Below are 114,744 nucleotides of genomic sequence, written 5' to 3' on the forward strand. Positions count from 1 at the left end.
GTCGTACATGGTGGCGAGAATCCCGACGATGTCCAGTTTGGGGTTGAGGCGTTCCTGCACCTTCTCGATGGTGTCGATCAGCAGGGCGACGCCTCGCAGACTGAAGAACTCGCACTCCAGCGGGATGATCACGCCGTCCGCGGCGGTCAGCGCGTTCACCGTGAGCAGGCCGAGCGAGGGCTGGCAGTCGACAAGAACATAGTCGTAGTCGTTCATGACCGGACGCAGGACCCGTAACAACGTGTGCTCGCGCCCTACCTCGGCGACGAGCTGGACCTCGGCGGCGGACAGGTCGATGTTGCTCGGCAGCAGGTCAACGCCGTCGACGCGGGTCTTCATCAGCACGTCGGTGGCGCTGACCGAGCGCTCCATGATGGCGTTGTAGACCGTCTGGTCCAGTTCGTGCGGCTGGATGCCGAGGCCGACGGCGAGCGCGCCCTGCGGGTCGAAGTCGACGAGCAGCACCTTGCGCCCGTACTCGGCGAGGGCGGCCCCCAGGTTGATGGTCGACGTCGTCTTGCCGACGCCGCCCTTCTGGTTGCACATCGCCATGATCTTGGCCGGGCCGTGCTTGTCCAGCGGCGCCGGGTCGGGGTGCTCGCGGATCGGGCGGCCGGTCGGCCCGATGCCTTCGAGCTTCACCTTCTTGCCGTTGCGCTCCGGCTGATCGTCGCCGTCGTGGTCGGCGGGTGTCGCGATGGTGACCTGGCTGAGGTTCGCCGCCGCCGACCCGGCGGACTCGGCCGGGACGGCCGGCTGGTTCGGTGTCGACATGGCGCGAAAGCTCCTTGTTCGTCAGCGTCGCCGCAGCCTATGTCCGGAGTCGGAGCCCCGGCAAAGCAACGCGCCGGACTCGACGGGTCAATGTCACTCGACCGTCGGTGCAGGCTGGCAAGGCTGTTGACGCTCTATAGGGCCGTCTAGCCCAGTGCTCGCGGGTGCGCCGTCGCGTACACCTCGCGCAGGGTGTTGACCGTGACCAGCGTGTACACCTGGGTCGTCGTCACCGACGCGTGGCCGAGGAGTTCCTGGACGACGCGGACATCGGCACCGCCCTCGAGCAGGTGCGTGGCGAAGGAGTGGCGGAGTGTGTGCGGCGACACCGCGGCGGTGATGCCCGCCCGTTCGGCGGTGTCCTTGAGGACCTGCCACGCGCTCTGCCGCGACAGCCTGCTGCCGCGGGCGTTGAGGAACAGCGCCGCGGTGCCCCGGCCGTGCGCGGCGAGCGCCGGGCGGGCGCGGACGGTGTAGGCGTGCAGCGCGGCGAGCGCGGGACGGCCGATCGGCACCAGCCGCTGCTTGCCGCCCTTGCCGTCGAGCAGCACCGTGCGCTCGGCGTCGTCGACGTCGTCGACGTCGAGGCCGACCGCCTCGGAGATCCGCGCCCCGGTCGAGTACAGCACCTCCAGCAGCGCCCGGTCGCGCAGCGGGCGCTCGCCGTCCGGCGGCGGGGTCTCGAGCAGCCGCAGGACGTCGTCGACCGGCAGCGCCTTGGGCAGCCGCTTGGCCGGCGTCGGCGGCCGGACCTCGCGGGCCGGGTTGTGCTCGGTGAGGCCCTCGGCGTGCGCGAACTTGTGCAGGCCCCGCACGGCGACCAGGGCGCGGGCGGCCGACGACGCGGCCAAGGGCTTGTGCTCGTCGTCGCCCTCGCGCAGGGCGGCCCCGAAGGCCGTGACGTGCGCGGACGTGACGTCGGCGATCTTCGCGACGCCCAGGCCGTCCAGGTGCGCGGCGTACCGGCGCAGGTCGCGGGCGTAGCTGTCCAGGGTGTTGCGCGCGGTCCCGCGTTCGACGACCAGGTGGTCGAGGTACGCGGCGATCACGCCGTCGGTGCTGCCCGGGGCTGCCACGCCGTCACCATAGGCCGCCGGGCGGTCGTGACCCGGCAGAAACCCCGTTCCCCGCGGCACGCGGTTACGGTGGATCCATGGGGTCGGAGGAGCTGCGCATCGGGACGGCCGAGCGGGAGGAAGCCGCGAGGCTGCTCTCCGATCACTTCGGCATGGGCCGCATCACGCCGGACGAGTACGAGACGCGGGTGACGGACGCCTACGCGGCGACGACGCTGGGCGACCTGCGGCCGCTGTTCCGCGACCTGCCGCCGCCGCACCCGGGCTTCTTCGGGCCACCGTCAACGCCGATGCCGATGTCGCCGCCGCCGTACGCGCAACCCACCACGCAGCTGCCGACGTACGGGCCGGGCCCGTACGCGCCGCCGACGCCGTACGCGCAGCCGATGCCCGTGGGGTACTCGCCCCGGTCGAAGACGGTGGCCGGGGTGCTGCAGATCGTGCTGCCCTTCGGCGTCGGCCGGTTCTACACCGGCCAGACCGGGCTGGGCGTGGCCCAGCTCTTCGCCACCTTCTGCACCGGCGTCGGCATTCTGTGGCCGATCATCGACGGCATCCTGCTGCTGGTCAACGGCGGCACGGACGCCGAAGGCCGCCCGCTGCGCCCCTGACCAAAGCGCCCCAATGTGGCGTTGGTTGCGTCCAACGCACCCAATGTGGCGTTCGGTGCGTCCAACGCACCGAACGCCACATTGGGGCGCTTGGGCGGGTCAGGCCTCGCGGCGCTTGGCGAACGCCGTCGGCCGGTCTTCCCAGGGAGCGTCAGCCGGCCGCGGGGAGGCCGCGCCGCTGACCACCGCGTGCGCGGCCAGGACACCGGACACCGTGGCGCCGTTGACGAGCTCGCCGGCCAGGGCCATCCGGACCGCCTCGGTGAGCGGGAACTTGCGGATGACCAGGTCCGCCTCCTCCTCGCCGAGCACTTCGCGGTCCACTTCGGACAGTCCGCGGGCCAGGAAGACCCGGACGACCTCGTCGGTGAAGCCGGGCGACGCCGCGACGTCGACCAGGGTCACCCAGTCGTCCGCGGCCAGGCCGACCTCTTCGACGAGCTCCCGGCGAGCCGTGCCCACCGGGTCCTCGCCGAGGTGGTCGATCAGGCCCGCGGGCAGCTCCCAGAGCCGGTGCCCGATCGGGTGCCGGTACTGGTGGATGAGCGTGACCTGCTGGTCTTCGTCCAGTGCGACGATCGCCACCGCGCCGAGGTGCTCGATCACCTCGCGGACCGCGGTGTCGCCACCCGGCATCACGACGTCGTCGATGCGCAGGCCGACGACCCGTCCGATGTGGACGTCCCGGCTGGCCGCGACGCTGAACTCGTGCTCGCCGGGCGCGGTCACCGGGCCGCCACGGAGGCTTCGGGCAGCTCGACCGGCAGCCGCTCGGCGACCTTGCGGTCGACGACGGCCTTGACGAACGCGCTGAACAGCGGGTGCGGCCGGGTCGGGCGGCTCTTGAGCTCCGGGTGCGCCTGGGTGCCGACGAAGAACGGGTGCTTGTCGGCGGGCAGCTCGACGAACTCGACCAGGTGGTCGTCCGGCGAGGTGCCGGAGAACACCAGGCCCGCGTCCGAGAGCTGCTTGCGGTAGGCGTTGTTGACCTCGTAGCGGTGCCGGTGCCGCTCGGAGACCTCGGTGCCGCCGTAGGCCTTGGCGACCTGCGAGCCCGGCTTGAGCTTCGCCGGGTAGGCGCCGAGCCGCATGGTGCCGCCCATGTCCCGCTCGCCCGCGACGACGTCGCGCTGGTCGGCCATGGTCGAGATCACCGGGTGCTTGGTGTTCTCGTCGAACTCCGACGAGCCGGCGTCCTTGATGCCGGCCAGGTGCCGGGCGGCCTCGATGACCATGCACTGCAGGCCGAGGCACAGGCCGAGCAGCGGGACACCGCGGGTGCGGGCGTACTCGATCGCGCCGACCTTGCCCTCGATGCCGCGGATGCCGAACCCGCCCGGGATCAGCACACCGTCCACATCGGACAGCACGGACGCCGCGCCGGACGCGGTCTGCGCGTCGTCGGAGGCGACCCAGACGATCTCGACCTTGGCGCGGTGGGCGAACCCGCCCGCACGCAGGGCCTCGGTGACCGACAGGTAGGCGTCCGGCAGGTCGATGTACTTGCCGACGACGGCGATCCGCACGACCTCGCTGGGGTTGTGCACGCGGTCGAGCAGGTCGCCCCACACCGTCCAGTCGACGTCGCGGAACGGCAGGCCGAGGCGGCGGACGACGTAGGCGTCGAGCGCCTCGCCGTGCAGCACCTTCGGGATGTCGTAGATGGACCGCGCGTCCGGGCAGGCGATGACGGCCTCGGTGTCGACGTCGCACATCAGGCCGATCTTGCGCTTGAGGTCCTCCGGGATCTCCCGGTCGGCCCGGCAGACCAGCGCGTCGGGCTGGATACCGATGTTGCGCAGTGCGGCGACCGAGTGCTGGGTCGGCTTCGTCTTCAGCTCGCCCGACGGCGCCAGGTACGGCACCAGCGAGACGTGCAGGAAGAAGCACTGGTCGCGGCCGACGTCGTGGCGGACCTGGCGGCAGGCCTCCAGGAACGGCAGGGACTCGATGTCGCCGACCGTGCCGCCGACCTCGGTGATGACGACGTCCGGCGACTGGCCGGTCTCGTCGGGCCCGGCGGCCGCGGTGATCCGGGCCTTGATCTCGTCGGTGATGTGCGGGATGACCTGCACGGTGTCGCCGAGGTACTCGCCGCGGCGCTCCTTGGCGATGACCTCGGAGTAGACCTGGCCGGTGGTGACGTTGGCCTTGCCGTCGAGGTCGCGGTCGAGGAACCGCTCGTAGTGGCCGATGTCGAGGTCGGTCTCGGCGCCGTCGTCGGTGACGAACACCTCGCCGTGCTGGAACGGGTTCATCGTCCCGGGGTCGACGTTGAGATAGGGGTCGAGCTTCTGCATCGTGACGCGAAGCCCGCGCGCGGTAAGGAGCTGACCCAGGCTGGAAGCCGTGAGTCCCTTACCCAGAGAGGAGGCGACGCCTCCGGTGACAAAGACGTACTTGGTTGCCCGTGACTGAAGTCCCACGGGCCGCCAGCATATCCCACCGGTGCGGATCCGCGCGCTGGGACTCGCCCGAGCCGTCCGTTATGACCGACGCCACCCGTGCGGGTGAGGTCAGGCCGCCACCTTCGCCGGACGCAGCCGCGGCCGGCCCGTGAGCGCCCGGCTGCCCGGCAGCCGCCGCAGGACCTCGACGATTCCGACGGTCAGGGCGATCGTCCCCCCGTAGATGATCACGCTCAGCCACGGCGCGCCGAACCGCTCCGCGACGTGCGGGATCGCCGGGCCGAGCAGGGCCAGGGCGAGCGGGTGCACCAGGAAGATGCTGAACGACCGGTTCGCCGCCCACGAGACCAGCCGGGCGCCGCGGCTGCCTTCGCGGCGGCGGGCCGCCCACCGCGTGGCGAACGCGTAGATCGCCGCGATCACGGCGAGGAACCACGGGATCAGGTACGGCTGGAACGGGTCGCTGGCCACCTGCGGGAACGTTCCATTGTGGACGGTCCGGAAGTAGAACCACTCGGTGCCCGCCAGCACCGCCACGAGCGCGCCGCCGAGCAGCAGCCGGTGCCGGCCCACCCAGGCGTGCACGGTCTCGAAGTGCATGGCCACCACGGCACCGAACAGCGTGTAGAACTGGTACGGCAGGATCGTGCCGTACAGGTGGGTGATCGTCTCGTAGCTCACGCCGAACGGCTGGTACGTCATGAACAGCGTCACGCCGACCTGCAGCAGGCCGCTGCCGAGCAGCAGCCACTTGTGCCTGCCCTCGGTCGCCCGCAGCACCTTCATCAGCACCGGGAACAGCAGGTAGACCTGCATCGTCACGAGCAGGAAGTACAGGTGGTACCAGGCCCCGCCGGTGACGAGGTCCTTGAGCAGCAGGCGCATCGACGCCTCGAGCGAGCCCGGCTGCTGCTCCCCGGTCACCAGCGCGTACGCCCAGAAGAACATCGACCACGCCAGGTAGGGCGTCGCAACCAGCGGGAGCCGCCGCCGCCAGAAGTCGCCGGCGGTGAACTCGCGGCGGCGGTTCTGGAACACGAGCACGAACCCGGTGAGCGCGAAGAAGGCCTCACGGGTGAAGTGCAGCGGCGTCTCGACGGCGTTGGCGCCGACGTCCTGCGCGAAGTTCGTCGCGCCCACCACGTGGATGAGGATGACGCAGGCGAACGTGATCAACCGGAACAGGTCGATCTGGTGGAGGTAGGGCGCCTTGCCGCCCGGTCTGGTGGCGCGGGCGGGGGCCTCGAGCGTGGCCTGGGCAGTCGTCATCGTGCCGCCGATCCGGCACCGTCGTCGGCGTGGTTCACGTTGTCAGACTTGCCACCCATTCTGTGAATTTCCCATGAAGCTGCTGGGAAGCGCCTGTTGGCGGAGCTCCTGGGACATGTCGGATATGCCACTTTTGCTGGGGCTGCGTGATTACCGTGATCATGTTAATGCTCAGCGTGAAGGGCCACCACGCGGGCGTGACGCCGCTCGCGTGATGGCCCTTACGCGCCGGGCACTCAGAAAGCGGTGGCTCCGTTCGGGGTGCCGAGCCCGGTCGGGCCGTCGTAGCCGGTCACGGCGGTGCAGAGGTAGCTGCCGCCGCAGGAGCCGTTGCTGCCGCCGCTCACATCGTTGAGCGACGATGTGTGCGAGTACACAGTGTTGGCGCCCGTGACGCCGCCGACACCGCCCAGGGCGTACACACCGCCGACGACCGGAGCCGCGACGCTCGTGCCGCCGAACACCATCCAGCCGGAGCGGCCCTGGTAGGCCGTGCTGTCGTAGACGGCGACGCCGGTGGCCGGGTCGGCGACGGCGCTGACGTCGGCGACCGTGCGCTTGCCGCAGCCACTGTCGGCCTGCCACGACGGCTTGGTGATGTACGCCGAGCAGCCGCTGCCCGCGCCGCTCCACGCCGTCTCGCTCCAGCCGCGGGTGTTCGACGCCTTCTTCAGGCTGGTGCCGCCGACGGCGGTGACGTACCGCGAGGCGGCCGGGAACTCGGCGCCGTACCCGGCGTCGCCGGAGCTGACCGTGATCGCCACGCCGGGGTGGTTGAAGTACTGGCCTTCGGCGCTCGCCTCACTCGAGAACTCGCTGCCGCCGTAGCTGTTGCTGACGACCTCGGCCCCCAGCCGGACGGCCGTGTTCACCGCCGTGCCGAGGTCGGCGAAGCTCGACGACGTGCCTTCGACCAGCAGCACGTTGCACTTCGGGCAGATCGCCGAGGCCATGTCGAGGTCGAGGGAGATCTCCTGGGCCCAGCCGCCGTCCTTGCGCGGGTAGCCGGTGCCGCCGTTCTGGTCGGCCTTGGCGAAGCACGGGGTGGTGCTGGCGTTGATCGACGACGGCGTGCAGGACGCCAGCGCGGGGATGCCGTACTGGGCGCGGTAGACGTTGACGTCGGCGAAGGCGGTCGGGGCGTCGTAGGCGTCGACGATGGCGATCGTGCGACCGGCGCCGGCGCTGCTCGCGAGCGAGCCGAGGTTGTAGGCGGAGAGCAGGTCGGCCGGGCCGAACCCGGACGGCGTGGCGGCCGCCGCGGCGGCGGTGACGTGGTCGGTGTCGAGCCAGGCGTTGCAGGCGGCGAACCCGGTGGGTGCGACCGAGCAGACGCGCTGGGCGTGGCCGCGCTGGGCCGGCGCCGCCTGGGCGACGCCGGCGGTGGTGAGGGCGAGGGTGAAGGCGGCGGCGAAGACTGCTGCTCTACGCACAGTGAACCTCCGGAGGCGGTGGGGACCCCGGTCGGCGGGACCGGTGACCGAAGACCGTAAGCAGCCGTTCGGCGGCGTGACACAGACCAAAGTCGTGTCACCGTTGGTGCGAATGGCTGAAAACCGGGCGCCCGCGTGCTTTCTCGCCAAACCGGGCGGACCTCAGCCCGCGGGCCGCTCCCCGGTTTCATCGCCGAAGAGCAAACGCAGCGTCACCTCACGGTTCACGCGCACGTGTTCGACCGCGGACGCCTTCGCGCGCTCCGCGTCCCCCGACGCGATCGCCTCGTAGAGCCGGCGGTGCTCCTCGAGCAGGCTCGCCCAGCGCTCGTTCTGGTTCGTGAGCCAGCGCAGCCGGCCCGCCAGCGGCTGCAGCATCGTGTCGAGCAGCGCGTTGCCCGCGATGGCGATGATCTCGTCGTGGAAGCGCGAGTTGAGCGCCGGGATGCGGGCCACGTCGCCGCGGGTGGTCGCGCGGGCGGCTTCGGCCAGGGTGCGCTCGAGCTGCTTGCGCTCGGCCGCACCGGCCCGCGCCGCGGCGAGCCCGGCGGCCAGCCCTTCGAGGGCCTCCCGGACGTCGAACAGCTCCTCGACGTCGACCCGCGCGAGCTGGCGGACGACGACCCGGCGCGGTGACTGGACGACGACGAAGCCTTCGGCCTCGAGACTGCGGATGGCCTCGCGGACCGGCACCCGCGAGACGCCGAGGTCTTCGGCCAGCTCGCGCTCGACCAGTCTGTCGCCCGGGCGGAGCCGTCCGGTCAGGATCCGTTCGCGCAGCTCCTCGCGGACCCGCTGCCGGGTGGCCGCGAGGGGTTGCCGCTCGTTCACCGCTCCCCCTCCTTCAACACCGCCGTAACCGGCCGTAACACGAGTTTATCGGCCGGAGGGTTGACTCGGGCGGACCCCGGGGCGATATTTGGGATTCCAAAGTTTGGTATCCCAAATCGCCGTCACCGCACGTCGACCGGAGGCACGCATGACCGCCGCCCCGCTCACCGAACCCTCGCAAGAGACGACCACCCCGCCGGATCCCCGCCTCTGGAACGAAGACCTGGCCCCGGCGAAGGAACGCCGGTGGAAGGTCTACGACATCTTCGCGCTGTGGATGTCCGACGTGCACAACCTCGGCAACTACACCTTCGCCGCCGGCTTGTTCGTGCTCGGCCTGTCGGCCTGGCAGGTGTTCACCGCCCTGCTGTTCGGGTTCATCATCATCTACTTCGGCATGAACCTGATGGGCCGGATCGGCCAGCGCACCGGCGTGCCGTTCCCGGTCGTGGCGCGGATCAGCTTCGGCACCTTCGGCGCCAACCTGCCCGCGCTGATCCGCGCGATCATCGCGATCTTCTGGTACGGCATCCAGACCTACCTCGCGAGCGTCGCCATCACGCTGCTCGTGCTCGCCATCGACCCGGGCCTGAAACCCCTGACCGAGCACGGTTTCCTCGGCCTGCACGCGCTCGGCTGGATCTGCTTCGTCGCGCTGTGGGCGGTGCAGGCGCTGATCCTGACCCGTGGCATGGAGTCGGTGCGCAAGTTCCAGGACTGGTGCGGCCCGGCGATCTGGGTCGTGATGATCGCCCTCGCCGTCTGGATCCTCGCCGCCGGCCACTGGAACATCTCCTTCACCAGCAGCCCGAAGCAGCTGTCCACCGGGGAGCAGATCCGCCAGTGGTTCGGCGCGGCCGGGCTCATCCTGGCCACCTACGGCACGCTCATGCTGAACTTCTGCGACTTCTCGCGGTTCGCCCCGGACCAGAAGACCGTGAAGCGCGGCAACTTCTGGGGCCTGCCGATCAACTCGACGGCGTTCGCGCTGCTGTCGGTCGTCGTCACCGCGGGCAGCATGCAGGTGTTCGGCGAAGCGATCACCGACCCGGCCGAACTGCTGGCCAAGGTGGACAACACGCCGGTGCTCATCATCGGCGCGCTGACGTTCGCGGTGGCGACCATGGGCGTCAACATCGTCGCGAACTTCGTCTCCCCCGCCTACGACCTGGCCAACATCTGGCCGAAGCGGATCACCTTCACCATCGGCGGGATGATCAGCGCGGTCGCGGCGCTGTGCGTGCTGCCGTGGAAGCTGTACTCCTCGCCGGCGGTGGTCAACTACTTCCTCGGCGGGCTCGGCGCGTTCCTCGGCCCGCTGTTCGGCATCATGATCGTCGACTACTACCTGATCCGGCGCGGCAAGGTCGACGTCGCCCAGCTGTTCGTCGACGGCGGGATCTACCCGCGCGTGAACCCGCGTGCGCTGGTGACGTTCTTCCCGACCGCCACGCTGGCCGCGGTGATCGCGCTGGTGCCGTTCTTCGCTCCGGCCGCGCCGTACTCGTGGTTCATCGGCACGGCGTCGTCCGCGGCCCTGTATTACGCGGTGTCGAGGAAGCACCGATGAGGATCGTCGTCACCAACTGCAACACCACCGAGACGATGACGAAGGAGATCGAAGCCGGGGCCCGCGCGGCCGCGAGCCCCGGCACGGAGATCCTGGCGCGGACGCCTCGCTGGGGACCCGAGTCCGCGGAGGGCTGGCTGGACAGCTTCCTGTCCGCGGCGGCGGTCCTGGACCTGTTGCGCGGCCTGGACGAACCGTTCGACGCCGTCGTGCTCGCCGGGTTCGGCGAGCACGGCCGCGAAGGCGCGCGCGAGCTGCTGGACGTCCCGGTCGTGGACATCACCGAGGCCGCCGCGCACCTAGCGTGCCTGCTGGGCCGCCGCTACGGCGTGGTGACCACTTTGGACCGGACGTGCGGGCTGATCGAGGACAGCCTGCACGCCGCCGGCGTCGCGCAGAACTGCGTCACGGTCACCGGCGCCGGCCTCGGCGTGCTGGAGCTGAGCGACGAACGCCGCACGGAGTCGGCGTTGCTCACCGCCGGCCGCCGCGCCCGCGACGCCGGGGCGGAGGTGCTGGTGCTCGGGTGTGCCGGGATGACCGGGCTGGACCGGAGAATCGCGACGATGCTGGACATCCCGGTCATCGACGGCGTCGCGGCCGCGGTCCGGCTCGCGGAGTCGCTGGTGGCGCTGGGGTTGAAGACGAGCCGCGCGGGTTCGTACGCGCGGCCGTTGGCCAAGCGGCGCACCTGGCCAGGCCGCGCGTGAGCGTCAGTTGCCGGCCGGTGCGGTGACGCCCGGGGCCGGTGCCTGCGCGTTGCCCGCCACGCCGTAGCGGCCCGCGCCGCCGTCGAGCTGCTCCTTCAGGGCCAGCACCGCGCTCACCCGGCCCGCCGAGGAGTCGATGTTGTCCACTGTGGACAGGATGGACGTCGCCGAGGTGTCGGCGCGGACCACGCCCAGCGCGCCGGTGCCGTCCGCCGAACCGGGGTCGCCCGCCAGGACCGTGCCCGCGCCGCCGCGGTCGAGCTGCGTGGCGAACCGGGCGATCGTCGCCGCGCGGTCGCCCGCGCCGTCGCCGCTCGCCTGCGCGCCGGTGAGCACGATCGCCAGCTGCGCCGGCTTGACGTCCTGGCCCGCCTTGACGAACCCGCCGTCGGTGAGCCCGCCCAGCGCCGCCGCCAGTTCCTCGCCCGAGGACTGCGGTTTCGCCGTGGTCTTGTCCAGCAGCAGCACGGAGCCGAGCAGCGCGCCGGCGAGCGTGCCGGAGTCCCCCGCCGTCGGGAACTTCGAGCCGGCCGGCTGCAGCCGCGTGACGACGTCGCGGAGCTGGTCGGCCTTCTCCGGGTCGGCGAACGCCGCGGTCAGCTGCACCTCACCGGTCACCGCGGCACCGGCCTGGCCGATCAGCTGCTTGAGCGCGTCGCGGTCGGCCGGGCGCGCGTCCTCGGTCGTCACGAGCACCACCGACCGCTTGTCCAGCGTGCCGGCCACGACCTTCGGACCCATCGAGCCGGCGAAGGCGTCGGCGTCGGCCAGCCGGGCGTTGAGCGCGTTGCGCTGCGCCTCCAGGTCGGCGACCTGGGTGCCGAGGTCCTTCTTCTCCCCCGCCAGCCCGGACAGCAGCGTGCCGTTGAGCGCCGTCGAGCCGAGCACGACGCCGACGGCCAGCGCGAGGAAGCAGGCGGCGATGGAAACGACGTGGTACCGCAGCGAAATCACGTGAACAGTCCCTTGACCCAGGCGGTGAACGAGTTCCAGGTGCCCTTGAGCCAGTCCAGGTAGACGGAGCCCACATCGGACACCAGCAGGGCCGCGGCGACCACCACGACCGCGGCGAGCACGAGCAGGACGACCGCCCCGATCGACACCCGGTTGCGGTGCAGCGTCGCCACCGCCTTGCCGTCGACGAGCTTCGTGCCGAGTTTCAGCCGCGTCAGGAACGTCGACGGGTTCGAGCCGGACCGGCCGTGGTCGAGGAACTCGCGCAGCGTGGCCTGGAAGCCGACGGTCACGACCAGGCTGGCGCCGTGCGCGTCGGCCAGCAGCAGCGCGAGGTCTTCGGCGTTGCCCGACGCCGGGAACGTCACCGCGCCGATGCCGAGGTCCTGGATCCGCTCGACGCCGGGGGCGTGCCCGTCCGGCGCGGCGGGCACGACGACCTCGCCGCCGCCGCGCAGCGTCGCGGTGCCGATGCCCGTCGGGTCGCCGACCACGACGTCCGGCTTGTAGCCCTGCACGCGCAGGGTGTCGGCGCCGGCGTCGACCCCGATCATGACCGGGCGGTGCTCGGCGATGTACTTCTTGAGCTTCTTGAGGTCCTCGGCGTGCCCGTTGCCGCCCGCGACGACCAGCACGTGCCGGTCCCGCAGCGGCACCTTCAGCTCCGGGACGCCGACGCCGTCGAGGATCAGCGTGCGTTCGCGGCGCAGGAACTCGATGGTGTTCGCCGAGAACGCCTCCAGCTGCGTCGACATCCCGGCCTTGGCCTCGATCATCTGGTCGGCGACGCTCTCGGCGGTCTGCTCGATACCGGAGGCGACCTGCCGCTCGCCGATGTAGACGACGCCGTCGAGCAGCCGCAGCTTCGTGCCGTCCTTGATCGAGCGCAGCAGCTCGCCGCCGACCGAGTCGACGAGCGGGATGCCGGCCGCGACGAGGATCTCCGGTCCCATGTTCGGGAACCGGCCGGAGATCGACGGCGACGCGTTGACCACGCCGGCGACCTCGGCCTCGACGAGGGCGTCGGCCGTCGCCCGGTCGAGGTCCAGCTGGTCGAGCACGACGATGTCGCCGGGACTGATCCGGCGCAGCAGCTCCCGGGTCCGGCGGTCCACCCGGGCGACCCCGGTGATCCCCGGCAGGGGTTCCTGATTCCGCGTGAGCAGACCCGTGAGCTTCATGTGGCCGATGGTGACAAATTTGCTCGTGGGACGATGCTCGCCACGCCGTAGCCGCCGTGACTCGTTGTGGTGAGCCCGGTCGCCCTCCCCCGCGCGGGTCAGGCTTCGGACTCCTCCGACAGCGAGCCGAAATCGAGGTTCAACCAGGGGCTCGCCGGGTCCTGAAGGAGCTGGTGGTGGACGCGCACGGCCGCCGGGTACCACTCGCCGAAGTCGTCTTCGCCGCCGTGCAGCACCCGGCCCATGACGTATCCCGCCGACAGGTCGGCCCATGACTGGTGGTAGCGGCGGGCCAGCGATCCGGCTTCGAGGACCATCAGCTCGGCGCTCAGCGCGTCGCAGTAGCCGGCCGCCAGCCCGGCGCGCGCGATGGCGACCGCGCGGCCGATGTCCCACGACAGCGCCGTCGTCACGCACCCGTCCCCGTCGACCAGGCCGTCGGCGCGCAACCGCCGCTCGTACCGGGACACCCGGCGGACGGTGTCCCGCAGCTCCTCGGCCTGGTCGGCGGCGTCGTTCTCGGTACACCACCGGTCCACCAGCTGCGCCCAGGTCAGCGGGTCGAACTCGGCGCCCGGCAGGCCGTACTCGGCGGCGAACCGCAGGCGCAGCATGAGGACCAGGTTGCCGGGCGTCAGCGCGTAGCCGTCGCCGATCAGGCCGGTCATGGTCGCGCGCCAGCCGGGCGGGTCGGGCACGCCCCACCAGTCGCGCAGGGCCCGCACCTCGGCGACGTAGTCGTGGTAGCGGGCGTCCAGGAGGTTCCAGGGTGCCGCGTTGAGCACGGCCAGGTGCGCGCCGCAGGCCAGCGCGTGCGCGATCGGCCCTTCGAGGTGCCCGTACGGCGCGGTGATCAGCCGCTCGACCTGCTCTTCCAGCGGCGTGACGTCGTCGGCGTGCGCGTCGAGCCACGGCTGCAGCGTCGCGCCCGGCAGCCGCCACTCGCCGCGGGTGCCGCGGTTGAACACCACGCGCTCGTGCCGCCCGACGCCGTCAACTGCCCAGTCGAGCGCGCCGCTCATCGCCACGACGTCCGGCCCCAGGTCGGGCAGCGCGCCGCGGGTGAAGACCTGCAGGAACTCGTCGCCGCCGGTCTCGTGGTAGACGTTCGGGAAGGTCTCCGCCCGCTCGTCGAGGATGCTGCGGGCGTCCACCCGCCGGATCGGCACGAACAGCTCTTCCCCGGCGAGCAGGCCGAGGTAACGATCGAGGTCGCCGTCCCGCCGGGCGGCGGCCAGCTGCGCTTCGACATCGGCGGGCGGCGGCAGGATCACGGGCGGCTCCCTCCGCTCGGCCGGTCAGCACGACGGGCCTGCCCGCCGTCCGGTTGTGCTCCAGGTCGTCGTGCGCCTGCCTGATCTCCGCCATCGAGCGGCAGGTTGTCCGCCTCACCACCATAAGCGGTCGACCGCACCCCGGCGGGAAGGAAGCCGATCGGATAGGAGTTCGAGATCGTCCACCGGGCGGCCCGGGTCCCCGCGAGCTCGGGAGCCGAACCGGATTCGATCATTTCACCCGACGGGTACTCGATTTCCCGGAGCGCTTTTTACTATTCATTTACCCAAGGCGCTTTCGTCGTTGCCGGGCACCTTCCGGAATTCTTGTTGGAAACTGACAGACCACGCTCCCAGCAGGCGAAAGGCCGTGTCCTGGGCCATTTGCCGCAGTGGTGACTGTAAGTTCTCACCCCGTACCTGAAGGCTGCCACAATTCTCAGGAAGATTAATCGCGAGTACGCCGGATACTGGGTCGCACAGCCGACGGCTGTGCAATGCATCCTCGTGGGGGGGCGATCGCATTGTGCCACCAGTTTTTCACGCCACCCAGGAGTCTGCCCATGCTGTCCAGCGATGCCGGCGTTGCCGGAACCGGCGCGGTGCCGGGCGTTCCCACCCTGCCCGACGTCCCGGCGCCGCGCATCGCCGCCGCGCTCGAGGGCCTCCCGCGGCCCGCGGTGCGAACCGGCTTCAACCACGCCGCCCTGTCCGTGACCGACCTCGACCGCGCGGTCGGCTGGTACCAGCACGTCTTCGGGCTCAAGCTGCTGCTCGGCCCGTTCGCGATCAGCAGCGACGCGCCCGGCGGCGGGCCCGCGTCCGACATCTACGGCGAGGGGTGGCAGAGCGCCCGGATCGCGCACCTGGTGATGCCGGGCGGCACCGGGATCGAGCTGTTCGAGTTCACCGGCCCGGTCGCCGAGCGGCGCGTCGAGAACTTCGACTACTGGCGCACCGGCATCTTCCACATCTGCTTCACGGTCGAAAACGTCGAGGAGACCGCCAAGCGCATCACGCTGTTCGGCGGCCGCCAGCGCAGCAAGATCCACCAGGTCGGGCCGGAATCGTGGTTCTGCTTCTGCGAGGACCCGTTCGGCAACGTGCTCGAGCTCGTCGACCAGACCTTCGAGCAGCTGTTCACCCCGCCGCCGGGCGTCGAGGACCCCGACGCCTGCTGAACCGGCGCTCGCTGGGGCACCCCGGTGCCCCAGCGGCTACTTCTTCTTGGCCCGCTTGCGCTTCGGCGCGAACTCGGCCTTGTCCTTTTCGGCCGTCGCGAGCAGTTCCTCGGCGTGCGCGCGGCCCGTCTCGTTGTCCAGGCCGGCGAGCATCCGGGCCAGCTCGCTGACCCGCTCCGCCGGCGCGAGGTTCTTCACGCCGCTGCGCGTCACGCCGCCGCTGTGGCCCTTGTCCACCACCAGGTGCTGGTCGGCGAACGCGGCGACCTGCGGCAGGTGCGTGACCACCAGGACCTGGTGGGTGCGCGCCAGCCGGGCCAGCCGCCTGCCGATCTCGACCGCCGCGCGGCCGCCGACCCCGGCGTCGACCTCGTCGAACACCAGGGTCTGCACGGTGTCCGCGTGCGCGAGGACGACCTCGATCGCGAGCATCACCCGCGACAGCTCACCACCCGAGGCGGCCTTGTGCACCGGCAGCGGCGGGGCGCCGTCGTGCGCGCGCAGCAGCAGCTCGACGTCGTCGACGCCGTCCGGGCCCGCGTGCACCGCGCGGCCGTCGATCGTCAGCGCGTGTGTGTCGCCGTGCTCGGCGGGGCGCTGCTCGACCGTCACCTCGATCGCCGCCTGGCCCATCGCCAGCCCGGACAGCTCGCGGGTGATCTCCGCGGCCAGCTCCGCCGCGGCCGTCTCGCGGGCACCCGACACCTCGGCGGCGTGCGCGGCCAGCTGGATCGCGAGCTGGTCGCGCCGCAGTGCCAGCTCGGCGAGCGCCTCTTCCGAGGTGTCCATGGTTTCCAGCCGGCGCCGGGCGTCGTCGGCCCAGGCGAGCACGCCGTCGACGTCCGCGGCGTACTTGCGCGTGAGCCGCTTGAGGTCGGCCTGGCGGGCCAGCACCTTCTCCAGCAGGGCCGGGTCGGCGTCCAGCGTCTCGACGTAGGTGCCCAGCTCGGCCCCGACGTCGGAAAGCAGCACCGACGCCTCTTCCAGCCGCGGCGCCAGCTCGCGCAGCACCGAGTCCTCGGAGGTCGAGAGGCGCCGCAGTGCCTCCCCGACCAGGCCCAGCGCGCCCGGCGCGTCCGGGTCGCCGTCCGGGGAGCCGGACACCGCGACGTGCGCCTCGGTCGCGGCCGCGCGCAGCTCGTCGACCGCCGCGAGCCGCTTGATCTGCGCGGTGAGCTCGTCGTCCTCGCCCGGTTCCGGCGCGACGGCGTCGATCTCGGTCAGCCCGTGTTTCAGCAGGTCGGCCTGCTGGGCCATCTCCCGCGAGCGCGTCGACCGCTCGGTGAGCTCGGCGATCACCGCCAGCCACTCCGACCGGATCTCCTGGTAGGCGCGCAGCGGTTTCGCCACGGCGTCGCCGGCGAACCGGTCGATGACCGCGCGCTGCTCGGCCGGGCGCAGCAGGCGCAGCTGGTCGTTCTGCCCGTGGACGGCGATCAGCTGCTCGGACAGCTCGGCGAGCACGCCGACGGGCACGGACCGGCCGCCGAGGTGGGCGCGCGAGCGTCCGTCGACGGCGACCGCGCGCAACGCGATCACGCTGCCGTCCTCGTCGACGTCCGCACCCGAATCGGCGACGATCCGCTCGGCGCCTTCGACGCCGGCGTAGGTGAACCGCCCTTCGACGAACGCCTTGAGCATTCCCGTCCGGACCTTGGACACCTCGGCCCGGCCCCCGGACAGCAGGTGCAGCCCGGTGACGACCATGGTCTTGCCCGCACCCGTCTCACCGGTCACGACGGTGAAGCCCGCGTGCAGTTCCAGCAGGGCGTCCTCGATGACTCCGAGGCCCTGGATGCGCATCTCGGCCAGCACGCCGCCTACGGTAGCGGCCACCACCGACACTCTGCGCGCCCGGGACCCCGGCGCGTCGCCGATATGTTCGAAGAAAGCGGTGAGCGGCGCTTACTCGCAGGGGCGCGCGTGCCGCTCCCGCCAGCTCTTCACCGGCAGCGAGAACTTCTGCACCAGCCGGTCGGTGAACGGGCCGTCCCATAGCCGGACCAGCCGCACCGGCGTCTTGCCGCAGGTCACCCTCACCCGCGCGCCCGGCGGCAGGTCGATCGGCCGGGCCCCGTCGCAGGTCAGCACGGCCGACGAGCCGTCCGGGTCGATCCCGACGGTGATCACCGAGTCGCGCGACACGACCAGCGGCCGCGCGAACATGGCGTGCGCGTTGCTCGGCACGACGAGCAGCGCCTGGACGTCCGGCCAGATGATCGGGCCGCCCGCCGAGAACGCGTACGCCGTGGAGCCGGTCGGTGTGGCGCAGAGCACACCGTCGCAGCCGAACGCGGACACCGGACGGCCGTCGACCTCGATCAGCGCGTCCAGCACCCGCTCGCGAGTGCTCTTTTCGACGCTGGCTTCGTTGAGCGCCCAGGTGCGGGCGACCTCTTCGCCGTCGTGGGTGACGGTGACGTCGATGGTCATCCGCTCTTCGACCTGGTAGTCGCCGTCGACGACCCGCTGGACGGTGTCGGCCAGCGCGTCGGAGTCGGCTTCGGCGAGGAAGCCGACGCGTCCGAGGTTCACGCCCAGCACGGGCACCCCGGCCGGGCGGGCCAGCTCGGCCGCGCGCAGCAGCGTGCCGTCGCCACCGAGGACGAAGACCAGCTCGACGCCGTCGGCGGGGTTGTCGTCCGGGTCGACGACGGTGCAGGTCGCGCCGACGCCGTGCTGCTCGGGGTTGATCAGCGCGCAGACGTCGTGTTCGGTCACCCGGATCCGGATGCCGGCCTTGGCGAAGCGCGCCGAAACCTCGCGCGCGGCTTCGCCGGTCGCGTCGCGATCGGGGTGCACCATGAGGAGCACTTCACGTTCGGTGGTCATGCGGGCCCTTCCTCGACGGCGGTCCGGACGAGCCGCTCGGCCTCAGACCTGTCTACCGCGTCCACAGTGGACTCGGCCACACGTTCTTTCTTGAGCCACACGAAGTACTCGACGTTCCCGGACGGCCCGGGCAGCGGGCTGGCGGTCACCCCGCGCAGCGCGAGCCCGAGTTTCGCGGCTTCGTCGATGACGGTGAGCACGGATTCGGCGCGCAGCTCGGGGTCCCGGACGACGCCGCCGCTGCCGAGCCGGTCCTTGCCCACCTCGAACTGCGGCTTGACCATCGGCACCAGATCGGCGCCTTCGCGCGCGCAGGCCGCGAGGGCGGGCAGCACGAGTTTGAGGGAGATGAAGCTCAGGTCCCCGACGACGAGGTCGACCTGCCCACCGAGGTCGTCGGGCGTGAGGTTGCGGACGTTGGTGCGATCCATGACCACTACACGTACGTCGGTGCGGATTCGCCAGTCGAGCAGGCCACGACCCACGTCGGCGGCGATCACGGTGGCGGCGCCGTTGCGCAGCAGCACGTCCGTGAACCCGCCGGTGGACGCACCGGCGTCGAGGCAGCGCTTGCCTTCGACGCTCAGGTCGGTGAAGGCTTCCAGCGCGCCGAGCAGCTTGTGCGCGCCGCGCGAGGCCCAGCCGGGGTCGTCTTCGTCCTTGACGACGATGGGCGCGTCGGTTTCCACGCCGGTGGCGGGCTTGGTGGCGACCATGCCGCGCACGGTGACCTTGCCGCCGGTGATCAGGGCCGACGCCTGTTCGCGCGACCGGGCGAGGCCGCGCCGAACCAGTTCCGCGTCGAGGCGGGCCCGCTTGGGCACGCCGCTCAGACCTTGTCGATGCTGGACAGGGCGACCGTCAGCTCGGTGTGCACGGCGTCGAAGCGCTCGACGTGCTCCGCGAGCGGCAGCGCGTCCAGGTCGTCCAGCCCGGCGACGGCTTCGTCGATGCCGGCCCGCGGGTCGGTCTGCTGCGAGAACGAACCGGGCGGCGGGCCCGGGACGGGGTAGGGATGGTCCTGCACAGTGCAGACGGTATCAGTCAGGACAGTGCGGCCTCGGCGCGCTCGCCGAGTTCGGTGACGCCGGTCTCCCACGCCGTGTCGCACAGCGCGCGGAGCAGGTCGAGCTCCTCGCCGTCGCCTTCGGCGATGAGGACGCCGTCCTCGACGGTCACGGTCCAGCCCGGCCGCGGGCCGATCCGGAGGTCTTCGGCCGGCTCGGTCAGCCCCGTGAGGTCGCGGGCGAGGAACGTGCCCCGCTCGGCCGGGATGGCCTCGATCAGCTGCTTCGGCGTCGCGACCCCGGACAGGACGACCAGGGAGTCGATGCCCGCGGCGACCGCACCGGCGATGTCGGTGTCGAGCCGGTCCCCGACCACCAGGGGCCGCTGCGCGCCCACCGACCGCGCGGCGGTCTCGAACAGCAGCGGCTGCGGCTTCCCGGCGACGAGCGGCACGACATCGGTGGCGGTGCGCAGCGCGGCGACCATCGAGCCGTTGCCGGGCAGCAGCCCGCGTTCGCTGGGCAGGGTCGCGTCGACGTTGCAGGCCACCCAGAGCGCGCCCGCCCGGATGGCCAGGCAGGCCTCGGCGAGCGCGGCCCAGGTGTTGTCCGGCGAGTGCCCCTGCACGACGGCCTGGACGCGGTCGCCGTTCTTCCGCACCGGCTTCAGCCCCGCCCGGGCGACCTCGTCGGCGAGCGCCCTGGTGCCGACGACGAGGACTTCCGCGCCTTCGGGGAGCCGCTCGGCCAGCAGCTGCACGCCGGCCTGGGCGCTGGTGTGCACCTCATCGGTCTCGGCGGGCATGCCGAGACCGGTGAGGTGCGCGACGACCTCGTCCGGAGCCTTGGAGGCGTTGTTCGTGACGAACCGGACGGGGGTGCCGTGCTCCCGCGCGGCCCGCACCGTCTCCGGGGCGCCCGGGATCACCCGGGTGCCGTGGTAGACGGTGCCGTCGAGGTCGAAGAGGACCGCGTCGTAGGCCGCGAGGAGGGCGTCACTCATCGGTCGCTTCGGTGTCCTTTTCCTCGGTGTCCTCGGCCTTGGCGTCGGTCTCGGCGTCGGCCTTGGCGTCGGTCTCGGCCGGGTTCTTGTCCTGGTTCGACAGCTCGGCGGCCCGCTCGGCGGCGTCGGTGTCGTCTTCGGCGTCGGCCTCGGCGGCGTTGAGGAACCACCGGATGGCCTCGTCCTTGCGCCCGGCGGCCTCGAGGTTGTCGGCGTAGGCGTAGAAGAGGCGAGCGCTCCACGGGTCGCGCTTCTCGGCCTTGAGGTCGTCACCCTGCAGCGAAACGACGGCGGCATCGAGCTGCCCGAGGTCCCGCCGCGCCCCGGCCGCGACGATCGCGAGCTCGACCTGGGTGGCCTTGGTCAGCTTCGCGGTGTCGGTTTCCTTGGCCAGGTCGAGGGCCCGTTCGGGCCGGCCGAGCGCGCGCTCGGCGTCGGCGATGATGGCGATGTGCTCGTCGCTGCGGGTCATCCGCCGGACGGCCCGCAGTTCGGAGAGCGCTTCGGACCAGTTGCCGGCGTGGTAGGCGACCAGCCCGAGGGCTTCGCGCACGATGGGCACGCGCGAGGCCTTGGCCTTGGCGTACTTGGCGTGTTCGAGAGCGGCCTCGGGATCGCTGTCGATGAGCCCCCCGGCGGCGACGAGGTGCTTCCCGACGGTCTCGGCCAGCCCCTTCGGAAGGGTCCGCAGCTCACGGCGGGCGTCCTCGTCGAGGTCGGAGAACTCGACGTCTTCGGGCAGCTCGGGAGCTTCGAGGAGTTCCTTGGCGAGAGCCTCGTCATCGAGCGGCGCGCCGACCTTGGGACGCGGGTTGCCGCGGGGACGGTCCTTGCGGTCGCCCTGGGGGCGGCTGTCGCGGTCGTAGCGCTTGCCGGAGTCGCGGAAGGTGCCACCGGTGCGCTCGCCGCGGTTCTCGCGGCTGTCCCGGTTTTCGCGGCTGTCCCGGTTGTCGCGGCTGTCGTCGCGGCCCTGGTAGCTGCCCCGGTCACCGCGCGAGTCGTCGCGGCGGTCGTCGGAGCGGAAGCCACCGGTACGGGGACCGCGGTCATCGTCGCGACGGTCGCTCCCACGGCCGCGGTCATCCGAACGGAAACCGCCCGGACGGGTGGTCCGGTCGTCGCGCCGCTGGTAGCCGCCCCGATCGCTGTCACGACGGTCGCCACCGCGATCATCGGACCGGAAGCCGCCCGTGCGGGGGCCCCGGTCGTCATCGCGACGCTGATACCCATCCCGGTCACCGCCGCGACCGCGGTCATCGGAACGGAAACCGCCGGTGCGGGGACCGCGGTCGTCATCGCGACGCTGGTAACCACCCCGGTCACCACTGCGGCCGCGGTCATCGGAACGGAAGCCACCGGTGCGGGAACCGCGGTCGTCGTCGCGACGGTCACGCCCACGGTCGTCCGAGCGGAAACCGCCGGCGCGGGGGCCACGGTCATCGTCGCGGCGCTGGTAGCTGCCGCGTGCATCGTCACGACGGTCGTTCCCGCTACGGCCGCGGTCGTCCGAGCGGAAGCCTCCGGTGCGGGCGCCACGGTTGTCGTCGCGCCGCTGGTAGCCACCGCGGTCGTTGTCGCGGCGGTCGCGGTCGTCCGAGCGGAAGCCGCCCGGGCGGGTGGTGCGGTCGTCGTCGCGGCGGTTGTTGTCCCAGCGGGGCTTGCGGTCGCCGTACGAGGACTTGCCCTGGGGGCGACCGCCGCGGTCGTCGTAGCTGCGGCTCGAGCTGTCGTTGCGGGTGCCGGAACGGCTGTTGCCCCGGTCTTCGTAGCGGCCACCGGACCGGCCGGCGCCGCGGTCTTCGTAGCGGCCGCCGCCCGAGCGGCTCGGGCCGTCGGAGAAGCGGCTGCCGCCCGGCCGGCCGCCGGTGTCGCGGCTGCCGTACCCGCCCCGGCGGTCGTCGCTGCGGCCCTGACCTGCGTAACCTCCGCGCTGATCGCGGTCACGGGGACCGTCGCCGCCGCGGAAGGGCTTGCCGCCGCCGCGGACGCCGCGGTCGTCGCGGCGCGGGCGCCCCTGGTAGCCACCGTCGCGGCCGCCGCGGTCCTGCCGCGCGCCGCCCTGGCTCTTCCGGGGTCCGTCCGACCGGCCCCGGGAGCCTTCGTCCCGGCGTGCCGACCGGCCGGACCCATCATCCGCTGAGTCTCGTCGACCGAACTCGGACACCTGGCCTCCTGCCGTGAAAAATCTTGTTCTGGACATACGCGTACGGCCCGCTAGGGCAGCCAACTGGCTATCCTAACGGGCCGTACGGAAGGTAAGTTCGGCGGTGTCCTACTCTCCCACAACCCTTCGGTTGCAGTACCATCGGCGCTGTCAGGCTTAGCTTCCGGGTTCGGAATGGGACCGGGCGTTTCCCTGACGCTATAACCACCGAAACACTACGAAACACGCATGGTGTCTCAGAGCTGTAGAGTGGATGCGTAACATCTTCGTAGGCAAGTCCTCGGCCTATTAGTACCAGTCAACTCGACAACACATTACTGTGCTTCCATTTCTGGCCTATCAACCCAATGGTCTGTTGGGGGCCTTAACCCACATGGGGTGGGATACCTCATCTTGGAACAGGCTTCCCGCTTAGATGCCTTCAGCGGTTATCCCTTCCGAACGTGGCCAACCAGCCATGCCCTTGGCAGAACAACTGGCACACCAGAGGTTCGTCCGTCCCGGTCCTCTCGTACTAGGGACAGCCTTCCTCAAGTATCCTACGCGCGCGGCGGATAGGGACCGAACTGTCTCACGACGTTCTAAACCCAGCTCGCGTGCCGCTTTAATGGGCGAACAGCCCAACCCTTGGGACCTACTCCGGCCCCAGGATGCGACGAGCCGACATCGAGGTGCCAAACCATGCCGTCGATATGGACTCTTGGGCAAGATCAGCCTGTTATCCCCGGGGTACCTTTTATCCGTTGAGCGACACCCCTTCCACCAGGAGGTGCCGGATCACTAGTCCCGACTTTCGTCCCTGCTCGACATGTCTGTCTCACAGTCAAGCTCCCTTGTGCACTTGCACTCAACACCTGATTGCCAACCAGGCTGAGGGAACCTTTGGGCGCCTCCGTTACTCTTTAGGAGGCAACCGCCCCAGTTAAACTACCCATCAGGCACTGTCCCTGAACCAGATCATGGTCCGAGGTTCAGATTCCCAATTCGACCAGAGTGGTATTTCAACAACGACTCCACAACAACTAGCGTTGCCGCTTCACAGTCTCCCACCTATCCTACACAAGCCGAACCGAAAACCAATACCAAACTATAGTAAAGGTCCCGGGGTCTTTCCGTCCTGCCGCGCGTAACGAGCATCTTTACTCGTAGTGCAATTTCGCCGGGCCTGTGGTTGAGACAGCCGGAAAGTCGTTACGCCATTCGTGCAGGTCGGAACTTACCCGACAAGGAATTTCGCTACCTTAGGATGGTTATAGTTACCACCGCCGTTTACTGGCGCTTAAATTCTCAGCTTCGCCCCGAAAGGCTAACCGGTCCTCTTAACGTTCCAGCACCGGGCAGGCGTCAGTCCATATACATCGTCTTGCGACTTCGCATGGACCTGTGTTTTTAGTAAACAGTCGCTTTCCGCTGGTCTCTGCGGCCACCCACCCCTAGCCTGTAAAAAGCTTCAGGATGTTTGGCCCCCCTTCTCCCGAAGTTACGGGGGCATTTTGCCGAGTTCCTTAACCACAGTTCACCCGATCGCCTTGGTATTCTCTACCTGACCACCTGTGTTGGTTTGGGGTACGGGCCGTGCATGCACTCACTAGAGGCTTTTCTCGGCAGCATAGGATCACTCTACTTCGCCTCAAACGGCTACACATCACGTCTCAGCCTCATGGAACACGGATTTGCCTATGTTCCGGCCTACACGCTTATACCAGGACAACCATCGCCTGGCGGAGCTACCTTCCTGCGTCACCCCATCGCTTGACTACTACGAAATCAGGTCCCACGCTCCACACACCACCCTCCGTCCGAAGACATTGGGCGATGGCTTTGGGTGGTTAGTATCAAACGCCTCGTCATGGGCGCACATGCTCGGGTACGGGAATATCAACCCGTTGTCCATCGACTACGCCTGTCGGCCTCGCCTTAGGTCCCGACTTACCCTGGGCGGATTAGCCTGGCCCAGGAACCCTTGGTCATCCGGCGGCAGAGTTTCTCACTCTGCATTCGCTACTCATGCCTGCATTCTCACTCCCACACCCTCCACGACTGGCTTCCGCCGCCGCTTCCCTGGATGCAGGACGCTCCCCTACCCATCCGTGCCACTAGACAACACCCTCAAGGAGTGAAGCCGATGTATTGCACGAATGACACAGCTTCGGCGGTGTGCTTAAGCCCCGCTACATTGTCGGCGCAGGACCACTTGACCAGTGAGCTATTACGCACTCTTTCAAGGGTGGCTGCTTCTAAGCCAACCTCCTGGTTGTCTGGGCAATCCCACATCCTTTCCCACTGAGCACACACTTAGGGGCCTTAGCTGGTGTTCTGGGCTGTTTCCCTCTCGACGACGAAGCTTATCCCCCGCCGTCTCACTGCCACGCTCTCACTAACCGGTATTCGGAGTTTGGTTGATTTCGGTAACCCGGTAAGGCCCCTAGACCATCCAGTAGCTCTACCCCCGGCAAGAAACACGTGACGCTGCACCTAAATGCATTTCGGGGAGAACCAGCTATCACGGAGTTTGATTGGCCTTTCACCCCTACCCACAGCTCATCCCCTCAGTTTTCAACCTAAGTGGGTTCGGGCCTCCACGACGTCTTACCGTCGCTTCACCCTGGCCATGGGTAGATCACTCCGCTTCGGGTCTAGACCACGCGACTCATACGCCCTATTCAGACTCGCTTTCGCTACGGCTACCCCACACGGGTTAACCTCGCCACGCAGCACTAACTCGCAGGCTCATTCTTCAAAAGGCACGCCATCACCCAAAGGCTCTGACGGCTTGTAGGCACACGGTTTCAGGTACTCTTTCACTCCCCTCCCGGGGTACTTTTCATCTTTCCCTCACGGTACTCGTCCGCTATCGGTCTTCAGGAAGTATTTAGGCTTACCGGGTGGTCCCGGCAGATTCACAGCAAATTCCACGAGCTCGCTGCTACTCGGGAACACCAAACAAACAACCAACAATGCGTTTTCGCGTACGGGGCTCTCACCCACTCCGGCCGCCCATCCCAAGGCGTTCCACTAACACACGTGATCATTCCGAGGACTGTCAGATCCTCGACGCTGGGTCCCACAACACCGCCTGCACAACGCCTGACAGCTTGACATACAAACGGTTTAGCCTCTTCCGCTTTCGCTCGCCACTACTCACGGAATCACGGTTGTTTTCTCTTCCTGCGGGTACTGAGATGTTTCACTTCCCCGCGTTCCCTCCACACACCCTATATATTCAGGTGCGGGTAACACCACATCACTGGTGCTGGGTTTCCCCATTCGGAAATCCTCGGATCACAGCTCGGTTGACAGCTCCCCGAGGCATATCGCAGCCTCCCACGTCCTTCATCGGCTCCTGAAGCCAAGACATCCACCATGTGCCCTTAACAACTTGACCACAAAGATGCTCGCATCCACTCTACAGTTCTCAAACACCACACCAGAAACAAACGCGTTCCCAGGGCAGAAGCCCTGAGGCGTGTTGCCTCAGGACCCAACAGTGTGCACAGCGAACAACCCACCACCCAGCTCCACGACCGGAGTTCCACGCGAAGCAAGCTCCGCAGTACTAGCCGGCGGTGTCACAACCGCGGTGAGCCATAACCAGTAGTTCCACAATTCCTTGAGCAACCATCGCAGGAACACAGTCGGTTCCTAAGTGATGGCCACTCCCGGTCACCGAGGTGATCGGGATGTGTTGTGCTCCTTAGAAAGGAGGTGATCCAGCCGCACCTTCCGGTACGGCTACCTTGTTACGACTTCGTCCCAATCGCCAGTCCCACCTTCGACCACTCCCTCCCCGAAGGGTTGGGCCATGGGCTTCGGGTGTTACCGACTTTCATGACGTGACGGGCGGTGTGTACAAGGCCCGGGAACGTATTCACCGCAGCGTTGCTGATCTGCGATTACTAGCGACTCCGACTTCACGCAGTCGAGTTGCAGACTGCGATCCGAACTGAGACCGGCTTTAAGGGATTCGCTCCACCTCGCGGTATCGCAGCCCTCTGTACCAGCCATTGTAGCATGTGTGAAGCCCTGGACATAAGGGGCATGATGACTTGACGTCATCCCCACCTTCCTCCGAGTTGACCCCGGCAGTCTCCCACGAGTCCCCGCCATAACGCGCTGGCAACGTAGGATAAGGGTTGCGCTCGTTGCGGGACTTAACCCAACATCTCACGACACGAGCTGACGACAGCCATGCACCACCTGTACACCAACCACAAGGGAAGCCCCATCTCTGGGGATGTCTGGCGCATGTCAAGCCCAGGTAAGGTTCTTCGCGTTGCATCGAATTAATCCACATGCTCCGCCGCTTGTGCGGGCCCCCGTCAATTCCTTTGAGTTTTAGCCTTGCGGCCGTACTCCCCAGGCGGGGCGCTTAATGCGTTAGCTACGGCACGGACAACGTGGATGTCGCCCACACCTAGCGCCCAACGTTTACAGCGTGGACTACCAGGGTATCTAATCCTGTTCGCTCCCCACGCTTTCGCTCCTCAGCGTCAGTATCGGCCCAGAGACCCGCCTTCGCCACCGGTGTTCCTCCTGATATCTGCGCATTTCACCGCTACACCAGGAATTCCAGTCTCCCCTACCGAACTCAAGTCTGCCCGTATCGACCGCACGCTCCACGTTAAGCGTGGAGATTTCACGGCCGACGCGACAAACCGCCTACGAGCTCTTTACGCCCAATAAATCCGGACAACGCTCGCACCCTACGTATTACCGCGGCTGCTGGCACGTAGTTAGCCGGTGCTTCTTATCCAGGTACCGTCACTTGCGCTTCGTCCCTGGCGAAAGAGGTTTACAACCCGAAGGCCGTCATCCCTCACGCGGCGTCGCTGCATCAGGCTTGCGCCCATTGTGCAATATTCCCCACTGCTGCCTCCCGTAGGAGTCTGGGCCGTGTCTCAGTCCCAGTGTGGCCGGTCACCCTCTCAGGCCGGCTACCCGTCGTCGCCTTGGTAGGCCACTACCCCACCAACAAGCTGATAGGCCGCGGGTTCATCCTGCACCGCCAGAACTTTCAACAACCCCCCATGCGAGAGATTGTGATATCCGGTATTAGACCTCGTTTCCAAGGCTTATCCCAGAGTGCAGGGCAGATTACCCACGTGTTACTCACCCGTTCGCCACTCATCCACACCCGAAGGTGCTTCAGCGTTCGACTTGCATGTGTTAAGCACGCCGCCAGCGTTCGTCCTGAGCCAGGATCAAACTCTCCAACAATGAATAGTTTAATCGAGGCAATTTCTTGCTTCTCAAAGGAAACCCCGACGAGGGGGTTTCATATAAGCTCTACTGGCTTAGTTCACTAGCACACTGTTGAGTTCTCAAGCAACACACCCCGAGTCCGCCGCGATCAAGCAGCTCGCTCGAAGCGAGTCATTCCTAGCAGTTTTTGGTGGGACACCCACTCAATCGCGATCCGCGAGAGCTTGGTTCGTGTCCCGGTGGCCACCCGGTTTCCCTGGCGACTTGGAGAACTTTACACCCCCTCCGAGGGCCCGGAACAGGGGGGTCCCTTAACCGCGTTCCCGCAGGTCAGGGCCCTGTTTCGGGCCACCGGGGGCCGGTCAGCCGCCGAGCGCGACGCCGGCGACGTTGCGCTTGCCCTTGCGGACGACGAGCCACTTGCCGTGGAGGGCGTCCTCGCGGGACGGCTTCCACTCCTCGTCCGCGATCTTCACGTTGTTCACGTACGCCCCGCCCTCCTTGAGGGTGCGGCGCGCGGCGCCCTTGCTGTCGACCAGCCCGCCGGCGAGCAGCAGGTCGACGATCGTCGGCTCGCCGGCCGGGTCGACCTTGCCGTTCGGGACCTCGGACATCACGGCGTCGAGGGTGCGCTCGTCCAGGTCGCCGAGTTCGCCGCGGCCGAACAGGGCCTGGCTGGCGTTGATGACCTGCCGGGTCTGCTCCTCGCCGTGCACCAGCATGGTGAACTCCTCCGCCAGCCGCTTCTGCGCGGCCCGCAGGTGGGGGCGCTGTTCGGTGTCCTCCGCCAGCGCGGCGATCTCCTCCTGGCCGAGGAAGGTGAACATCCGCAGGTAGCGGACGACGTCGGCGTCACCCACATTGACGAAGTACTGGTACCAGGCGTATGGCGAGGTCATCTCCGGATCGAGCCAGACGTTCCCGCCGCCGGTGGACTTGCCGAACTTGCGCCCCTCGGCGTCGGTGACCAGGGGCGCGGTCAGCGCGTGCACGCTCGCGCCGTCGGTCCGCCGGATCAGGTCGACGCCGCCGACGAGGTTGCCCCACTGGTCGGACCCGCCGACCTGCAGCTTGCAGCCGTACTGGCGGTGCAGCTGCAGGTAGTCCTGCGACTGCAGGAGCAGGTAGCTGAACTCGGTGTACGACATGCCGTCGCCCTCGAGCCGGCGCTTCACCGTCTCCCGGTTCAGCATGACGTTGATCGAGAAGTGCTTCCCGACGTCGCGCAGGAACTCCAGGGACGTCTGCTGCCCGGTCCAGTTCAGGTTGTTCTCGACGATCGCTCCGGTCGGCGAGTCGTCGAAGTCGACGAACCGTTCGAGCTGGCCGCGGATGCGCCCGGCCCACTCGGCGACGACGTCGAGCGTGTTCAGCGTGCGCTCCCCGGTGTCGCGCGGGTCGCCGATCATCCCGGTCGCGCCGCCGGCCAGCACGATCGGCCGGTGCCCCGCGCGCTGGAAGCGCTTGAGCATGAGCAGCGGGACGAGGTTGCCGGCGTGCAGGCTGGGCGCGGTCGGGTCGAAGCCGCAATAGAGCGTCACGGGACCCTGGTCGAGCTCACGCCGGAGGGCGTCGATGTCGGTGGACTGCGCGATCAGGCCGCGCCAGGACAGCTCGTCGAGGATGTGTTCGCTCACGCCTGTAGATCCTCCCGCACCAGGTCAACCGACTAACTGGCGGGTCGGACCCGTCGCTTCCCGCCGCGGCGGTAGGTGGACACGGCGGGCGAGCCGTCGACCCAGAAGCGCCACGGCGTGTCCATCGCCATCGCCACGCCGACGCGCGGGCCGCTGCGGATCCTGTCCGGCTCCACACGCTCCCCCACGCGCAGCCGGACCGGGGACTCCGGGTCGGTCAGGTCGACGCCGTTCTGCTCCCGGTCGATGCGCAGCACCGACGTCAGGATGGCCGGGCCCTTGGCGAGTTCGCCGGTCCCCCGCGCGTTCGGCCGCCGCCTGCGGACGACGTCGAGGCCGGTGACGACTTCCCCCGCCCGCAGCAGCACCGCGCCGGCCACGCCGTCGTGCGAGCCGACGATGTTCGCGCAGAAGTGCATCCCGTAGACGAAGTAGACGTACAGGTGCCCCGCCGGTCCCCACATGACGGCGTTGCGCGGGGTCCGGCCGCGGTAGCAGTGCGACGCCGGGTCGTCCTCGCCGCGGTAGGCCTCGACCTCGACCAGCCGGACGCCCACGGTGCCGTCGGGGCCGTCGGCCTCCAACACCGAGCCGAGCAGCAGGTGGGCCAGGTCGACCGGGTCGAGCGCGAGTTCGTCGCGGGTGAACAACCGGCCTGCGTCGCCGCTCAAACGGACTCCCTCTCCTCGGCTGCCTGGCCCGGTCACCCTAACCCTTGAGCGATCGCTCAAACTTCTCTACAGTCTGTTTGAGCAGTCGCTCAAACCAGGAGGGGAGCCGGAGATGCGACCGAAAGCGCTCTACGTCGAGACCGTGATCCGCACGGACCTCGACACGCTGTGGCGGCACACCCAGGACCCGGACCTGCACCGGCGCTGGGACCTCCGCTTCAGCGACATCACCCCGGTCGACGGCCATTTCCGCTACACCTCGCGCTTCCTGGGTGTCACGGTCACCGGCATCGGGGTGAGCGCGGCGAACCGGAATTGGCCGGACGGTTCGCGCACGTCGGTGCTGCGGTTCGCCTCGGCCGACCCGCTGTCGCTGATCAGCGAGGGTGCCGGGTTCTGGCGCTACACGCCGGTCGGCGACGGCGTCCGATTCGTCACCGGCTTCGACTACGGCACCCGCTGGGGACGCTTCGGCCGCGCGGCGGACCGGGTGTTCCGCCCGTTGTTCGGCTGGATGACGGCCTGGTCGTTCGACCGGCTGCGGCTCTGGCTCGAGACCGGGACGCCACCCGAGGAACAGCTCTTGACCGAGCCCTCGGCCGCCCGCTGCGGCCGGACCCGCCCGCGCGCGAAGGTCGCGGCGCGGTGACCGGCGTCTTCGAGCGCACGCTCGGCGCGGACTTCGCGAAGCTGCACCCGCGGATGCGGGACAGGCTCGCCCTGTCGGACGGGCGCGGGATGATCGGCCACGGCGTGATGGACCGGATCTGGCGTGGTCCCGGCTTCACGCTGCCGTTCCTGTGGCTGGGGTCGGCGCGGCACATCCTGTTCCCCGAGCGCGGCCGGAACGTGCCGTTCACCATCGAGAACTACCCGTACGTGGACGGGTACGGCCGCGAAACGGTGTCCTTCGTGCGGACCTTCGAGTTCCCGCGCCGTCGCCGGCGCTTCGACGCCCAGATGGTGCACAGCGCGCAACGCGGGCTCGTCGACTACCTGGGCACGCACCAGCACCTGGCGGTCGACCTCGCCGTGTCGGTGCGGCCGGACGGCGGGTTCCGGATCCGCTCCGGCGAGTTCCGGTTCCGGGACGGGACGCACCTGCCGCGAGCGCTCACCGTGACCGCCGCGGTCGACGAATGGTTCGACGACGGCCGCGGGCAGTTCCGGATCGAGGTCGCGGTGGTCCATCCCCGGTTCGGGCCGGTGTTCGGCTACGAGGGCGGCTTCGGCGCGCGGTACGTCGACGTCGGCGGTGGGGTGAGCGGGGCGGTCAAGCCGCTCCGTGAGAAGGTCATGGACTGATGGGCACCGGCCGGAACTCCAGTTCGCAGGACACGAAGCAGCGGCTCGTGGACGGCGTGCTGGAAGTCGTCCGGCAGCAGGGCATCACCGCCGTCTCAGCCCGGTCCGTGGCCGGCGCCGCGGGCGCCAACCAGGCGCTGGTCTTCTACCACTTCGGCACCGTCGAAGAGCTCGTCGCGCAGGCGTGCATCTCCGCGACGGAGGCGCGCGTCGCGCTCTATCGGGACCGCTTCGCCGCCGTGGCCACGGTCGGCGAGCTGCTGGCGCTCGGCCGGGACATCCGGACCGCGGAGCGCGCGGAGGGCAACCTGGCCGTCCTGGCCCAGACCCTGGCCGGCGCGCAGGGCAGCGAACGGCTCGCCGAAGCGACCCGCGAAGCCCTGGGCAAGTGGATCACCGAGGTCCGGACGGCGCTCGAGCGCGTGCTCGAGGGTTCGCCGCTGGCCGAGCTCGCGGACCCCGACGGACTGGCCCACGCCGTGTCCACCGGGTTCCTCGGACTGACGCTGTTCGACACGGTCGACCCGGGCGGCGCCGAGCAGGCCGTGGCCGCGCTGGAGCAGCTGGCCGTGCTCGTCGACGTCCTGGACGGGCTCGGCCCGGTGGCCACCCGGGCCGTCCGGGCCAAGCTCCGGAAATCCCGCCTCAGTTGAGCCACTGGCGCGCCGCTGTGACGCGCTCCTCGAGCCGCGCGCGCTGCTCGGCCACGCGCGCCGGCGCCGTGCCGCCCCGGGCGTCACGGGAGTTCACCGAGCCTTCGACGGTGAGGACTTCGCGGACCGCCGGCGTCAGTGCCGGGTTGATCTTCTCGAACTCTTCGTCGGTCAGCTCGTCCAGGCCAACGCCGCGGGACTCGGCGACGCGCACGCTCTCGCCGGCCGCTTCGTGCGCAACGCGGAACGGGACGCCCTGGCGCACCAGCCACTCGGCGATGTCGGTGGCCAGGGTGAACCCGGCCGGGGCCAGCTCGGCGAGCCGTTCGGTGTGGAAGGTGAGCGTTTCGAGCATGCCGGCGATCGCGGGGAACAGGAGCTCGAGCTGCTCGACCGAGTCGAACACCGGCTCCTTGTCCTCCTGCAGGTCGCGGTTGTAGGCCAGCGGCTGCGCCTTGAGGGTGGCCAGCAGGCCGGTGAGGTTGCCGATCAGCCGGCCCGCCTTGCCGCGGGTCAGCTCCGCGACGTCCGGGTTCTTCTTCTGCGGCATGATCGAGCTGCCGGTGGCCCAGGCGTCGTCCAGCGTCACGTAGCCGAACTCGGCGGTGTTCCAGATGATCACCTCTTCGGCGATCCGCGACAGGTTGACCGCGAGCATCGCGACGGCGAAGGCGAACTCGGCGACGAAGTCGCGCGAAGCGGTGCCGTCGATGGAGTTCTCGACACTCGTGGCGAAGCCCAGCTCCTCGGCGACGGCCTCGGGGTCCAGCCCCAGCGACGAGCCGGCGAGCGCACCCGAGCCGTAGGGCGACTCGGCCGTGCGGGCGTCCCAGTCCTGCAGCCGCGAGACATCCCGCAGCAGCGCCTGGCCGTGGGCCATCAGGTGGTGGGCGAGCAGCACCGGCTGGGCGTGCTGCAGGTGCGTGCGGCCGGGCAGGATCGCACCCGGGTGCCGCTTCGCCTGCGAGACCAGCGCGTCGACGACCTCCAGGGTGCCGGCGACGACCCGACGGGCGGCGTCGCGCAGCCACATCCGGAACAGCGTCGCCACCTGGTCGTTGCGCGAGCGGCCGGCGCGCAGCTTGCCGCCGAGCTCGGTGCCCGCGCGCTCGAGCAGGCCGCGTTCGAGTGCCGTGTGCACGTCCTCGTCGGCGATCGTCGGGGTGAACTCCCCGGACGCGACGTCCTGGGCGAGCGTGTCCAGCGCGGCCAGCATGCCGGCGAGCTCGTCTTCGGTGAGCAGGCCCGCCTTGCGCAGCACGCGGGCGTGCGCGCGGGACCCGGCGATGTCGTAGGGCGCCAGGCGCCAGTCGAAGTGCGTCGACGCGCTCAGCGCGGCCATGGCCTCCGCCGGACCGCTGGCGAACCGGCCGCCCCACAGCTGCACCGGCTGCTCGTTCCCGCTCACTGTTCTCGCTTCTCCTCGGTGTTGCGTTCGGGTGTTCAGGCGACCGTGATCCGGCCGTCGTACAGGACCAGGCGGACACTGGCACATCCGCGGCCGGTCCGCCGTTCGAGTGCGGCGCACGCTTCGCCGCGCCCGATCCGCTGCGCCTCACCCCGTGCGCACAGCATCCGGCGCGCTTCGGCGACCGAGACGGTCTCGCCGTCGATCGCCACCGGGATCCCGCGGTCGAAGGTGATCACGACCTCGTCCGGCGCGAGGAACTCCCCCTCGGCCGGAAAGATGTCGATCATGGTGATCCTTCGTCCGCCGATCGCTGGGCGAGGGCGGCGAACCGCTCGGCCAGATCCTTGCCGGTCAGCGGCTCGCGCGCGATCACCGCGACGGTGTCGTCGCCCGCGATCGAGCCGACGACCTCTTCGAGCGCCGCCCGGTCGATCGCGCTGGCCAGGAACTGGGCCGCGCCCGGTGGCGTCCGCAGCACGGTCAGGTTGCCCGACGAGTCCGCCGAGACCATCAGCTCGGCCAGCAGCCGCGAGAGCCGCGACGTGCCGCCCTGCACCCCGCGGACCGGGCTGCCGTCCTCGGGGATGACGTAGACCGGCGCGCCGGAGTCGGGCCCGCGCAGCTTGACCGCGCCCAGCTCGTCGAGGTCGCGCGACAGCGTCGCCTGGGTGACCTCGATGCCTTCGGCGGCCAGCAGCTTGGCCAGCTCGGTCTGGCTGCGGATGGTCATGGTGGACACCAGCTCGGTGATCCGCGCCTGGCGCCCCACGCGGCTGCCGGTCATCGCCGGCTCTCCTCGAAGAGCCAGACCAGCAAGGCCTTCTGGGCGTGCAGGCGGTTCTCGGCCTCGTCCCAGACCGCGCTGGCCGGGCCGTCGATCACGTCGTCGGTGATCTCCCAGCCGCGGTGCGCGGGCAGGCAGTGCAGCACGATCGCTTCGTCCGCGGCCCGCTTCAGCAGCTCGGCGTTGATCTGCAGGGCGCGGAACGGACCGACCCGGTCGAGACCGTCGTTCTCCTGCCCCATCGACGTCCACGTGTCGGTGACGAGCACGTCCGCGCCGTCGACCGCCGCGTGCGGGTCGGTGAAGACGGTGACGCTGCCGCCGGTCTCGGTCGCGCGCTTCTTCGCGTCCAGCATCACGCCCTGGTCGGGCTGGAAGCCGACCGGCGAGACGACCCGGACGTGCATCCCGGCGGTGACCCCGCCGAGCAGCAGCGAGTGCGCCATGTTGTTGGCGCCGTCGCCGAGGTAGACGAGGGTGAGGCCCTCGAGCTTGCCCTTGCGCTCGCGGATCGTCATGAGGTCGGTGAGCACCTGGCACGGGTGGAACTCGTCGGTGAGCGCGTTGACCACCGGGATCGACGCGGCCGATGCCATCGCTTCGATGCGCTTCTGCGCGAAGGTGCGCCAGACGATCCCGTCGACGTACCGCGAGAGGACCCGCGAAGTGTCCTCGATGGTCTCTTCGCGGCCGAGCTGCATCGAACGGCCGTCGACGATCACCGGGTGGCCGCCGAGCTGGCTGATGCCGACCTCGAAGGAGAACCGGGTGCGCGTCGAGTTCTTCTCGAAGATCGCCGTGATGGACTTGCCGGCCAGGGTCTTGTTGCCGAGCGGGTCGGCCTTGAGCGCGTCGGCGAGGTCGAGGATGGCTTTCTGCTCGGCCGGACTGACGTCGTCGTCGCGGAGGAAGTGGCGCAGCATCAGTCGGAGTCCTTCGTGGTGGAGTCGAGCGCGTTCGGGAGGGCGGCGAGGAAGCCTTCGGCCTGTTCGCCGTCGAGGACGAGCGGGGGCGCGAGCCGGACGGTGTCCGGGGCGACCGGGTTGACGAGGTAGCCGGCGTCCTGGGCGGCCTGGGCGAGCGCCGCCGAGACGGGCTGTTTCAGGGCGATGCCGAGCAGCAGCCCGGAGCCGCGCACGCCGGCGACGAGCGGGTGTCCCAGTGCCTCGACCCCGGCCGCGATGTCCTTGCCCAGCGCGGAGACGTGGTCGAGGAGGCCTTCGGCGGCGATGGTCTTCAGCACGGCCAGGCCGGCCGCGCAGCAGACCGGGTTGCCGCCGAAGGTGGTGCCGTGCTGGCCCGGCTTGAGCAGGTCGCCCGCCGCGCCGACGCCGATCACCGCGCCCAGCGGGAGACCGCCGCCGAGGCCCTTCGCCAGGGTGATGACGTCCGGCACGATGCCGGCCTGCTGGTAGCCGAACCAGGTGCCGAGTCTGCCGAGCCCGGTCTGCACCTCGTCGAGCACCAGCAGCGTGCCGGTGGCCTTGGTGATTTCGCGGGCGGCCTGCAGGTAGCCGTCCGGCGCCGGGATGACGCCCGCCTCGCCGAGCACCGGCTCCAGGAAGAGCGCCGCGGTGTCGGTGTCGACGGCGGCCTTGAGAGCTTCGACGTCTCCGAACGGCACGTGCTGGACGCCGGGCACCAGTGGCTTGAAGGCGTCGCGCTTGGCGGGCTGGCCGGTGAGCGTCAGCGCGCCCATGGTCCGGCCGTGGAACGCCCCTTCGGCGGCGACCACCTTGGTGCGCCCGGTCAGCCTGCTGATCTTCAGCGCGGCTTCGTTGGCCTCGGCGCCGGAGTTGACGAACAGCACCTTGCCGTGACCGGTGAGGCCGGCGACGTCGAGCAGCGCCTCGGCGAGCTCGACGGCCACCGGGTTGACGTAGAGGTTCGAGGTGTGGCCGAGCCGCTGGATCTGCTCGGTGACGGCTTCGACGACGGCCGGGTGCGCGTGGCCGAGCGCGTTGACGGCGATGCCGCCGACCAGGTCGACGTACTCCTTGCCGTCGGCGTCCCACACCTTCGCGCCCTCGCCGCGCACCAGCGTCAGCTTGGGCGTGCCGTAGTTGTCCATCAGGGCGGACTGCCAGTGCGCCTGGCCGTCCACATTGGACGTGAGGTCGGTCACGGGAGCTCCGTTTCGGGGAAGACCATGGTGCCGATGCCGCGCGAGGTGAAGACCTCCAGCAGCACGGAATGGGCGAGGCGGCCGTCGATGACGTGCGCCCGGCGGACGCCGCCGCGGATGGCGCGCACGCACGCCTCCATCTTCGGGATCATGCCGCTGGCCAGGCCGGGCAGCATGGTCTCGAGCCGGTCGACGCGGACGCGGTCGATCAGCGAGGACCGGTCGGGCCAGTTCGCGTACAGGCCTTCGACGTCGGTGAGCACGACGAGCTTCTCCGCGCCCAGCGCGGCCGCCAAGGCACCGGCGGCCGTGTCGGCGTTGACGTTGTGCACCACGCCGTCGACGTCCGGGGCGACCGTGGACACGACCGGGATGCGCCCGGCGTTGACGATGTCGAGCACGGCGTCCGGGTTGACCTCGGCGACCTCGCCGACGAGCCCGATGTCGACCTGCTCACCGTCCACAGTGGCCTGTTTGCGCTCGGCGGTGAACAGCCGGGCGTCCTCGCCGGAGATGCCGACCGCGTACGGCCCGTGGGCGTTGATCAGCCCGACGAGCTCCCGGCTGACCTGGCCGGTGAGCACCATCCGGACGATGTCCATCGTCTCCGGCGTGGTGACCCGCAGGCCGCCCTTGAACTCGCCTTCGACACCGAGCCGCTTGAGCATCGCGGTGATCTGCGGGCCGCCGCCGTGCACGACGACCGGGCGCAGGCCGGCCAGCCGGAGGAACACCATGTCCTCGGCGAAGGCCGCCTTCAGCTGGTCGTCGATCATCGCGTTGCCGCCGTACTTCACCACCACGGTGGCCCCGTGGAACCGCTGCAGCCAAGGCAGCGCCTCGATGAGCACCCCGGCCTTTTCGGCCGCCGTCGCGAGTCGTTCGTCCGCGGAAATCAGAGCCTCCTGGTTCATGAGGAGTACGCGCTGTTCTCTTCGACGTAGCCGTGCGAAAGATCCGTGGTGTAGATGGTCGCGGTGCTGGTGCCGACACCGAGGTCGACGACGATTTCGATGGCCCGGCCGGTGAGGTCCGCTTCCGACCGGTCGGCGGCGGGCACGCCCTGGGCGAAGAGGGTGACGCCGTTGATCGCGATCGACACGGCCTCGGGGTCGATGCGGGCAGGCACCCGGCCGAGCGCCATGGCGATCCGGCCCCAGTTCGGGTCGGAGCCGAACAGGGCCGTCTTGACCAGGTTGTCCTCGGCGATCGTGCGGGCGACGGCGATCGCGTCGGCCTCGGTGGCCGCGCCGCGCACGGTGACGTCGACGTCCTTGGTCGCGCCCTCGGAGTCCGCGCGCAGCTGGAGCACCAGGTCGTGGCTCACCGCGGTGAGCAGCTCGGTGAGCTCCGCTTCGGTGGGCTCGACCCCGCTGGCACCGGAGGCCAGGACCAGGACGGTGTCGTTGGTGGACGTGCCGCCGTCGACGTCGAGCCGGTCGAAGGTGACGTGGGTGGCCGCGCGCAGGGCGCGGTCGAGGGTCTCCTTGTCGACCACGGCATCGGTGGTGAGGACCGACAGCATCGTGGCGAGGTTCGGCGCGAGCATGCCCGCGCCCTTGGCGAAGCCGCCGACGCTCCAGCCGCTGTCGTGCTTCGCGAAGGCCTGCTTGGGTTTCGTGTCGGTGGTCATCACGCCCTTGGCGGCGTTCAGGCTCGCTTCGGGGCTCGCGTCGAGCGCCTTGAAGGCCGTGTCCACTCCGGACAGAACGGCGTCCATCGGGAGCCGTTCGCCGATCAGGCCGGTGGAGCAGACCGCGACCTCGATCGCGCCCGCCTGCAGGACCTCGGCGACCTTTTCGGCCGTGGCGTGGGTGTCCTGGAAGCCACCCGGACCGGTCGCCGCGTTGGCGCCGCCCGAGTTGAGGACGACGGCCTTCAGCCGCTGCTGCTTGAGCACTTCCTGCGACCACAGCACCGGCGCGGCCTTGATGACGTTGCGGGTGAACACGCCGGCCGCGACGTCGAGCGGGCCGTCGTTAACGACCAGGGTGAGGTCGAGCGCGCCGGAGGCCTTGATCCCGGCGGCGACGCCGGCGGCGCGGAAGCCCTGGGGGCCGGTGACGGTCACGGTGCCACTCCTACGGTGGAAAGGCCGGTGGTCTCGGGGAGGCCGAGGGCCAGGTTCATCGACTGGACGGCACCGCCCGCGGTGCCCTTGGTGAGGTTGTCGATCGCGGCGACGACGACCAGGCGTTTCGCGTCGGCGTCGACCGTGACCTGCAGCTGGGTGTTGTTCGAGCCGAGCGTGGCCGACGTCGTCGGCCAGGCGCCCGCGGGCAGCAGCTGGACGAACGGCTCCGCGTCGTAGGCCTTCTCGTAGGCCGCGCGGGCGGCGGCCTCGTCGACGCCTTCCTTCAGCGGGGCGCTCGCCGTGGTGAGGATGCCGCGGGGCATCGGCGCGAGCACCGGGGTGAAGGACACGGTGACCTTCTCCCCCGCCACGGCCGAGAGGTTCTGCGCGAACTCGGGGGTGTGGCGGTGGGCGCCGCCGACGCCGTACGCGCTCGCCGAGCCCATCACCTCGGAGCCGAGCAGGTTCGGCTTGAGGCTCTTGCCGGCGCCGGAGGTGCCGGTGACCGCGACGATCGTGACGTCGGGCTCGATCAGCCCGGCGGCGAACGCGGGCGCCAGCGCCAGCGAGCCGCCGGTCGGGAAGCAGCCGGGCACGGCGATGCGCTTGGTGCCGGTGAGCCTTTCGCGGGCGCCGGGCAGCTCGGGCAGGCCGTACGGCCACTGGCCCGCGTGGTCGCCGCCGTACCAGCGCTGCCAGTCGCCCGCGTCGGCCAAGCGGTGGTCGGCGCCGAGGTCGACCACCAGGACGTCCGGGCCGAGCTGCGCCGCGATCGCCGCGGAGTGCCCGTGGGGCAGCGCGAGGAAGACGACGTCGTGGCCGGCGAGGGTCTCCGGCGTGGTCTCGGCCAGCACGCGGTCGGCGAGGGGGACGAGGTGGGGCTGGTGGACGCCGAGCTTCGTGCCCGCGCTGCTGGCGGCCGTGAGCGCGCCGATCTCGACCTCGGGATGGGTCAGGAGCAGGCGCAGCAGCTCACCACCCGCGTACCCGCTGGCTCCGGCCACCGCGATGTTCACCGTCATACGCATGATTATGCACGCCCTTGCAAGTCTAAACAAACCCGGAGTGGCGGCCGCCACCTTGGGATGCTGTGCCCATGACGGACACCCCGGCCCGGTTGCTCGGCCTGCTTTCGCTGCTCCAGACACCGCGCGAATGGCCGGGCAGCGAACTGGCCGAGCGCCTGGGCGTCAGCCCGCGCACCATCCGCCGCGACATCGAGCGGCTCCGCGACCTGGGCTATCCGGTCGAGGCCAGCCGCGGGGTGGCGGGCGGGTACCGGCTGGTCGCCGGCACCGCCATGCCGCCGCTCGTGCTCGACGACGAGGAAGCCGTCGCGATCGCGGTCGGCCTGCGCACCGCGGCGGGCCAGACGATCGATGGCATCGAGGAAGCGTCCGTGCGCGCGCTGGCCAAGCTGGAGCAGGTCCTGCCCGCGCGGCTGCGCCGCCGGGTGGGCACGATCGGCACGGCGACGGTCGCCGTGCCGGCCACCGGGCCCGTCGTCGACCCGGCGCAGCTGACGGTGTTCGCGGGGGCGATCACCAACCACGAGACCGTGCGGTTCCGCTACCGCGCCCACGACGGCACCGAGACCCGGCGCCGGGCCGAGCCGCTCCGGCTGGTCGCCGCCGGCCGCCGCTGGTACCTGGTGGCCTACGACCTCGACCGGGCGGACTGGCGCGTGTTCCGCGCCGACCGCGTCCGCGAGGCTCAGGCAACCGGCGGCCGGGTGGCGCGGCGCGAGCCGCCGGCCACGGACCTGGCGGCCTACGTGCTGGACCGGTTCTACGACCTGGCGCCGTCGTACCGGGCAGTGGCCGTGCTGGCGGAGCCGGCAGCGCAGATAGCTCCCCGCCTCGGCCCGGCGACCGGCGAACTGACCGACCTCGGCGACGGCCGCTGCCGGTGGCGCAGCCACGAGGACACCGTGGAGTGGCTCGCGTTCCGGCTGCTGGGGCTGGGGTGCTCGTTCACGGTCGAGGAACCGCCGGAGCTGATCGAGCGTCTGAAGGTGATGGCGGCCCACGCGGCCGCGGCGGTGCCCGACTGAGCACGCCGGCCGGCGTGGGCTTGCCTCGTGGTGCACCACTGCTCTCCTTTCCTCGGGATGCCCGGACGACCTTGCGGGGCGTGGACCAGCCCATCGACATGAGCACCGCGTCGCCGAGCACGGTCGCCTCCGCCGCCCACGGGCTGTCCGGTTGTCCGGACTGCTCCGGGGTAGCGCGCCGTGAGCTCGCGGTGGAACGCGACACCACGCGGACCTGCCGGGAGCTCATCGGGCAACTCCGTTCGGTGCGGGACGGGAGCGGCGGCCGGTGGGCCGGTCCACCTGCGGACCGGCCCACCGCCTCCACTCAGCCCGGCTCCTCTCCGTCCAGGTCGGTGCGCCTGCTCGGCGGCACCGGGAGGTAGCAGCCAGGGTTCTCCGGGTCGCAGCCCACGCGCGGCAGGCGGGCGCGGATGCCGCCCGGGGTGCGCTCGAAGTACGCCGCGATCTCCGCGACGCTCTCCCCCGCGATCCACCGGCTCTCCAGCTCCGCGTCCATCTCCTCGCTCCACGGGCGGCCCTGCTGGGCAGGACGATCCGCGGATCTTCGCCGCGCCCCGCGGACCGCGCCGGTGGCGGACAGCAACCCGTCCGAGACGAGCTCCGCCACCGTGGCCGCCACCGCGACGTCCAGGTCGAGGCTGCCCTCGGCCACCGGTTCGCCGCCCGGACCGCCGGCCTCCAGGGTGATCATCACCCGGGGCGTGGGTTCGGGGCGGTCGACGTCCGTCCTGGTCGCGACCATGATCTGGTAGGTGTTCTCCTGTGCCCGGACCTCGGTCCGGCGCTGTTGGATGATCGACATGCCACGAAGGTAGCGCGCACCCCCGACAATTTTCGGTCACGCGCTGCTCACGGGCCACTTCGCTCCGAAATTGTCAGACCCCTCGCCTAACGTTCCCCTCGACCACGAACCGTCACGAGGAGGCGACGATGGGACACCGGCGGACAAGACGCTGCCCCGGTCCGGAGGCACCGGACCGGGGCAGCGGGATCAAGCGGTTTCGCTCAGAAGTGCAGCAGCTGGGCGAGCGTGCTCTGCTTCTCCTGGGCGGCCTTCGCGGAGCTGTCCGACTTCTGCGCCGCGGCGCCGTCGGTCACCGGCGGCACCGGCACCGGGTCGCACTGGACGTCCGAGTGGTTGCCGGGCTGGCGCTTCGGCAGCGTGCCGGTGGCCAGGTAGTCGGCGATCTTGTCGTCCACACACCGCACGCCGGACAGCGAACCGGCGTGCGTGGTCCCGCCCGGCGCGCTGATCAGGCTCGAGTTCGGGAACCGCTTCCGCACCTCGAGGCTGCCGGCGTACGGCGTGGCGGCGTCGAGCTCTTCGCTGATGAGCAGCGCACCGGCCACCTTGCGGCCGTCGATGTCCACCGGCTTGCCCGCCTTGGCGGGCCAGAACGCGCACGGCGCGTTGAACCAGGCGTTGCCCCAGGTCTCGAACGGGGCCTTGAAGTAGGTCAGCCAGTTGTCTATCCGCCACCGGTTCCAGTCGGTCGGCCACTGCACGTCGGTGCACTGCACGCCCAGGTACACGGCGAAGCCGTTGTCGTCGCCCGGCGGGTTCGAGTTGTCGTAGAGCGTCTTGAGCGTCTGCCAGTCACCCTTGTGCACGTAGCCGTCGAAGGCCTTGGCCATGTCGACCCAGCCGAAGACGTAGTAGCCGGCCTGCAGGAAGATGTCGGTCCACTCGTCGCCGCCGATGACCCCGCCCGCCGGGTCCTTGGCGAGCTTGCGCTGCGTGGCGTACCACAGCTTCTCGACGGCGTCGCCGGTCTTGCCGAGGTGGTAGACGTCGTCGTGCTGCGCGAGCCAGTCGAAGTAGATCTTGATGTTCTTGTCGAACGCGACGTCCTGGTCGAGGTTGGCCTGGTACCAGACCTTCCGCGGGTCGACGTTGCCGTCGAGCACCATCCGGCGGACGTTCTTCGGGTACAGCGTGCTGTACACCTGGCCGAGGTAGGTGCCGTAGGAGAAGCCGTAGTAGTTGATCTGCTTCTCACCGAGGGCCTTGCGCAGGCTGTCCATGTCCTGCGCGACGTCGGTCGTCTTGAGGTGGTTGAGGATCTCGCCGTTCTTGCGGCACGCGTCGGCGTACCCCTTCGAGCGGGCGAGCCAGGTCTTCTCCAGCTGCGGCGTGGTCGGCACGTAGGCGGGCCGGTTGTAGCTGAAGTAGTTCCCGTCGCAGCTGATCGCGGGCTTGCTGGAGCCGACGCCCCGCGGGTCGAAGCCGATCCAGTCGTAGCTTTCCCCCGCACCGTCCGGCACGTACTTGCCGAGCACCGAAAGGCCGAGGCCGGAACCGCCGGGACCACCCGGGTTCACCAGCATGATGCCCTGCGACTGCGCGGTCTTGTGCTTGATCCGCGAGACCGCGATCGAGACCTTCGTCCCGCCCGGCTTCGCGTAGTCCATCGGCACCACGAGGAAGCCGCACTCGGCGCCGTTCGCCTTGAGGCTTTCCGACGCGCAGGGGCCCCAGGCGATCGGCGCGGGGGTGAACTGCACCCCTTCCGCGGAGGCGGCGGGCGCGGCAGCCATCAGGCCTGCCGCGAGCCCCGCGGCGGCAATGGCGGCAACAATTCTTTTCACAGTCGTCCTTTTCGTCCGCATTCGACAGTGTTCGCCCGATTCCGACGAAACTACCGGCAACCCTGGACAATCTCGCCGATCGACGCGGCTTTCGCCATCCGCCTTTCGTCGGGACCTGCGTCGCCCGCGCGGCACCGGAACCGTCGGTGGCCGGCGGTACCGTGCGCATCGCCGGAGTGCGACGGGAGGACGGATGAGCGTGGAAGAAAAGCTGGTCAAGGCCATCCGCACCGGGCTGGCCGAGCTGGCCGACCCGGTGAAGGCGCCCGCGATGCGGGCGTACATGAAGTCGGCCATGCCCTTCCACGGCGTGGCGAAGCCCGAGCGCAGCGCGCTCCTCAAGCGGGTACTGGCCGACCACATATTGCCCGATCGGGCGACATTCTCGGCGACGGTGCTGGCGTTGTGGCGCACCGCCGAATTCCGCGAGGAGCGGTATGCGGCGATCGATCTTTCCGGGTATCGGGCCTACCGGCAGTGGCAGGACCCGGAGCTGGTGCCGGTGTACGAGGAAATGATCGTCACCGGGGCGTGGTGGGACCACGTGGACGAGCTCGCCATCCGCCGGATCGGCCCGATCCTCCGGGCCCACCGCGCCCGGATGACGCCGGCGATGCTGTCTTGGGCAACCGACGGCGACCTCTGGCGCCGCCGCACGGCGATCATCTGCCAGGTGGGGGCCAAGGAGGACACCGACACCGACCTGCTCACCCGCGCGATCGAGCCGTCGATCGCCGAGCCGGAGTTCTTCCTGCGCAAGGGAATCGGCTGGGCCCTGCGCGACTACGCCAAGACGGCGCCGGACTGGGTGCGGTGCTTCGTGGCCGACCACCCGGGGTTGTCCGGGCTGTCCCGGAGGGAGGCGCTCAAGCACATCGGCTGAGGTGACGGTGGGGTGGACCGGGAGGGTCGGTTCGCGTACCTGGCCGGTCGGCTCGCGTACCCGGACGGTCGGCTCGCGTGCCGGGGCAGTCGAGACGCGTGCCGGAGGGGTCGACCCTCGTACCTGAGCGGCCGGCTCGCGTGATCGGGCGGCCGGCTCGCGTGCCGGAAGGGTCGGCTCGCGTGCCTGGAGGGACGACACGCGTGACTGCAGGGTCGACACGCGTGATTGGAGGGACGACACGGCGGGCTTGAGTAGCTCGGGGGCCGGAAAGCGGCCGGCCCCTCCTGCTCTGGTGAGCGGGAGGGGCCGGGTGAGCGCCGGGCCGGTGAGCCTCGGAGTGGTGGGCGTCAGGCGCGGAGCGTTGCGTTGAAGCGCTCGCCCGCTGCCGCCACTGCCGCGTCGCGGGCCTTGGTGGCCTCGTCGACCGTCAGGGTGCGGTCGGGTGCGCGGAAGCGCAGCTTGTACGCCAGCGAGCGCTTGCCCTCGCCGACCTGTTCGCCCGCGTACGCGTCGAACAGCGTGATGTCCTCCAGCAGCTCGCCCGCGCCCTCGCGCAACACCGACGCGAGGTCGGCCGACGGGACTTCCGCCGCCGCCACCAGGGCGACGTCCAGCAGCACCGGCGGGTAGCCCGAGACGCTCGGGGCCGGGCGGGAATCCGGGAGCGGGATCGCGTCCAGGTCGAGCTCCATCGCCACCGTGCGCGGAGGCAGGCCGAGGGCCTCGACCACCTTCGGGTGCAGCTCGCCCGCGTGGCCGACCGGCCAGTCGCCGACTCGCAGCTGGGCGCAGCGGCCCGGGTGCCACGGCGGGAGGTCGGCCGCCTGGACCGTCAGCTCGACGCCCGCGGCCTCCGCGACCGTGCGGGCCGCCTGGACGGCGTCGGCCCAGTTCGCCGGCTCGCCGGCGCCCCACCAGCCCGCCCGGCGGCGGTTGCCGGCCAGGACGACCGCGACGTGCAGGGGCTGCTCGGGCAGGGCCGCCTCCAGCAGCGCCAGCTCCTCGTCGGTCGGGCGGCGGTCGACGCCAAGGTCCGGGACCTTCAGCGGGTTCGGGGCCGGGAGCACCACCTGGCCGATGTTGTACAGCGAGACGTCCTTCATGCCGCGGGACACGTTGCGCTGCAAGGTGTCCAGCAGGCCCGGCAGCAACGTCGTCGCCAGGCGGTTGCGGTCGGCCTCCAGCGGGTTGCGGACCACGACCGTGTTGCGGCGAACGTCGTCGGACGGCAGGCCGAAGGCGTCCCACACCGTTTCGCTCACGAACGGGAACGGGCGCACCTCGACGTAGCCCGCCTCGGCGAGGGCACGGGACACGGCCCGGACGCGCCGCTGGGCGTCGGTCAGGCCGCGGCCTGCCGGGGCGGCGGGCAGCGTCGACGGGATGCTGTCGTAGCCCTCCAGCCGCAGCACCTCTTCGACGAGGTCGGCCGGCTGGCGCAGGTCGCCGCGCCAGCTCGGGGGGATGGCCGTGACCAGGCCCGTGCCGTCGTCGCCCGTGCCGACCGAGACCTTGCAGCCGATCTGGGTGAGCCGGCGGACCGTGACACCGCGCTGGTAGTTCACGCCCGCGACCTTGTCGGGCAGGTTGATCGGCATCACGACCGGCGGGTTCGGCTCGATCGTGCCTTCGTCGGTGCGGCCGGGCTGGATCGCCGCGTCGCCGTACTGGCGCAGCAGACGGGCGGCCAGCTCGACGGCCGCCGCGCACAGCTGCGGGTCGGTGAACCGCTCGAACCGCTTGGCCGCCTCGGAGAACAGCTTGTGCCGCCGGGCCGTGCGGCTGATCGCCGCCGGGTTCCAGTGCGCCGCCTCGAGCAGGACGTCGGTGCTCTCCGTGGTGATCTCGGTGCTCGCGCCTCCCATCGTGCCGGCCAGCGAGATGACCCCGCTGTCGTCGGCGATCACGATGTCGTCCGGGTCGAGCGTGCGCTCGACGTCGTCCAGGGTGGTCAGCTTCTCGCCCGGCTGCGCGCGGCGCACCACCAGGTCGCCCTGGATGGCCTTGGTCGCGAACGCGTGCAGCGGGTGCCCGAGCTCGAGCATCACGTAGTTGGTGACGTCGACGGCCAGGGAGATCGACCGGATGCCGGCCAGCATCAGCCGCCGCCGCATCCGCCACGGGGTCGGCGCGGTCGCGTCCAGGCCGGTGACCCGGCGCAGCACGAACCGCGGGCAGCCTTCCGGGTCCTCGACGCGGACCGGCCAGGCGTCGCCCTCGGCCGCCGGGACCTCGAGCAGTGCCGGGTCGCCGAAGGGCACGTCGAGCGCGTTCGACAGCTCGCGCGCGAGCCCGCGGATCGACAGCGCGTAGCCGCGGTCCGGGGTCGCGGCGAGCTCGATCACCGAGTCGTTGAGGCCGAGCAGCTCGCTCGCGTCGTCGCCCGGGCTCGCGGTGCCCGGGGGCAGCACGAGGATGCCGGTGTGGTCGTCGCCGAGGCCGAGCTCGCGGGCCGAGCAGATCATGCCGTCGCTGATCCGGCCGTAGGTCTTGCGGGCGGCGATCTCGAAGTCGCCGGGCAGGACGGCGCCGGGCAGCGCGACGACGACCAGGTCGCCCTCGGCGAAGTTGCGCGCGCCGCAGATGATGCCGCGGGTCTTGATGCCGTGCGGGCCCTCGTCGAGCTCGCCGGCTTCGTCGTCGTCGTCCTCGTCGTCGAGTTCGTCGTCCGCGGCTTCGTCGGCGGGCTCGCCGACGTCGACGCGGCAGAAGCGCACCGGCTTCTTGAACTCGGTGAGCTCCTCGATCTCGGCGACCCGGCCGACGACCAGCGGGCCGGTCACGGGACCGAGCTCGTGCAGGTCGTCGACCTCGATGCCGATCCGGACGAACGCGTCGGCCAGGTCCTGCGGCGTGACCTCCTCAGCGAGATCGAGGTGTTCGGTCAGCCAGCTGACTGGGACTCGCACTATGCCTCCGTTCCGAAGGGAAGGGTGAAGCGGACGTCGCCCTCCACCATGTCGCGCATGTCCGGGATCCCGTTGCGGAACTGCAGGGTGCGCTCGATGCCCATGCCGAAGGCGAACCCGGAGTACACCTCGGGGTCGACGCCGCAGGCGCGCAGCACGTTCGGGTTGACCATGCCGCAGCCACCCCACTCGACCCAGCCGGGGCCGCCCTTCTTCTCCTCGAACCAGACGTCCACCTCGGCGGACGGCTCGGTGAACGGGAAGAAGTGCGGGCGCAGCCGCGTCTTGGAGCTCTCGCCGAACATCGCGCGGGCGAAGGCGTCCAGGGTGCCCTTGAGGTGGGCCATGGTGATGCCCTTGTCGACCGCGAGGCCCTCGACCTGGGTGAACACCGGGGTGTGGGTCGAGTCGAGCTCGTCGGTGCGGTACGTCCGGCCGGGGCAGACGACGTACACCGGCAAGTCGCGGTGCAGCAGCGTGCGCGCCTGCACCGGCGAGGTGTGCGTGCGCAGCACCAGGCCGGAGTCCTCTTCGCCGACGTAGAACGTGTCCTGCAGCTGGCGGGCCGGGTGGTCCTTGCCGAAGTTCAGCGCGTCGAAGTTGAACCACTCGGCTTCGATCTCGGGACCTTCGGCGACCTCGTAACCCATCGCGACGAAGGCGTCGGCGACGCGTTCGGAGACGGTGCTGATCGGGTGCCGGGCGCCGCGCGGGACGCGGTCCCACGGCAGGGTGACGTCGACGGCCTCTTCGCGCAGCACGCGCTCGTCGCGCTCCGCCTGGAGCTCGGCGCGGCGGGCGTCGAAGGCCGCCTGGACGGCCTGTCGCGCCTCGTTGACGCGCTTGCCCGCCTCGGCCTTCTCCTGCTTCGGCAGGGCGCCGATCCCGCGGCGGGCGAGGCCCACCGGTGACTGGTCGCCGAGGTGGGCCGGCTTGACCTCGGCCAGCCCTTCGAGCCCGGTCGCGGCGGCGAACGCCGCTTCGGCGGCCTTGACCGCCTCCTGCAGCGTCTCGGGGGCGAGCACCGCGCCCTGTGCTTCCTTCTCCGTGGCTCCGGACATAACTCCTCGGCGTCCGCTGGGACTGGTCGTTCACGCGCCGCCGCACACGGCACGCGAGAGGTCAAAGGCGGGAAAAGTCTATGGGATCGGCTCCGCGCGCCCCCGGTCGCCCCGGGGGCGCGCGGCCGCGGCGTCAGCGCGCGCGGAACGCCCCTTCGAAGTCGACCGACGCGAACTCGCCGGGCACGGCGCCCTCGGCGGCGTAGCGGTACAGCGCCGTCTGGTAGATGCCGGACAAAGTCGTGATGAAGACCGCCACGAGCAGGGTCCAGACGATCGCCAGCCCGACCGCGACGAACAGCGTGGCCGTGCCGCCGAGCAGGAACCCGCCGCCGAGGAACACGACGTACCCGGCCAGGGTGAGCAGGAACCCGACGATGCCGAGGCCGGCGGTGCCGGCGACGTTCTCGCCCCAGGCGCGGCGGAACAGCTCGACCGACCGCTTGACGCCGTCGCGGACCCCGGCGCCTTCGAGCATGACCGCCGGCAGCACGAGGTACGTGGTGAACCGCCAGGCCATGCCGACCAGGCCGCTGATGATGCCGCCGAGGAAGCCGAGCCGCTCCTCGATCGTGCGCAGGACCACGCTGACCGTCGCGGTCACCCCGGCCCAGCCGAGCAGGGCCGGCCAGCGACGGCCGGCCGCGGCGAGGCCGGCGCCGACACCCGGCATCCCGCCGTCACCGCGCAGCGCCACGGCCGCCTGGGAGATCAGGGCGGCGTTGAAGAAGATCGTGACGAACGCCGAAACGAGGTAGAACGCCGCGAGCAGCACGTACGTGCCGACGGTCGGCCGGAAGTCGTCGGCGTCGAGGTGGACGGTGAAGAACGCGGGTGTCAGGAACACCGCGGCGACCAGCAGCCCGGCGATCCCGGCGAGCACCGGGAACCACGCCAGGCCCTTGTGGGCGCGCAGCACCTTGAACGAAGCGGAGAACAGCGCGAACGAGCGGGCGAGCCTGCCCATGGAACCCCCCGATATCGGCCACAATGGATATTGCGGGAGCCTACTCGCAGGTCAGCGCCGCGCCGCCATGGCGCTCGTGTAGACGCAGACGGCCGCGGCGGTGGCGAGGTTGAGGCTCTCGGCGCGGCCGTACAGGGGGATCCGGACGGCGAGATCGGTGCGGTCGAGGACGTCGGCGGGCAGGCCGTGTGCCTCGTTGCCGAACACCCACGCGGTCGGCGCGGCGAGGTCCACCCGATCGAGTTCGGCGTCGGCGTAGCCGTGGGCGGCGAACGTCCGCAGGCCCGCGGCCGAGCAGGCCGACAGCGCCGCCGGGACGTCGCGGACGCGCGCGATCGGCAGGTGGAACAGGCTGCCGGCGGCGGCGCGGACGCACTTGCCGTTGTGGGGGTCGACGGTGTCGCCCGCCAGGACCACCGCGTCGGCACCGGCCGCGTCGGCGACGCGGATGACCGTGCCCGCGTTGCCGGGGTCGGCGACGTCCACCAGCACGACCACGAGCCGCGCGGCCGGCGTCACGGCCTCCTCGAGGGGCCGGTCCAGCAGCGCGCAGACGGCCACGATGCCTTGGGGCGTCACGGTTTCCGACAGCCCGTCGGCGGCGCGGTCGGTGATCGGCGAGACGCCGAAGCCGGCCGCGCGGGCGGCGTCGAGCAGGTCGGCGTGCTGTGCGGACGCGCGCGAAGTGACGAACAGCTCGTACACCGTGCCGTCGGCCAGCGCGGCCTCGACGGCGTTGGCGCCTTCGGCCAGGAACCGGCCGGTCTTGTCGCGTTCCGCGCGCCGCGTCAGCTTGCGCGCAGCAACGACCCGGGGGGTCCGTTCGGTGAACGGTTCCGCCCCGGGTCGGGGAAAGCTGCCGGTCAGGCCGACTTCGCTTCGCCGGTGTTGACGTTGGCCTTGGCGAGCTCGGCCAGCGCGGTGAAGGCGGCGGCGTCGTTGACGGCGAGGTCCGCGAGGATCTTGCGGTCGACCTCGACACCCGCGGCCTTGATGCCCTGGATGAACCGGTTGTAGGTCACGCCGTTGGCGCGGGCGGCCGCGTTGATGCGGGTGATCCACAGCTGGCGGAAGTCACCCTTGCGGGCACGGCGGTCCCGGTAGGCGTAGTTCAGCGAGTGAAGCGTCTGCTCCTTGGCCTTGCGGTACAGCCGCGAACGCTGGCCGCGGTAGCCGCTGGCCAGTTCGAGAGTTGCGCGACGCTTCTTCTGGGCGTTGACCGCCCGCTTGACGCGTGCCACGGGTCCATCCTGTCGATCTCAGGGGGCGAGGGGGACGCCCCGGGTGGTTACAGCAAGTTCTGCGGGATCAGATGCCGAGCAGGCGCTTGACGCGGCCGACCTCGGTCTTCGACACCTCGGTGGTGCCCTCGAGACGGCGGGTCACGCGGCTGGACTTCTTCTCCATGCGGTGGCGCCGGCCGGTCATCTGGCGGCGCAGCTTGCCCGTCCCCGTCTTGCGGATGCGCTTGGACGTCCCGCTGTGGGTCTTCATCTTCGGCATTTCTGTCCTCTTTCGTGCGGCGGCTCACCGGAGAACCGGTGAGCCGCTGACTCGTGCTGGTCGGCGCCTACGCCTCGGGGGCCTGCTCGGGGGCGGGCTCGGCCTTGGCCTTCGGCTTCACGTTCTTGTGCGGGGCCAGCACCATGATCATGTTGCGGCCGTCCTGCTTGGCGGACGACTCGACGAACCCCAGCTCGGTGACGTCCTCGGCGAGCTTCTGCAGCAGCCGGTAGCCGAGCTCCGGCCGGGACTGCTCGCGGCCGCGGAACATGATCGTGACCTTGACCTTGTTGCCCGCCGCCAGGAAGCGCGACACGTGACCCTTCTTGGTCTCGTAGTCGTGCTGGTCGATCTTGGGGCGCAGCTTCTGTTCCTTGATGACGGTCAGCTGCTGGTTGCGCCGCGATTCGCGGGCCTTCTGCGCGCTCTCGTACTTGAACTTGCCGAAGTCCATGAGCTTGCACACCGGCGGGCGGGCCTGCGGCGCGACCTCGACGAGGTCGAGGTCGTTCTCCTGCGCCAGGCGCAGCGCATCCTCGATCCGGACGATGCCGACCTGTTCGCCGGCGGGTCCGACGAGACGGACTTCCGGCACCCGGATTCGGTCGTTGATGCGTGTCTCGGAGCTGATGGGGCCTCCTTGGTCCGAGGAATGTTTCCTGTTCTCGTTTCGACCTGGTGCCCACATAGCGAAGGCCCCGACACCATGCGGTGCGCGGGGCCCACTCTGTTTCCGATCGTGCCCGCGAAGGCACTTGTTCACCCTGGACGGGTGAGACCGGACCCGGCCACCTGTACGGTGACGCGGGTGGGAGCGGGGCTCCACTTGCCGCCCCCGATCGCTCGGGAGCTGGTCGCTCGTGGAAGGGTACCAGACGTGTCAGAACAACCCTCCGAACAGCCCCCGTATTCCCCCGACGCCCGCCACCTGGAGGACATCCCCAGTGTGGAGGTGATCAGCCGCGCGGCGGTGATGCTGCTGTCGGCCGGCGCCGAGCGGCTCGGGCTCGCCGACGCCGACCCGGCGACCTCTCCCCACCGCGACCTCGACGAAGCGCGGCGGCTCATCACGGCGCTGGCCGGGCTGGTGACCGCCTCCGCGGAGTACCTCGGCCTGCACGCCGGGCCGTTGCGGGACGGGCTGCAGTCGCTGCAGAAGGCCTTCCGGGAGGCTTCGGCCGTGCCCGACGAGCCCGGGCAGGGGCCCGGCGAGAAGTACACCGGCCCGGTTTACTGATTCGACGGCTTGGCCTGGCCTCGCGCCGGCCGGGGCCGGGTCGGGCCACCCCGCCTTGAAGAGCGGCCGGGGCCAGGGTGGGGCAGTAAAGATCGCCTAGGTCGGGACCCGCGCCGGCCGGAGTCGGGTCGGACCGGCTGAGCTCTGGGCCCGGCCGGGGCCGCATCGGGTCGGCCCCGCCGTTGAAGATCGCCTCGGTTGCGTCCCGCACCGGCCGAGGCGGGCGGGCCGGCAGTGCCGCACGCCGGCCCGCTTGAAACCACCCCGCGTCGGCTGAGCGGTTCGCTCCGGCTGCGACGTGCGGCACACTTCCGGGTCGTGCTTACTCCACTCGTCGCCGGGGTGTTCGCGCTCGCCGGAGTCCTTCCGGCGCCTTCCTCGAACCCGTCAAAGCGCGGGTCGCGGCCCGGACGCGCCTTCGGGAAGAACGCGCCCTGCGGTCCGCCCAGCTCGTCGAGGCAGCGACCGCCGCTCGCGACTCCGTTCTCTGGCTCTTCCGGACCGTCCGCACGGTCGCGCCCTCCCTGCCCCCGAGCCCCGAACTCGTCGCCGATGCGGAGCAGCGCTACTGGACCGCGCGCAGCGATCTCAAGAAGGCCCTTCTCCTGCTCCGCCTGGTCGGACCGGACGAGCTGGTCGCCGGCGCGCTGGCCGTCGCGGAAGCCGATCGGGCGCTGCGGACGCTGTGGTTCGACCGCGCCCCGGCTGCCCGGCTGGCGCACTCCGCCGAGATGTCGGCCGTGCTGCGGCAAGGGCGGCACGCCTTCGACGAGTTCACCGACCTCGCCCGGCAGCTCACCACGCCGAGCTGAGCAGACGCACCCTTGCCGGCCCACTCGCCGACATCTAACATGTTAGATGTGAGTCTCTCGAAGGTCACTCGCCCCCTGCTTCGCGACGAGGCGTACGACCGCATCCGCCGCGCGATCGTCGACGGCACGCTCCCGCCCGGGGCGCCGCTGCGCGACGGCGACCTCGCCGACCAGCTCGGGCTCTCGAAGGCGCCCGTCCGCGAGGCCCTCCGGCGGCTGGCCGACGACGGCCTCGTGGACTCCAAGCCGCAGAGCTACACGCGCGTCTCCGAGGTGATGTCCCCCGACGTCCTCGACGCCCGCGAGATCGTCCGGGTGCTGCACGAGTTCGCCGTCCGCCGGGCCGCCGCGCGGTGCCGTCCCGCCGACATCGCCGCCATGCGCGCGGCCAACGACCGGTTCGCGAAAGCCATCGAGGCCCGGGACATCGCGGCCGCCGTCAAGGCCGACGACGAGCTGCACGACGTCCCCGTCCGGCTGGCCGGGAACGCCGCCGTCGCCGCGACCCTCGACCGCTACACCCCGCTGCTGCGCCGCCTCGAACACGCGCGCTTCAGCTCGGCACTCGCCTGGAACTCCGTCGAGCGCCACACGATGCTCATCGACGCGCTCGAGAAGCACGACACCCCAACCGCCGTCGAGGTGATCTCGACCATCTGGACCGATCTGCTGGAGGACCGATGACCCTCGCCGACTTCCCCCGCTACCCGCTGCTCTTCGGCCCGTCGCCGGTGCACCCCCTCGACCGCCTCACCGAACACCTCGGCGGCGCGAAGATCTGGGCCAAGCGTGAAGACGTCAACTCCGGTCTCGCCTACGGCGGCAACAAGACCCGCAAGCTCGAGTACCTCGTCGCCGACGCGCTGAAGCAGGGCGCCGACACGCTCGTCTCCATCGGCGGCGTCCAGTCCAACCACACCCGCCAGGTCGCCGCGGCCGCGGCGCGGGCCGGACTGAAGGCCGTTCTCGTGCAGGAAAGCTGGGTCGACTGGCACGACCCGCTCTACGACAAGGTCGGCAACATCCAGCTCTCGCGCATCCTCGGCGCCGACGTCCGGCTCGTCGAGGCCGGTTTCGGCATCGGCTTCAAGGAGGCGTGGGAGAACGCGGTCGCCGAGGTGGAAGCGCGGGGCGGGAAGCCGTACGCCATCCCCGCCGGCGCCTCCGACCACCGGCTCGGCGGCCTCGGCTTCGCGAACTGGATCGTCGAACTCGAGAAACAGGAAGAAGAACTCGGCGTCTTCTTCGACACCGTGATCGTCTGCTCGGTCACCGGCAGCACCCAGGGCGGGATGGTCGCCGGGACCGCCCTCGGGAAGCACCGCCGCATCCTCGGCATCGACGCTTCCGCCAAGCCCGGCGAAACCCGCGAGCAGGTCACGCGCATCGCGCGCAACACCGCCGAGCTGATCGGCGCCGGTGAGATCCCCGACGTCGAGCTGGACGACCGCTACCACGGCGGGATCTACGGCATCCCCGACAAAGCATGCTTGGACGCCATCGAGACGTGCGCCCGGCTGGAGGGGATGATCACCGACCCGGTGTACGAGGGCAAATCCATGGCGGGCCTCATCGATCTCGTCGAGAACGGCGAGATCGCCCGTGACTCGAACGTCCTCTACGCCCACCTCGGCGGGCAGCCGGCCCTGAACGGCTACACGAGCGTCCTGGGCTGACCGCCCGCCGAAGGCTCAGTCCAGCACGCAGAGCACGTCGATCTCGACGAGGAGCTCGCCCGGGAGGCCGACGTACACGGTCGTACGGGCGGGCTGCGGCTCGTCGCCGATCAGCTCGTCGTACACCTCGTTGAACGGCGCGAAGTGCGCGGTGTCGGTCAGGTACACCCGGACCATGATCGCGTCGGCGAGGCTGGAGCCCGCCGCCGCCAGCACGGCCTCGATGTTCTTGAACGTCTGCCGCGTCTGGCCGGCGACGTCGTCGCCGACGATCGCGCCCGTGGCCGGGTCGAAGGCGACCTGGCCGGCGACCTGCAGCAGGTTCCCCTTGCGGACGGCCTGCGAGAACTTCGCCGGCGGCTTCGGCGCGTTCTCGGTGGAAACTGCCGTCTTGCTCATCAGTGCCCCTTTCCGTTCTCCGTCCATCCACTGTGGACGGAAGCTTCCTTCGTGGCGGCCCGCAGCTCGGGCACCAGCGCCAGCAGGCCTTCGTAGTCGAGCAGCACCTTCGGCACCGACATCGACGCGGCGGCCAGCACCTCGCCGCCGGTTCCCCGGACCGGCGCCGCGATGCAGTGGATGAAGTCCTCGTGCTCGGCGTTGTCGACGGCGTACCCGCGCTGGGCCACGCGTTCGAGTTCGGCGAGGTAGTCCGCGGGCGTGGTGATCGTGTTCGGCGTCCGCACCGGGTACTCGATGGACCGGGCGATCTCCTCGCGGCGGGCCGGCGGCATCGCCGCGACCAGCACCTTCCCCACCGCCGTGCAGTGCAGCGGCGCGCGCTTGCCGATGCGCGAGTACATCCGCACCGAGTGCCGTCCCTCGAACTTGTCGATGTAGACGACTTCGCCGTCCTCGTAGCTGGCCAGGTGCACGGTGTGCCCGGTGCGCGCGTTGAGGGCCGCCAACGCCGGGTGGGCGCTGCGCCGGACGTCGAAGGAGTCCAGGGCCTGGTTGGCGAGGTCGAACATGGCGCTGCCCAGCCGGTAGTGCCGGGCGCCTTCGCGGCGGACGAAGTGGTGCTGTTCGAGGGTGCGCAACAGCCGCAGCACGGTCGACTTGTGCACGCCGATCTCGTCGGCCAGGTCGTCGAGCGTGCGCGCGTCCTGCGCGATCGAGTTCAGCAGCGTCAACGCGCGGTCCAAGCTCTGACTCACGTGCGCACCACCCCTTCACCGGTCAGCCGCGCCGAACGCCACTCGTCCGGGTCTGCCTGCAGCAGGGTAGCCACGACGTCGCGCGGCAGCGGCACCCCGACGTCGTCGTGCGTGAGCAGGGTGACCGCGGCCTGGAGGTGCCCCTGCCGAAGCCGCTCCAACGGCGTGGCGCCGCGCAGGGTCGCGGCGAGGAACCCGGCGGCGAAGGCGTCGCCCGCGCCGACCGGCTCGACGACGTCGACCTGCAGCGCGGGTGCGAACAGCGGCTCGCCCTCGACCAGCGTCGCGCCGCGTTCGCCGTGCTTGACGACGAGCGTGCGCGGCTGCGGCAGCAGGGCCCGCAGCTTCGCCGGGTCACCGGTCCCCCACACGCGCTCGGCCTCGTCGTCGCCGGTCAGGACGATGTCGGCCTGGGCGGCCAGCTCGGCGAGCAGCCCCGGGTCACGGCCGGCCCAGAGCGCGGGCCGCAGGTTGACGTCGAAGGAGATCAGCCGGTCGCCGCGGGGCATGGCCAGGATCGCGCGCACCAGTTCGAGGCAGCTGTCCGACAGCGCGGGCGTGATGCCGGACAGGTGGATCACGCGGACGCCGTCGAGGTCGAGCCGGTCCAGCACGGACGGCCCCATCCCGGACGCGGCCGAGCCCGTCCGGTAGTAGCGCACCGGACTGCCGCCGGCGCCGCTTTCCTTGACGTAGAGCCCGGTCGGGCGCGCCGGGTCGACGGAGCACGCGCTGACGTCGACGCCGTGGGACGCCACCTCCCGCAGCATCGCCCGGCCGAACGGGTCGTCGCCGACCGCGCTCACCCAGCCACTGCGGACGCCCAGCGTCGGCAGGTTGCAGGCCACGTTCGACTCGGCGCCGCCGATGGTGCGGACCCAGCGCTTCACCTCGTCCGGCGGGCCGGGCTCGGCGGGCACGAACAGGGCCATCGTCTCGCCCACGCACAACACCTCGGGCCCGCTCGTCACTGTCCGTCTCCCTGCCCTTCACCCCGTTGACCTGTGGCGACCCGGATGCTACACCTATGGCACTCAAAATGCGCAACAGTCGTTGCACTATATGCAACAGGGGTCGCCGCCTGATGAACGCATGCACGATGAACGCCGCCGCGCTCGATGCCCTCCGCCGGGAGCGCATCGACTGGCGCTTCCGCAACGCCGCCCCCGCCCTGACCGGGCTCACCCTGGACGAAGCCGCGGACCGCAGGCTCAACCTGTTCACCGACGGGTTCTTCGCCCCCTTCGTCGTCCTCGACGAAGAAGCGCTCGAACACAACCTGCGGACGATGGCCGCGTGGTGCGCCGCGCGGGGCGTCGTGCTCGCACCGCACGGCAAGACGACCATGGCACCGCAGCTGTTCGCGCGCCAGACGGACCACGGCGCCTGGGGCGTGACCTGCGCGAACGCCGGTCACCTCCGGATCTACCGCGCCTTCGGCGTCTCCCGGATCCTGCTGGCCAACCAGCTCGTCGACCGCGCCGGCCTGCGCTGGCTGGCCGCCGAGCTGGCGGCCGACCCCGCGTTCGAGTTCGTCTGCTGGGTCGACTCGGTCCGCGGCGTCGAGCTGATGACCGCGGCCCTCGAAGGCAGCGAACGCCCGGTGGACGTCCTGGTCGAGCTGGGCGCCGACGGCGGGCGCACCGGCGTCCGCGACACCGCGACGGCGCTGGCGGTCGCCGAGGCGGTCCACGCGAGCCCGGTGCTGCGGCTGCGCGGCACCGGCGGCTACGAGGGCGCGCTGTCCCACGACACCGACGAAGCCGCGCTGCGGAAGATCAGCTCCTATGTGGACGGTCTCCGCGAACTCGCGATTTCGTTCGCGGACAAGGGACTGCTCGACGGGCAGATCATCGTCACCGCCGGCGGCAGCGCGTACTTCGACCAGGTCGCGAACGAGCTCACCAAGCCGTGGCCGGACGGCCTCGACGTGCTGCCGGTGCTGCGCAGCGGCGCCTACCTGACCCACGACGACGGCTTCTACCGCGAGATCTCCCCGCTCGGCGACCACCCGCGCATCGACGGCGTCGACTCCTTCCGGCCGGCGCTGCGGGCGTGGGCGCAGGTGACGTCGAAGCCGTCGGACGCGCTCGCGCTGCTCACCCTCGGCAAGCGGGACGCGTCCTTCGACGAGGGCATGCCCGAGCCGCAGCTGCGCCGGACGCCGGGCGGCCCGGCCGAGCCGCTCGACGGCCACGTCGTCGCGAAGATGAACGACCAGCACGCCTTCCTCACGCTGCCGCCGGGCTCGCCGGTCGAAGTCGGCGACTGGATCGGGCTCGGCCTGTCCCACCCGTGCACGGTGTTCGACAAGTGGCCGCTGCTGCCGGTGACCGCGGCCGACGGCGAAACCGTCGTCGACTACGTCCGGACGTGGTTCTGATGGACGTCGTCGTCCGCAACGCGCTGGTCGCCGACGGCACCGGCGGCCCGCTCGCCCGCCACGACGTCGGCATCTCCGACGGGAAGATCGCGGAGGTCGCCGACGCGGGTTCGCTCACCGGTGGCCGGACGATCGACGCCGACGGCCTGGTGCTCGCGCCCGGGTTCATCGACATGCATTCGCACTCCGACCTGCAGCTGCTGGCCAATCCGGACCACCCGGCCAAGATCACCCAGGGCGTGACGACCGAGGTGCTCGGCCAGGACGGGCTCTCCTACGCGCCGGTCGACGACGTCGTGCTCGAAGCCCTGCGCCAGCAGCTCGCCGGCTGGAACGACGACCCGGCCGGGTTCGACTGGAACTGGCGCTCGGTCGGCGAGTACCTCGACCGCCTCGACCAGGGCATCGCCGTCAACGCCGCCTACCTCGTGCCACAGGGCACGGTCCGGATGCTCGCCGTCGGCTGGGCCGACCGCCCGGCCACCGAGACCGAGCTGAACCGGATGAAGGAACTGGTCGCAGCCGGCCTGCACGAGGGCGCGATGGGGATGTCGTCCGGCCTCACCTACACGCCGGGGATGTACGCGGAGACGAGCGAACTGGTCGAGCTGTGCCGGGTCGTCGGCGAGCTGGGCGGGTTCTACAGCCCGCACCACCGCAGCTACGGCAAGGGCGCCCTCGAAGCCTTCGCCGAGATGATCGACGTGAGCAGGCAGTCCGGCTGCCCGCTGCACCTGGCGCACGCGACGATGAACTTCTCGGTCAACAAGGGCAAGGCGCCCGACCTGCTGAAGCTGCTGGACGACGCCCTCGACGACGGCTGCGACATCTCGCTGGACACGTACCCGTACCTGCCGGGCGCGACCTACCTGAGCGCGCTGCTGCCGAGCTGGGCCACCGAAGGCGGCCTGGACGCCACCCTCGCCCGCTTGTCCGATGCAGACGAACGCGAGCGGATCCGCGCCGAGATCGAAGAGTCCGGTTCGGACGGTGCGCACGGCGTCCCGATCGACTGGGACGCCATCGAAATCAACGGCGTCCGCAACGAGCACAACGCCCACCTCGTCGGGCACAGCGTCGCCGCGTCGGCCCGCACACAAGGCACCGAACCGGCGAAGCTGTACTTCGACACCCTGCTCGACGAACGGCTCGGGACGTCGTGCCTGATGCACGTCGGGCACGAGGAGAACGTCCAGGCCATCATGCGGCACCGGACGCACACCGGCGGCAGCGACGGGCTGCTCGTCGGCGCCCGGCCGCACCCGCGCGCGTGGGGCACGTTCCCCCGCTACCTGGCCCGGTACGTCCGCGAACTGGGCGTGCTGGACCTCGCCGAGTGCGTCGCCCACCTGACCGGGCGGGCCGCGCGGCGGCTGCGGCTGGCCGACCGCGGGCTCGTCCGCGCCGGGTACGCCGCCGACCTGGTGCTCTTCGACCCCGACACGGTCGCCGACACCGCCACCTTCGACGACCCGCGGCAGGCCGCCGCGGGCATCACCCACGTCTTCGTCAACGGCGTCGCCGCCCTCGACGACGGAAGCCCCACCGGCGCCCTCGCCGGCCACTCCCTGCGCAACCCCCGGAGAGCCCGATGATCCACTGGCTGCAACACACCACGGGCGGGCTGCTGACGCTCGCCGCCGTCTCGATCGCCGTCCTGCTGGTGCTGATCATCAAGCTGAAGCTGGAGCCGTTCATCGCGCTGATCGTCGTCGGCCTGCTCACCGCGCTGGCCGCGGGCCTGCCGGTCGGGACGATCGTCGGCTCGGCGCAGAAGGCGTCGGACTCCCTGCTGGAAAAGGGGTTCGGCGGCATCCTGGGCCACATCACGGCGATCATCGGGCTCGGCACGATCCTCGGCTCGATCCTGGAACGCTCGGGTGGCGCGAAGGTGCTCACCGGGGCGCTGCTGCGGTCGTTCGGCGAGAAGCGGGCACCCCTCGCGATGGGCGTCGCCGGGTTCGTCTTCGGCATCCCGGTGTTCTTCGACATCGGTATCTTCGTGCTGGCCCCGCTTGTCTACGTCGCGGCGCGCCAGGGCGGCAAGTCGCTGGTGCTGTACGCGATGCCGCTGCTGGCGGGCCTGTCGATCACGCACGCCTTCCTGCCGCCGCACCCCGGCCCGGTGGCCGCGGCCGGCCTGCTGCACGTCGAACTCGGCTGGATCATCCTGATGGGCCTGGCCTGCGGAATCCCGGCGTTCCTCGTCGGCGGCGTCCTCTACTCGACGTGGATCGGCAAGCGGATCACCGTCGAGGTGCCCGAGGACATGGTCTTCGCCGAGGAAGAGGGCGAGCAGGAGGAGAACCCGCCGTCGCTGGCCCTGGTCGGGGCGATCATCGCGGTGCCGCTGGTGCTGATCCTGGCCGGCACGTTCGGCAGCATCTGGCTGCCCAAGGGTTCCGCGCTCGCCGGCGTCGCCGCGTTCATCGGCACTCCCGCGGTCGCGCTGACCGTCGCCGTGCTGCTCGCCTCCTGGCTGCTGGGCCTGCGGCGCGGGTTCACCGGCAAGGACCTCAACGAGCTGGCCGCCAAGTCGCTGCGGCCGGTCGCGATGATCCTGCTGGTCGTCGGCGCGGGCGCGTTCTTCGGCGCGGTGCTGTCGGCGACCGGGATCGGCAAGGCCGTGGCCGACTCGCTGCACGACGCCGGGCTGCCGGTGCTGCTCGCGGCGTACGTCATCAGCTGCGGCATGCGGATCGCGCAGGGCTCGGCTACCGTCGCCATCGTGACCACGAGCGGCATCATCGCGCCGACCGTGGCCCAGCTGGGGTATTCGCAGATCCAGCTGGCACTGCTGGTGATGGCGATTTCGGCAGGCTCGATCATCGCCTCGCACGTCAACGACGGCGGCTTCTGGATCGTTTCGCGGTACTTCAACCTCACCGTGCCGCAGACTCTTCGGTCCTGGACCGCGCTGGAAACCGTGCTTTCCCTTTCGGGTTTCGGGGTTTCGGCATTGCTCATGGCCGTGGTCTAGACCATACTGGAGCCTGTCACCGCCGAAACCCGTTGGGAGACAATGACGATGACCGGACTTTCCCGTCGCACGTTCCTCGGCGCCGCGGCCGGCGCGGGGGCCGCCACCGTTCTCGGCGCGCAGGTCGCCGGGGCGGTTACCACGGAGAAGGGCTGCTTCGCCGGTACGACCGTGTATGTCGGCAGCTACACCAGCGGGGCGACCGGGCACGGCCTCGATGTCGCCACCCGGTCCGGCGCGGCCCTGTCGCTGCTGCGGACGATCCCGGGGATCACCGACACGTCGTGGTTCGACCGCAGCGCCGACGGCAAGACGCTGTACGTCACCAACGAAGGCGACCCGGCCGGGTACGTCTCGGCACTGAGCCTCGCCGACCCGGCGAAGCCGAAGCTGCTCAACAAGGTTTCGTCGAAGGGTGGCGCGCCGACGCACCTGAGCGTGCATTCGAGCGGGAAGTACGTGCTGGCCGCGAACTACAGCTCGGGCAGCGTGGTCGTGCTGCCGATCCTGGCCGGCGGCAAGCTCGGCACGGCCACGGACCTCGTCACCCACCACGGCGCCGAGCGGGACGCGCACGCGCACCAGGTCGTCAACGACCCGACCGGCCGGTGGGTGCTGGCGGTCGACCTCGGCGCGGACTCGGTGTACGTCTACGGCTTCGCCGCCGGGAAGCTTTCGCTGCACCAGCAGCTGAAGCTGCCTTCCGGTGCCGGGCCGCGGCACCTCGCCTTCGACCGCACCGGGAAGTTCGCCTACATCCTCGGCGAGCTGCGCGCGGAGGTGACGGTGGCGAGCTGGGACGCGGCGGCCGGGAAGCTGAAAGCGCTCTCGGTCGTCCCGGCCGTGCCCGCCGGGAGCACCGGTGACCGGTTCCCGGGCGAGATCGTCGTGTCGAACGACGGCAAGTTCGTCTACGCCACCGTTCGCGGCCCGAACACCCTGGCCACGTTCTCGGCGTCCGGCGCGACGCTGAAGCTGCTGTCGAACGTGCCCACCGGTGGCAACTGGCCGCGGCACGTGGCCCTCGACCCGTCCGAAAGCTGGTTCTACGTCTCCAACCAGCGCTCCGGCACCGTCACCTGGCTGCCGCGCGACCCGGCCACCGGCCTGCCCGGCGCCCCCGCCGGTTCGCTCGCCGTCGGCAGCGTCAACTCCGTCTACTTCGCCTGACCCCGGTCCCCCACTGGAGGCACCCATGAGACTGCTGCCGTTCGCCGCCGCGCTGGTCCTGCTGGCCGGCTGCGCCCCCACCCAGTCCGCGCCCGCGGGCGGCGGTGGGGACGAGAAGACCGGCACCGTCCGCGTCTGGCTGTTCGACGAGGCCAACCGCGCGCCGAAGGAGGCCGCGGTCAAGGAGGCGATCACCGAGTTCAAGGCCGCGCACGCCGGTGTCGAGGTCGACGTCCAGTGGGTGCCGGTCGAGGGCCGCGCCGACAAGTTCTCGGGTGCCTTCAACGACCCGGCCAACGCCCCGGACGTCGCCGAGTTCGGCAACACCGACGTCTCCAGCTACGCGGCCACCGGCGCGCTGGCCGACCTGACCGGCGACATCGCGGCGTGGCCCGAGGGCAAGGACCTCATCCCGACCGTGCTGGACACCGCGAAGTCCGGCGGTCAGACCTACGGCCTGCCCTGGTACACCGGCATCCGCGCGCTGTACTACCGCACGGACGTCTTCACCGAGCTGGGTCTCAAGCCGCCGTCGACGCTGGCCGAGCTGACCGACACCGCCCGCCGGATCCGGGCCGCCAAGCCGGACCTCTACGGCATCTCCGTCGGCGGCAAGTACACCTACGCGATGCTGCCCTTCCTGTGGGCCAACGGCGGGGAGCTGGCCCAGGCGCAGGGCGGCAAGTGGACGTCGACGGTCACCGGCGAGCAGGCCAAGGCCGGCGTGACGCAGTACGCGAACCTGCTCAAGGACGACATCTGCCCGCCCGCGCAGTGCGCGAACCTCACCGGCACGCAGAGCGTCACGGCGTTCGCCGGCGGCAAGGCCGGGATGACGATCGGCGGCGACTTCAACCGCAAGGCCGTCGAGCAGGGTGCGGTGAAGGGCAAGTACGCCGTCGTGCCGATCCCGGGCACGACCGCGGGGAGCGTCGCGCCCGCGTTCGCCGGCGGCAACCTGCTGGGCGTGTTCAAGGCGAGCAAGCACCGCAGCCTGGCGCTGGAGTTCGTCGAGCTGCTCGGCGGCGCGAAGTACCAGGAGAAGATGTACACCGCGATGGGCAACCTGCCGACGCTGGGCAGCGTGCAGCAGAAGCTCGCCGCGAACGACCCGTTCCTCAAGCCGTTCGTCGACACGCTCAAGGCGGGCACGAAGTTCGTCCCGGCGACGCCGGCGTGGTCGAAGATCGACAGCCAGAACGTGCTGCCGACGGCCGTGCAGCAGATCGCGACCGGCGGCAAGGACCCGTCGGCGGCACTGGCCGACGCGGCCGCCGCGATGAACAAGGCCTTCGGCTAGTGGTGACGCTCCAGGACGCCCCTTACGTCACGGCCCCCGCACGGCGGCCGCGGCGGAAGGGGGACGGCCGGGCCGCCGCGCTCTACCTCGCCCCGGCGGGCATCCTGCTCGCCGCGCTGCTGGCCTACCCGATCTACCAGCTGGTCCTGATCTCCTTCTACGACTACGGCCAGCCGCAAGCCGCGGGCAACGCGCCGCTGGTGTTCCTCGGCTTCGCGAACTACGCCGACCTGCTGTCCCAGGCGCAGTTCTGGACCGTGCTGGCGAAGACGGTCGGGTTCGCCGCGGCCTGTGTCGTCGGCTCGCTGGTCGTCGGCACCGGGCTCGCCGTGCTGGCTTCGCGGGTGCGGTCGCTCCCCCGGATGCTGCTGTTCCTGGCCGCGCTGGGGGCGTGGTCGACGCCGGCGATCGCGGGCTCCTACGTCTGGCTGTTCCTCTTCGACACCGACTTCGGCCTGGTCAACGAGGTGCTGTCGGGGCTGGGGCTGCCGTTCGAACACCACTCGTGGACGTTCGGCACGCTCGGCGCGTTCGGGCTGGTCGCGGCCGAGGTGATCTGGTGCTCGTTCCCGTTCGTGCTGGTCACGATGTACGCGGGGATCAAGGGCGTGCCGGACGAGGTCCTGGAGGCGGCGTCGCTCGACGGCGCGTCGGCGTGGCGCACGACGTGGACGATCGTGCTCCCGATGGTGCGGCCGCTGCTGCTGATCGCCACCGTGCAGTCGATCATCTGGGACTTCAAGGTGTTCACCCAGATCTACGTGATGACCAACGGCGGCGGCGTGGCCGGGCGCAACCTCGTGCTCAACGTCTACGCCTACCAACAGGCCTTCGCCGGGCAGGAGTACGGCCTCGGCTCGGCGATCGGAGTCGTGATGACGCTGTTGCTGCTGTCGGTCACCGGGCTGTACGTCCGGGCGCAGCGCCGGAGCGCGGCATGGCTGTGAAACGTCCCGGGCGGCTGGTCGCCGAAGTCGTCACCGTCGTCATCGCCGGGATCGTCGCGTTCCCGCTGTACTGGATGGTGCTGTCGGCGGTGAAGCCGCCGGGCGAGATCCAGTCGGCTTCCCCGAAGCCGTGGACTTTCAGCCCGTCTTTCGACAGCTTCTCGCGTGTGCTCACCGTGTCGGGCTTCGGGCGGTACTTCGTCAACAGCCTGGTCGTGGCCCTGGTCGTCGTGGCGTTGTCGCTGGTGATGTCGTTCCTGTCGGCCGTGGCCTTGACGCGGTTCTCCTTCAAGGGCCGGACCGTGCTGCTGGTGATGACGCTGGTCGCCCAGATGGTGCCGGTGGAGGCGCTGACGATCCCGCTGTTCTTCCTGATGCGGTCGCTCGGCGGCGCGGTGCCGGCGCTGGGTCTCAACGAGCTCGGCTCGCTGGTGCTGGTGCACCTGGCGTTCAGCCTGCCGTTCGCGATCTGGATGCTGCGCGGGTTCGTCGCCGCCGTGCCGGTGGAGCTCGAAGAGGCCGCCAAGCTCGACGGCGCGTCGCGGATGCGGTTCACCTGGCAGATCCTGTTCCCGCTGGTGGCGCCCGGGCTCGTGGCCGTGAGCGTGCTCGCGTTCATCCACGCGTGGAACGACTTCCTGTTCGCGAAGACGTTCATCGTCTCGAAGACCGAGAACCAGACGCTGCCGCAGGCGATCCTGGTGTTCTTCAAGCCGGAGGACACGGACTGGGGTGCGGTGATGGCGTCGTCGACGCTGATGACGATCCCGGTGCTGGTGTTCTTCGTCCTCGTCCAGCGACGGCTGGTGTCCGGCATGGCCGGCGCCGTGAAGGGCTGACATGGCTTTCGACACGCTGCTCCCCCGCCCGGTTTCGGTGACACCCGCGCCGGGCACATACCCCTGGCCGTCCACAGTGGACGTACGGCCTGCCTCCCTGCCACCGGAGGGGTACCGGCTTTCGATCTCCCCTTCTGGTGTCGTTCTGGAGGTGGCCGATCCTGCCGGGGAGGTCTACGGGCGGGAGACGTTGCGGCAGCTCGCGGGGCCGGCCGCGTTCCGGGTCGCCGGGTTCGCGCCGTCGTCGCTGCCGTGCGGGGTCGTCGAGGACCACCCGCGGTTCGGCTGGCGCGGCTGCCTGCTCGACGTCGCCCGGCACTTCCGGACGAAGGCGGAGGTGCTCCGGTTCGTCGACCTGCTGGCCGCGCACAAGCTGAACGTGCTCAACCTGCACCTCACCGACGACCAGGGCTGGCGCTTCGAGGTGCCTGCGTTTCCGCGGTTGACGTCGGTGGGTGGCTGGCGGCCGTCGTCGATGGTGGGCAGCGGGGGCGAGCAGGACGGCCGTCCGCACGGCGGGTTCTACACCGGCGACGACCTGCGGGAGATCGTCGCCTACGCCGCCTCGCGGGCCGTCACGGTGGTGCCGGAGATCGACATCCCCGGTCACGCGCGAGCAGCTCTTGCCGCCTATCCCGCTTTGGGGACGTCGGCGTCCGCCTCCGAAGTCTGGACCTCCTGGGGGATCAGCACTTCACTGCTTTCGCCCGTCGCGTCCACTTTGGACTTCTTCCGGCAGGTGTTCAACCACCTGCTGGAGATCTTCCCGTCCCCGGTGATCGCCCTCGGCGGCGACGAGACACCGGGCGCGACCGACGAGCACCGCGCGTTCGTCCGGCAGCTGGCCGAGCACCTGGTGGCCCGCGGCCGGACGCCGATGGGCTGGGACGAGGTCCTCGACATCGACGGCCTGCCGCCGATGGTGATCGGCGCGTGGCGCAACGAGGACGCGGGCGTCCGGGCGGCTTCGCACGGACACGACGTGGTGATGTGCCCGGAGCAGCACGTGTACCTCGATCACCGGCAGTCGGCGGATCCCGCGGAGCCGATCCCGGTCGGCTGGGTCCACACGCTGGAGGACGTGTACGCGTATGCGCCGGCGCTGAGCGGGGAGCGGCTGCGCGGGGTGCAGGCGCAGGTGTGGAGCGAGCACCTGGACAGCGTCCGGCGGGTGGACTACATGGCTTTTCCGCGGCTGTCGGCGTTCGCGGAGGTGGCGTGGAGTCCCGGGCCGCGGGACTACGCGGAGTTCCTGCCGCGGCTGCGCGACCACCACCTGCCGCGGTTGGACGCGCTGGGCGTGGAGTACCGGCCGCTGGCCGGGCCGCACCCCTGGCAGACGCGGCCAGGGGTGCCCGGACGGCCGCGCTAGCCGTGCCACACCGCCGTCCACTGCCGCGGGGTGAGGTCCCGCGGCAGGGCTGACGGCGGGATCCCGGCGGCCTTCAGGGTGGCGCGCCGCGATTTCGGGAGGATCTCCCCGATTCCGCGGCCGCGGCCGGTGAACACCGCGCGCACGAACTGTTCGTAGCCCGCGCGGTCGGCCGGGTCGACAAGCGGCTCGCGCCGCCGCGAGATCGTCAGGAGTCCGCCGTCGACACTGGGTTTCGGCCGGAAGCCGTCGGCGGGCACGCGGGCGTGCAACGTGAAGTCGAACCAGGGCGCGGTCTGGGCGGTCAGCATCGTGCGGCCGCCGACACCGGCGCGTTTGCGGGCCACCTCCCACTGGGTGAGGAGGACGGCCTCGGTCCAGCGGCCGTCGGTGAGCAGCCGCCGCAGGATCGGCGTGGTCAGGTGGAACGGCAGGTTGCCGACGACGACCGGCCGGTCCAGCGGCGTCCGCAGGGCATCGTCGTGGACGACGGTCACCGACTGCAGACGGCGCCGGAGCCGGCGCACGCGGTGCTCGTCGAGGTCGACGGCCCGGACGTCCCGCCCGAGCGCCACCAGGCGCCCGGTGATCGCGCCGTCGCCGGCGCCGATCTCGAGGATCGGGCCGTCGGTGGCGCGGACGAGCCGGACGATCCGGTCGATCGTCGGGGTGTGGTGCAGGAAGTTCTGGCCGAGTTCGTGGCGTCCGCCGTGGACGGAACGGGACAAGGGAAGGCACTCCAGACTTGCGGAACGGAGCACCCGGTGGGGTCGCGGGACCGCCTCCGGGTGCCGGGGCATCCGGAAGTACGGCGCGGATCGTCAGCGAAGCGCGCCGTCAGGCGCGCCGGGGCCGCTGAACCGCCCGCCCGCAGGCGGGCATCCACAAAGTTCCCATGGCCGCGGACCCTACAAGCCCGCGGCCCTCAACGGCGACCGATTTACGGCAGCAGCGTAACCGTGAACGACTTCGTCGGGCCCACGTTCCCCGCCGCGTCGATGGACCGGTACTCGATGCGGTGCTTGCCATACCCCGGCGTCCGCTCGGCGAACGGCGAAACCGTCAGCCCGCCCGAGCCGAGGTTGCCGTACGCCAACCCGTCGATGTCCGTGCCGCGTGCCGTGAACAAGTACGGGGCGTTCGGGTCCGTCGGCCAGCCGAAGTACTTGTGCCAGCCGTCGCCGTCGACGCGGAACTCCGGCATTCCGTCGGGCGAGGAGAGCCGCATCGGGAACGAGCCGTGGAACACCGAGCCGGGTGGGAGCTCCGCCGTCGTCTGCGGGCCTGTTCCGTCCACCGTCCACGTCAGGGTCCGGCCGCCGGTCGTGGCGGTGAGCTTGTGCGTGCCGCGGGGTGCGTCCAGGGCGAAGTCGGCGCCCGTCCCGGCGAAGCGACCGTCCAGCGTCCAGGCGACCTGCGGGATCGAGCCCGTCGGCTCGCCCGTTTCGACGTACACCACGTCGTGGGCGCCGACCGGGCGTGACGTCGGCGTCGACGCCACCACCGCCGGGCCGCTCGCCGGCGGGGTGACCACCGTGGTGTCGACCGTCCAGGTCCGGGTCGCGGACGGCCGGACCGCCGGGTCGCGGACGAACGGCGTCGGGTCGGTGACCGTCGCTGTCAGGACATGACGGCCGGGCCGTACGTGGACGCGGCGCAGGTCGACCGCCTCCCGGCCGGGCAGCGCGACGCCGTCGAGGGTCCAGCGGATGTCCAGGCGGTGGCTCACCGGGTGCATCGGGCGCACCCAGACGACGCGGTCGGCGCCGATCGTCCCGGCCGGCGTCCCGCCGGCGACGAGCGGGACCTTCGCCGCGATGCGCTGCGTCATCCGCTCGCGGCCGACCTGGTCGAACGCGTAGCCCAGCGTCTTCATCATCGAGTGGGCGCTCGGCCGCCAGACGCCGGTCTGGCTGTACAGGCCGCCTTCGGACCGGCCGATCGTGCCGCCGGACTCGCTCGGCTCACCGAGCCAGCGCCACCACTTCGCGTGCTGCGCGCGCATCTGCTGCTCGGTCAGCAGCGTGTGGTGGATCGAGTCCGGCTCGCCGCCTTCGTAGGCGCCGCCCGGGACGTTGCGGGCGTAGTAGTCGTACTCGTCGTCGAGGCCGCCGAGCGAGTGGCCGAGTTCGTGCGGCGAGATCAGCGCGGACAGGGCGTTGCCGCCGGACGCCGTCGCGTAGGCGCCGCCCGCGCCGCCGTAGGTGGCGCTGTTGCCGATCGCCAGGATCTGCCGGTTCGCCGGGGACGTGCCGGGCACCAGGTCGGCGTACCGCTGCGCGGCGTCGTCGTCGACGGTCAGCAGCCGCTGCACGCTCTGCGGGTTGCAGCCGCCCCAGAACCCCATGTTCAGCGGGGTGTCCCGGCGTGGTGCGTCGAGCGAGGGGTCACAGTCCACACCGGACTCGGGCGAGGCGATTGAGACGGCGTAGACGTTGAAGTAGCTGCGGTAGGACTTGAACGGCTCCAGCGACCACAGGGTGTTCACGTGCCGCTCGACGTCGGCGAAGAACTTCGGCTGCTCGGCGGCGGTGTAGCCGTCCCCGAGAACGACGAGGTTGAACCGCTGCGCGACCGGCCCGGTGACCTGGACATCGGTGACACCCGCGGCGGGCTCCCCGGCCTGCGCCGGAGTGGCGAGCCCGAGTGACAAAGCCAGCACTGCGACGAACCCGGCCCACTTCCGCATGGCGGCACTCCCCTGGTCGGTGATCTTTCCGGTCTATCGCATGGGAGGCGCCGCGCGGAACCGCCAGAAGTCGTCAGCTGCGCGGTATAGGTCGATTTATCCGCGAGTCAGCCGGTACCAGACCTCGGGCCTGCCGACCTGGCCGTAGTGCGGCTCGCGGTGGGCCATGCCGTTGTCCGCCAAGTACTCCAGGTACCGCCGGGCCGTCACGCGGGACGCACCGATCGCGCTGGCCGCCGCGCCCGCCGAAAGTCCGTCCGCCGCACCTGAAAGCGCGTCGGTGATCGCCTCCAGGGTCTGGACGCTCATGCCCTTGGGCAACGGCGGCTGCTCGGTCGTGCGCAGCGCGCCGAGGGCGCGGTCGATCTCCGCCTGGCCGGTGACCTCGCCGGACGCGTCGCGGAATTCCGCGTAGCGCTCGAGCTTTTCGCGCAGGGTCGCGAACGTGAACGGCTTGAGCAGGTACTGCACCACGCCGACCGACACCGCCGCCTTCACCAGCCCGAGGTCGCGGGCCGACGTCACCGCGATGACGTCGATCGGCAGCCCGGCCGCGCGCAGCGAGCGGCACACCGCCAGGCCGTGCGTGTCCGGCAGGTAGAAGTCCAGCAGCACCAGGTCGACCGGCTCGCGCTCGCAGAACCGCAGTGCCTCGCCGCCGGAATGGACCACGCCGGCCACCGCGAACCCCGGCAGCCGCTCGACGTAGACGCGGTGCGCCTCCGCGGCGACCGGTTCGTCCTCCACCACCAGCACGCGGATCACCGGCCCGCCTCCTGCCGCGGCAGGCGCACGGTGAACACCGCGCCGCCGTCGCGCCCGACCTCGACCGTGCCGCCGTAGCGGCGCACCGCCTGCCCGACGAGCGCGAGGCCGAGCCCGTGGCCGTCCTCCGCCTTCGTCGACCACCCGCGCCGGAACACGTCGGCGTCCTCGGGCACGCCCGGCCCGTTGTCCGCGACGCGCAGCAGCAGGCCGTCCTCGTCGGAGCGGGCGGTGACGACGACCTTCGGGTGCCCGGTGCCGCGCACGGCCGCGTCGAGGCCGTTGTCGATCAGGTTGCCGAGGATGGTCACCAGGTCGCGGGCCTCGACGCCGAGCGAGACGTCGTCGATCACCGTGTCCGGGGTGACCGTCAGCTCGACCCCGCGTTCGCTCGCTTCGGCCGCCTTGCCCAGCAGCAGCGCGGCGAGCACGGGCTCGGCGACCGCGCCGACGACCCGGTCGGTCAGCTCCTGCGCGAACGCCAGCTCGGCGGTGGCGAACTCGACGGCCTGCTCGGGTTTGCCGATCTCGACCAGGGAAACGACCGTGTGCAGCCGGTTCGCGGCCTCGTGCGCCTGCGACCGCAGCGCCTCGGCCAGCCCGCGGGCGGTGGTCAGCTCCCCGGTGAGCGACTGCAGTTCCGTGTGGTCGCGCAGGACCACGACGGTGCCCTGCGCCCGGCCGCCCGAGCGGACGGCGGTCGTGCTGACCAGCAGCACGCGCGAGTCCGTCAGGTGCAGTTCCTCGGCCCGGTTCTCCTCCGACGTGAACGCCTCGGCCAGCCCGTCCGGCAGGCCCAGCGTCGCCAGGTCGCGGCCGACCGGGTCGGCGTCGAGGCCGAGCAGCGTGCGGGCGCCGTCGTTGCAGAGGCCGATCCGCCCGTCCCGGCCGACGAGCAGCACGCCTTCGCGGACCGAGTGCAGCACGGCTTCGTGGTACTCGAAGAGGTTGCTCAGCTCGTCCGGCGCGACGCCGCGGGTCTGGCGCCGCAGCCGGGCGCTGATCAGCCAGCCGCCGAGCGCGCCGACCACCAGCACCGCGCCGGCCACGCCGAACAGCGGCCACAGGCGTTCGCGCAGCTCCGCCGAGATCGCCGCGACGGTGATCCCGACCGCGACCAGCGCGACGACCCGGTGGCCGGCGTCGAACACCGGGACGACCGTGCGCACCGACGGGCCGAGCGAGCCGGTGTAGGTCTCGGTCTGCTGCTCGCCGCGCTGCGCCTTGTCGATGTTCCCGATGTAGTGCTGCCCGATCAGCGCCGGGTTGGGGTGGGTGTAGCGGATCCCGGCCGGGCTCATGATCGTGATGAAGTCGACCTGGGTGTGGTTCTGCACCAGCTGCGCGAACGGCTGCAGCGTCACGCTCGGGTTCGGCGTGGTCACCGCGGCAGCGACGGTCGGCGCGTCGGCGACGGTCAGGGCGACCGCGCGGACCTGGTCGTGCGCGTTCTCGTCCACCGCGCGCCGCGCGTCGAGCCAGGCGAAGGTGATGCCGGCGCCGGCCAGCACGCAGAGCACCACCAGCTGCAGCACGAGCAGCTGGCGGGCCAGGCTCCAGTGGGACCGCAACGTCGGGGGCACCTCCTCATACCAGCACACCGCTCGGGCCGCTGTCCGAACGGGACGGTGCGATCATCACACGAACTCAATGAACACAAGTGAGCCGGATCACCGAACTCGGCCTACAGTGTGCCGCAACCTGAACACCCCTAGCTGGAGGCAACGGTGCCGACACCGACCCCCGACGCGGCGCCGCGCCGCCGCGACAAGACCCACTACCTGTACCTCGCCGTGATCGTCGCGGTCGTGCTCGGGATCCTGGTGGGCTTTCTCTTCCCCGGTTTCGCCAAGGGCCTCAAGCCGCTGGGCGACGGGTTCGTCAACCTGATCAAGATGATGATCTCGCCGATCATCTTCTGCACCATCGTGATCGGTGTCGGCTCGGTCGCCAAGGCGGCCAAGGTCGGCAAGGTCGGCATCATGGCGCTGGTCTACTTCATCGTGATGTCGACGTTCGCGCTCGCCATCGGCCTGGTCGTCGGCAACCTGCTGCACCCGGGCGAGGGACTGCACCTCAACCCCGCCGACGTGAAGAGCGTCCAGAAGTCCGCCACCGGCGCCGAAGGCCCGGTCGACTTCCTGCTGCACATCATCCCGAAGACGCTCGTGTCGGCCTTCACCGAAGGCCAGGTGCTGCAGACCCTGCTCGTCGCGCTGCTGGTCGGCTTCGCGCTGCAGAAGCTGGGCTCGAAGGGCGCGCCGATCCTGCGCGGCATCGAGCACATCCAGCGCCTCGTGTTCCGCGTGCTGGCGATGATCATGTGGGCCGCCCCGATCGGTGCGTTCGGCGCCATCGCCGCCGTGGTCGGCGCGACCGGCTGGGCCGCGCTGAAGAGCCTCGCGGTGATCATGATCGGCTTCTACGCCACCTGCCTGGTGTTCGTGTTCGTCATCCTCGGCCTGGTGCTGTGGATCGGCGCCCGCATCAACATCCTGAGCCTGCTGCGCTACCTCGGCCGCGAGTTCCTGCTGATCCTGTCGACGTCGTCGTCGGAGTCGGCGCTGCCGCGGCTGATCGCCAAGATGGAGCACCTGGGTGTCGGCAAGTCGGTCGTCGGCATCACCGTGCCGACCGGGTACTCGTTCAACCTGGACGGCACGGCGATCTACCTGACCATGGCGACGTTGTTCATCGCCGCGGCCCAGGACGAGCCGCTGTCGATCGGCGCGCAGATCGGCCTGCTGGTGTTCATGATCATCGCGTCGAAGGGTGCGGCCGGTGTCAGCGGTTCCGGTATCGCCACCCTGGCCAGCGGCCTGCAGTCGCACCGGCCGGAACTGGTCAACGGCGTCGGGTTCATCCTCGGCATCGACCGGTTCATGTCCGAGGCCCGCGCGCTGACGAACTTCGCCGGCAACGCGGTCGCGACCGTCCTCATCGGAAACTGGACCAAGGAGTTCGACCGCGAACAGGCGGAACGGGTGTTCGCCGGGACCGCGCCGTTCGACGAAGCCACGTTGATCGACGAGGACCAGCAACCCGAACCCGAGGAAGCCACGGCGAAAGCCTGACCCCTGAACGTTCGTGCTCACGCCCCCGCTGAGCACGAGCCACCGCGGGCCGCGGTGCGAGTCTCCCCGACCTCGCACCGCGGCCCGTTCCACGTTTCAGGAAGGAAGGGCACTTTCACGTGAAAGTGCCCTTCAGGGTTGGGCGTCGTAGGCGACGCGCGCGGCGGCGATGTCGTCGCGGTGCTGCTCCGCCCAGCCGAGCAGGCCGTTCAGCGACTGGTACAGCTCCTTCGCCATCGCCGTGGCCTCGTACTCCACGCGCGGCGGGACGGTCGGGTAGATCGTGCGGACCAGGAGGCCGTCGCGCTCGAGGTTGCGCAGGGTCAGCGTCAGCATCCGGCGGCTGATGCCCTCGACCGCGCGCTCGAGTTCGGTGAACCGCACCGGGCCCCGGATGGCCTCCAGGAGGATGCCGATGGCCCACTTCCCGCTGATGCGGTTGATGACCTCCAGCACCGTGCAGACGTCGAGTTTCTCCGGGTCGATCTCGGTGACCTGGACAGGTACACCGATGTTCCCCTGGGACATGGAAGTGCCTCCTTCCCGGCGGCCCCATGGTCACACAAGATGGGCACTGTTACAAGAAGTGCCCTGGCGACGACCAGGGGAACTCTCGTCTGGAGGGGCCCACCATGGCCGAGAACCACCCCACCCGCTCCCGCGGCCTCGCGCTGGCGGTGCTGTGCGCCGCCTCGCTGATGGTCGTGCTCGACAGCAGCATCGTCGCGGTGGCGCTGCCCGCGATCCAGGCCGACCTCGGCTTCACGCCCGCCGGGCTCTCCTGGGTCGTCACGGCGTACCTGGTCGCGTTCGGCGGCCTGCTCCTGATCTCCGGACGGCTCGGCGACCTGCTCGGCCGCCGCCGCGTCTTCCTCGGCGGGCTGAGCCTGTTCACGCTGGCTTCGCTGGTCGCCGGCCTCGCCACGGACGCGGGTGTGCTGGTCGTGGCCCGGTTCGCCCAGGGCGTCGGCGGCGCGCTCGCGTCGGCCGTGGTGCTCGGGATGATCGTCACGATGTACCCGGAACCGCGCGCCCGGGCCAAGGCGATCGGCGTGTACAGCTTCACGCAGGCGGCGGGCGCGTCCATCGGGCTCATCGCGGGCGGTGCGCTGACGCAGGCGCTGAGCTGGCACTGGACGTTCTACGTCAACCTGCCGATCGGGGTGGCCGCGCTCGCGCTGGCCGTGCGGGTGGTCTCGCCGGACCGCGGGACGGGCCTGCGGGCGGGCCTGGACGTGCTCGGCGCGGTGCTGGTCACCGCGGCCGTGATGCTCGGCGTGTACGGCATCTCGGCGTCGGCCTGGGGCGCGCTGGTGGCGGCCGCCGCGCTGCTCGCGGCGTTCGCGGTGCGGCAGGCGAAGGCGCGGACGCCGTTGCTGCCGCTGCGGCTGTTCCGGATCGGCGCGGTGGCCGGGGCCAACGTGGTGATGGTGCTGATGGTCGCCGGGATGCTCGGTTTCCAATTCGTCACGGCGTTGTTCCTGCAGCAGGTGCTGGGCCTGGACGCGCTGCGGACGGGTGTCGCGTTCCTGCCGGTGCCGGTGGTGATCGCGGTGGCGTCGCTCGGCTTCGCGGACAAGCTCGCGGCCCGGTTCGGCCCGCGGGCGGTGCTGCTGGGCGGCCTCGGCCTGGTGATCGTCGGCCTGCTGCTGCTCACCCAGGTGTCGGGCTCGTACTTCGCCGGCGTCCTGCCGCCGCTGCTGCTCATGGGTCTCGGCGCCGGCGCGGCCATCCCGGCGCTGATGGGCCTGGCGATGGCGGACGTCCCGGCCGCGGACGCGGGCGTCGCGTCGGGACTGATCAACACGACCCAGCAGGTCGGCGCGGCGGTGGGGACGGCGGTGCTGGCCGCGGTGGCGGCTGCGCGCACGGAGAGCCTGAGCGGGCTGGACCACCGGGAAGCACTGGCCGCCGGATACCGGCTGGCCTACGGCGTCAGCGCGGGCTTCCTGATCGCGGCGGTGGCACTGGGCGGCCTGGTCCTGGCCCGCCGCAGCCGCACGGCCCCGGCGGCTCCGGAGCTGTGCACCGCCGGTCAGGCGTAACCCGGCCCATGCGCCCCAATGTGGCGTTCGGTGCGTCCAACGCACCCAATGTGGCGTTCGGTGCGTTGAACGCAACCAACGCCACATTGGGGCGTTTGGGGCCGGGCCTCAGGTGAGGTAGGCGGAAAGCCCACGGTGGCCCCGCCGCATCATCAGCGCGTGGTTCGCGCGGAAGAGCGGCCGGGCCACCGTGTCGAAGCGCTGCAGCAACTTCTTCCGGGCCTGGACGTCCTGGGTGATTTCCAGCAGCGTGCCCGCGCCCGCCGCGCGGACCGCTCCCGCCAGGGTCCCGTCGAGGTCGCCACTGAGCCTGACCCGCATCAGGCCCGTGCGCTCGTCCTGGTGGTCCCGGTGCATCCGGACGATGATCCGGAACGGCAGCCGGGACCGGCAAACCAGCTCGGCGGTGTCGTCGTCCACGCGGCGCACCGCGCGGACGTCCGACCACCACCGCGGGTAGCCGGCGAGGTCGGTGACCACGTCGAACACCCGCCCGGGCGCGGTTCCCGGCAGCAGCCACGTGCTGCGGAACCGGTAGCGCGCGCCCGTCACGTCATACCTGGGCCGAGACCAGCTTCCGGCCGTCGACCGTGACGATGTCGATCGACTTCACGTCGTCGGGCGCGACCAGGGCCGACCCGTCGAGGTTGAAGCCCGAGCTCTCCCACTTCTCGGACACCTGCCAGCTGCCGGCGGTGACCGCCTTGCCGTCCTTGGTGACCACCTGGAGCAGGCACTTCTCGCCGGCCTTTACGCCCTTCACGCTGACGTCGGTCTTGACCCAGCCCTGGAACGGAGCGATCGTCGCGGCCAGCTGCACCCCGGTCGTCGGGTCCCGGGCTTCGACGGTCTTCGTGCCGGGCACGTTCGACGGCGGCGCCGCAATGCCTCCGCCGTTGTCCGGAGCCGTCTGGCGGCCCACCAGGATCCCGCCGCCGAGGGCGGCCACCACCAGCACCGCCGCCGCGACCAGGGCGAGGCCCCGTCGTGACGTCGACCGGCCCGAGCGGGCCGGTGCCACGCGCTCTTCTTCGTCGCGCACCCGGCGCAGGGTCTTCTGCAGCAGCAGGTCCCCGCCTTCGGGCGGCCCGTCGAGGAACGCCTCGGGCGGTACCTCGTCGAGCGACTCGCGCAGCGCCACCAGTTCGTTGAGGTCGAACCGGCACTGCGCGCAGGTCTGCAGGTGCCGCCGCTCGAAGTCGGCCGCCTCGTTCGGATCGAGCGCGCCGAGGGCGTACGCGCCGAGCTGCGTGTGACTCTCGTCCACCGAGTTCATCGCGCCACCTCCGTTCCGCTCGAAATCATCGCTGCTCTGAGTGCTCGTAGTGCGTAGTACGACCTTGATTTCACGGTACCCGGTGCGACGCCCAGTGTTCTCGCCGCTTCGGCCACCGTCCGTCCCCGGTAGTAGATCTCCACCAGGACCTCTCGATGCTCGTTGGACAGCCCGTCCATCGCGCCGAGCACGGTCATCGAGTCGACCACGCCTTGGGCGTGGTCCCGCTCGACGGCCGGGGTCGGCACGCCTTCGGCCGGTTCGGCCACTTCCTGTGGCCGGGCCGCCCGCGCCCGTGCCCGGTCGGTGACCAGGTTGCGCGCGACGGTCAGCAACCAGCCGCGCACCGAGCCCTTTCCGTCGTTCTGCAAGTCGTCCGCGTGTTTCCACGCACGGACGAGCGTCTCCTGGACCACGTCCTCGGCTGCCGCCCGATCCCCGGTCAGCCTCGTCGCGTAGGCCAGCAGGCTTCGCCCGTGTTCGGCGTACAGCTGCCGAATCAGGTCCTCGCCTTTGGCCTTCTTAGGCCGCCTGCCTCCTATGGCCACCCTCGTCCTCCCGACGGTGTTCTGAGTCGGCGAGGACAGTACTGCAACCCTCAGCTCCACCGGCGGTGCGTGCGCCGAGCGCAGCGCGACCATGGTGTTCATCGGCTGCCCGTCCTTCCTCGTTCTGCCCGGAAAACCCCGTCGTCAGTCAGTACCCGGCGCCGCCGGCCTTGCTCTTCGCGGTGATCTTGCTGCCGTCGGGGGCGACGGCGAACCAGGTACCGTTGGCGCCCTGGCCGTTCATGTCGCCCGTGACCTTGTCGGCCGCGCTCTCGTACAGCGGCCAGCCGTTGAGCGTGATCTGCTTGCTGCCGTCCTTGCGGGTCGTCGTGCCGACCTGGGTGTCCTGGATGCCCTTGAGCATCGGCGTGGCCACCCCGGCGAGCATCGGCGGCCACTGGGTCGCGCACTCGCCGTCGCAGTTGGACGTCGGCGGCGAGGAGAGGTCCTTGTCGAACCGGTAGAGCGTCTTGCCGTCGGCGTCGGTCACGACCGCGCCCACGCCGTCGACCGTGGCGACCTGGAGCATCTTGTGCCCCGGTTCCCCGTGCTGCGGCCCTTGCGCGCCGCCTGCCATGTCACCGCAGGCGGACAACGAGGCGACGGCGGCCAGCGCCGCCGCGCTGACGACCACCTGCCGGATACGGTTCATGACGTTCTCTCCTCGGTGAGGGCGGCTCCACCGTCCGGTGGACCTCGACACCTGGAGACACGGCCGCGATCGCGAAACGGTTCAGCCGGTTTCCCGCCCATTCGGTGCCGGTTCGCCGCCGGATTGGTGGGTCCCGGTGATCGGCACGATCTTGTCGCCGTGCGGGCGGCTTCCTAAGCTGATCACGTCCGCACCGCCGCCTCCGCCCGTGCCGGGAGGCCGTCGTGCCCGTCAAACCCCTCGCCCTGGTGGCGCTGCTGGCCGCGGGCTGCTCCGCGGCTCCCCCGCCGTCGTTCACGGCGGCCCTGACCTCGCCCACCGACGTGGCGCTCAGCTGGCCGGACGACGGCAACGGGCACCGCGTCGAGTACGCCAACGATCCGGCGGGCCCGTGGACGACGCTGCGGTTCCTGGCCCCGCACGTGACGACCTACCACCACCCGGACCTGATCCCGGAGACGCCGTTCCACTACCGGGTGCGGCCGTTCACCGGTCCGGTCTCGACGGAGCTGCACGTGGTGGCCGCGGGTGACACGGTGACGTTCACCTGGCCCGACCGCACGCCGGACGAAGCCGGGTTCCTGCTGGAGATCCGGCGGCCGGGCGCGCCGGACTACGACCCGGTCGAGGTCACCGAGCCGAACGCGACGAGCTGCGCGCTCTCCCTGCTGCCCGGTGAGGCGGGGTCGGCCTTCCGGCTCCGGACGCTGTACTACGGCCCGCTCTCCCCGGTGGTCCACCAGACCACCGGGAAGGAGCGGTAGCCGCTCACTCGGCCGTGAGGACCGTCTTCAGGAACTGGCCGGTGTAGCTCTCCTCGATGCCCGCCACGTGCTCCGGCGTGCCCTCGGCGACCACCGTGCCGCCGCCCGAGCCGCCCTCGGGACCCATGTCGATGATCCAGTCGGAGGTCTTGATCACGTCGAGGTTGTGCTCGATCACGATCACCGAGTTGCCCTTGTCTACCAGGCCGTTGATGACGCCGATCAGCTTGTTGATGTCCTCGAAGTGCAGGCCCGTGGTCGGCTCGTCGAGGATGTACACCGTCTTGCCGGTCGAGCGCTTCTGCAGCTCGCTGGCCAGCTTGACGCGCTGCGCCTCGCCGCCGGACAGCGTCGGCGCGGGCTGGCCGAGCCGGACGTAGCCGAGGCCGACGTCCACCAGCGTCTGCAGGTGGCGGTGGATGGCCTTGATCGGCTCGAAGAACTCCGCGGCCTCCTCGATGGGCATGTCGAGCACGTCCGAGACGGTCTTGCCCTTGTAGTGCACCTCGAGGGTCTCCCGGTTGTACCGGGCGCCCTTGCAGACCTCGCACGGGACGTAGACGTCCGGCAGGAAGTTCATCTCGATCTTGATCGTGCCGTCGCCGGCGCAGGCCTCGCAGCGGCCGCCCTTGACGTTGAACGAGAACCGGCCCTGCTGGTAGCCGCGGACCTTCGCCTCGGTGGTCGCGGCGAACAGCTTGCGGACGTGGTCCCAGACGCCGGTGTAGGTGGCCGGGTTGGACCGCGGGGTGCGGCCGATCGGCGACTGGTCGACGCGCACCAGCTTGTCGACGTTGTTCAGGCCGTTGACCCGGGTGTGGCGGCCCGGCACCTGGCGGGCGCCGTTGAGCTTGTTGGCCAGCACCGTCGCGAGGATGTCGTTGACCAGCGTCGACTTGCCCGAGCCGGACACGCCGGTGACCGAGACGAGGCAGCCGAGCGGGAACGAGACGTCGAGGCCGCGCAGGTTGTGCTCGCGCGCGCCGACGACGGTCAGCTGCCGCTTCTTGTCGACCGGCCGCCGGATGGCCGGCACCTCGATCTTGCGGCGGCCGGACAGGTACTGCCCGGTCAGCGACTCCTTGCTCTTGAGCAGCTTCTTGTACGGTCCACTGTGGACGATGTGACCGCCGTGCTCGCCGGCACCCGGGCCGATGTCGACCACCCAGTCGCTGGAGCGGATGGTGTCCTCGTCGTGCTCCACGACGATCAGCGTGTTGCCGAGGTTGCGCAGCCGGGTCAGCGTCTCGATCAGGCGGTGGTTGTCGCGCTGGTGCAGGCCGATCGACGGCTCGTCGAGCACGTACAGCACGCCCACCAGGCCCGAGCCGATCTGCGTGGCGAGCCGGATCCGCTGCGCTTCACCACCCGAAAGAGTGGCGGACGCGCGGTCGAGCGAGAGGTACGTGAGGCCGACGTCGAGCAGGAAGCGCAGCCGGGCCTGGATCTCCTTGAGCACCGCGCCGGCGATCATCGCCTCGCGCTGCCCCAGCTCCAGCTCGTCGAGGAACTGCGACGCCTCCGCGATGGACAGCGCGCAGACCTCGGCGATGGACATGTCGCCGCGGGTCTTGTGGGCCAGCGTGACGGCGAGGATCTCCGGCTTGAGCCGGGTGCCCTGGCAGGCCGGGCACGGCACCTCGCGCATGTAGCCCTCGTACCGCTCGCGCATGTACTCGGACTCGGTCTGCTCCTGGCGCCGCTCGAGGAACGGGATGACGCCCTCGAAGTTCGCGTAGTACGAGCGCTGGCGGCCGTAGCGGTTCTTGTAGCGGACGTGGACCTGCTCGTCGACGCCGTGCAGCACGGCCTTCTGGGCGCGCGCGGGCAGCCGCCGCCACGGGGTGTCCATCCGGAAGCCGATGGTCTCCGACAGCGACTCGAGCAGCCGGACGAAGTAGTCCGCGCTCTGGCCGCCCGCCCACGGCGCGATGGCCCCCTCGGCCAGCGACAGCTCGTCGTCCGGCACCACCAGCTCCGGGTCGACCTCCTTGCGGATGCCGATGCCGGTGCACTCCGGGCAGGCGCCGTAGGGCGAGTTGAAGGAGAACGAGCGGGGCTCGAGGTCCTCGATGGCCAGCGGGTGGCCGTTGGGGCAGGCCAGGTTCTCGGAGAAGCCGCGGATGCGGTGCGGGTCGTTGTCCGGCAGGTCGACGAACTCGAGCTCGATCAGGCCGTCGGCCAGCCGCAGCGCCGTCTCGACCGAGTCGGTGAGCCGCTGCCGGGAGGCCGCCTTCACCGTGAGCCGGTCGATGACCACGCCGATCTGGTGCTTCTCCTGCTTCTTCAGCTTCGGCGGGTCGGTGAGCGCGTGGACCGTGCCGTCGACGACCACGCGCGCGTAGCCCTGCTGCTGCAGGTTCTCGAACAGGTCGACGTACTCGCCCTTGCGCCCGCGGACCACGGGGGCGAGCACCTGGAACCGGGTGCCCTCCTCCATCGCGAGCACCTGGTCGACGATCTGCTGCGGGGTCTGCTTGCTGATCGCCTCGCCGCACTTGGGGCAGTGCGCCTTGCCGGCGCGGGCGTAGAGCAGGCGCAGGTAGTCGTAGACCTCGGTGATCGTGCCCACGGTGGAGCGCGGGTTGCGCGAGGTCGACTTCTGGTCGATCGACACCGCGGGCGAGAGGCCCTCGATGAAGTCGACGTCCGGCTTGTCCATCTGCCCGAGGAACTGCCGGGCGTACGCCGAGAGCGACTCGACGTAGCGGCGCTGCCCTTCGGCGAAGATGGTGTCGAAGGCGAGGCTCGACTTCCCGGACCCGGACAGGCCGGTGAACACGATCAGGCTGTCGCGGGGCAGGTCGAGATCCACGCCGCGGAGGTTGTGCTCGCGGGCACCGCGAACAACGAGGCGATCAGCCACGCCAGGGTCCTCTCAATGTCTTCTTCAGCTGCGGTCGCTCACCCGGTTTTCAGCTACACGGGTGGCCGCGATCCATGCTACGAGCCACCACCGACAAAAACGGGTTCCGCGTCCTTGACCTGCGGTTCTTCGGGCTTCCGGCGTCTGGTGAGCCACCGGTGGGCCGGGCGTTCGACCCCCGCGGTGACCGCCCAGCCGGCCAGCACGGCGGCGCCGGCGACCGCGGGGAGCCGCAGCCAGCCGGGGAGACCGGCGTCGAGCAGGGCGCGGGCCAGGACGTAACCCAGTTCCTGGTGCACCAGATAAAGACCATACGAGATGCCCGCGAGCCAGGTGACGGCCGGGGCGATCCGCGCCAGCCCGGGGAACCGCCAGTCGGGGCCGCGCGCGGCCAGGCAGACCAGGAGCAGGAGCACGCCGAACCCGATCGTGGACGGCCAGCGCTCGGCGTCCTGCGGCAGCGCGACGTGGAACGGGAAGACCTGCAGGTCCTGCGCGGCGACGGCGGCGGCCACGAAGAGCGCGGCGTGCCAGGTGCGGATCCGGCGTTGCGCCCACAGCCAGATCGCGACGCCGACGGCGAAGACGTGCATCCGGTGCAGGCCGAGGCCGTAGTAGAACGTCTCGGCGACCGGGCCCGCCGTTCCGGGCGGGAAGACGAGGAACCGCAGGGCGAGCGGGACGAGGATCAGCGTCCACAGCAGGGCGACGGTCAGCCGGTGCGTGCGCCACGACCGCGGCCACAGCAGGGCGGCGCCGGTGAAGGCCAGCAGCTGCACCGGCAGCGTCCAGTAGGAGCCGTCCAGGTAGTAGAAGGCCTCCCAGCGGATGCCCCACTCCTGCACCATGCCGAGGTTGGCGACCAGGTCCAGCCAGGTCGGGATGTACCACGGCGAGGGGTTCGCCGGCGGGCCCGGCGGCACGCCGAACAGGAACCCGGTGACGCCGGGCGGGTAGGGCAGGCCGCTGAAGGAGATGGCCGCCCACCGCGTGATGACGTAGGTCACCACGACGGCGACGAAGTACGCGGGCACCAGGCGCGCGACGCGGTTCCACAGCCACCGGCCGGGGTTGCCCTTGCGGAGGCTCGCGCACACGAAGAAGGCGGAGATGACCAGCAGAATCGCGGCCCCGAACTGCGCCGTCACCCGCACGGGGTACCCCGTGAGCTCGGGATGCAGCAGCGCACCCTGGTGGGTGACGTGCCCGAGGACGACGGCGAAAACGGCGACGACCCGGAGAAGGTCCCAGCTGATCCGGCGCGGCGTCGGGGAGGTGGGCACGATCGTCCTGAGGTCGGCTGGGCTGGGGTCGCGCTGAGCCTACGTGTCTCCGCGGGCGCGCGCTTGTGCGGGTGGAACCGGTTGGAGCGAAACGACTACCGTGTGCACGGTGAACATCGTGGACACCTACACCGGGCACGTCGAGCCGGGCGGCGACGCCACCCGCCGCACCCTGGACGCGCTGACGATCACCAAGCTGTCCGTCGGCCCGATGGACAACAACGCGTACCTCCTGGTGTGCCGAGCGTCGAACGAGGCCCTCCTCATCGACGCGGCGAACGACCCCGAGCGCATCTCCGACCTGATCGGCCACGGCCCGGACCGGCCGGCGCTGAAGACGGTCGTGACGACCCACCAGCACCAGGACCACTGGCAGGCCCTGGGCGCGGTGGCGGGAGCGAACGGAGCGAACACGGCGGCCCATCCCTTGGACGCCCCGCCGCTGCCGGTGCCGCCGGACTTCCTGGTCGAGCACGGCGACACGCTGACGGTGGGCGAGGTCACGCTGACGGTGATCCACCTGCGCGGCCACACACCCGGGTCGATCGCGCTGCTGTACCGCGACCCGGCCGGTCACCCGCACCTGTTCACCGGCGACTCGCTGTTCCCGGGCGGGGTCGGGAAGACGGCGTCGCCGTCGGATTTCACGTCGCTGCTGGACGACGTGTCTTCTCGGATTTTCGACGAGCTGCCGGACGAGACGTGGTTCTACCCGGGTCATGGGGACGACTCGACGCTGGGCGCTGAGCGTCCGAAGCTGGCGGAGTGGCGCGAGCGCGGCTGGTGAGCGACCGGGTGGGCTGCCTTCGCGCAGCCCACCGTCTCCGCGGGCCAAGGAGGGGCGAGGGTGGATCTCGAAGGGGCCTTCAAGGTCATCGACACCCCGGTGCACCTGCCGGGGCGGAGTGACGATGCCCTGATCCGTCAGCTGCAGCAGCAAAAGGCGTTCAGCGCGCCCGGCAAGACCTTGCGCCCCACGGCCGGCTTGGCGGACGGCATCGCCCTCCGGCCGCTCGAAGCACTGCACTGGCTGTCCTATGTGACGCGGCCGCGCTACCAGGACGACGTGCTCGACGTGTACATGCGGTGGGGTCTGCTGCGCTATCTGGGCTTCTTCGCGCACGACTACACCCACTCCCGGCTCCCCCGCCTCACGCTGAGCGAAGCCGGCCGCCGCATATCCGGGAACCAGCGCCGCGTGACTTCGGAAGAGATGGGAATCGCCTTCGGGACCGCCCTGGCCAAGCGCTGGTTCGAAACGACCAGCGCGGCCGACCTGCGGACCGTGGTCGACATCGATGTGGCACTGGATGCGCGTTACGTGTTCGGGCCGAGCTCGGCGGTCCAGCACATCGGTGTCCAGCGTCCCGACTACCTCCTGGTCGGCGCCGATCCGGATGACAGCACCCGCTACCTGGTGCGGGTGCTCGAATGCAAGGGGACGAAGAACGCCGGCCACGCCGTACCCCAGCTGGCCAGGGCTGTGGGCCAGCTCGACGGTGTCACGGTCGGTGGGCGGGTGCCCCACGGCCTGGCGACCACGGTGATCACCGCCGAGAACAACACCTCCTACCTGGCCGTCGACCCGGACGACGAGGAAGAACCCGCCTACGAGGTGACGGCCGAGACGATCGACCGTGTCCGGAACTTTCGGTTCGAGGCCGACCGGGCCGACGCCTCGGCGGTCGAGATCGCCAGTGCGTCCGTGCGGGCGTCCTGGGCGATGCTCGCCGACTTCGGCAGCAACCTCGGCGCCCTGCAGCAGTGGGCACCGGAAGTGATGGAACGCCGGATCGTCCGGCGGCCGCGGGAGCGGCTGACCTTTCCGGCCCCGGTCGAAGAGGCGCGGGGCACCAGTTTCACCTTCGGCTTCGACCGCGAACAGCTCACCGTCAGCTACGGCATCGCCCGGTCGGTCGACGACGCGCTGACGGAGCGGTCCGCCGGGGCGATCATGGAGGCGCAGCGCGCCTTCGCCGCGCGCCTGCGTGCGTCGCCCACACCGGATGAAGCAGATTCGCGCACGGTCTACTCGGCGACCGCCGACGGATCGATCTTCTCGCTGACTCTCGAACGACGCGGCCGCGACACATTCGGAGCAGCCGGATAACGCTTGAGCCTCACCAGGCAACTTTCCGGACGAACCGGGCGTCCCCCGCAAACCCAGCGCTGGGACTTCCACCGGTTCGCTCCGCCAGGAGGCCCACCATGTCCAGACCGAAGAGACGCGTGCTCGCCGCCGTCGTGTTGTTGCTTGGCGGCGGGTTGCTCGCCGCCGCGGGGCCGGCTCAGGCTGCCGATCCTGTCACTCCCACCATGACCAACATCCGGACCGGGCTCAACAGCGGGTTCGACCGGGTGGTGCTCGATCTGAGCTCGGGGCCCGCGCCGACCGTCCGCCACCAGCTCGTCGACGAGCTTTTCGCGGACGCCAGCGGGGAAGTCGTGTGGCTCACCGGGGAATACTTCATCGAGGTCTTCGCCAGCCCGGCCGCCGCGCACGATGCCGATGGGAATCCGACCTTTCCCGGGCCGCGGAAGTTCCGGACGTGGAACCTGCGCAACGTCATGGCCGTCGCCGTCACCGGGGACTTCGAAGGGCAGCTGACCATCGGGCTCGGGGTGCGGTCGCGGACCGCGGTGAAGGTCTTCACCCTCACCGCGCCCAACCGCGTCGTCATCGACGTCGCCCACTGAGCCCACCGCATGGCGGGCGGGGAAGTCACCCGCGCTCGTACGGGATCTTCTCCCCCGCCTCGACGGCGAACGGCAGGTGGTTGCCCGCCGGCGGCAGCGGGCACGTCGCGAAGTCGGTGAACGCGCACGGCAGGTTCACCGCGCGGTTGAAGTCCAGCGTCACCGAGCCGTCCGGTAAAGGCGCCCCGACCGGCAGCGACCGGTTGGCCGCGTACGTCGTCACGCCGCTCGTCTCGTCGGTGAACAGGATGCTGAAGCCGCCGTCCTTGCCGTTGAACGCCGTCAGCGTGTGTGCCACGCCGTCGCGGGAGAAGTGGACCAGGCCCGGCGCCGTGTAGACGTGGCTCAGGCCTTCCACCACCGCGCCGACCGTGGTCGGCCGGGGCGAATCGAACGGCTCGAACCGCCCGGACAGCACCCACGACGGCGACGGCTCGTACGCCGGGACCCCGCGGAACTCGCGCAGCACCTCGGCCTTCGGGTCGTGGACCCGGATCAGGTACCCCGACCGGCGGGCCACCTCGATCTCGACGTCGCCGGCCAGCACCCGCGTGCCCGCGCCGCTGTTGACCAGCTCGAACCGCCGGACGCCGGTGATCGGCTCGCCCTCGTGCGACAGCGACGCGCCGGCCGGGTCGACATACGCGGCGTCCGCATCCTGCCACCAGCGGCCGGGGATGCCCGGGTACTCCCGCGGCGCGTCCGTCAGCCAGTCCAGCGACACCAGCGCCAGCCAGCCGTGCGGCTCGGCCAGGTCGGTCTCGCGCCGGGCCTTCCAGTCCTGCCACTCCTGGGTGAACGTGCTCATCGCGGGCCCCTTCCCGTCGGCTACGACAGTGCCAACCCGGGGTCCGCGCCGCTATTCCGCGTCCCAGCATCCGGACGGCTCAGCCCGCCGCCGGGTCGAACGACCACTGCAGCCCGTAGCTCAGGCCCTGGTGCAGGTCGTGGAACTCGAGGCCGACCTCACCCACCCGGTTGACGGTCAGCGCGTCGCCCGAGTCGATGCCGTCGTCGATCACCCTGGCCGGCACGCCGTTGAGCCGCCACACCCGCCGCGGCGGCGCGGCACGGTCGAAGCGCACCCGCACGGAGAACTCCTCGCAGCGGCGCAGCGGCGTCAGCACGTAGTACGGCCGCAGTCGCGTGCGCCGCGGCGTGAGCCGGATGCCGTACTCGTGGCGCTGGCCGAGCCGCAGCGGGCTCGGCAGCCGCATGATGAACTGGGCGTGGCTCGCCGAAACCTGGCGGGCTTCGACGATTTCGCCGCCGAACAACGCGTCCGCGGTGAGGTCCGGCACCGGGTCGCTGCCCGGTTCGGCCGGCACGCTGAACGGCAGCACCAGCTCGTCGAGCTCGTCGACCTCCGCGACGATCCGCCGCTCCTCCTGCAGCTCCGGCGGGTCGCGGTCCAGCCGGAGCATCGCCTTCATCGACTCGACGTACCAGCCGGCCAGCGGGTGCAGGTCGCGGCGGGGCGCGGGCGCGCCGAGCAGCTCGTCGAGCCGGCGGAACGCCAGGTCGATCCGGCGGCGGGCGGTGCGCGGGTCGCGGTCGAGGACGCTGGCCAGCCAGGAGATCCGCCGGTCGAGGAACTCCCCCGCCGCCTCCTCGTGCAGGCCGAACGCCGCCAGCGCGGCCAGCTTCAGGTCCGGCGGCAGCCGCCCGCACAGCTCGGTCAGGCGCAGCACGAGCTTCTGGCGCGCGGCGGCGGGCTGGTCGGTCTCGGTGATCGCGCACGCCGCCCGCAGGCAGGGGCCGATCCGCTGGTGCAGGTCGGCCGCGTCGAGACCGCGGCCGCGGCGCAGTTCGTTCAGCTCGCGCACGAACGGTGAGGTGTGCTCCTCCGTTTTGCCACCCCCTCGTTTCGCGGCGCAAGATTTTCCCACGTTACCAGTTTCCGTTCTCCGCGAGCTGACAAATGACGGACATCGGTATTCGGGAATGCCCGGCCGGTCGACCCCCCGCGAGCCGGCCGGCCGGGTCTCACCGCGGGTCAGGCGGCCCCGAAGATCAGGGCCCAGATCGAGTGGCTCTCCATCAGACACACCTCCTCATCGCTGCAACCAGGCCGAGGCGGAGAGCGGCGCGGAGCCGTGGAACGTCGGCGCGGCCGGTTCCGCCGCGCTTCCGGCGGCCACCGCGAAACCCGCGACGGCGCCGACCACGAACGCGGCGAAGACCGATTTCACCAGGGTCAGAATCTTGCAGTAGACGTTCACGACAAGGGCTCCCCGACCTCGCTCGGAAATGACGTCCGGCCGGATGGCATCGCATTCTTTCCGGCCGGGTTCCAGGATCACCCGGGCGGGCGTGACGTCACATGTCCGCTGTCACGGGCCTTGTGTGCCGTTTGGCTCAGAGTGGGCGAAGGCGCTCAGCACGCGGAGCTCGCGGATGAGGAAGCGGCGCCGGCCGGTCTCGACGATCCCGCGTTCCCGCAGCAGGCGCAGCGCCCGGGCGACGGTACGCCGGGCGGCGCCGATCTGCGCGGCGACGTCCTCCTGCGACAGGGCGTCGACGACGACGCCCTCCGGCACGGTCCGGCCGCGCTCCTCGGCCAGCCGGACCAGTACCGCCGCGACCCGGCGGCTGACGTCGTAGGCGGCCGCGTCGAGCCGGGCGGACTCGGCGTTGCGGAGCCGGGCCGCGACCGTCTTGATCGTCGCGACGGCGATCGCCGGCCGGGCGTGCAGGACGTCGACGAACTCGGCGCCGGTGAGCTGGAAAACGGTGCAGGGTTCGATCGCGCGCACCGACGCCGACCGCGGCCGCCCGGTGACCGCCGCGAGATCGCCGAGCACCTCGCCGGGGCCGCGCAGCCCGAAGAGCACCTCGCGGCCGTCTTCCACGATCTTGGAGACGCGCACCCAGCCGGAGACGAGCACGTGGACGTGGTCCGACGGGTCGCCCTCCATGAGCACGACGTCGTTCGCCCGGAACCGGCGGCGGGTGCCGCGGGCGAGCAGGTACTCGCGATCGGCGTCGGCGAGGTAAGTGAGGAGCGCGTCCTCACCGGTTTCGTCGTGCCCGCCCATGGCTCCCCTCCGGAGACTCACCGTAACCCGGCGTGGCCGCCTTCGGCGAGGGGCGCGACCGGTAGGGTCGCCGCGTGGACGTGGAGATCTACACCGACGGCGCGTGCAGCGGGAACCCCGGACCGGGCGGCTGGGGCGCGGTGCTGCGCTACGGCAGGCACGAGCGCGAGCTGTACGGCGGCGAGGCCACGCCGACGACGAACAACCGCATGGAGCTCACGGCGCCGATCCGGGCGCTGGAGAGCCTGACCCGGCCGTCGCAGGTCCGCGTCTACACGGACAGCACGTACGTCCGCAACGGCATCACGCAGTGGCTGCCGCGCTGGAAGAGCAACGGCTGGCAGACGGCGGCGCGCGCCCCGGTGAAGAACGCGGACCTCTGGCAGCGCCTGGACGCGGCCATCGGCGGCCACCAGGTCGAGTGGCTGTGGGTGAAGGGCCACGCGGGACACCCGGAGAACGAGCGAGCCGACCGGCTCGCGGTGCGGGGTGCCCAGGAGGCGCGGGAGACCGGGAAGCCGGTCAACGCCGGCTAGTCCCGTGTGGACGGTCACGGCGCCGTCGGCCGGCCGGCGGCCGCCGTGGCAGAATTCCCCGGTGCCTCCCGCTCCGTGCCCGTGCGGCCTCGCCGAGTCCTACGCAGCCTGCTGCGGCCGGTTCCACGACGGCGGGCTCACCGCGCCGACCGCCGAACTGCTGATGCGCTCGCGCTTCAGCGCCTTCGCCGTCGGCGACACCGGGTACCTGCTGCGCACCTGGCACCCGGACACCCGCCCGCGGCACCTCGCGCTCGACCCCGGCCAGGAGTGGACGCGGCTGGAGATCCTCGGCCGCACCGGGGGCGGGCTGCTGCACGCCGAGGGCACCGTCGAGTTCCGGGCGCACTACCGCCACCGCGGGCGGGACGGCTTCCTCGAGGAGAACAGCCGCTTCCGGCGTGACGACGGCCACTGGGTCTACCTCGACGCGCAGGCCTGAACCCGCCCGCGTCGTGCTAAACAGTGCGGCGATGGGAAAACTGACGCGCCGCGCCCGGGCGAAGGCGGACTACTTCGGCTTCATCGGCGCCCGGGAGTGGCCGCTCGCCGCCTCCGGGCTCGGGGTGCTGCTCGGCGTCGTCACCATCCTGCCGAGCGCCGTCGGCGTGGTGCTCTCGGTCGTCGCGCTCGGCCTCGGCGTCGCCACCTTCACCCGGGACGTCCGGCTGCTGCGCCGCCGGTGGGCCGGGTTCGAGTTCACCACCATCGCCGCCCCCTTCCCCACCGCGGAGCTGCCGCCGCCGTCCGCCTACCCGGAGGCGGCCTACCTGGCCGTGCCCGCACGCGGAACCGCGCTGGTCAGCGCCGCGATCGACCGCGCCCTGCAGGAAGAACGGCACACCGTCGACGTCGCCGAGGAGCCCTACCGGCTGCCGCCGTCGCTCAAGGCGACCGCGCCGCACGTCCTCCCGTTGCGCGCCCGCGGCCGGCTGCTGTTCAACGGCCCGGTCGTCGGCATGCGCGGCGACCCGCTGCCCGCCGCCGGCGCGCGGCCCGCGCCGATCCGGCTGCACCGGGCCCGGTTCTTCGACGCCGTCTGCTCGAACGAGCTCGGCACGCTCCGCATCACGCGCACCGAAACCGGCGAAGAGTACGACCTGCGCACGGCCGAGCTGACCGACTCCGCCGGCGCGCTGCGCGAGCTGAGCAGCAGCGAGCTGGCCGACCACGTCGGCGTCTCCACGGTCGCGTTCACCACGGACGGCAAGCTCGTCACGGTCCGGCAGTCCCCGCTCAACGCCTGAGCGGGCTGCTGCTGGCGCCGTCGGGCAGCGGCTCGCTCGAGCCCCGCGACCTGCGCACGCCGGACGGTGGCACCCGCCGGTTCCTGCACACCGCGGTCCGCGCCGGGATGGACCGCGAACTGTGCGAGGAGAGCGGCCTCACCCCCGCGGACGTCCGCAGGACGAAGGTGGTCGGCTTCGCGCGCTGGATGGAACGCGGCGCCAAGCCCGAGTTCTTCGGGCTGACCGAGCTGGCGGTCGACAGCGCCGAGGTCGCCCGGCGCCGCCCGGTCAGCGGCGAACGGCTCTACAGCGCGGGCCTGACGCTCTTCGACGTCGACCTCCCCGCGATCGGCGCCGCGCTGGCCGGCGGTGTCCCGCTCAGCGAGGCACTGCCGCACCGGCTTTGGGAGGACGGTTCCCTGCCACTCCTGCTGGCCCTGCGGGCCGCCGCGGCCTGGCAGGCCGCCCGCGCCTGACGAATCACCCTGTTCCCGGCGTGACCGGGCCGCTACGATCGTCCGCAATTGTTAGGAAAGTTCCCTAACGATAGGCCTGTCCCCCGCCGCCGTGGGTGCCTAGGAGGCGCGCTAGTGAGCTATCGGCAGAGAAGAACCCGGACCCTCCTCGCGGCGGCCGCGCTGGCCGTCGCGGCGACCGGGGCGACCGTCCCGGCCGCGACCGGACAGGAACCGGCGAGCGTGGTGGCCGCGGCCGCGGCGACCGCCGTGCCCGGCTTCCTGATCCAGACGTCGGCGCAGGTCAGCGACGACTCCGCGGTCTCCAAACCCGGCTTCAACACCGCCGGCTGGTACCCGGTCGGCCCGCGCTCGACCGTCTACGCCGGCCTGCTGGCCAACGGCAAGTACGCCGACCCGTTCTACTCGACGAACATGAAGAACGTGCCGGTCGCGGACTTCCAGGTCCCCTGGTGGTACCGCACCGACCTCACCGTCGCCGACACGTCCCAGCGCACCTACCTCGACTTCAGCGGCGTGCTGTCCAAGGCCGACGTCTGGGTCAACGGCACGCGCGTCGCCGACAAGACGCAGGTCAACGGCGCCTACACCCGCCACGACCTCGACATCACCGCGCTGGTGAAGGCCGGCACGAACAGCGTCGCGTTCAAGGTCTACCCGAACGACCCGAACAAGGACCTGTCGATGGGCTGGATCGACTGGGCGCAGACCCCGCCGGACCAGAACATGGGCATCGTGCGGGACGTCCTCGTCCGGCGCAGCGGCCCGGTGGCACTGCGCGGCGGCCACGTCGTCACGAAGCTGACCGGGACCGGCCACGCCGACCTGACGGTGAAGGCCGACGTCCGCAACGACAGCGCCGCCGCGGTGACGGCGACGGTGGCGGGCACGGTCGCCGGGCGCGCGATCAGCCAGACGGTTTCGCTGGCGGCGAAGGAGAAGAAGACCGTCACCTTCGGAGTGATCGGGATCGACAACCCGCAGCTGTGGTGGCCGGCCGGGATGGGCGGGCAGCCGCTGCACGCCCTCGACCTGACCGCGAGCGTCGGCGGGACGGTGTCGGACTCCTCGCACTCGACCTTCGGCATCCGCCAGGTGACGGCGAACAAGAACGCGAGCGGCGGCCGGGCGTACACGATCAACGGGCGGCCGCTGCTGATCAAGGGCGGCGGCTACTCGCCGGACCTGTTCCTGCGCTGGAACGAGCAGTACGCGGCGGACAAGCTCGCCTACGTCAAGGACCTCGGGCTCAACACCGTGCGCCTGGAAGGCCACATCGAGCCGGACGAGTTCTTCGACCTCGCCGACCGGATGGGCGTGCTGACGCTGCCCGGCTGGGAGTGCTGCGACAAGTGGGAGGGCCAGGTCAACGGCAGCGAGAAGGGCGACCCCTGGACCGCCGCCGACTACCCCATCGCCAAGGCGTCGATGACGGCCGAGGCCGAGCGGCTGCGCGACCACCCGAGCGTCATCTCGTTCCTCATCGGCAGCGACTTCGCCCCGGACGCGACGATCGAGAAGAACTACCTCGACGCGCTGAGCGCCGCGGACTGGCCGACGCCGGTGGTGCCGGCCGCGTCGGCGAAGTCGTCGCCGCAGCTGGGGTCGTCCGGGATGAAGATGAACGGGCCGTACGACTGGATCCCGCCGGTGTACTGGTACGACAAGGCGCACTCCGACGGCGGCGGCGCGTGGAGCTTCAACTCCGAAACCAGCGCCGGGCCGGACATCCCGACGATGGATACGCTCAAGCGGATGATGTCGGCGGGCGAGCTGGACACGATGTGGAAGAACCCGGCGGCCCCGCAGTACCACCGGTCCTCGTCGTCGACGTTCGGCAACCTGAAGCTGTTCGGCGACGCGCTGACCGGCCGCTACGGCAAGCCGTCGAGCCTCGACGACTTCGTCCGGAAAGCGCAGCTGGCGCAGTACGAGAACGTCCGCGCCGAGTTCGAGTCGCACTCGCGCAACTTCAGCGACGGCTCGAACCCGGCGACCGGGATCATCTACTGGATGCTCAACAGCGGCTGGACGTCGCTGCACTGGCAGCTGTTCGACGCCTACCTCGACCAGAACGGCTCGTACTTCGGGGCCAAGAAGGCGAACGAGCCGCTGCACATCCAGTACTCGTACGACACGAAGTCGGTCGTGGTGGTCAACCACAACCACGACGCGGCGTCGGGCCTCACCGCCCGCGTGCAGCTGTTCAACCTGGACGGCACCGCGAAGTTCGACCAGTCCAAGACCGTTTCGGTGGGCGGTGACGGCGCGAAGACGACGGCGCTGACCATCGGCTCGGTGAGCGGGCTGTCGACGACGTACCTGGCGAAGCTGGTGCTCAGCGATGCGGCGGGCAAGGAGGTCAGCCGGAACGTGTACTGGCTGTCCACCAAGGCCGACACCCTGGACTGGGCCAACAGCGACTGGTACTACACGCCGACGACGTCGTACGCGGACCTTTCGGGGCTGAACTCGCTGGCTCCGGTGACGCTCGGGTCTTCGGCGACCTCGACGGCGAACGGCGACGGCACCACGACGACCAAGGTGACGCTGTCGAACCCGGCGTCCGGCAAGGTGCCGGCGTTCTTCGTCGACGCGCACGTGGTCGGCGCGGCGGGCGCGCCGGTGCTGCCGGTCCGGTGGACCGACAACCAGGTCACCCTCTGGCCCGGCGAGTCCACGACGCTGACGGCGACGTACCGGACGGCGGATCTGAAGGGCGCCAAGCCTTCGGTGCGGGTCGCGGGCTGGAACACCGGGACGAAGACGATCCCGGCGGACGGCTCGGTCGACCCGGGCACCCCGGCCGACCACCAGGCCGAGGACGCGGCGATCACCAACGGCGTCGCGGAGTCGAACCACCTCGGCTACACCGGAAGCGGGTTCGTCAACTACGACAACGCGACCGGCAGCGCGGTGGAGTTCACGGTGAACGCGGCCGCGGCGGGCCCGGCGAACGTGGTCCTGCGGTTCGCGAACGGCACGACGACGAACCGCCCGATGGACATCTCGGTGAACGGCACGAAGGTGGCATCCGGGGTGGCGTTCGGCGGCACGGGCAACTGGGACACGTGGCAGACGGTCACGGTGCCGGTGACGCTGACCGCCGGGACGAACAAGATCAAGGCGACCGCGACGACCGCCAACGGCGGCCCGAACGTCGACAAGATCACCGTCTAGCTCCCGACCGAGGGGGCGCCACTTTCACGTGAAAGTGGCGCCCCCTCGGTCACTCCCACAGCAGGCGCTGCTCCCGGTCGGGGTCGGAAACCGTCGTGGAGACGTCGTCGAACAGGTGCGTGACGCGGTCGGCGCTCGTGTAGCGCGGCCACCCGGGGTCGCCCGTCGTGGTGAACCGGACCCACGCCTCGAACATCTCCGTCGCCACCGCCTGCATCCGCTCGGCCGGGAACGGGCGGCCGGCGAACAGGAACCGCCAGTTGCGGTTGCGGATGTCGTCGAACATCAACGGCAGGTCGAGCCCGTGCGCGGCGCCGAGCCCCTTGCCGCGCGGGGCGATCCGCCAGTCGAGGCGGTACATCCAGGCGTTCGGCTGTTTTTCGGCGAACCGGATCGCCGGGATCCACCAGTCCGCCGCCGTCAGCGCGCGGTTGCGGCCCTGGTCTTCGGGCCAGCCGAGTACGTCGTTATACGCGGCGACGGCCTTCTCGACCTGCTCGGGGGACAGCATCGTCGAGCCGACGCCCAGCAGCTTCGCGCCACCCGACTGCAGCCAGCTGAACAGGTCCTCCTCGTCGGCCGTCGTCCCGATGAGCAGCGGGACCTCGCGCACGCCGTCGAGCGGCCGGTGCGGGAGCAGCTCGTCGCCGACCACCACGCGGTAGGTGACCTTGGTGCCCGAGAGCGCCGAAACCCGTTGCTGCGCCTCGAGGATCCGCGTCACGGGCAGCGTCGCCAGCTCGCCCGGCGACGCGTCCAGTTCGGCGAGGACCGCTTCGGCCACGGCCGCGCCTTCGGCCGGGGTGTGCACGACCGAGCCGACGCCGGTGCCGCTCTGCACGATCGCCCGGTGGACGAGCCCGCGGGTGGCGGGCACGGCCAGCAGCGTCCCGACGGTGCGCCCGCCGTTGGACTGCCCGGCCAGCGTGACGCGGCCGGGATCACCGCCGAAGGCACCGACGTTGTCCCGCACCCACTCGAGGGCGGCGACCTGGTCGCGCAGGGACAGGTTCGAGTCGGCGACGCCGGGCAGGTGCAGCATCCCGAGCACGCCGAGCCGGTAGGCGATGGTCACGACGACCACGCCCCGCCGCGCGTACGCGGACGCGTCGAACTGGTGCGGCGCGCCGAGCACACCGCCGCCACCGTGGATCCACACCAGCACGGGGTACGAGCCGGGTTGCGCGGGCGCGTAGACGTTGAGGGCGAGACAGTCTTCGTCACCGGTGAAGCCACGCCCGGTCAGCTCGGGCTGCGGCGCGCGGGGCGCCCACTTCGTCGCGTCGCGAACGCCCGGCCACGGCGACACCGGATGCGGGGCGCGGAAGCGCAGCTCGCCCACCGGGGGCGCGGCGTAGGGCACGCCGAGGAAGGTCCGGACCCCGTTCGCTTCGGACCCGCGCAGGGCGCCGGCCGTGATCTCCACCGTCGTCACGCCGCCAGCCTACGAACTTGCCCTGGAGCGCGCTCCAGGGTGTTGGCTACGACCCATGAGCGCAGCGGACAACAAGCAGCTCCTCGAAACGGCCTTCGCCGCCTGGGCGACCGGCGACATCCGGCCGCTGCTCGCCGCCATGGCCGACGACGTGACCTGGACGGTCAGCGGGCACAACAGCTGGTCCGGCAGCTTCCGCGGCAAGGACTCGGTCCGCCGCGACCTGCTCGGGCCGCTCGGCGCGCAGTTCGACGGCACCTACACCAGCACGGCGAGCCGGTTCGTCGCCGAGGACGACGTCGTCGTGGTCGAGACGCAGGGCAGCGTCGCCACGAAGACCGGGCAGCGCTACGACAACAAGTACTGCTTCGTCTTCCGCGTCGAAGAGGGCCGGATCCGCGAGATCACCGAGTACATGGACACCCAGCTGGTCGCCGAAGTGCTGTCCGAGCTGGCCAGGTGACACCCGCGCCAGGCGGCGGGTAATGATTACCCCGTGCACATAGCGGCAGAGATAGTGGCGCTGGTCGTGACCGTCCTCGTCGTCAGCGCGCTCGCGCGGCGGCTGGACTGGTCCGCCCCGCTGTGCCTGATCGTCGTCGGCGTCGCCGCGTCCTACGTCCCCGGTGTGCCCGAGTACCAGCTCGATCCCGAGGTCGTGCTGCTCGGCCTGCTGCCCCCGCTGCTGTACTCCGCGGCCATCCAGACGTCGCTCGTCGACTTCCGGAAGAACCGGGGCGCGATCGGGCTGATGTCGGTCGGGCTCGTGGTCTTCACCGCGCTCGGCGTCGGCGTGGTCGCCTGGGCGGTGATCCCCGGGCTGCCGCTGGCCGGCGGCATCGCGCTCGGCGCGGTCGTCGCGCCGCCGGACGCGGTCGCCGCCAGCGTCGTCGCCCGGCGGGTCGGGATGCCGCGGAAGCTGATCCGGCTGCTGGAGGGCGAGAGCCTCTTCAACGACGCCGCCGCGCTGGTCGCCCTCCGCACGGCCATCGCCGCGCTGGCCGGGTCGGTCAGCCTGTGGCAGGTCGGCGCCGACTTCTTCCGCGCGGCCATCGGCGGGGCCGTCGTCGGGCTGGTCGTCGGGTTCGCGGCCGCGTTCGTCCGCGCCCGGATGACCGAGCCGGTGCTCGACACCGCGCTGTCGTTCGCCGTGCCCTTCATCGCCTACATCCCGGCCGAGGCGATCCACGGCTCCGGCGTGCTCGCGGTCGTCATCGCCGGGCTCATCCTGGGGCACAAGGCGCCGCAGATCCTGTCCGGCTCCACCCGGCTGGCGTCCCGGCTCAACTGGCAGACCATCCAGTTCCTGCTGGAGAACATGGTCTTCCTGCTGATCGGCCTGCAGCTGCGGCGGATCCTCGCCGAGGTCGGCGAGAGCGGGCTGTCGCTGCTGACGCTGACCTGGATCTGCGTCGCCGTGCTCGCCGCGACCATCCTCACCCGGATCCTGTGGATGGGCGGGATCGGCACCGTGAAGCGCGTGAAACGGCGCCTCCTGCCCGGCAAGGTCAAGGCCAAGATCTGGCCGTGGCGCTACTCGGCGGTGATCTCCTGGGCCGGCATGCGCGGGGTGGTGACGCTCGCGGCCGCGTTCGTGCTGCCCGCCGACACCCCGCAGCGGGCGGTGCTGGTGCTCGCCGCGTTCGTCGTCGTGGCCGGCACCCTGGCCGTGCAGGGCATGACGCTGCCGCCGCTGATCCGGCGGCTGCGCCTGCCGCGGCCGGACCCGGCGGAGGACGCGCTGCAGGAGGCGGCCGTCCTGCACGACATGACCCGCGCCGCGCTGGCCAAGCTGGAGGAGATCCGGCAGCCCGACGACCCGCCCGAGATCATCCAGCGCCTGCGCGACCGCCTGCAGCACCGCGCCGACTCGGCGTGGGAGCAGCTCGGCAGGCAGAGCGCGCTGGCCGAGACCCCGAGCGACGCCTACCGCCGGCTGCGGCTGGCGCTCCTCGAGGTCGAGCGCGACCAGTTCCTCAAGGCCCGCGACAGCGGCAGCGCCGACGACGACGTCCTGCGCCGGGTCCTGGAACGCCTCGACATCGAGGAGTCCATGCTCGACCGCGACGAGGCCGAGCCCGACGTCGAGGGCCGCGAACTGCGCACCCCGGCCGCGACGGCCGGGTCGTGCAAGCACCTGTCCCACGAGTGGGTGGACAAGGAACCCAGCTCGGCCGACAGCTGCGCCGCCTGCCTCGCCGAGGGCACCACGTGGGTGCACCTGCGGATGTGCCTGAAGTGCGGCAACGTCGCCTGCTGCGACTCCTCGCCGCGGCGCCACGCGACGCAGCACTTCCACGAATCCCGCCATCCGGTCATGCGCAGCTACGAGCCGGGCGAGACGTGGCGATGGTGTTTCGTGGACAAGCAACTCGGCTAATGTCGAAGCCATGAGCACGCCCGAGCAGGAGATCGAGTACCGCCAATACCGCTTCAGCCCGCCCCCGGGTGCGACGGAGATCTTCCTGGTCCGGCACGGCGAGTCCGCTCCCGCCCGCGGCGACGCGCCCTTCGACCTCGTCGACGGCCAGGCCGACCCGGACCTCGCGCCGGAGGGCCGCGACCACGCCCAGCGCGTCGGCGTCCGGCTCGCCGGGGAGCGGATCGACGCGATCTACGTGACGACGCTGCGCCGCACGGTCCAGACGGCGGCACCACTGGCGGAGAAGCTCGGGCTGACCCCGGTCGTCGAGCCCGACCTGCGCGAGATCCACCTCGGCGAGTGGGAAAACGGCCTGTTCCGGAAGTACACGACCGACGGCCACCCGATCGTCGACCGGCTGTGGGCCGAGCAGCGCTGGGACGTCATCCCGGGCGCGGAGTCCGACGAGCGGTTCGGGGCCCGGCTGCGCGGCGCGCTGACGCGGATCGCGGCGGCGCACCCCGACCAGCGGGTCGCGGTGTTCACCCACGGCGGCGTGATCGGCGAGGTGTTCGCCCAGGCCAGCCGCGCGGTCGAGCGGTTCGCGTTCCTCGGCGCCGACAACGGGTCGATCTCGCACCTCGTGCTGCACGGCGACAACTGGATCGTGCGGCGCTACAACGACACCGCCCACCTGGCTAATCCGCTCGGCTGAGCTTCCCGGCCGCGACGAGCTGCACGGTCACCAGGATCGAGACGGCTTCCGCGGCCAGCAGCCCGATCAGCACGAGCACCTGCGTCAGCCCGGCCTGGATCGGGCCCGCGCCGCCCAGCAGGACGCCGACGTACGCGCCCGGGAGCGTCACCAGGCCGACCGTGCGGGTCTGGTCGAGCGCCGGGATCAGCGCGTGCCCGGCGCTCGGGCGGCAGATCTCGAGGGCGGCCGGCCGCGGCAGGAAACCGAGGGCGAGCGCGGCTTCGTACTCGCCGTACCGGGACTTCAGCTCGTCGAGGGCGCGGCGCGCGGCCTGCGACGTCGCGGTCATGGCGCCGCCGATCACGATGCCGGCGATCGGCACGACCGCGATCGGCTCCGGCGGGACGACCCGGGCGCCGAGGACGAGGGCGAGCACGGGCGCGACCCCGGCGGCGATGGCCAGCGCCGTCCACGGGAGGTTCTTGCGGGTGCCGACGCGCCGCGCCGACGTCACCGCGGCGATTGCGAACATCAGCAGCACGAAGAGGCCCGTGAGCGGCGCCGAGCGCAGGACGGCGGTGATCACCAGCGACACGACGGCGAGCTGGGCGACCGCGCGGACGGCGGCGACCAGTACCGCGCGGCCGTCACCGAGGCCGCCGGCCCTGACGACGGCCGCGCCGGCGACGGCGAGCAGGACGAGGACGCCCACCAGGGCGGGCCCGAAGGTGATCGCGGCGTTCACACGCCGATCCTGCCGCTCAGACGGCGCAGCTGAAGAGGCGCCCCGGCTCGCTTTCGGTCTTCTCGGCCACGACGACGCCGTCGACGACGATCCGGCAGCGGAGCGCGCCAGGACCGGGGTTGCGGGCGGCGATGCTGTAGAACTCGGTGCGGCCCTCGGGGCCGACCCGGGTGAACTGCGCGGACCACGGCGTCGCGACCTCGGCCTGCTGGGTCAGCGCCGAGCCCGCGGCGGCGTAGGTGACGTTGCGGGCACCGTGCGCGCCGAGCAGTTCGTAGACGACGCTGTGGCTCACGCTGCGGACAGCGACGGGGGCGACGGGAGCGGCGGCGGGCGCGTCCTTGACGGGGCCGCGCGCGGACCGGGGCACGACGTAGGAGGTCACCGCGAAGGCCGCGGCGAGCACCCCGAGGACGACGACGAAACTGCCGGCCGACCGAGCCCGCCCGGCGCAGTCGCGCGTCGCGGTGGGAACGCTCATGGAGAGGTCTTCTCTCGTCGCGCGCACTTCCGTCGAGTGCGTCGATGTATATCTCGCCGTGACCTGACTGCGTGTTAGCAGCTCTGCGCAGGAAGTTCGACATTCACCCGGACGGGTGGCCGCGGATCGGCCCGTTTTTGTCGGTGGGCCGGGGGATGATCGGGGTGTGTACGAGGAGAAGGCACCACCCCGGCGGCTGCGCGGCGTGGCGCGGTGCGTGTGGCGATCGGCTTCGGAGGGCCCGAAGCGGATCGTCCCCGACGGCTGCGTGGACCTGGTCCGCGGTGGTGGTGCGGTGTTCGTGGCCGGGCCGGACACGGCGGCGTGGTCGTCGGTGACCAGGCCGGGCGAGGTGCTGAGCGGCGTGCGGCTCGTCCCGGGTCTCGCGGCCACGGTCCTGGGCGTGGCGGCGGACGAGGTGCGGGATCGGCGGGTGCCGCTGGAGGAACTGTGGGGCAGGTGCTGGGCGGAGCGGTTGGCGGAGGGGTCGCTGGCGGGGGCGCTGGCGGAGCGGCTGGCGGAGGCGGCACCGCCGGACGCGGCGGATGCGGCGGTGGCGGAGCTGATCGCACGGCTGGATGAGGGGGTGGCGCGGGTCGGCAATGCGGCGGCGGGGTTGATTCGGGCCGGGGTCGGCGAAGCTGGGGCCGGTGGGGCTGGATTCGGCGGAGCCACGTCGGGCGGCGCCCCATCCGGCCGAGCCACCTCCATCGAAGCCGCGTCCCTCGGAACCAGCCCGGCAGACCTCTTCGCGGCCCGGGCCGAAGACCCACCCTTGCGGGCCGCGGTGGGTGAGCGGCGGTTGCGGCGGCGGTTCGTCCAAGCCGTCGGGTACGGGCCGGCAACCTACCTTCGGGTCAGCCGGTTCCAGCGGGCCGTCGCCCTCTCTTCCCGGGCGCCGAACCTTGCCGCGCTGGCCGTTGCCGCGGGGTATTCCGATCAAGCTCACCTTAGCCGGGAGTGCCGGGCGCTGACCGGGCTCACGCCGCGGGCCTACTTCCGGTGATCCTCCACTGTGGACGTTGCGCTGGGTGATCGACTCCGTTCGGCGTAACCCCTGCGGACAACCGGAAGTGGCTGTTCACCCAAAAAGGTAAGCGGACGGTAAACCACTACCAGGAGCGCTATCCTCCCCTCGACGAGTGATCAGGGAGGGCGTGTGGCCACCATCAGCGACGTCGCGGCGAGAGCCGGGGTCTCCACGGCGACCGTGTCGCGCGCGCTCAACGGCAAGTCCACTGTGGACCCGGCGCTGGCCGCTCGGGTGCAGGAGGCCGCCGCCGAGCTGGGGTACCACCCGAACGGGTTGGCGCGGAACCTCCGCCGTCAGGAAACCGCCGTCCTCGCGCTGATCATCTCCGACGTCGAAAACCCGTTCTTCACGGCCATCGCGCGGGGCGTCGAGGACCTCGCGCAGCGGTCCGGGTACTCGGTGGTGCTCTGCAACTCCGACGAAAACGAGGACAAGGAGCGGCGCTACATCGAGGTCGCGCTGCAGGAGCGGGTCGCCGGCGTGGTGCTGTCGCCCACCGGCCGGTCGACGAACGTCGAGGGCCTGCGCCGCCAGGGCACGCCGCTGGTGGCGGTCGACCGGCCACTGCAGGCGGCGGAAGGCGACCAGGTGCTGGTCGACACGCGGCACGCGGCCGCCGAAGCGACGCGGCACCTGCTCGACGGCGGCTACCGGCGCGTCGGCTGCCTCACCGGCCCCGAAAAGGTCCGCACGGCCGAAGACCGCCTGGCGGGCTACGCCGACGTCGTCGGCGAGGACAACGTCCTGTTCCGGCGGTCGGAGTACCGCGCCGAGGGCGCCCGGCTGGCCGCGTTGGAGCTGCTCGACGAGCCGTCGCCGCCGGACGCGCTGCTCGTCGCGAACAGCACGATGGCGATCGGGGTGCTGGAGGCCCTGTCCGCCCGCGGCCTGCGCCCCGGCCGCGACGTGGGCATCGTTTCGTTCGACGACGCACCGTGGACGACGTTGATCGACCCGCCCCTGACGGTGGTCGCCCAGCCGGCGTACGAGGTCGGCCGGGTGGCGGCGCAGCTCTTGCTGGCCCGCATCACGGACAGCAGCCGCGACACGACCACGACGACGCTCGAAGCCCGGTTGATCGTGCGGAAGAGCTCCCGCCGCTGACACCCAGAGGGCCTGTCGCCGGTGTCATGAACGACTCTTTCATGACGTCGGACGTCGTGAACGACCCTTTCATGACGTTCGAACCCGCTGACACCGAGACGGCGAGCGACGTGCCCAGGGGCCGGCTCGTGCCGGGCCCCCAGGCACGTCCCACCCCCTGTGTCCCCCAGCACCGGCGCCGGAACGCCGGGGACCCGTGAGCACGGAGCGGAAATCGTTTACTCATCCCGGAACCTAGGTTGCCCACCCCGCAGTGTCAAGCCGAGCACCCGAGCCGGGCGCGGGCTGGACAAGCTCGCCCGTTCCAGGGAAACTGACCGGAAGTTGCCTACTCAACGTGTTGGATGATGTGCCCTGAGTGTCGATCTCTGGTGAATTCACCCACAGACAGGGCAAGAAAGCGCACGAACCCGCACATCCGCGCTGTTTCGGGTTAACCTGAGGCACATGTCTGTAGCGCTGGAGAACATCCTCGCCAAGGCGGGCCTGAAGGTCGACGCGAATGAGTTCCTCACTCTCGTCGAAGACGCCGCACGCAGACTGTCCCCACCGAATCCGGATCCCTCGCACTACTTCTCCGCCGATCAGCGGGCCGCGCTCACCGACGTCGGCCTGGACCTGTCGCCGCGCAAAGAAGGCGAACCCGACTTCAGGGCTCGCACCGTCGCCGCCCATGCCGTGCTCGCCGAAGGCGCGCTCAGCGTCAACGAAGCGGCCAAGGCCCTCGGGGTCGACGACAGCCGGATCCGGCATCGCCTCAAGGAAGGGCGGCTCACCGGCTGGAAGGACGGCGGGTGGCGGCTCCCCGCCTGGCAGTTCGCCGGCTCGGGGGTGCTGCCCGGCCTCGAAGTCGTCCTCAAAGCCCTGCCCGACGACCAGCCCGCGCTCGTCGTCGCCGCCTTCATGAGCACTCCGCAGGCCGATCTCGTCATCAACGACCAGCCCGCGACCCCGCGCCAATGGCTCCTCTCCGGTGGTGACCCGGACCACGTCGCCCGCCTCATCGCCACGCTCGGCACTCCGCTCTAGGCTGGACCCTCCCGAGCAAGATCACCGACAAGGACGGACCATCCCCGACCCATGGCCCGGCTTCCGCTGCCGCCCGCCCGATCCGTCCTGGTCCGGCAGCTGAACCGCGCCGACGACGTGGTGACGGTCCAGCCCGCGACCAGGCTCGTGCGGATCTTCACCGCGCACGGCAGACACCCCCAGCAGTGGAACTCGTTCCGCTACACCGGCCCGCTCCCGCACGGCCGGTTCGACCAGCAGACGCCCGGCCGGGGCGGCGCGCCGGTCACCGATCCCGCGAACGGCGTCCTCTACTTCGGCCTCACCGTGCGCACGTCGGTGGCCGAGGTCTTCCAGACCAGCTCGACGGTCGACCGCCGCACCCGCGGTCCCCGGCTGGTCGTCGTCCGCCCGACGCGCACCCTGCGCCTGCTCGACCTGACCGGCCTCTGGCCGACCCGCGTGGGCGCGTCGCAGGAGATCTCCAGCGGGCCGAAGAAACTCACGCAGGCGTGGGCCCGCGCGATCCGCGGGGCGTTCAGCGACCTCGACGGCCTCTGGTACCGCTCGTCGATGGACTCCGGCGACCCCGCGATCTGCCTGTGGGACCCGCCGGCGGGCGCCGCGCTGCCCATCGCGCCGGACGTGCTGCTGCCGCTGGACCACCCCGGCCTCGACGTCCCGCTCGGCCGGGTCTGCGAAGAGCTCAACTACACGCTGCTGAACTGAGCCTCGAGCACCGGAATGACCGCCCGCAGGTCCGGGCCGTCGACCGCGTGGGTCGCGACGGCGCGGGCGGCCGGCGTCGCGTTGAAGGCGATGCTGACCCCGACGGCGGCGAAGAGCGGCAGGTCGGACCGGCTGTCCCCGATCGCGGCGCACCGCTCCGGCGCAAACCCCTGTGCCAGCGCGAAGTCGCGCTTGCCGTACTCGTCGAAGTGCTCGGCGACGCCGCCGGTGTAGCGCCCGCCGACGGCTTCGGGCACCGGCCCGCAGTAGGCCGCGAACCCGAACCGGCCGGCGAGCAGGCGGCCCACCGGCGTCCACGCGAGCGTCGTCAGGATCGGGCGCAGGTCGTGCTCACGGCACCACGTCACGGTCTCGGCGATGCCGTCGACCAGCGGCAACGTCGCCAGGCGGGCCAGGATCTCCGCCTCGGTGTGCCCCGCCCAGCCGCGCGCGTCGATGATCGACGCCTCCTGGTTGGTCATCGTCCCCGCGACGTACGCCTCCTCGGCCGCGACGAGCTCGGCCTCGTGCCCCAGCGCCGCGGCCACCCACGCGCACGAGCTGGTGCCCGGCACGAGGGTGCCGTCGACGTCGAAGCAGACCAGCCCGCGCGTCACAGGTGCCGGGCCCACCACTCGAGGACCGCCTCGAAGCGCTGGACGCGGTGCCGCGGCCGGCCCGAGCGGCTCAGCTCGTGGCCCTCGCCCGGGAACAGCAGCATCTCCGCCGGTGCGCCCGCGCGGCGCAGGGCCACGAACATCCGCTGCGCCTGCTCCAGCGGACAGCGCCAGTCCTGCTCCGAGTGCACCACCGCGAACGGGATCTTGATCTTCTCGGCGTGGTGGAGCGGCGACCGGTCGCGCTGCACCTCCGGTGAAGAACCGATGTAGGCGTCGACGAAGAAGTAGCCGATGTCCGAGCTGCCGACCATCGAGTCCCACGCGTTGACCGCGCGCTCGCTCCACGCGGCCTTGAAGCGCTCGCCGTGGTGCGCCGCCAGCCAGCTCGTCATGAACCCGCCGTACGACCCGCCCATGATGCCGACGCGGGAGGCGTCCAGGTCCGGCCGCTCCAGTGCCTTGTCGAGCAGCGCCAGGACGTCGTCGACGTCGACCGTGCCGAAGCCGTGCGTGATCGCGTGGCCGTGCGCCTGCCCGTAGCCCGACGACCCGCGCGGGTTGCCGACCACCACCGCGTAGCCCGCCGACGCGTACACCTGCGCCTCGTCGAACAGCGCCCACTCCTGCTGGGTGAACGGGCCGCCGTGCACCACGCGCAGCACCGGGTGCGGGCCCTCGCCCTCGGGCAGCACCAGCCAGCCGTGCACCGGGTAGCCGTCCGGCGCGGTGGTCTCCAGCTCGATCATCGGCCGGATGCCCTTGTCCCGCAACGGCTGCGAGTAGTCCGTCAGCACCCGCGGTGCGCCGTCGCCGAGCAGCACGACCTCGCCCGCGGTCGACGGCGTCGCGACCACCGCCGCCAGCACCGAGCCGTCCAGCGTGAACGACCGGACCGCGGCCTGGTCCGCGTAGACCACCGCGAGGTCGGCCAGCGGCGCCTCGACGGCGTCGACCGCGACCGCGCGCAGTTCCACCGCACCGCGGTGGCGGACGGCCACCAGGACGTCGTCCCCGCGCGGGACCGGCGGGCCCGCCGCGGCTTCGCAGTCCACCGTCTCGGCGTCGGTGAGCCGCCGGGCCTTCACCGGGCCGGCGCCGAACTCTGGCGTGGCCGCGTACAGCCCGGTGGGCGTGGCTTCGTGGTGCTCCGCGAAGGACTGCCCGAAGTAGAACAGGGTGCCGTCGGCGCCGAACGCCGGCCGCTCCGAGTAGCCCTCGGCGCGCACGAGCACCTCGGGCTCGCCGCCCTCGGCGGAGATCGCGCAGACGTCGCGGAAGTCGCTCTCGGCCGCGCCCCAGTCCGGCGGCGCGGTGAAGACCACGCGCGTGCCGTCCGGCGTCCACACCGGGTGGGCCGCGTCGAATTCGGCACCGGTCAGCGGCTCGAGGCCGGCCGGCTCGGCGGTGTCGGTGGTGTCGGTGACGAACAGCCGCTGCATGCGGTCGCGCACGAAGCCGACGTCGTCGAGCCGGTAGTCCATGCGCGTGATCCGGCGCGGCACTTCGGCGGCCGGCTCCGGCGTCTCGCCGTCGGCGTCCGGCGTGCCGTAGCGGCCGGCCTCGGGCACGCGGGCGGTGAACGCGATCCGCCGCGAATCCGGCGCCCACACCGGTTCGCCGGCCCCGAGGGGCAGCGACGTCAGGCGCCGGGCTTCGCCGCCGTCGGCCGGCATGACGTGCAGCTGCGGGCTGCCGTCCGCGCCGGTGCCCTCCCCCGCGCGGAGGAACGCCACCCAGCGCCCGTCCGGGGAGATCGCCGGGGCGGAGTCGCGCGGACCGTGGGTCCACGCGGCCTCGCCGCCGCCGTCGAGCGCCACGCGCCGCACCGCGCCGTGCGTGGCGTTCGCCGTCAGGTCAGGTCTCTTCAGCGCCGTGAGCAGCAGGTTCCCACGCAGGGCGGGACGGCCGGGGACGACGAGGTGTTCGATGTCGGCAGGACGCACGTCCCGACCGTACCCGAAATCCTTAGCGGTGCGAACGAGTTACGCGGCGACCTGCTTGCGCTCCTCGCGCCGCGCCTTGGCCAGGCTGGCCACCGTGGTCACGGTGAGCACGACGACGATCACGCCGAGGGACACCCAGTTGTTGATGTCCAGCCAGTCCGGCACGACGTGGTACTCGTGCAGCGCGTGCAGGAACAGCTTCGCGCCGATGAAGGCGAGGATGACCGCGAGGCCGTAGCTGAGGTAGACCAGCTTCGTCACCAGGCCGCCGAGCAGGAAGTACAGCTGCCGCAGGCCCATCAGCGCGAACGCGTTGGCGGTGAAGACGAGGAACGCCTCCTGCGTGATGCCGAAGATCGCCGGGATCGAGTCGACCGCGAACAGCAGGTCGGCCGAGCCGATGGCCACGATGACCAGCAGCATCGGCGTGATCATCCGCTTGCCGTTCTGCTTCACCGTGTACTTGTGGCCGTGGTAGTCGTCGGTCACCGGGAAGAACCGGCGGACCTGCCGGGTGACGGCGTTCTCGTGGTACTCCTCGTCCTCGCCCTTGCCGCGGAGCATGCTGATCGCCGTCCAGATCAGGACCGCGCCGAACAGGAAGAACACCCAGACGAACTGCGCGATCAGCGCGGCGCCGATGGCGATGAAGACGCTCCGCATGGCGAGCGCGAGCAGGATGCCGACCAGCAGCACGCGGTGCTGGTGGATGGCGGGCACCTTGAACGAGCTCATGATGATCATGAAGATGAACAGGTTGTCGACGCTCAGCGAGTACTCGGTGATGTACCCGGTGAAGAACTCGACACCCGGGTCGTGGCCGGCGAAGACCCACACGCCGATGCCGAAGACGATCGCGCACGAGACGTAGAAGATGACCCAGCGAGCCGCTTCCCCCGTGGTCACTTCGTGCGGCTTGCGATCGACGATGACCAGGTCAAGCGCGATCAGCGCGAGCAGGCCACCGATCGTGGCGATCCACAGCCACAGGGGGACAGTCATGGAACCAGAACCTCCGGATAGTGCGCAGCAGCAACTAACCGGAGGTCTCTTCCGCCGGTGGAACCACCGGCCGACGGTGCCGGGGGCGCAGGGCCACCGTGCTGACGACACCGCCGCGAAGGAATACTCCCCTCACAGCCGCTCCAGTGTGCAGGTTCCCCCCGCCGGAACGCCAGCCGAGATCGCCTACGTCACCAGGTTGGTCGTGTAATTCCGGTCACTTCGGTCCACCAGGCGGTCCGGAACGTGTGATCACTGTGAGTTCCGGAGGACACTCTCAGGAAACTTCACCTACGGTCACGTCGTGCCCCGACTCCCGCTCCCGCGCACCCGCCGAGCCCGGCTCACGGCGCTCGGCGCCGTCGTGGCGGTGCTCGCCGCCGCGACCGTCCTCTGGGCGACGCGCGACACGGCCCCGCCCGCCGTGCCCACCCAGGACGCCCTGCTCGACATGCCGGCCGCGCCCGGCTCGGCCGAGCAGGTCAAGATCGACACGACCACCTACCTCCCGGCCACCGTGCCCGCACCGGCGGTGCTGCTCGCGCACGGCTTCGGCGGGGACAAGAACAGCGTCGCCGACGACGCCCGCGAGCTCGCGCGGAAGGGCTTCGTCGTGATGACGTGGTCCGCGCGCGGCTTCGGCAAGAGCACCGGCAAGATCGGGCTCAACGACCCGGACGGCGAGGTCGCCGACGCGAGCCGCCTGATCGACCGGCTCGTCGCCCAGCGCCAGGTGACCCTCGACGCCAACGGTGACCCGAAGGTCGCCGTCACCGGCGCCTCCTACGGCGGCGCGCTGTCGCTGCTGCTGGCCGGCACGGACAAGCGCGTCGACGCGATCGCGCCGGTGATCACCTACAACGACCTGGCCCAGGGCCTGATCCCGAACGCGGCGACGCCCGCGACCACGACCTCCGGCACCCCGGCCGCCGGCGCCTTCGCGGCCGACGGCGTCTTCAAGAAGAGCTGGGCCGGCATCTTCTTCTCGGCAGGCTCGGGTGCCGCGGCGAGCGGCTCGCCGTCCGCCGAGGCGCCGGAAGCCGGGCAGGAGACCGACACGGGGGCGACCGGGGCCGCGGGCACCGCCGCCGGCGCGGCAGCCGCCCTGCCCGCCGGGCCGCCGGGTGCGGGCGGGCCGCGAGGCGGGCCCGCCGACCCCTGTGGCCGGTTCACCGCCGCGGTCTGCCGCGCCTACACCGAACTCGGCACCACCGGGCAGGCGAGCCAGGCGAGCGTCGACCTGCTGCGCCGCGTCTCCCCCGCGTCCGTCACGAGCAAGATCACCGTGCCGACGCTGCTGGTGCAGGGCGAGAGCGACACGCTGTTCGGCCTCGACCAGTCCGACGCGAACGCCCGGCAGATCACCGCGGCCGGCGGCAAGGTCAGGACGATCTGGTACACCGGCGGCCACGACGGCGGCAAGCCCGGCCCGCAGCTGCGCGGCAAGATCGCCGACTTCCTGTGGACGGCGCTGGACGGCGGCGACCCGGGCACCGGCTTCAGCTACGACGTCCAGGGCACGTTGCGCGCCAACGGAACCCCGTCGGTCCGCACGGTCAACGCCGCCGCCTACCCCGGGCTGACCGGGCCGGCCACCGAACGGCGGCTGCTGGCGCTGAACGGGCCCGCGCAGCCGGTCGTGCGCCCGGCCGGGGCGAACCCGGCGGCGGTGAGCGGGATCCCCGGCCTCAACGGCGTCGCGAGCAGCTCGTCGCGGCTGGGCGCGCTGTTCAGCAACGACCCGCCCGGCCAGGCCGCGCAGTTCAGCACGGCCCCGGTCGACAGCCAGGTCGTCGTCAGCGGCGCGTCGACCGTGCGGCTGCAGGTCGCCGCGGACCCGGCGCACCCGCAGCCGGACGCGGTGCTGTTCGCGAAGCTCTACGACGTCGGGCAGGACGGTTCGCGCGTGCTGCCGGCCAACGCCATCGCCCCGTTCCGGGTGAGCGGGCTGCCCGCCGACGGCACCCCGGTCGACGTCACCGTGACGCTGCCCGGCATCGTCCGCCCGATCGAGGGCGGGCACTCGCTGCGGCTGGTGGTCGGCACCACCGACCAGGGATACGCCGCGCCGGCCGCGCCCGCGGTGTTCCGGATCGGGCTCGCCGCCGGGGGCACCGGGCTGGCCGTGCCGGTCGTGCCGGGCAAGTCCGTCGGCTCGCCGGCCCCGGTCGGCCAGCTCGTCGGCATCGCCGTCACGCTGGCGATCGGCCTCGCCGCGGTGTTCTTCGCGGCGCTGCGCCGCCGCCGCGCCACCGACGTCGACCCGGCGCTCGCCACCACGCCACTGGTCATCGAAGGGCTGCGCAAGCAGTACGCGGGCGGGTTCGTCGCGGTGCAGGAGCTGTCGTTCCGCGTCGAGCCGGGCCAGGTGCTCGGCCTGCTCGGGCCGAACGGCGCCGGCAAGACGACCACGCTGCGGATGCTGATGGGCCTGATCACGCCGACCGCGGGCAGCATCCGCGTGTTCGGGCACAAGATCACCCCCGGCGCGCCGGTGCTCTCGCGCATCGGCTCGTTCGTCGAAGGCTCCGGCTTCCTGCCGCACCTGTCCGGCCGGGAGAACCTCGAGCTGTACTGGGCGTCGACCGGGCGGCCCGCCGAGAAGGCGCACTTCGCGGAGGCGCTGGAGATCGCGGGGCTCGGCAACGCGGTCGAACGGCGGGTCCGGACCTACAGCCAGGGCATGCGGCAGCGGCTGGCGATCGCCCAGGCGATGCTCGGCCTGCCGGAGCTCATGGTGCTCGACGAACCGACCAACGGGCTCGACCCGCCCCAGATCCACCAGATGCGCGAGGTGCTGAAGCGGTACGCCGCGACCGGCCGGACCGTGGTGGTGTCGAGCCACCTGCTGGCCGAGGTCGAGCAGACCTGCACGCACGTCGTGGTCATGCACCGCGGCTCGCTGGTCGCCGCGGGCGAGGTCGGCGAGCTGGCCGCCGCCGGCGGCGAAGCGACGTTCCGGGTCGACGACCCGGCCGTGGCCGCGGCGGCGCTCAAGGCGCTCAGCGGGGTCACCGACGTCGACGTCGACGGCGACCTCGTGCACGCCAACCTCGGCGAGCTGCCGCGGGCCGACGGCGTGGCCGCGCTGGTGCGCGCCGGTGTCGCGGTGGAGCAGGCCGGGCCGAGGCGCCGGCTGGAAGACGCGTTCCTGCAACTGGTCGGAGATCAATCATGAGCGAGGGTGTGCACACCGATCCGCACGCGCTCGACGAGCTGAGCGACGTCGCGTCGGCCGAACACGCCGGCGTCGGGGCGGATGGCGCGGTCGAGGGCTACAGCGCCCGGCGGACGCTGCGGCTCGGCGTCGAGCTGCGGCGCCAGCTCAAGCGGCGGCGGACGCAGTTCCTGCTCGGGTTCGTCGCGCTGCTGCCGTTCATCCTGGTGATCGCGTTCGAGCTCGGGCAGTCGAACCCGAACCGGCGCAGCGGCGGGTTCGTCGACCTGGCCACGGCGTCCGCGCCGAACTTCGTCGTGCTGGCGCTGTTCGTGTCGGGGACGTTCCTGCTGCCGATGATCGTCGCGCTGTTCTTCGGCGACACCATCGCCAGCGAGGCGTCGTGGTCGAGCCTGAAGTACCTGCTGGCCGTGCCGGTGCCGCGGCAGCGGGTGCTGCGGCAGAAGGCGATCGTGTCCGGGCTGCTGTCGGCGTTCGCGCTCGTGCTGCTGCCCTTGGTGTCCCTCGGCGTCGGGGTGCTCTGGTACGGCGCGGGTGACGCGATCAGCCCGACGGGTGACGCGGTGTCCTTCGGCGACAGCCTGCTGGCCATCGCGCTGTCCACTGTGTACATCATCCTGCAGCTGGCGTGGGTGGCCGGGCTGGCGCTCGCGCTGAGCGTGGTGACCGACGCCCCGCTCGGCGCGGTCGGCGGCGCGGTGCTGGTGGCGATCGTGTCGCAGATCCTCGACCAGATCACGGCGCTGGAGGGGCTCCGCAACTACCTGCCGACGCACTACGCGTTCTCCTGGATGGACCTGATCTCGACGGACGTCGACTGGACCAACCTGGCAAGCGGCCTGCTCTCGGCGGCGATCTACGGGACGGTGTTCTTCCTCTTCGCCGGGCGGAGGTTCGCGCGGAAGGACATCACCAGCTGACCCTCGATGAACGCGGTGTTGGGCCGGGTGCTGGTCGAGAACGAGACGGAGGTCGCGCGGACCTACCTGGACCGCGTGACCGAGCTGGGCCTGCGCCGCGCCGCCCGGATGATCGGCCTGAAGTCCCCCTCGGCCGGCTGCCGATCCTGGAGGAGCTCGCCGAACTCGTGCGGCGGGAGCGCTTCGGCGTCGTCCGGTTGAGCGAGAGAACCTGACCGGGCCGCCGGGCCGCGGTACGGTCGGGCTCGTGCCGATCACCCTGGACAGCCACCGCGACGTCGCCGTGCTCCGGATCGACCACGGTGGCGGCAACACCCTCGACACGGACTCGTGCCGGGAGCTGGTGCGGCGGATCGAGGACGCCGAGCAGGCCCGTGCCGTGGTGCTCACCGGCACCGGCGGCATCTTCTGCGCGGGCGTCGACCTCAAGCGGATCGAGGCGGGCGGCGCGGCGTACGTGTCCGAGTTCCTGCCGCTGCTGTCGGACGCGCTGCTGGCGGTGTTCGGCTGCCCGCGGCCGGTGGTCGCCGCGCTCAACGGGCACGCCGTCGCCGGCGGCGCGGTGCTCGCCGCGGCCTGCGACCGCCGGGTGCTGGGCACCGGCCGGATCGGCGTGACCGAGCTGCTCGTCGGGCTGCCGTTCCCGTTGGCCGCGCTGGAGATCCTGCGCTGCGCCTACGGGACCACGCGGCTGCCTTCGCTCACCTACCCGGGTGAAACCTGGGGCGGCGAGGAGGCACTGGCCCGGGGGCTGGCCGACGAGGCGGCGCCCCCGGCGGAGGTGCTCGAGCGGGCCGTCGCCGTCGCGAGCCGGCTCGGCGACCTGCCCGCCGAGCCGTTCGCCCACACCAAGGCCCAGATCCGGCAGCCCTTCCACGAGCGGATCGCCGAGTACCGCCACTCCGACGACCCGCAGGTCGAGCGGATGTGGCGGTCCGTCGAAGCGCTCGCCGCCGTGAAGTCCTATGTGGACAGAGTGCTCCGCTAGGCGGCGTGCACGCCGCTTTCGACCAGCGCCTTAATGCCTTCGATCGTCTTCTGCATGTTGGTCTGCAGCTCGCCGAGCCGCATCGCGACGATCTCGTCTTCGTGCTCGGGCATCGTGCCGATGATCGTCGTCAGGTTGGACGGGCCGGGGCCGATCTGGGCCCACTCGCGCAGGATCGTCCCTTCGCCGTCCGGGACGAGTTCGAAGCGCCACGACGCGGCCGGGTTGGTCACGTCCATCACGGCCCACGCGAACAGCCGCTCGGGCTCGTAGCCGGTGACGGTCGAGACCGTCTCCCACTCCCCCGCGACCGGGTGGGAGTTGCGGCCGCGGAACTGCGCGCCGAGGCCGGGCTCGGCGCCGTCGACCCAGCCGCCACCCTGGAACTCGGTGGAGAACCGGGCCGGCAGGTCGACGTCCAGCAGCCAGGACCAGACTTCGGCCGGTGCCGCGGCGATGCGGACCTCGACCTGGGTCGTCGGGCAGTCGGAAACCTTCATGGCGGACCCCTCGCTCGATGACGGTGCCTTACCGGTTCGGACCGTAACGTGGCGCCGATCACGTCGACAACTCGCACGGTGCCCGCGGTTGCGCACGCCGGGAGACGCGGCGCCACCCGCCGAAAGTCGGAACCTGACCGATTCTGCGCCCGGACAGCCGATTGCCGACCACCGCCGGTTCTGTGAGGGTCCCACGGAAGGGGTTCGGGAGCCGGGAGGGTGCTCGATGCGCAGAATGTTCACCGCGGGTGCGGTCCTGCTCGCGCTGGCCGGCCTGGCGCCGGCGGCCGCGGCGGCGCCCGACATCAAGGCGGAACTGCAGCGGATCCCGGGGCTGACGGTCGTTTCCGAGGACGCGGCGCCCGCGGGGTTCCGCTTCTTCAAGCTGACCTACACCCAGCCCGCCGACCACCGGCACCCCGGCGCGGGCACGTTCCAGCAGCGCTTCACCTTGCTGCACCGCGACTTCGCCGCCCCGACGGTCGCCTTCACGAGCGGCTACAACGTCAGCGGCTCGCCGAACCGGTCCGAGCCGACGCAGATCGTCGACGGCAACCAGCTGTCGATGGAGTACCGCTACTTCACGCCGTCCCGGCCCGAGCCGGAGAACTGGGCGAAGCAGCTGACGATCTGGCAGGCGGCGGCCGACGAGCACCGCGCGGTGCAGGCGTTCAAGGCGATCTACCCGGGCAAGTGGCTGGCCACGGGCGGCAGCAAGGGCGGCATGACCGCGACGTACTTCCGCCGGTTCTTCCCCGACGACGTCGACGCGACGATCCCGTACGTCGCCCCCAACGACGTCATCGACCCGGTCGACGTCTACAACCGGTTCCTGTCCCGCGTGGGCAACGACCCGGCCTGCCGCGACGCCCTGAAAGCGATCCAGCGAGACGCGCTGAAGCGGCGTGACGAGCTGGGCGCGATCGCCGCGGCGGACGCGGCGGCGCGCGGGCTGACGTTCTCGATCGTCGGGTCGGCCGACAAGTCCCTCGAGATCTCGGTGATCGACTCGTACTTCGCGTTCTGGCAGTACCAGAAGCAGGCGGACTGCGCGACGGTCCCGAAGGCGGGCGCGCCCGCGGCGGAGGTCTACGCCTGGTACGAGAAGGTGGAGAGCCTCAACACCTACTCCGACCAGGACCTGGCGCCCTACGTCCCGTACTACTACCAGGCGGCGGTACAGCTGGGCTCGCCCGAGTCGTACGACGGCTACCTCCGCGACCTCCTGCGCTACCCGGGCGCCAACCGGCCGAAGACGTTCGTGCCGGCGTCGATCCGCCTGCCGCGCTTCGACTACCCCGCGATGCCGGACATCGACTTCTGGGTGAAGTCCCGCGGCACCAGGCTGTTGTTCGTGTACGGCTCGAACGACCCGTGGGGCGCGGAGCCGTTCGAGCTGGGCTTCGGCAGCCGCGATTCGTACCGCTACTACGTCCAGGGCGGCAACCACGGCGCGAAGATCGCCCAGCTGGCCCCGGCCGAAGCCGCGGCGGCCACGGCGACGATCCGCCGCTGGGCCGGCCTGCCGCCGGCCACGTCGCCGGCTCTTCGTTCGGCACCCGCCGGCTTCCCGGACTTCGACGCGGACCTGACGCCCCGCGCGCGGCTGTGACTTTCCTCAGGCCGGGCGTACTCTCACCACACCCTGACGGCCCGGCCTGAGGAGGCGAGGATGCCTCGTCCCGTCCACTTCGAGATCCACGCGGGTGACCCCGAACGCGCGGTGGCGTTCTACACGGCGGTGTTCGGCTGGAAGTTCGAGCGCTGGGGCGATGCGCCCTACTGGGTGATCAGCACCGGCGAAGGCGACGGAATAGACGGCGGGCTGCTCCCCCGCCAGGGCCCGGCGCCCGAGGCCTCGGCCCCGATCCACGGCTACGTCAACACGATCGACGTGGCGGACCTGGACAAGGCACTGGGCGAGGTCAACCGCGCGGGCGGAACGCTGGCCCTGCCGAAGAACCCGGTCCCCGGCGTGGGCTGGCTGGCGTACTGCACGGACACGGAGGGCAACGTCTTCGGGATGCTGCAGCCGGACGAGAACGCGCCGGCGCCGGAGCAGTGACTCAGGGCCGCTTGGCCTTGGGCAGCCGCCGGACGATCGCCTCGTAGGAGGCGTCGATCAGCTCCTCGAGCTCGGCGTCGGGCACGCCGGCGCCGAGCTCGACGCGGTTCCAGCCGTAGCGGCCGAGGTAGTCCATGACGCTGACGGCGCCCGGGTACCGCGCCCGCAGCTCGGCGGCTTCGTCCTTCGTGGCCCCGCATTTGACGGCGATGGTGCCGGGCTCGTCCTGGCCGATGAAGGCGAAGCCCTTGCCGCCGACCTTGGCGACGAGGACGTGCTCGCCGAACGGATAGGTCTCTTCCGCGCCGGGCTTGGCGAGGCAGTAGGCGACGACGGCTTCGACGTTCACGGCTTCACCTCGACCAGCTCGAGATCGGTCCGCGGGAAGCCGTCGCCGATGCAGAGCAGCGGTTCACGCGCGAGCTTGGCCGTGGCGTAGCTGTCGCAGTCCCCCGTGCCGAGCTTGACCGGGTGGTGCCGACCTCCGCCGCGAGCCGCTCCGTTTCCGGGTCCTTGATGTTCATCGCCGTGGCCCGCTACTTGATGCCGGCCGCGTCCATGCCCCTCAGCTCCTTCTTCAGGTCGGAGATCTCGTCACGCAGCCGGGCCGCCAGTTCGAACTGCAGGTCGCGCGCCGCCTGCATCATCTGGTCGGTCATCTGCTGGATCAGGTCGGCCAGCTGGGCGCGCGGCATCGCCGAGACGTCCTTGTCGACCAGCATCCCGGAGCTGCGCACCCGGTCGCCCTGTTCGGGCTTCTTGCCGCGCGAGGAGTTGCGGCCCGAGCCGCCCACCGAGACCTGCTCGGTGTCCTCGGCTTCGCTGTACACCC

The 114,744-nt window shown here is 71.0% G+C and carries 107 protein-coding genes and 3 rRNA genes (2 of these 110 running past the window's edge); 45 read left to right on the forward strand and 65 right to left on the reverse strand.

From position 1 onward, the window contains the following. Together BLW76_RS33455 and xerD are read right to left on the reverse strand one after the other, a co-directional pair. Positions 1–774, reverse strand: partial view of a ParA family protein gene (locus tag BLW76_RS33455; protein WP_091315020.1) — the 5' portion only. It extends 198 nt beyond the left edge of the window; only the first 774 of its 972 coding nucleotides appear in the window; its start codon is at positions 772–774; the stop codon falls past the left edge of the window. A 146-nt stretch (positions 775–920) separates the two neighbouring features. Continuing rightward, positions 921–1,823 (reverse strand): site-specific tyrosine recombinase XerD, encoded by a 903-nt coding sequence (gene xerD / locus BLW76_RS33460; RefSeq protein WP_091320190.1) that lies wholly within the window; start codon positions 1,821–1,823, stop codon positions 921–923. Between the two features lie 104 nt (positions 1,824–1,927). Between xerD and BLW76_RS33465 the strand changes: the two genes are divergently transcribed. Continuing rightward, the gene (locus tag BLW76_RS33465) at positions 1,928–2,461 is read left to right on the forward strand and encodes a DUF1707 domain-containing protein (protein WP_091315021.1); all 534 of its coding nucleotides are present in this window, start codon (positions 1,928–1,930) and stop codon (positions 2,459–2,461) included. A gap of 99 nt (positions 2,462–2,560) precedes the next feature. Here BLW76_RS33465 and BLW76_RS33470 read toward each other — a convergent pair whose 3' ends face one another. The 5 genes from BLW76_RS33470 to BLW76_RS33490 all read right to left on the reverse strand — a co-directional run bounded on the left by BLW76_RS33470 (position 2,561) and on the right by BLW76_RS33490 (position 8,402). Continuing rightward, a complete protein-coding gene (locus tag BLW76_RS33470; RefSeq protein WP_091315024.1) occupies positions 2,561–3,190 on the reverse strand; it encodes an NUDIX domain-containing protein in 630 nt (209 codons plus the stop codon). Beyond that, the gene (locus BLW76_RS33475) at positions 3,187–4,887 is read right to left on the reverse strand and encodes a CTP synthase (protein ID WP_091315026.1); all 1,701 of its coding nucleotides are present in this window, start codon (positions 4,885–4,887) and stop codon (positions 3,187–3,189) included. Before BLW76_RS33475 ends, BLW76_RS33470 begins: the two co-directional genes overlap by 4 nt. A 90-nt stretch (positions 4,888–4,977) precedes the next feature. Further along, entirely contained in the window at positions 4,978–6,138 is a 1,161-nt protein-coding gene (locus BLW76_RS33480; protein ID WP_091315029.1) for an acyltransferase, read from the reverse strand. A 236-nt stretch (positions 6,139–6,374) separates the two neighbouring features. Further along, positions 6,375–7,571, reverse strand: coding sequence for a S53 family peptidase (locus tag BLW76_RS33485; protein WP_091315031.1), 1,197 nt, complete (start codon positions 7,569–7,571; stop codon positions 6,375–6,377). A 162-nt stretch (positions 7,572–7,733) separates the two neighbouring features. Then, a complete protein-coding gene (locus tag BLW76_RS33490; RefSeq protein WP_091315034.1) occupies positions 7,734–8,402 on the reverse strand; it encodes a GntR family transcriptional regulator in 669 nt (222 codons plus the stop codon). A 148-nt stretch (positions 8,403–8,550) separates the two neighbouring features. On the opposite strand from BLW76_RS33490, the gene BLW76_RS33495 reads away from it, so the two are divergent. Then, positions 8,551–9,972, forward strand: coding sequence for an NCS1 family nucleobase:cation symporter-1 (locus BLW76_RS33495; protein WP_091315036.1), 1,422 nt, complete (start codon positions 8,551–8,553; stop codon positions 9,970–9,972). Then, on the forward strand, positions 9,969–10,682 hold the full coding sequence (locus BLW76_RS33500; RefSeq protein ID WP_091315038.1) for an aspartate/glutamate racemase family protein: 714 nt from the start codon (positions 9,969–9,971) through the stop codon (positions 10,680–10,682). Before BLW76_RS33495 ends, BLW76_RS33500 begins: the two co-directional genes overlap by 4 nt. A 3-nt stretch (positions 10,683–10,685) precedes the next feature. Here BLW76_RS33500 and BLW76_RS33505 read toward each other — a convergent pair whose 3' ends face one another. The 3 genes from BLW76_RS33505 to BLW76_RS33515 form a co-directional block, all read right to left on the reverse strand. Further along, on the reverse strand, positions 10,686–11,636 hold the full coding sequence (locus tag BLW76_RS33505) for a copper transporter (RefSeq protein ID WP_091315040.1): 951 nt from the start codon (positions 11,634–11,636) through the stop codon (positions 10,686–10,688). Further along, positions 11,633–12,817, reverse strand: coding sequence for a putative cytokinetic ring protein SteA (gene steA, locus BLW76_RS33510; protein ID WP_091315043.1), 1,185 nt, complete (start codon positions 12,815–12,817; stop codon positions 11,633–11,635). Before steA ends, BLW76_RS33505 begins: the two co-directional genes overlap by 4 nt. Positions 12,818–12,915: 98 nt before the next feature. Beyond that, a complete protein-coding gene (locus tag BLW76_RS33515; RefSeq protein WP_091315046.1) occupies positions 12,916–14,091 on the reverse strand; it encodes a DUF1266 domain-containing protein in 1,176 nt (391 codons plus the stop codon). Between the two features lie 563 nt (positions 14,092–14,654). On the opposite strand from BLW76_RS33515, the gene BLW76_RS33525 reads away from it, so the two are divergent. Then, positions 14,655–15,272, forward strand: coding sequence for a VOC family protein (locus BLW76_RS33525; protein WP_091315048.1), 618 nt, complete (start codon positions 14,655–14,657; stop codon positions 15,270–15,272). A 36-nt stretch (positions 15,273–15,308) separates the two neighbouring features. Here BLW76_RS33525 and recN read toward each other — a convergent pair whose 3' ends face one another. The 6 genes from recN to BLW76_RS50080 all read right to left on the reverse strand — a co-directional run bounded on the left by recN (position 15,309) and on the right by BLW76_RS50080 (position 20,676). Next, a complete protein-coding gene (gene recN, locus BLW76_RS33530; RefSeq protein WP_167385036.1) occupies positions 15,309–17,087 on the reverse strand; it encodes a DNA repair protein RecN in 1,779 nt (592 codons plus the stop codon). 90 nt (positions 17,088–17,177) lie between these two features. Next, positions 17,178–18,104, reverse strand: coding sequence for an NAD kinase (locus tag BLW76_RS33535; RefSeq protein WP_091315053.1), 927 nt, complete (start codon positions 18,102–18,104; stop codon positions 17,178–17,180). Further along, positions 18,101–18,928: a TlyA family RNA methyltransferase gene (locus BLW76_RS33540; RefSeq protein WP_091315056.1), complete on the reverse strand. Its 828-nt coding sequence runs from the start codon at positions 18,926–18,928 to the stop codon at positions 18,101–18,103. Before BLW76_RS33540 ends, BLW76_RS33535 begins: the two co-directional genes overlap by 4 nt. A 5-nt stretch (positions 18,929–18,933) precedes the next feature. Then, positions 18,934–19,131 carry a hypothetical protein gene (locus BLW76_RS33545; protein ID WP_043774930.1) on the reverse strand — a complete coding sequence of 66 codons (198 nt, stop codon included), beginning with the start codon at positions 19,129–19,131 and terminating at the stop codon, positions 18,934–18,936. A 17-nt stretch (positions 19,132–19,148) separates the two neighbouring features. Beyond that, entirely contained in the window at positions 19,149–20,114 is a 966-nt protein-coding gene (locus BLW76_RS33550) for an HAD-IIA family hydrolase (protein ID WP_091315058.1), read from the reverse strand. Beyond that, positions 20,107–20,676 carry a hypothetical protein gene (locus BLW76_RS50080; RefSeq protein ID WP_244170439.1) on the reverse strand — a complete coding sequence of 190 codons (570 nt, stop codon included), beginning with the start codon at positions 20,674–20,676 and terminating at the stop codon, positions 20,107–20,109. Before BLW76_RS50080 ends, BLW76_RS33550 begins: the two co-directional genes overlap by 8 nt. A 30-nt stretch (positions 20,677–20,706) precedes the next feature. Here BLW76_RS50080 and BLW76_RS50085 point away from each other — a divergent pair, with 30 nt between their 5' ends. Beyond that, positions 20,707–22,254, forward strand: a complete 1,548-nt coding sequence (locus tag BLW76_RS50085) for a hypothetical protein (protein ID WP_167384568.1) — start codon at positions 20,707–20,709, stop codon at positions 22,252–22,254. Positions 22,255–22,373: 119 nt separating this feature from the next. Here BLW76_RS50085 and rrf read toward each other — a convergent pair. From rrf to BLW76_RS33580, 5 genes are all read right to left on the reverse strand, one after another. After that, a 5S ribosomal RNA gene (rrf, locus tag BLW76_RS33560) occupies positions 22,374–22,490 on the reverse strand. Between the two features lie 56 nt (positions 22,491–22,546). After that, positions 22,547–25,663, reverse strand: a 23S ribosomal RNA gene (locus BLW76_RS33565). A gap of 313 nt (positions 25,664–25,976) precedes the next feature. Continuing rightward, positions 25,977–27,495: ribosomal RNA gene (locus tag BLW76_RS33570) — 16S ribosomal RNA — on the reverse strand. The 16S, 23S and 5S rRNA genes sit together here, the layout of an rRNA operon. 347 nt (positions 27,496–27,842) lie before the next feature. After that, the gene (gene tyrS, locus BLW76_RS33575; RefSeq protein ID WP_091315060.1) at positions 27,843–29,117 is read right to left on the reverse strand and encodes a tyrosine--tRNA ligase; all 1,275 of its coding nucleotides are present in this window, start codon (positions 29,115–29,117) and stop codon (positions 27,843–27,845) included. Positions 29,118–29,149: 32 nt separating this feature from the next. Continuing rightward, the gene (locus tag BLW76_RS33580; protein ID WP_091315063.1) at positions 29,150–29,788 is read right to left on the reverse strand and encodes a DNA-3-methyladenine glycosylase; all 639 of its coding nucleotides are present in this window, start codon (positions 29,786–29,788) and stop codon (positions 29,150–29,152) included. A gap of 112 nt (positions 29,789–29,900) precedes the next feature. On the opposite strand from BLW76_RS33580, the gene BLW76_RS33585 reads away from it, so the two are divergent. Genes BLW76_RS33585 through BLW76_RS33595 form a run of 3 tightly spaced genes read left to right on the forward strand, consistent with a single transcriptional unit; the run spans position 29,901 to position 31,746 of the window. Next, entirely contained in the window at positions 29,901–30,437 is a 537-nt protein-coding gene (locus BLW76_RS33585) for a hypothetical protein (protein ID WP_091315065.1), read from the forward strand. Then, a complete protein-coding gene (locus BLW76_RS33590) occupies positions 30,434–31,093 on the forward strand; it encodes a DUF4166 domain-containing protein (RefSeq protein WP_091315067.1) in 660 nt (219 codons plus the stop codon). The genes BLW76_RS33585 and BLW76_RS33590 overlap by 4 nt, the downstream gene beginning before the upstream one ends. Beyond that, a complete protein-coding gene (locus BLW76_RS33595) occupies positions 31,093–31,746 on the forward strand; it encodes a TetR/AcrR family transcriptional regulator (RefSeq protein WP_091315069.1) in 654 nt (217 codons plus the stop codon). Before BLW76_RS33590 ends, BLW76_RS33595 begins: the two co-directional genes overlap by 1 nt. On the opposite strand, the gene argH is transcribed toward BLW76_RS33595, so the two are convergent. The 8 genes from argH to argC are packed head-to-tail and all read right to left on the reverse strand — an operon-like array spanning position 31,739 to position 39,162. After that, the gene (gene argH / locus BLW76_RS33600) at positions 31,739–33,154 is read right to left on the reverse strand and encodes an argininosuccinate lyase (protein ID WP_091315072.1); all 1,416 of its coding nucleotides are present in this window, start codon (positions 33,152–33,154) and stop codon (positions 31,739–31,741) included. The two genes, BLW76_RS33595 and argH, sit on opposite strands and share 8 nt — an antisense overlap. A 35-nt stretch (positions 33,155–33,189) precedes the next feature. Beyond that, entirely contained in the window at positions 33,190–33,444 is a 255-nt protein-coding gene (locus BLW76_RS50825) for an argininosuccinate synthase (protein WP_091315076.1), read from the reverse strand. Continuing rightward, entirely contained in the window at positions 33,441–33,941 is a 501-nt protein-coding gene (locus tag BLW76_RS33610; RefSeq protein ID WP_086852567.1) for an arginine repressor, read from the reverse strand. Before BLW76_RS33610 ends, BLW76_RS50825 begins: the two co-directional genes overlap by 4 nt. Continuing rightward, complete coding sequence (gene argF, locus BLW76_RS33615) at positions 33,938–34,864, reverse strand: ornithine carbamoyltransferase (protein WP_091315078.1); 927 nt, start codon at positions 34,862–34,864, stop codon at positions 33,938–33,940. The genes BLW76_RS33610 and argF overlap by 4 nt, the downstream gene beginning before the upstream one ends. After that, positions 34,864–36,066, reverse strand: coding sequence for an acetylornithine transaminase (locus tag BLW76_RS33620; RefSeq protein WP_091315080.1), 1,203 nt, complete (start codon positions 36,064–36,066; stop codon positions 34,864–34,866). The genes argF and BLW76_RS33620 overlap by 1 nt, the downstream gene beginning before the upstream one ends. Continuing rightward, complete coding sequence (argB, locus tag BLW76_RS33625; RefSeq protein ID WP_091315083.1) at positions 36,063–36,980, reverse strand: acetylglutamate kinase; 918 nt, start codon at positions 36,978–36,980, stop codon at positions 36,063–36,065. The genes BLW76_RS33620 and argB overlap by 4 nt, the downstream gene beginning before the upstream one ends. Beyond that, on the reverse strand, positions 36,977–38,137 hold the full coding sequence (gene argJ, locus BLW76_RS33630) for a bifunctional glutamate N-acetyltransferase/amino-acid acetyltransferase ArgJ (RefSeq protein WP_091315086.1): 1,161 nt from the start codon (positions 38,135–38,137) through the stop codon (positions 36,977–36,979). The genes argB and argJ overlap by 4 nt, the downstream gene beginning before the upstream one ends. Further along, a complete protein-coding gene (gene argC / locus BLW76_RS33635) occupies positions 38,134–39,162 on the reverse strand; it encodes an N-acetyl-gamma-glutamyl-phosphate reductase (RefSeq protein ID WP_091315089.1) in 1,029 nt (342 codons plus the stop codon). The genes argJ and argC overlap by 4 nt, the downstream gene beginning before the upstream one ends. Positions 39,163–39,236: 74 nt before the next feature. Here argC and BLW76_RS33640 point away from each other — a divergent pair, with 74 nt between their 5' ends. After that, the gene (locus BLW76_RS33640) at positions 39,237–40,193 is read left to right on the forward strand and encodes a helix-turn-helix transcriptional regulator (RefSeq protein WP_091315092.1); all 957 of its coding nucleotides are present in this window, start codon (positions 39,237–39,239) and stop codon (positions 40,191–40,193) included. 307 nt (positions 40,194–40,500) lie between these two features. Here BLW76_RS33640 and BLW76_RS33645 read toward each other — a convergent pair whose 3' ends face one another. After that, a complete protein-coding gene (locus BLW76_RS33645) occupies positions 40,501–40,998 on the reverse strand; it encodes a helix-turn-helix domain containing protein (protein WP_091315095.1) in 498 nt (165 codons plus the stop codon). 203 nt (positions 40,999–41,201) lie between these two features. Next, positions 41,202–42,785 (reverse strand): alpha/beta hydrolase, encoded by a 1,584-nt coding sequence (locus tag BLW76_RS33650; protein WP_091315098.1) that lies wholly within the window; start codon positions 42,783–42,785, stop codon positions 41,202–41,204. A gap of 193 nt (positions 42,786–42,978) precedes the next feature. On the opposite strand from BLW76_RS33650, the gene BLW76_RS33655 reads away from it, so the two are divergent. Further along, positions 42,979–43,668, forward strand: a complete 690-nt coding sequence (locus BLW76_RS33655) for a DNA alkylation repair protein (RefSeq protein WP_091315101.1) — start codon at positions 42,979–42,981, stop codon at positions 43,666–43,668. Positions 43,669–44,018: 350 nt separating this feature from the next. On the opposite strand, the gene pheT is transcribed toward BLW76_RS33655, so the two are convergent. The 7 genes from pheT to infC form a co-directional block, all read right to left on the reverse strand. Further along, entirely contained in the window at positions 44,019–46,580 is a 2,562-nt protein-coding gene (gene pheT / locus BLW76_RS33660; protein ID WP_091315103.1) for a phenylalanine--tRNA ligase subunit beta, read from the reverse strand. Continuing rightward, on the reverse strand, positions 46,580–47,641 hold the full coding sequence (gene pheS / locus BLW76_RS33665) for a phenylalanine--tRNA ligase subunit alpha (protein WP_091315107.1): 1,062 nt from the start codon (positions 47,639–47,641) through the stop codon (positions 46,580–46,582). The genes pheT and pheS overlap by 1 nt, the downstream gene beginning before the upstream one ends. Before the next feature lie 133 nt (positions 47,642–47,774). Beyond that, positions 47,775–48,608, reverse strand: coding sequence for a DUF6159 family protein (locus BLW76_RS33670; RefSeq protein ID WP_091315111.1), 834 nt, complete (start codon positions 48,606–48,608; stop codon positions 47,775–47,777). 51 nt (positions 48,609–48,659) lie between these two features. Beyond that, positions 48,660–49,475 (reverse strand): TrmH family RNA methyltransferase, encoded by an 816-nt coding sequence (locus BLW76_RS33675; RefSeq protein WP_279627742.1) that lies wholly within the window; start codon positions 49,473–49,475, stop codon positions 48,660–48,662. Beyond that, positions 49,472–49,849, reverse strand: coding sequence for a 50S ribosomal protein L20 (rplT, locus tag BLW76_RS33680; protein ID WP_004559056.1), 378 nt, complete (start codon positions 49,847–49,849; stop codon positions 49,472–49,474). The genes BLW76_RS33675 and rplT overlap by 4 nt, the downstream gene beginning before the upstream one ends. 67 nt (positions 49,850–49,916) lie before the next feature. Beyond that, complete coding sequence (gene rpmI / locus BLW76_RS33685) at positions 49,917–50,111, reverse strand: 50S ribosomal protein L35 (RefSeq protein ID WP_043780277.1); 195 nt, start codon at positions 50,109–50,111, stop codon at positions 49,917–49,919. A 67-nt stretch (positions 50,112–50,178) separates the two neighbouring features. Beyond that, positions 50,179–50,799, reverse strand: a complete 621-nt coding sequence (infC, locus tag BLW76_RS33690; protein WP_086840451.1) for a translation initiation factor IF-3 — start codon at positions 50,797–50,799, stop codon at positions 50,179–50,181. A gap of 189 nt (positions 50,800–50,988) precedes the next feature. On the opposite strand from infC, the gene BLW76_RS33695 reads away from it, so the two are divergent. The 3 genes from BLW76_RS33695 (at position 50,989) to BLW76_RS33705 (ending at position 53,836) form a co-directional block, all read left to right on the forward strand. Continuing rightward, complete coding sequence (locus BLW76_RS33695) at positions 50,989–51,348, forward strand: DUF1844 domain-containing protein (RefSeq protein ID WP_167384819.1); 360 nt, start codon at positions 50,989–50,991, stop codon at positions 51,346–51,348. Between the two features lie 851 nt (positions 51,349–52,199). After that, a complete protein-coding gene (locus BLW76_RS33700) occupies positions 52,200–52,844 on the forward strand; it encodes a GntR family transcriptional regulator (RefSeq protein WP_091315114.1) in 645 nt (214 codons plus the stop codon). After that, a complete protein-coding gene (locus tag BLW76_RS33705) occupies positions 52,841–53,836 on the forward strand; it encodes a 1-aminocyclopropane-1-carboxylate deaminase (RefSeq protein ID WP_091315117.1) in 996 nt (331 codons plus the stop codon). The genes BLW76_RS33700 and BLW76_RS33705 overlap by 4 nt, the downstream gene beginning before the upstream one ends. A gap of 15 nt (positions 53,837–53,851) precedes the next feature. Here BLW76_RS33705 and BLW76_RS33710 read toward each other — a convergent pair whose 3' ends face one another. The 3 genes from BLW76_RS33710 to BLW76_RS33720 are packed head-to-tail and all read right to left on the reverse strand — an operon-like array spanning position 53,852 to position 55,925. Then, a complete protein-coding gene (locus BLW76_RS33710; protein ID WP_091315120.1) occupies positions 53,852–54,235 on the reverse strand; it encodes a RidA family protein in 384 nt (127 codons plus the stop codon). Continuing rightward, positions 54,235–54,993 (reverse strand): IclR family transcriptional regulator, encoded by a 759-nt coding sequence (locus BLW76_RS33715; protein WP_091315122.1) that lies wholly within the window; start codon positions 54,991–54,993, stop codon positions 54,235–54,237. The genes BLW76_RS33710 and BLW76_RS33715 overlap by 1 nt, the downstream gene beginning before the upstream one ends. Then, positions 54,990–55,925 carry a sugar kinase gene (locus BLW76_RS33720; protein WP_244170702.1) on the reverse strand — a complete coding sequence of 312 codons (936 nt, stop codon included), beginning with the start codon at positions 55,923–55,925 and terminating at the stop codon, positions 54,990–54,992. Before BLW76_RS33720 ends, BLW76_RS33715 begins: the two co-directional genes overlap by 4 nt. 152 nt (positions 55,926–56,077) lie before the next feature. Between BLW76_RS33720 and BLW76_RS33725 the strand changes: the two genes are divergently transcribed. The 8 genes from BLW76_RS33725 to BLW76_RS33760 are packed head-to-tail and all read left to right on the forward strand — an operon-like array spanning position 56,078 to position 65,984. Then, positions 56,078–57,376, forward strand: a complete 1,299-nt coding sequence (locus BLW76_RS33725; RefSeq protein WP_091315128.1) for an amino acid deaminase — start codon at positions 56,078–56,080, stop codon at positions 57,374–57,376. Beyond that, positions 57,376–58,971 carry an N-acyl-D-amino-acid deacylase family protein gene (locus BLW76_RS33730; RefSeq protein ID WP_091315131.1) on the forward strand — a complete coding sequence of 532 codons (1,596 nt, stop codon included), beginning with the start codon at positions 57,376–57,378 and terminating at the stop codon, positions 58,969–58,971. Before BLW76_RS33725 ends, BLW76_RS33730 begins: the two co-directional genes overlap by 1 nt. Beyond that, complete coding sequence (locus BLW76_RS33735; protein ID WP_091315134.1) at positions 58,968–60,356, forward strand: GntP family permease; 1,389 nt, start codon at positions 58,968–58,970, stop codon at positions 60,354–60,356. Before BLW76_RS33730 ends, BLW76_RS33735 begins: the two co-directional genes overlap by 4 nt. A 42-nt stretch (positions 60,357–60,398) precedes the next feature. After that, positions 60,399–61,526, forward strand: a complete 1,128-nt coding sequence (locus BLW76_RS33740; RefSeq protein WP_091315137.1) for a lactonase family protein — start codon at positions 60,399–60,401, stop codon at positions 61,524–61,526. A 25-nt stretch (positions 61,527–61,551) separates the two neighbouring features. Beyond that, positions 61,552–62,826: an extracellular solute-binding protein gene (locus tag BLW76_RS33745; RefSeq protein WP_091315140.1), complete on the forward strand. Its 1,275-nt coding sequence runs from the start codon at positions 61,552–61,554 to the stop codon at positions 62,824–62,826. Beyond that, a complete protein-coding gene (locus BLW76_RS33750; RefSeq protein ID WP_091315142.1) occupies positions 62,826–63,773 on the forward strand; it encodes a carbohydrate ABC transporter permease in 948 nt (315 codons plus the stop codon). The genes BLW76_RS33745 and BLW76_RS33750 overlap by 1 nt, the downstream gene beginning before the upstream one ends. Next, on the forward strand, positions 63,764–64,612 hold the full coding sequence (locus BLW76_RS33755; protein WP_091315145.1) for a carbohydrate ABC transporter permease: 849 nt from the start codon (positions 63,764–63,766) through the stop codon (positions 64,610–64,612). Before BLW76_RS33750 ends, BLW76_RS33755 begins: the two co-directional genes overlap by 10 nt. Before the next feature lies 1 nt (position 64,613). Next, complete coding sequence (locus BLW76_RS33760) at positions 64,614–65,984, forward strand: beta-N-acetylhexosaminidase (protein ID WP_091315148.1); 1,371 nt, start codon at positions 64,614–64,616, stop codon at positions 65,982–65,984. Here BLW76_RS33760 and erm read toward each other — a convergent pair. The 4 genes from erm to BLW76_RS33780 form a co-directional block, all read right to left on the reverse strand. Continuing rightward, the gene (gene erm / locus BLW76_RS33765) at positions 65,981–66,712 is read right to left on the reverse strand and encodes a 23S ribosomal RNA methyltransferase Erm (RefSeq protein ID WP_244170442.1); all 732 of its coding nucleotides are present in this window, start codon (positions 66,710–66,712) and stop codon (positions 65,981–65,983) included. The genes BLW76_RS33760 and erm overlap by 4 nt on opposite strands. A gap of 212 nt (positions 66,713–66,924) precedes the next feature. After that, positions 66,925–68,673, reverse strand: coding sequence for a M64 family metallopeptidase (locus BLW76_RS33770; RefSeq protein WP_091315152.1), 1,749 nt, complete (start codon positions 68,671–68,673; stop codon positions 66,925–66,927). A gap of 96 nt (positions 68,674–68,769) precedes the next feature. Next, positions 68,770–69,438, reverse strand: coding sequence for a response regulator (locus BLW76_RS33775; RefSeq protein WP_091315154.1), 669 nt, complete (start codon positions 69,436–69,438; stop codon positions 68,770–68,772). After that, positions 69,435–71,009 (reverse strand): ATP-binding protein, encoded by a 1,575-nt coding sequence (locus tag BLW76_RS33780; protein ID WP_091315157.1) that lies wholly within the window; start codon positions 71,007–71,009, stop codon positions 69,435–69,437. The genes BLW76_RS33775 and BLW76_RS33780 overlap by 4 nt, the downstream gene beginning before the upstream one ends. Positions 71,010–71,165: 156 nt before the next feature. Between BLW76_RS33780 and BLW76_RS33785 the strand changes: the two genes are divergently transcribed. Continuing rightward, positions 71,166–72,512, forward strand: a complete 1,347-nt coding sequence (locus tag BLW76_RS33785) for a cation:dicarboxylate symporter family transporter (RefSeq protein ID WP_091315160.1) — start codon at positions 71,166–71,168, stop codon at positions 72,510–72,512. Between the two features lie 132 nt (positions 72,513–72,644). Here the strand turns inward: BLW76_RS33785 and BLW76_RS33790 are convergent, their stop codons facing one another. Beyond that, positions 72,645–73,040, reverse strand: coding sequence for a winged helix-turn-helix transcriptional regulator (locus tag BLW76_RS33790; protein WP_091315163.1), 396 nt, complete (start codon positions 73,038–73,040; stop codon positions 72,645–72,647). Between the two features lie 104 nt (positions 73,041–73,144). Here BLW76_RS33790 and BLW76_RS33795 point away from each other — a divergent pair, with 104 nt between their 5' ends. Next, positions 73,145–74,557 (forward strand): MFS transporter, encoded by a 1,413-nt coding sequence (locus tag BLW76_RS33795; protein WP_091315165.1) that lies wholly within the window; start codon positions 73,145–73,147, stop codon positions 74,555–74,557. 108 nt (positions 74,558–74,665) lie between these two features. Here BLW76_RS33795 and BLW76_RS33800 read toward each other — a convergent pair whose 3' ends face one another. From BLW76_RS33800 to BLW76_RS33815, 4 genes are all read right to left on the reverse strand, one after another. Then, positions 74,666–75,109 carry an SRPBCC family protein gene (locus tag BLW76_RS33800; protein WP_091315168.1) on the reverse strand — a complete coding sequence of 148 codons (444 nt, stop codon included), beginning with the start codon at positions 75,107–75,109 and terminating at the stop codon, positions 74,666–74,668. 1 nt (position 75,110) lies between these two features. Continuing rightward, the gene (locus BLW76_RS33805) at positions 75,111–75,833 is read right to left on the reverse strand and encodes an anti-sigma factor family protein (RefSeq protein ID WP_091315171.1); all 723 of its coding nucleotides are present in this window, start codon (positions 75,831–75,833) and stop codon (positions 75,111–75,113) included. Continuing rightward, entirely contained in the window at positions 75,830–76,381 is a 552-nt protein-coding gene (locus BLW76_RS33810) for a sigma-70 family RNA polymerase sigma factor (protein ID WP_026469270.1), read from the reverse strand. The genes BLW76_RS33805 and BLW76_RS33810 overlap by 4 nt, the downstream gene beginning before the upstream one ends. Positions 76,382–76,529: 148 nt before the next feature. After that, positions 76,530–77,033 (reverse strand): hypothetical protein, encoded by a 504-nt coding sequence (locus BLW76_RS33815; RefSeq protein WP_091315172.1) that lies wholly within the window; start codon positions 77,031–77,033, stop codon positions 76,530–76,532. Between the two features lie 224 nt (positions 77,034–77,257). On the opposite strand from BLW76_RS33815, the gene BLW76_RS33820 reads away from it, so the two are divergent. Then, on the forward strand, positions 77,258–77,797 hold the full coding sequence (locus BLW76_RS33820; protein WP_091315175.1) for a fibronectin type III domain-containing protein: 540 nt from the start codon (positions 77,258–77,260) through the stop codon (positions 77,795–77,797). A gap of 4 nt (positions 77,798–77,801) precedes the next feature. Here BLW76_RS33820 and uvrA read toward each other — a convergent pair whose 3' ends face one another. Together uvrA and BLW76_RS33830 are read right to left on the reverse strand one after the other, a co-directional pair. Further along, on the reverse strand, positions 77,802–80,663 hold the full coding sequence (gene uvrA, locus BLW76_RS33825; RefSeq protein ID WP_091315177.1) for an excinuclease ABC subunit UvrA: 2,862 nt from the start codon (positions 80,661–80,663) through the stop codon (positions 77,802–77,804). 77 nt (positions 80,664–80,740) lie between these two features. Then, positions 80,741–81,946: an acyltransferase family protein gene (locus tag BLW76_RS33830; RefSeq protein WP_091315179.1), complete on the reverse strand. Its 1,206-nt coding sequence runs from the start codon at positions 81,944–81,946 to the stop codon at positions 80,741–80,743. A 109-nt stretch (positions 81,947–82,055) separates the two neighbouring features. On the opposite strand from BLW76_RS33830, the gene BLW76_RS33835 reads away from it, so the two are divergent. The 3 genes from BLW76_RS33835 (at position 82,056) to BLW76_RS33845 (ending at position 84,643) form a co-directional block, all read left to right on the forward strand. Next, positions 82,056–82,733, forward strand: a complete 678-nt coding sequence (locus tag BLW76_RS33835) for an MBL fold metallo-hydrolase (protein WP_091320197.1) — start codon at positions 82,056–82,058, stop codon at positions 82,731–82,733. A gap of 60 nt (positions 82,734–82,793) precedes the next feature. Then, complete coding sequence (locus tag BLW76_RS33840) at positions 82,794–84,056, forward strand: hypothetical protein (protein ID WP_091315182.1); 1,263 nt, start codon at positions 82,794–82,796, stop codon at positions 84,054–84,056. A gap of 98 nt (positions 84,057–84,154) precedes the next feature. Then, complete coding sequence (locus BLW76_RS33845; protein ID WP_091315184.1) at positions 84,155–84,643, forward strand: AMIN-like domain-containing (lipo)protein; 489 nt, start codon at positions 84,155–84,157, stop codon at positions 84,641–84,643. 25 nt (positions 84,644–84,668) lie between these two features. Here BLW76_RS33845 and BLW76_RS33850 read toward each other — a convergent pair whose 3' ends face one another. The 4 genes from BLW76_RS33850 to BLW76_RS33860 all read right to left on the reverse strand — a co-directional run bounded on the left by BLW76_RS33850 (position 84,669) and on the right by BLW76_RS33860 (position 87,681). Continuing rightward, positions 84,669–85,451 carry a DUF1684 domain-containing protein gene (locus BLW76_RS33850; RefSeq protein ID WP_091315186.1) on the reverse strand — a complete coding sequence of 261 codons (783 nt, stop codon included), beginning with the start codon at positions 85,449–85,451 and terminating at the stop codon, positions 84,669–84,671. Between the two features lie 79 nt (positions 85,452–85,530). Next, positions 85,531–86,469 (reverse strand): hypothetical protein, encoded by a 939-nt coding sequence (locus BLW76_RS33855; protein ID WP_091315189.1) that lies wholly within the window; start codon positions 86,467–86,469, stop codon positions 85,531–85,533. A 228-nt stretch (positions 86,470–86,697) separates the two neighbouring features. After that, a complete protein-coding gene (locus BLW76_RS48065; RefSeq protein WP_143060733.1) occupies positions 86,698–86,946 on the reverse strand; it encodes a hypothetical protein in 249 nt (82 codons plus the stop codon). 30 nt (positions 86,947–86,976) lie between these two features. Further along, complete coding sequence (locus BLW76_RS33860; RefSeq protein WP_091315191.1) at positions 86,977–87,681, reverse strand: Crp/Fnr family transcriptional regulator; 705 nt, start codon at positions 87,679–87,681, stop codon at positions 86,977–86,979. A gap of 74 nt (positions 87,682–87,755) precedes the next feature. On the opposite strand from BLW76_RS33860, the gene rnhA reads away from it, so the two are divergent. From rnhA to BLW76_RS33880, 5 genes are all read left to right on the forward strand, one after another. Next, on the forward strand, positions 87,756–88,217 hold the full coding sequence (rnhA, locus tag BLW76_RS33865; RefSeq protein WP_091315193.1) for a ribonuclease HI: 462 nt from the start codon (positions 87,756–87,758) through the stop codon (positions 88,215–88,217). Between the two features lie 61 nt (positions 88,218–88,278). Then, entirely contained in the window at positions 88,279–88,659 is a 381-nt protein-coding gene (locus BLW76_RS33870; RefSeq protein WP_091320199.1) for a YchJ family protein, read from the forward strand. A 31-nt stretch (positions 88,660–88,690) separates the two neighbouring features. Further along, positions 88,691–89,464: a hypothetical protein gene (locus BLW76_RS50090; protein WP_244170443.1), complete on the forward strand. Its 774-nt coding sequence runs from the start codon at positions 88,691–88,693 to the stop codon at positions 89,462–89,464. Between the two features lie 107 nt (positions 89,465–89,571). Continuing rightward, positions 89,572–89,922 (forward strand): hypothetical protein, encoded by a 351-nt coding sequence (locus BLW76_RS50095; protein ID WP_244170444.1) that lies wholly within the window; start codon positions 89,572–89,574, stop codon positions 89,920–89,922. 114 nt (positions 89,923–90,036) lie between these two features. Continuing rightward, positions 90,037–93,102, forward strand: coding sequence for a glycosyl hydrolase 2 galactose-binding domain-containing protein (locus BLW76_RS33880; protein ID WP_208613447.1), 3,066 nt, complete (start codon positions 90,037–90,039; stop codon positions 93,100–93,102). Positions 93,103–93,151: 49 nt separating this feature from the next. Here the strand turns inward: BLW76_RS33880 and BLW76_RS33885 are convergent, their stop codons facing one another. After that, positions 93,152–94,537, reverse strand: coding sequence for a carboxylesterase/lipase family protein (locus BLW76_RS33885; protein WP_091315195.1), 1,386 nt, complete (start codon positions 94,535–94,537; stop codon positions 93,152–93,154). A 55-nt stretch (positions 94,538–94,592) separates the two neighbouring features. Here BLW76_RS33885 and BLW76_RS33890 point away from each other — a divergent pair, with 55 nt between their 5' ends. From BLW76_RS33890 to BLW76_RS33900, 3 genes are read left to right on the forward strand one after another with little or no spacing between them, the layout of a single operon-like run. Next, positions 94,593–95,000 carry a nuclear transport factor 2 family protein gene (locus tag BLW76_RS33890; RefSeq protein ID WP_091315197.1) on the forward strand — a complete coding sequence of 136 codons (408 nt, stop codon included), beginning with the start codon at positions 94,593–94,595 and terminating at the stop codon, positions 94,998–95,000. 33 nt (positions 95,001–95,033) lie between these two features. Then, entirely contained in the window at positions 95,034–96,917 is a 1,884-nt protein-coding gene (locus BLW76_RS33895; RefSeq protein ID WP_244170445.1) for a Na+/H+ antiporter, read from the forward strand. A gap of 10 nt (positions 96,918–96,927) precedes the next feature. Then, a complete protein-coding gene (locus BLW76_RS33900) occupies positions 96,928–97,614 on the forward strand; it encodes a histidine phosphatase family protein (RefSeq protein WP_091315202.1) in 687 nt (228 codons plus the stop codon). Here the strand turns inward: BLW76_RS33900 and BLW76_RS33905 are convergent. Beyond that, positions 97,598–98,341, reverse strand: a complete 744-nt coding sequence (locus BLW76_RS33905) for an ABC transporter permease (protein ID WP_091315205.1) — start codon at positions 98,339–98,341, stop codon at positions 97,598–97,600. The genes BLW76_RS33900 and BLW76_RS33905 overlap by 17 nt on opposite strands. A gap of 16 nt (positions 98,342–98,357) precedes the next feature. Then, the gene (locus tag BLW76_RS33910; protein WP_091315207.1) at positions 98,358–98,822 is read right to left on the reverse strand and encodes an MmpS family transport accessory protein; all 465 of its coding nucleotides are present in this window, start codon (positions 98,820–98,822) and stop codon (positions 98,358–98,360) included. A 166-nt stretch (positions 98,823–98,988) separates the two neighbouring features. On the opposite strand from BLW76_RS33910, the gene BLW76_RS33915 reads away from it, so the two are divergent. The 4 genes from BLW76_RS33915 (at position 98,989) to BLW76_RS33930 (ending at position 102,696) form a co-directional block, all read left to right on the forward strand. Further along, the gene (locus BLW76_RS33915) at positions 98,989–99,828 is read left to right on the forward strand and encodes a helix-turn-helix domain-containing protein (RefSeq protein WP_244170446.1); all 840 of its coding nucleotides are present in this window, start codon (positions 98,989–98,991) and stop codon (positions 99,826–99,828) included. A gap of 153 nt (positions 99,829–99,981) precedes the next feature. Further along, the gene (locus BLW76_RS33920; RefSeq protein WP_091315210.1) at positions 99,982–100,959 is read left to right on the forward strand and encodes a LacI family DNA-binding transcriptional regulator; all 978 of its coding nucleotides are present in this window, start codon (positions 99,982–99,984) and stop codon (positions 100,957–100,959) included. 447 nt (positions 100,960–101,406) lie between these two features. After that, positions 101,407–101,988: a MerR family transcriptional regulator gene (locus BLW76_RS33925; protein ID WP_091315212.1), complete on the forward strand. Its 582-nt coding sequence runs from the start codon at positions 101,407–101,409 to the stop codon at positions 101,986–101,988. A gap of 51 nt (positions 101,989–102,039) precedes the next feature. Further along, entirely contained in the window at positions 102,040–102,696 is a 657-nt protein-coding gene (locus BLW76_RS33930; protein ID WP_091315215.1) for an RES family NAD+ phosphorylase, read from the forward strand. Here BLW76_RS33930 and BLW76_RS33935 read toward each other — a convergent pair. The 3 genes from BLW76_RS33935 to BLW76_RS33945 are packed head-to-tail and all read right to left on the reverse strand — an operon-like array spanning position 102,678 to position 106,261. Then, on the reverse strand, positions 102,678–103,313 hold the full coding sequence (locus BLW76_RS33935; RefSeq protein ID WP_091315218.1) for an HAD family hydrolase: 636 nt from the start codon (positions 103,311–103,313) through the stop codon (positions 102,678–102,680). The two genes, BLW76_RS33930 and BLW76_RS33935, sit on opposite strands and share 19 nt — an antisense overlap. After that, complete coding sequence (locus BLW76_RS33940) at positions 103,310–105,259, reverse strand: S9 family peptidase (RefSeq protein WP_091315222.1); 1,950 nt, start codon at positions 105,257–105,259, stop codon at positions 103,310–103,312. The genes BLW76_RS33935 and BLW76_RS33940 overlap by 4 nt, the downstream gene beginning before the upstream one ends. A gap of 39 nt (positions 105,260–105,298) precedes the next feature. Continuing rightward, positions 105,299–106,261, reverse strand: a complete 963-nt coding sequence (locus tag BLW76_RS33945) for a TerC family protein (protein WP_091315225.1) — start codon at positions 106,259–106,261, stop codon at positions 105,299–105,301. A gap of 304 nt (positions 106,262–106,565) precedes the next feature. On the opposite strand from BLW76_RS33945, the gene BLW76_RS33950 reads away from it, so the two are divergent. From BLW76_RS33950 to BLW76_RS33965, 4 genes are read left to right on the forward strand one after another with little or no spacing between them, the layout of a single operon-like run. After that, complete coding sequence (locus BLW76_RS33950) at positions 106,566–109,439, forward strand: alpha/beta fold hydrolase (RefSeq protein ID WP_091315228.1); 2,874 nt, start codon at positions 106,566–106,568, stop codon at positions 109,437–109,439. Further along, entirely contained in the window at positions 109,436–110,359 is a 924-nt protein-coding gene (locus tag BLW76_RS33955; RefSeq protein WP_167384821.1) for an ABC transporter permease, read from the forward strand. Before BLW76_RS33950 ends, BLW76_RS33955 begins: the two co-directional genes overlap by 4 nt. Before the next feature lie 6 nt (positions 110,360–110,365). Further along, positions 110,366–110,560 (forward strand): hypothetical protein, encoded by a 195-nt coding sequence (locus BLW76_RS33960; protein ID WP_244170447.1) that lies wholly within the window; start codon positions 110,366–110,368, stop codon positions 110,558–110,560. Positions 110,561–110,606: 46 nt separating this feature from the next. After that, the gene (locus BLW76_RS33965) at positions 110,607–111,347 is read left to right on the forward strand and encodes an enoyl-CoA hydratase/isomerase family protein (protein ID WP_091315231.1); all 741 of its coding nucleotides are present in this window, start codon (positions 110,607–110,609) and stop codon (positions 111,345–111,347) included. Here BLW76_RS33965 and BLW76_RS33970 read toward each other — a convergent pair. Beyond that, entirely contained in the window at positions 111,344–111,847 is a 504-nt protein-coding gene (locus BLW76_RS33970; RefSeq protein WP_091315233.1) for an SRPBCC family protein, read from the reverse strand. The genes BLW76_RS33965 and BLW76_RS33970 overlap by 4 nt on opposite strands. A 226-nt stretch (positions 111,848–112,073) precedes the next feature. Here BLW76_RS33970 and BLW76_RS33975 point away from each other — a divergent pair, with 226 nt between their 5' ends. Further along, positions 112,074–113,459, forward strand: a complete 1,386-nt coding sequence (locus BLW76_RS33975) for a S28 family serine protease (protein WP_091315235.1) — start codon at positions 112,074–112,076, stop codon at positions 113,457–113,459. A 60-nt stretch (positions 113,460–113,519) separates the two neighbouring features. After that, positions 113,520–113,912 carry a VOC family protein gene (locus tag BLW76_RS33980; protein WP_091315237.1) on the forward strand — a complete coding sequence of 131 codons (393 nt, stop codon included), beginning with the start codon at positions 113,520–113,522 and terminating at the stop codon, positions 113,910–113,912. 1 nt (position 113,913) lies between these two features. Here the strand turns inward: BLW76_RS33980 and BLW76_RS33985 are convergent, their stop codons facing one another. Both BLW76_RS33985 and uvrB read right to left on the reverse strand, forming a co-directional pair. Continuing rightward, complete coding sequence (locus tag BLW76_RS33985; protein WP_091315240.1) at positions 113,914–114,261, reverse strand: MmcQ/YjbR family DNA-binding protein; 348 nt, start codon at positions 114,259–114,261, stop codon at positions 113,914–113,916. A 187-nt stretch (positions 114,262–114,448) separates the two neighbouring features. Beyond that, on the reverse strand, positions 114,449–114,744 hold the 3' end of the coding sequence (gene uvrB, locus BLW76_RS33995; protein ID WP_167384822.1) for an excinuclease ABC subunit UvrB. Its footprint extends 1,861 nt past the window's final position; the window shows 296 of its 2,157 coding nt (coding positions 1,862–2,157); its start codon lies beyond the right edge, outside the window; the stop codon is at positions 114,449–114,451.

Source organism: Amycolatopsis tolypomycina, from assembly GCF_900105945.1.
Lineage (GTDB): Bacteria > Actinomycetota > Actinomycetes > Mycobacteriales > Pseudonocardiaceae > Amycolatopsis > Amycolatopsis tolypomycina.

Coding starts and splice junctions, on each gene's coding strand:
- BLW76_RS33465 (WP_091315021.1), top strand. CDS start 1,928: ATGGGGTCGGAGGAGCTGCGCATCGGGACGGCCGAGCGGGAGGAAGCC.
- BLW76_RS33480 (WP_091315029.1), bottom strand. CDS start 6,138: ATGACGACTGCCCAGGCCACGCTCGAGGCCCCCGCCCGCGCCACCAGA.
- BLW76_RS33495 (WP_091315036.1), top strand. CDS start 8,551: ATGACCGCCGCCCCGCTCACCGAACCCTCGCAAGAGACGACCACCCCG.
- BLW76_RS33500 (WP_091315038.1), top strand. CDS start 9,969: ATGAGGATCGTCGTCACCAACTGCAACACCACCGAGACGATGACGAAG.
- steA (WP_091315043.1), bottom strand. CDS start 12,817: ATGAAGCTCACGGGTCTGCTCACGCGGAATCAGGAACCCCTGCCGGGG.
- BLW76_RS33525 (WP_091315048.1), top strand. CDS start 14,655: ATGCTGTCCAGCGATGCCGGCGTTGCCGGAACCGGCGCGGTGCCGGGC.
- BLW76_RS33535 (WP_091315053.1), bottom strand. CDS start 18,104: ATGACCACCGAACGTGAAGTGCTCCTCATGGTGCACCCCGATCGCGAC.
- BLW76_RS33550 (WP_091315058.1), bottom strand. CDS start 20,114: ATGAGTGACGCCCTCCTCGCGGCCTACGACGCGGTCCTCTTCGACCTC.
- BLW76_RS33585 (WP_091315065.1), top strand. CDS start 29,901: ATGCGACCGAAAGCGCTCTACGTCGAGACCGTGATCCGCACGGACCTC.
- BLW76_RS33595 (WP_091315069.1), top strand. CDS start 31,093: ATGGGCACCGGCCGGAACTCCAGTTCGCAGGACACGAAGCAGCGGCTC.
- BLW76_RS50825 (WP_091315076.1), bottom strand. CDS start 33,444: ATGATCGACATCTTTCCGGCCGAGGGGGAGTTCCTCGCGCCGGACGAG.
- BLW76_RS33610 (WP_086852567.1), bottom strand. CDS start 33,941: ATGACCGGCAGCCGCGTGGGGCGCCAGGCGCGGATCACCGAGCTGGTG.
- argF (WP_091315078.1), bottom strand. CDS start 34,864: ATGCTGCGCCACTTCCTCCGCGACGACGACGTCAGTCCGGCCGAGCAG.
- argB (WP_091315083.1), bottom strand. CDS start 36,980: ATGAACCAGGAGGCTCTGATTTCCGCGGACGAACGACTCGCGACGGCG.
- argC (WP_091315089.1), bottom strand. CDS start 39,162: ATGACGGTGAACATCGCGGTGGCCGGAGCCAGCGGGTACGCGGGTGGT.
- BLW76_RS33640 (WP_091315092.1), top strand. CDS start 39,237: ATGACGGACACCCCGGCCCGGTTGCTCGGCCTGCTTTCGCTGCTCCAG.
- BLW76_RS33645 (WP_091315095.1), bottom strand. CDS start 40,998: ATGTCGATCATCCAACAGCGCCGGACCGAGGTCCGGGCACAGGAGAAC.
- BLW76_RS33655 (WP_091315101.1), top strand. CDS start 42,979: ATGAGCGTGGAAGAAAAGCTGGTCAAGGCCATCCGCACCGGGCTGGCC.
- pheS (WP_091315107.1), bottom strand. CDS start 47,641: ATGTCCGGAGCCACGGAGAAGGAAGCACAGGGCGCGGTGCTCGCCCCC.
- BLW76_RS33670 (WP_091315111.1), bottom strand. CDS start 48,608: ATGGGCAGGCTCGCCCGCTCGTTCGCGCTGTTCTCCGCTTCGTTCAAG.
- rpmI (WP_043780277.1), bottom strand. CDS start 50,111: ATGCCGAAGATGAAGACCCACAGCGGGACGTCCAAGCGCATCCGCAAG.
- infC (WP_086840451.1), bottom strand. CDS start 50,799: ATGTGGGCACCAGGTCGAAACGAGAACAGGAAACATTCCTCGGACCAA.
- BLW76_RS33700 (WP_091315114.1), top strand. CDS start 52,200: ATGTTAGATGTGAGTCTCTCGAAGGTCACTCGCCCCCTGCTTCGCGAC.
- BLW76_RS33705 (WP_091315117.1), top strand. CDS start 52,841: ATGACCCTCGCCGACTTCCCCCGCTACCCGCTGCTCTTCGGCCCGTCG.
- BLW76_RS33710 (WP_091315120.1), bottom strand. CDS start 54,235: ATGAGCAAGACGGCAGTTTCCACCGAGAACGCGCCGAAGCCGCCGGCG.
- BLW76_RS33720 (WP_244170702.1), bottom strand. CDS start 55,925: ATGGCCCTGTTCGTGCCCGCCGAGCCCGGCCCGCCGGACGAGGTGAAG.
- BLW76_RS33725 (WP_091315128.1), top strand. CDS start 56,078: ATGAACGCATGCACGATGAACGCCGCCGCGCTCGATGCCCTCCGCCGG.
- BLW76_RS33730 (WP_091315131.1), top strand. CDS start 57,376: ATGGACGTCGTCGTCCGCAACGCGCTGGTCGCCGACGGCACCGGCGGC.
- BLW76_RS33735 (WP_091315134.1), top strand. CDS start 58,968: ATGATCCACTGGCTGCAACACACCACGGGCGGGCTGCTGACGCTCGCC.
- BLW76_RS33740 (WP_091315137.1), top strand. CDS start 60,399: ATGACGATGACCGGACTTTCCCGTCGCACGTTCCTCGGCGCCGCGGCC.
- BLW76_RS33745 (WP_091315140.1), top strand. CDS start 61,552: ATGAGACTGCTGCCGTTCGCCGCCGCGCTGGTCCTGCTGGCCGGCTGC.
- BLW76_RS33755 (WP_091315145.1), top strand. CDS start 63,764: ATGGCTGTGAAACGTCCCGGGCGGCTGGTCGCCGAAGTCGTCACCGTC.
- BLW76_RS33760 (WP_091315148.1), top strand. CDS start 64,614: ATGGCTTTCGACACGCTGCTCCCCCGCCCGGTTTCGGTGACACCCGCG.
- BLW76_RS33770 (WP_091315152.1), bottom strand. CDS start 68,673: ATGCGGAAGTGGGCCGGGTTCGTCGCAGTGCTGGCTTTGTCACTCGGG.
- BLW76_RS33790 (WP_091315163.1), bottom strand. CDS start 73,040: ATGTCCCAGGGGAACATCGGTGTACCTGTCCAGGTCACCGAGATCGAC.
- BLW76_RS33795 (WP_091315165.1), top strand. CDS start 73,145: ATGGCCGAGAACCACCCCACCCGCTCCCGCGGCCTCGCGCTGGCGGTG.
- BLW76_RS33805 (WP_091315171.1), bottom strand. CDS start 75,833: ATGAACTCGGTGGACGAGAGTCACACGCAGCTCGGCGCGTACGCCCTC.
- BLW76_RS33815 (WP_091315172.1), bottom strand. CDS start 77,033: ATGAACCGTATCCGGCAGGTGGTCGTCAGCGCGGCGGCGCTGGCCGCC.
- BLW76_RS33845 (WP_091315184.1), top strand. CDS start 84,155: ATGTCCAGACCGAAGAGACGCGTGCTCGCCGCCGTCGTGTTGTTGCTT.
- BLW76_RS33850 (WP_091315186.1), bottom strand. CDS start 85,451: ATGAGCACGTTCACCCAGGAGTGGCAGGACTGGAAGGCCCGGCGCGAG.
- BLW76_RS33860 (WP_091315191.1), bottom strand. CDS start 87,681: ATGGGCGGGCACGACGAAACCGGTGAGGACGCGCTCCTCACTTACCTC.
- BLW76_RS50090 (WP_244170443.1), top strand. CDS start 88,691: ATGGGAAAACTGACGCGCCGCGCCCGGGCGAAGGCGGACTACTTCGGC.
- BLW76_RS50095 (WP_244170444.1), top strand. CDS start 89,572: ATGGACCGCGAACTGTGCGAGGAGAGCGGCCTCACCCCCGCGGACGTC.
- BLW76_RS33890 (WP_091315197.1), top strand. CDS start 94,593: ATGAGCGCAGCGGACAACAAGCAGCTCCTCGAAACGGCCTTCGCCGCC.
- BLW76_RS33900 (WP_091315202.1), top strand. CDS start 96,928: ATGAGCACGCCCGAGCAGGAGATCGAGTACCGCCAATACCGCTTCAGC.
- BLW76_RS33910 (WP_091315207.1), bottom strand. CDS start 98,822: ATGAGCGTTCCCACCGCGACGCGCGACTGCGCCGGGCGGGCTCGGTCG.
- BLW76_RS33925 (WP_091315212.1), top strand. CDS start 101,407: ATGTCTGTAGCGCTGGAGAACATCCTCGCCAAGGCGGGCCTGAAGGTC.
- BLW76_RS33930 (WP_091315215.1), top strand. CDS start 102,040: ATGGCCCGGCTTCCGCTGCCGCCCGCCCGATCCGTCCTGGTCCGGCAG.
- BLW76_RS33945 (WP_091315225.1), bottom strand. CDS start 106,261: ATGACTGTCCCCCTGTGGCTGTGGATCGCCACGATCGGTGGCCTGCTC.
- BLW76_RS33955 (WP_167384821.1), top strand. CDS start 109,436: ATGAGCGAGGGTGTGCACACCGATCCGCACGCGCTCGACGAGCTGAGC.
- BLW76_RS33960 (WP_244170447.1), top strand. CDS start 110,366: ATGAACGCGGTGTTGGGCCGGGTGCTGGTCGAGAACGAGACGGAGGTC.
- BLW76_RS33970 (WP_091315233.1), bottom strand. CDS start 111,847: ATGAAGGTTTCCGACTGCCCGACGACCCAGGTCGAGGTCCGCATCGCC.
- BLW76_RS33975 (WP_091315235.1), top strand. CDS start 112,074: ATGCGCAGAATGTTCACCGCGGGTGCGGTCCTGCTCGCGCTGGCCGGC.
- BLW76_RS33980 (WP_091315237.1), top strand. CDS start 113,520: ATGCCTCGTCCCGTCCACTTCGAGATCCACGCGGGTGACCCCGAACGC.